Source organism: Microbacterium sp. BR1 (assembly GCF_002812725.1).
In the GTDB taxonomy this organism is placed as follows: Bacteria; Actinomycetota; Actinomycetes; order Actinomycetales; family Microbacteriaceae; genus Microbacterium.
This window is the reverse complement of record NZ_NMUN01000004.1, coordinates 969037-1084379: the sequence shown is the minus strand read 5'-3', so window position 1 is coordinate 1084379 and position 115343 is coordinate 969037. Positions and strand designations below refer to the sequence as shown.

Here is a 115343-nt window from a genome sequence, read left to right as displayed (position 1 = left end):
TGCGGCGATGAGTGGTGGAGAGACCGGGACGACGGATGCCTCGGCGGACGGTGTGCGGCTGCAGAAGGTGCTCGCCCAGGCCGGCGTCGCCTCGCGGCGCGTCAGCGAAGAGCTGATCGCCGACGGGCGCGTTCGGGTGAACGGTGTCGTGGTCACGGAGATGGGTGCGCGGATTCATCCGGAGTCCGACCTGGTCGACGTCGACGGTGTCGCCGTGCAGGTCGAGTCGGGCATGCGCTACGTCATGCTCAACAAGCCGACGGGCGTCGTCAGCACGATGCGCGACGAGCGCGGCCGCCCCGACCTGACCCGGTACACGGCCGAGTGGCCGGAGCGCCTCTACAACGTCGGTCGCCTCGACGCCGAGACGAGCGGCCTGCTCATCCTCACCAACGACGGTCAGCTCGCCCATGTGCTCGCGCATCCCTCGTACGGCGTGACGAAGGTCTACATCGCGAAGGTATCGGGCCGGGTCAGCGCCCAGACGATCGCGCAGCTGACGCGCGGCATCGAGCTCGAGGACGGACCGATCGCGGCCGACAAGGCGCGGCTCTTGGATGCCTCGGGCGGCACGAGCCTGGTGGAGCTGACCCTGCACTCGGGTCGCAACCGCATCGTGCGGCGCATGATGGCAGAGGTGGGGCATCCGGTCCGCGAGCTCGTCCGCAGGCAGTTCGGCCCGCTCCACCTGGGAACTCTCCCGGCGGGGCAGGCGCGGGAGTTGACTAAGGTGGAACGCGGCGCGCTGCTCACCCTTGCGCGCCGCGATGCCGCCCTTTCGAGCGACGACGAGCCGCAGGGCGACACACCGTAGGAGATTTCAGTGACCGACTCGACCACGCCCCGCGTTGCCGCGCGCACCAGCGGCACCGTCCGCGTGGTCGGTGCCGGGCTGCTCGGCGCGAGCGTCGGGCACGCCCTGATGGCGCTCGGGGTCGATGTCGCGCTCGATGACACCTCGCGCGCGCAGGTACGACTGGCCGTGGATTACGGCGCCGGGCGGCTGAGCCGCCCCGACGACGAGCCTCGGCTCGTGGTCGTCGCCGTGCCCCCGGACGTCGTCGCGGACGTCGTCGCGGCCGAGTTGGCGCGCTATCCCGACGCGGTCGTGACGGATGTCGCAAGCGTGAAGCTCGCGCCGCTGCACGAACTGCGCGAGCGCGGCGTCGACCTCACCCGTTACATCGGCTCGCACCCCCTCGCCGGTCGTGAACGCGGGGGAGCGATCTCGGCCCGTTCCGACCTGTTCATCGGCCGGCCCTGGGTGGTGTGCCGCGACGAAGAGACCCGGACCGCGGACCTCGCGGTCGTCGAAGGGCTGGCCCTCGATCTCGGCGCGATGCCGATCGAGATGACGCCCGAGGAGCACGACCGCTCGGTCGCGGTCGTCTCGCACGTGCCGCAGCTCGTCTCGAGTCTGCTCGCGGCCCGGCTGCGCGAAGCGCCGGAGCAGTCGCTCGGGCTCGCCGGCCAGGGCGTCCGCGACACGACGCGCATCGCGGCATCCGCTCCCGAACTGTGGGTGCAGATCCTGGGCGCGAACGCCGAGCCCGTCGTCGAGGTGCTCGACCAGCTCGCCGCCGACCTCGGCCGCGTTGCCGATGCGCTGCGCGACCCGGATGCCGCGGGCTCTCGCCGCACGATCGCCGACACGATTCAGCGTGGCAACGAGGGCGTCCAGCGCCTGCCCGGCAAGCACGGGCAGAAGCGGCGCTTCGAGCAGCTCGTCGTGATGGTGGATGACTCCCCGGGGCAGCTCGCTCGTCTGTTCAGCGACCTCGGCGCGCTCGGCGTCAACGTCGAAGACCTGAGGCTCGAACACTCGCCGGGAGCCGCCTTCGGCCTCGCCGAGATCAGCGTGGAACCCGCGACCGTCGCGAACGCGGCCGCGGGATTGGTGGAGCGGGGTTGGCGGATGGCGGGTACGGGCAATGAGTGAACCCACGACTGTGATGCCGCTGGCAACCGCCGACAACGTGATCGCGATCGACGGTCCCGCGGGCAGCGGCAAGTCGAGCGTCGCGAAGCTGGTGGCCTCGCGCCTCGGCTACGGCTACCTCGACACGGGCGCCGCGTATCGCGCGCTCGCCTGGCACGTGCTCGAGCGCGGTGCCGACACGAGCGATGCGAGCGCCGTGCTCGACGCGACCGGAGATTTCGACTTCGCCATCTCGACCAACCCCGAAGATCCCTGGGTACGCGTCGGATCGGTCGATGTGAGCGGTGCGATCCGCGAACCGCGGGTCTCGGACGCCGTCAGCGGCGTCGCCCGGGTGCCCGCCATCCGCCAGGCCGTCACGAACCTCTTCCGCTCGATCATCCACGACGCCCCCGACGGCATCGTCGTCGAGGGCCGGGACATCACGACCAACGTCGCGCCCGACGCGGCCGTGCGGCTGCTGCTCACAGCAGCCCCCGAGGTGCGCGCCGCCCGGCGCAGCGCCGAGCTGACCGGCGTAGAAGCAGCGGTCGTCGCCGACGCCCTGCACCGCCGTGACGCCTCCGACAGCGGGGTGGTCGACTTCCTGACCGCCGCCCCGGGGGTCAAGGTGGTCGATTCGACCGACCTCGATCTCGAACAGACCGTCGACGCGGTCCTCGACATCGTTTCGAGGTCACGCGTCGGCAGAACACGAGGACTGACGCCATGAGCGCTGACGACGAATACGAAGGTCGCCCCGACCAGATCGCCGAGAAGCTTGCCGAACTCGACCCCGAGCTCGTCGAGCAGAGGGCGGCGACGCTGCGCGCATCCCTCGCCGACTACGACCTGGACGAGGACGACGCGCACCTGCTCGCGGGTGTCGAGCGCGGCATCGACGGCATCGAGTACCTCCCGGCGCTGCCCGTCGTGGCGATCGTGGGCCGCCCGAACGTCGGCAAGTCCGCGCTCGTCAACCGCATCCTCGGCCGTCGCGAGGCCGTCGTTGAAGACACCCCGGGTGTGACGCGCGACCGCGTCACGTACAAGGCCGAATGGATGGACCGGCGCTTCTCGCTGGTCGACACGGGCGGCTGGGAACCGGATGCGCGGGGCATCGACGCATCCGTCGCCGCACAGGCCGAGATCGCCATCGACCTGTCGGACGTCGTCCTCTTCGTCGTGGACGCCATGGTCGGACCCACCGCGACGGACGAGCAGGTCGTGAAGCTGCTGCGCAAGAGCGGCAAGCCCGTCTTCCTCGTCGCGAACAAGATCGACGACGCACGCCACGAGCCCGAGGCCGCCGCGCTCTGGAGCCTGGGCCTCGGCGAGCCGCACCCCGTGTCGGCCATTCACGGTCGCGGCGTCGCCGACCTGCTCGACCAGTTGATGGAGAAGCTGCCCGAGGTCTCGGCCGTCGCCTCGCACGAGATCGGCGGCCCGCGCCGCGTTGCGATCCTCGGACGCCCCAACGTCGGCAAGTCCTCGCTGCTCAACAAGGCGGCGGGCGAGGAGCGCGTCGTCGTCAACGAACTCGCCGGCACGACCCGCGACCCGGTCGACGAGATCGTCGAGCTGGGCGGCAAGCTCTGGCGTCTGGTCGACACCGCCGGCATTCGTCGCCGCGTGCACCTGCAGCAGGGCGCCGATTTCTACGCATCGCTGCGTACGGCGACGGCGCTGGAAAAGGCGGAGGTCGCCGTCGTCGTGCTGGATGTGAGCGAGTCGCTCAGCGAGCAGGACGTCCGCATCATCGACATGGTGCTCGAGTCGGGACGCGCGCTCGTGCTCGCGTTCAACAAGTGGGACCTGCTCTCGAGCGACAAGCTCGTCGACGACGATCGTCGACGCTATCTCGAGCGTGAGATCGAACAGGACCTCGCTCACGTCGCATGGGCACCCCGCGTGAACATCTCGGCCAAGACCGGGCGTCACCTCGACAAGCTCGTGCCGGCGCTCGAGACGTCGCTGGAGTCGTGGGATCAGCGGATTCCGACCGGTAAGTTCAATGCCTTCCTCTCCGAACTCGTGGCCGAGCACCCGCACCCCTTGCGCGGTGGCAAGCAGCCGCGCATTCTGTTCGGCACGCAGGCAGCCTCCCGCCCGCCGACATTCGTGCTGTTCACGACTGGATTCCTCGACCCCGGCTACCGCCGCTTCATCGCCCGTCGCCTGCGCGAGATCTTCGGTTTCGAGGGCACGCCGATCCAGATCAACATGCGGGTGCGCGAGCGCCGCACGCGCTGAACCGGGCCGGTCGGGCGCTGCGCCCGCCCGGGTGTGACAATCTGGTGTGGTGAGCATCGAGCCCCCCGTCCCCGGTGAGCCGCGGCGGCCGTTCGGGCCCCGCGACTCGGGGGATGCGTGGGTTGTCGCGCCGAGTGGCGAACGTTACTGGGGCCGGTACGGCGCGGCAGGCCTGCTCGCGTACGACGCCGCGCGCAACAGCGTGCTGTTGCAGCATCGCGTGTCGTGGAGCCACTTCGGCGGCACCTGGGCGCTTCCGGGTGGCGCACGCCACGAGGGTGAGTCGGCGATGGACGCGGCCCTGCGCGAGGCGCTCGAAGAGGCCGGTGTGCCCGGGTCGGCGATCAGACCGCGCGCCACGAGCGTGCTCGACCTCGACATCTGGTCGTACACGACGGTGATCGGCGACGTCATCGTCCCCTTCGAGCCCGTCATCAGCGACCCCGAGAGCCACGCGCTGGAGTGGGTGCGCGTCGACGACGTCGTGGACCACCCGCTGCATCCGTCTTTCGAGGATGCCTGGAGTCACCTGCGGCCCACACTGCACCTGCGACCCGTGGTCGTCGTGGACGCGGCAAACGTCGTCGGTTCGGTGCCGGACGGGTGGTGGAAGGATCGCGCGGGTGCGACGGATCGTCTGCTCGATCGGCTGGAGGCACTCGCCGTCGCCGGGCTCGAGGCATCCGCGATCGCCCTGCCGGTCGACCGGTGGTTTCCGCGCTTCGTCGTCGTGCTCGAGGGAGCCGCGCGCGGCGTCGCCGATCGTTCCGGTCCGATCGAGATCGTGCGGGCAGATGCATCCGGCGACGACGCGATCGTGGCGACCGTGACTGACCTCGACGCGAATGGTGCCGCGTTGACCGTGGTCACGAGCGATGCCGGGCTGACGCGTCGGGCTGAGCGACTGGGTGCCACGGTGCGCGGGGCGCGTTGGGTGCTCGATCTTCTGCGGTAGGCGTTCTTCTGCGGTAGGCGTTCTTCTGCGCTCGGCGCTGTCTGTGCTCGGCGTTGTCTGTGCTAGGCGTTCTCGTCGCGGAGTGAGCGGATCATGCTGCGCAGGATCCGCAGGGCGGCCGCCTGCTCGTCTTCGGTCATTCCCGACAACATCCTGAGTTCGACGGATCGCACCGCGGCGGTCGCCTGCTTGAGGCTTTCGCGACCACGCTCCGTCAGCTCGGTGGGAAGAACCTTGCCGACGGGGGCCTCGGTGGGGCGAGTGACGAAGCCGTCGCGCTCAAGGTTCTGCAGCAGCACGTTCATGGACTGCCGAGTGACGAAGGCGCCGCGCGCGAGTTCGGAGTTGGACAGCCCCGGGCGCTGGGACAGCAGTTCCAGACACGAGTAGTGCGTGACGCTCATCCCGAGCGGCCGGAGGACGTCTTCCATGGCGGACCGCAGCGCGCTCGACGCCTCTTTCAGCAGGTAGCCCAGCGAGGTCTGCAGATCGATGCCGACGTGACTCATGTCAGTATTCTGACATAGATTGCTCTGTGTCAGAAAACTGACACGAAACGAGGAGCAAGATCATGCCCGCAACCGGCCCCGACTTCATTTCTCTCCAGGTACGCGATCTCGCTGCCTCGCGGGCGTTCTACGAGCGCTATCTCGGTCTGGTCCGGTCGCCCGCCGGGCCGCCGCATGCCGTGGTGTTCGAGACCACGCCGATCGCGTTCGCGCTCCGCGACGTGATCCCCGGCACCGACCTCGCATCGGTGCCGCAGCCCGGTATCGGTGCCGCGATCTGGCTCCATGCCACGGACGTGCAAGACATCCACGACGCGCTCGTCGCGGACGGGGAGACCATCGTCTCGGCGCCGATCGACGGTCCGTTCGGCCGCACCTTCACGTTCGCCGACCCCGACGGTTACCAGATCACGCTGCACGACCGAGCGTAGGGAGTTATGCCTCGGGCTCGCTGGTCGGGCGCCGCGCAGTGCGTCACTTCGACAAGCTCAGCGGGTCGCTTCGACAGGCGCAGTACTCGGGCGGGTGGGCGGGCGGGCGCAGCGACCCCATGCCTAGAAGGGTGGTGGGTCGGTGTTCGGAGTGAAGTGGACGGCGGGTGGGGGTTTGTCGATGTAGACATGCCCGCCGGGTGAGGTCCATTCGAGGATTCCGCCGCCGAGTTGCCTCACGGTCCAGCCTGTTTCGCCTTTCAAGGTGTGGTGTCTCTTGCAGAGGCAGGCGAGGTTGCAGGTGCTGGTCTCACCACCGAGGGCGTAATCGAGGGTGTGGTCGCGGTCGCACCGATGGGCGGGTTGCCGGCACCCGGGGAACCGGCAGTGCTGATCCCGTGCGCGCAGGAACCGTTTCATGTCCGCCGACGGTGTGTATCGGTCGACCGCGAGAACGCACCCGGTGATCGGGTCTGCGAGGACCCGATCCCATCCCGTGGCGTGGCCGGCGAGGGTGCGGGCTGTCGCCGGGTCGATCGGGCACCGCCCGGCCAGTTCCGCGGGCTCATCCGTCACCCCGGCCAACGCGAGAGCGGGAACGGTGACGTTCACGATCGCGCGGATCGCCCCCAGACCTCCAAATCCGTCCGACATCCCCGCACCCGTCTCAACAGTGGGTGAAGTCGTCAGCACCATGTCAGCCACCAGGTCCGCACGGATCTGGTCGAGGGTACGGGTGTCAAATGGGTCGGCCTTCTTGAGTGCCTGCGCCTGCTGCGTGATCCGGTCATGCATTGCGTGCGCCAACACCGCCGGTTGGATTGTGCTGAACTCAGCCATCCCATCCCCGATATCCCGCACGCACGCACCGCGGGTGGCTCGTGCTTCTTGGTGGCGCTCGGTCAACTTTCGGGGCTGCAGTGACTCCGCGAGCAGCGCCAACGACGATGCCAATCGTCCGGGTGTCGTTCCTTCCGCCCGAGCCAACGCCTCGCGCTCGAACACCGCCCGCGCTTTCGGATTGGTGAGGGGTGTGCCGTGTTCCATGATCACCGCAACATGCCCCGCACCGACGCGTCCCGCATCCCATGCGTCGAACGTCGCCGGGAACGACTCCGCCAGCACCGCGGCGTCGTTCATGCGGCGCTGCACGGTCCGGTCGGACATGTTCGCCGCGACACCCAACTCCGCCGCCAACGCCCGCACCGGCAACTCCGCCTCACGCGACGAGACCGACACCAGCTCGGCAACCCGGCGCATCCCGAGGCCCGCCGCATCCGCCAACACCCGCGCCTGCGCCGCCTGCGCCCGCGCCACCGTCCGCGACGCCTCCGCGAACCGCACCGCCAGGTCACGCGCGGCAACATCAACATCCTCATCGGATGCGACACGCATGTTCGAATGCATGTTCGAAACTCTACGGACGACCACCGACATCCGACGCCCGAAAAACACCGAAATCACGCCGAGATCGCGGCAAGAAGATGAGAGTTTTCACATCTAAGGCGTCCGAGAGTCGCGGATCTACTCGGGGGCGAATCCGCGCAGCTTGTCGATGTCGCGGCGCTCGCGCTTGGTCGGCCGACCCGCCCCGCGGTCGCGCACCGGCACGAAGGCGATCGATTCCCGGGGAGGCGGGGGAGGCGTCAGGTCTTCGTAGGCCAACGCAGCCGCCGGGGCGCCGACGCGCTTGACGATCGTCTGGCGGACGACGAGCGTGCGATCGAACCCGGCGATGCGGATGCGAACCTCGTCGCCGGGACCGATCGGTTGCGCGGCCTTGGCTCGATCGCCGTTCACACGCACGTGCCCCGCCCGGCAGGCGGTCGTCGCCGCCGAGCGGGTCTTGTAGACGCGGACGGCCCAGAGCCAGGCATCCGTTCGCACACGGGATGTCTCGCTGCTCACGTGCGCGCCGCCCGGGATCGTACGGCGAGGCGCGGCAGTCCGACGGCGACGCCCGCGACGATGAGCCCTTGGCCGAGCGTGTAGGTCGCCATGACGAGGGGGCTGGTCCAGTCGGGCATGGCCTCGGGGGTAAAGAGGCGGAACGCGAGGATCGTGTCGGAGGCGAGGAAGAACGCCGCACCGATGGCGACCATCGGGGCGCAGCGCGCGGCCGTCGCCGCGGTGCCGCCGAGAACGAGGCCGTAGATCGCGACGGCGAACGACAGGGCGCCGAGCCGGGGCCACAGGACGATCACGAGCAGGAGCCACCACGCGGCGTAGACGAGCGCCCAGGCGGGCCAGGGCTTCGTGCGGATGAACCGCCAGAACAGCACGATGTAGGCGACGTGCGCGAGGCCGAAGCAGAGCAGCATGACGGGCAGCTCGGGAGCGTACGGGAAGAACGTGCCGGCGCCGTCGCCGAGCCACGAGAACGCGAGGGCGACGAACAGGAGCGTCGCTGGCGCGCCCCAGGTGGAGCCGCGTCCGGCCCAGAGGGCGGCGATGACGAGCAGGGGCATGAGTGTGAGCTTGGTCGGCGCGGCGATCGCGTCCGCATCCAGGCCGAGCGCGATGACGTGCACGATCGAGACCACCGCGTAGGGAATGAAGCCGATCCACGCGGGCAGCCCGGCCAGGCCCGCGAGGGGCGACCGTGGGGACTCTGCGCTCATGTTGCTCCTCGTTGGGCCTGCCGCCGCACACGACAATCGTCGCACGAGCCACCGGTCCGGTGTTCGTGGCGTTCAGGTGCTCAGGTCGAGCTGAACGATCACCCGCTCAGGCTTGGGACGTGCGATCTCGCGGAATCCGGCGTTCTCGAACACGCTCAGGATGCCTCGGAAGAGCTCGTTCGACGAGCGTTTGGTGGCGCTCGTGTCGGTCGGATACGCCTCGAGCACGCGGGCTCCGTTCGTGCGGGCATGGTCGATCGCGGCGTCGAGCAGTTGCTGATTCAGGCCCTTGCCGCGGTGCTCTTTGCGCACGACGAAGCAGGTCACGGCCCAGACGGTCGAGTCATCCCACGGCTCGTTGGTCGCGGCGAAGTCGCGGGTGCGTGCGAGTCGTGGCTGCGCGGTGCGGGGTCCGACGCGGACCCACCCGGCGGCTTCGCCGTCGACGTAGGCGATGAGGGCGGGGGAGGGCTCTGCGGCGACCTGTGCCCGCAGCATCCGTTCGCGTTCATGGCGGTCGGATGCCTGAAACTGCGCGTTCGTGAGCGTCCACCACTGGCACTGGCAGCTGAGTCCGTCGCCGCCGCCCGAGAAGGTGTGCTCGACGTCGTCGAACCGGTCGGCCGTGGCGGGCGCGATGGTGATCATGGCGGTCACGCTAGCGCGAGGTGCCGACACGGGGCGAGAGCGTTCGCGGGGGCTCGGGCGCTCGGGTAAGATGGGGGAGTTGTCCGCGCTCAGGCGGGGGCTGAAAAGTGAACAACGGGATGTGGCGCAGCTTGGTAGCGCACCTGACTGGGGGTCAGGGGGTCGCAGGTTCAAATCCTGTCATCCCGACAGAAAAGCCCTGATGAGATGACTCTCGTCAGGGCTTCGCCGTGTCTGGGAGTGAGTTTTTTGCCAGCGAGTTCTGGCACGACCATCGTGTAGGTATCGCTGGCCTCCAGCGCCACTTGCGCATCCCCCGGTTGCTCGCACGACCAAGCCGGTCGAGGGGTCATCTGCGCCAGGGATGCTGCCGCCCGTCGTGCCTCGGAGCGTGACCGTGCTCCTCACCGGCCCGAGGGCGACGTCAGCGACTGATCGTGGGCACCCCGAACTCCAGCATGTTCTCCGGCGAGAGGCCGTCCCACTGGCTGAGCCAACCCGGATCCTCGAACGCCCACACGATGGCGTCCCGGCGCGGGTCGTAGATCATCTCCATATCGGTGTATAGCTCGACCAGGGCCGCACCCGGCTCGATGTAGTATGCCGCGATGTTGTGCCCGGCCCCATGACGGGTCGGACCCCAGAACAACCGAGATCCCGATTTCGCCAAACGGTCGGCGAGCTTGCCGAGATCGGTGATGCTCTGAGCCTGCCAGGCGTGGTGATGAAGTGAGGGCTGGTGACCGGCCGCTTTCACGACGGCGATGCCGTGGTGTTCCGGATTGCAGCGAAGGAAGAAGGCGAAGTCTTCCCCGATGCGGTCCGAGACCGTGAACCCGAAGACATCGACGAGGAACGAGACCATCGCGACCGAGTCGCGCACCTTGAGGTTGACATGTCCGTACCGATCCGGGCCGAAGCCTCCCGTGCGGTTGTCGAAGATCGACATGCCACGGTAGACGTGCCAGGTGAACCCCTCAGGCCCAATGAAGGCGAAGCCCTCCTCGATGTGCTCCTCGATGGGTTGCTCGGCGAGGACGCGCCAACCGCCGCGCCGGACCTTCTCCCGGATGGCCGCGAGGTTGTCACTGTCGGGCGCGACCAGGCCGATGTGGTCGACGCCCTCCACGTCCGATTTCACATAGACCAGCTCGTGGTGGGTGTCGGCTGCGGACAGGTAGGCGCGCGTGGCCGTGTTCTCCACCGATCTCAGGCCGAGCACGTCGGCGGCCATACGGGTCGAGGCGGGGAGATCCCTCGACCCCAGCGCGATATACCCCATCGCGCTGACGGATCCTGTGGTGGTCATCTTTGCTCCTTTCCTTTCGACTGCGGCCAAGGTGGCCTCAGTCGCGTTCCAAGACGGTCACGCTGCAGACCGCGGACGTGTACGGCGCGGTGGTGACGGCGCCGCCGGCGTTCTGCGCTACGGCAACACGCGCATCAGGCACCTGCCGACCTCCTGCGCGACCGAGCAGCTGATCGACGAGCTCGACGATCTGCGCGGCACCGGTCGCACCGACCGGGTGGCCCCTGCTCACCAGCCCGCCACCGGTGTTCACCGGGAGAGAACCGTCGAAACGGAGGTCGCCGTCGAGCGCGCGGCGCCAAGCGTGTCCGTGCTCGACGGCGCCGATCTCCTCGAGAGCGACCAAACCGGCCGAGCTTGCGGCGTCGTGCACCTCGAGCACGTCGACGTCGGTCGGGCGGCGTCCCGCTGTGGCGAATGCCTCCGCTGCGGTGCGTCGGATGAGTTCGCCGCCCTCCGCGCGTCGCCCGGACCGAAGCGCGATGCTGCGCACGGCGATCGCGGCATCGGTCCGCGGTCGCGACGAGACAAGGACCGCGGCCGCCCCATCACCTACCGGTGAGCACATGAGGAGTCGAAGCGGGTCGTCGATGACCCGCGACTCGAGGATCTCCTGCGGTGTCGCCGCCGAACGGTACTGGGCGCGGGGGTTCAGGCTGCCGTGCAGCCGTGCGGTTGAGGCGGCGTGGGCGAAGGCCTCGATGGTCGCGCCGGTGGCCGCCATGTAGTCGCGTGCCTCCTGGGCGTAGATGCTCATGAAGACGGATGCGCCAGGGCGCCCCACGCCGGCAGCCGTGATGTCGACCCCTGTCGCGAGCGCGTCGAACGCACGCGCCTTGTCGGGGGAGGTCATCTTCTCGACACCGATCGCGAGAGCTGTCTCGCAGGCTCCGGCGCGGACTGCGTTGACCGCGAGAAGAAGGGCGCTCGAACTCGACGCGCACGCGTTCTCGATGTTGACGATGGGGACTCCAGCCAGGCCGGTGTCGAGCAGGGCCAGCTGGCCCTGGATCATCGCCTGACCGGTCATCAGCGATCCGATCGCATTGCCGACCGCGACGAATCCCACCTCCTCCGGCGAGCTGCCGGCGTCAGCCAGCACCTCGTCCACCACGGCGGTGACCATTTCCTTGATCGAGCGCTCCGGATGCTTGCCGAAGGGAGTGCATGCGACTCCCGTGATGTAGACAGAGCCGCTCATCGCATCCGCTCCGTCCACCCCGGCCATGCCTGGCGGAGGGCGACTTTGTCGACCTTGCCCACCGCGGTGGTCGGGAGGACATCGACGCGCACCACGGCCTTCGGCTGCTTGTAGCGACCGAGGGCGTCGTCGCACGCGACTCGGACAGAATCGTCGTCGAAACCCTCCTCGGCGACCACGTAGGCGACGACGGCCTCGCCCCAATCGGGATGAGGGATGCCCACCACTGCCGTCTGCCGTACGCCGGCGACGCCAGCGATCACCTGCTCTACCTCTGTGGTGTAGACGTTGAACCCGCCGGTGATCACCATGTCGTTCTTGCGGTCGAGGAGATGCACGAAGCCGTCGGCATCGATCGTGCCGATGTCACCGGTGTGGAGCCACCCACCCCGAAGGGTCTCGGCCGTCTTCTCCGGCATTCCCCGGTACCCAGTCATGACGTACGGTGCCCGCGCGCAGATCTCGCCCACCTGGCCCGTCGGCACAGGGCGGTCGTCGTCATCGAGCACCGCCACCGATACCAAGGCCGCCGCTCGTCCGCAGCTGGAGAGCCGGTCGGGATGCGCCGGGTCATGGTCCTCCCGTGTCAGACGGGTGAGGAAGTTCGGCGCCTCGGACTGCCCGTACAGCTGCATGAAGACCGGCCCGAACCGTTCAATCCCCTGTTCTAGCCGCTCGAGCGTGATCGGCGCCGCTCCGTAGAGGATGGTGCGCAACGACACGATCTCGCCCTCGCGGTGGTCGGCGTCGAGGAGACGGTAGATCATCGTCGGCACGAGAAAGAGCACGGTGATCGCGTGCTCGATGACCGTGTCGATGACCGTGCTCGCGTCGAAGCGCGTCGCCAGTACGTGGAAGGCGCCCTTCAGCAGCCCGGCGTTCAGGAGGAAGCCCGCGGAATGGGCGAGCGGCGCGGTCAGGGGGATCCGCTCGTCATCGAGAATGCCGATCTCGATGTCGTGGGCGAGGAGGTTGACCGCGAGCGCTTCCTGGGTGTGCAGCACGCCCTTCTGCCGGCCGGTAGTGCCGCCCGTGTACAGGATGAGCGCGATGTCCGCGGGTGCGACCTTCACGTCCGGCGGTCCGTCCGTCTCGGTCGCGAGCGCCCGCTCCCACGCCTCGCCGAGCTCGATCACCTGGGCGACCCCGGCGTCGCGCGCCACCGCGGCGAGAGTGTCGTCGGCGAGCGCGACCGTCGCGCCGCTGTCGGCCAGGATGTAAGCCATCTCGGCGGCGGACAGCATCGGGTTGATCGGGACCTTCGCTCCACCCGCACGCAGGATCGCCTGGTCGGCGACGACCCATTCCACGCGGTTCCCCATCAGAAGCGCAACCGGATCACCGGGCGAGACCCCGGCGGCGACGAGCAGGTGGGCGAGCCGATCCGCGCTGCGCTCCAGTTGGCGGTAGTTGAGGGTGCGGCCGTCTGGGCCGAGCAGCGCCGCCCGGTCGCCGAAGCGGGCAATCCCGCCGACCAGCAGGGAACGGAGGGTGAGCTCCATCTCAGTACCCCGTGCTCAGACGTTCGGCCGTCGGCGCTGCGACGACTCGGTGGCGCAGCTCGCCCAGCTGCTCCACCGCGAGCCGGACATCGTCGCCTGGCTGCAGCCATCCACGGAAGTTCTGGCGATCGGTGACGTATTGCTCGAATAGGCATCCGCTCTCGACGGTGCCTGAACCGATCACGTCGCCCGGCCGCAGCCTCGTTCCGCGCGATGCGAACGCGATCATGTCGGCGAAGCCCCAGTCGATCGAACTCCAGCGCCCATGGCTGACGAGTTCGTCATCGACGCGCACGGTCATCTCCAGGTCGTAGCCTGCACCCGACCGGAACGGCTCGATCTCGTCGGGAGTCACGAGAGCGGGTCCCAGCGTGTTGGCGGTGTCCTTGCCCTTGCCCGGCCCGAGGCGCAACGGCATCTCCTTCATCTGCAGATCCCGCGAGCTCCAGTCGCAGTAGACCATGAAGCCCGCGATATGGGACTCCGCATCGGCGAGCGGGATGTCGCATCCGACCCGTCCGATGACCGCCGCAATCTCGAGCTCGAAGTCGAACATCTCGGTGTCGGGCGCCATCGGGACATCGTCGCGTGGGCCGAAGCGCACATCCGGGTTCGTGAAGTACGCGGGCGGGAAGGTCTCGAATCGCTCGTCCACGGGCATATCGATCGCCGAAGACACGTTTCGCAGGTGCTGGAGGAACCCCGCGCAGTCGCGGATCGACCGCGGTTGCAGCGGACTTCGGAGCAGCGCCTTGTCCAACTCGACGACCTCGGCGGGCCGTCTCAAAGCCCTCTCGCCCTGCGTCTGGAGCTCACCGGCGTCGAGCAAGTCGACCATGCTGGGCCCCGAATCCAGCCCATGCACTACCGCGTCGGCGATCACGCCCACGCGGTTGTCGCCGTCGGAGGACGCGTACGTGACGAATCTCATCTGATACTCACGAGCCCGAGGCGACCAGGGTGGTGCGCAGAGCACCGATCCCCTCGACCTCGCTGACGATCTCCTGACCCGGAGCCAGGAAACGCTTCGGGGTGCGGGCGAATCCGACGCCGGAAGAGGTACCGGTGAAGATCAGGTCGCCTGGGCGCAGGGTGACGACGCTCGAGAGGAGAGAGACGAGCCGGGGGATGCTGAAAATGAGGTTGGACGTACGGAAGTCCTGCACCACCTCCCCGTCCAGGATGCAGCGCAGGGCAATGTCATCGCGGTTGTCGAACTCGTCGGGGCTGACCAGCCACGGGCCGGTCGGTCCGTAGCCGGGGAACGACTTGCCGAGGCTGAACTGCGGATACGAAGGCCCCGCGAGCTGGAGCTCCCGGTCGGAGATGTCCTGACCGATGGTGAGGCCGGCGACGTGGTCCCACCCGTCAGCGTCGCTCACGAGGTGTCCCTCGCGACCGATCACCACGACGAGCTCGAGCTCCCAGTCGGTCATCGGACGTGCGATCTCGACCGGTGCGGCCGGAGCGCCGATACATGACGGGAATTTTGTGAAGACAGAAGGAAAGTCAGGGATCTGCAGCGAGGCCTCCTCCGCATGGTCGAGATAGTTGAGGGAGATGGCGAAGACCTGCGACGGTCGTGGTGACGGCGCGCCCAGCGTGGCGACGTCGATATCGCCCGGACGCCCGGCGTTCTGCTCCGACGCCCAGGCGCGGAACTCGTCCCACACCTCGTAGATGTCAGCGATCCCGGCGGGGAAGCGGCCGCCGGATGCGTCGTGGACGTCGACGGGGGCACCATCGACGAAGATCGTCGGTCGATTCACGATGGAGGCCAGGTACATGTCTCAACTCATTTCTGGTCGGGGTGAACTCGGGCGAGGAATCCCGAGATGGCGGCCGCGGTCGGCGCAGCCGCCTCGAGGGTTGCCAGGTGGCCTGCGCCGGGGAGGACGACGAGTTCCGCGTCAGGGATCGCGTCGACCATCTCCGGTCCTCTCGATGTGCCGGGGTCGCGCTCGCCCCACACCACGAGCGTGGGGCAGCGGATCTGGGATAGCTGGTCGCTGACCGGCCGATAAGTCGCGGGGACCCGCGCGGCCAGGGCGACACCCTCCCGGGGGTGCGCCAGCATCTGCTGGAGCTCGCGCTCGGCTGCGTCGGGGTGTGCATCGAGCCAACCGGGGGCGTGGAAGATGCGCTGGAGCCCTGCCGCCGCATCGCGTCTGACCGTCTCGTCGTCCCCTGCGAGCGCGTCGCCGACCGCTGCGACCGCGGCGACCGCATCGGGCCCAGGAGGCTGGGGAGACGCGTTGATGAGCACCATCGCGTCGACCAGCTCCGGGTAGCGGATCGCGGTGCGCGTGGCGATCGCGCCGCCTTGCGAGAGACCGACGAGGATCGCAGACTCCTCTCCCAGCGCCGAGACGAGCTCCGGCATCGCCGCCACCAGGTCGTCGGCTGTCCACCCTGCCGGGTCCCAGCCCGACTCGCCGTGGCCAGGCCAGTCGATCGCGACCAGACGGTACGGACCCGTGACTGCCGCCATCGTGTCGGCGAAGGTGACTCGCCCGCTGAGCGTGCCATGGAGAAAGAGCACGAGCGGCCCCGCGCCCATCTCGGTGCAGGCCCAGTCGATGCCGCCCACCCGGACGTGACGGTCAGACATGCCCACGCACCAGGTCGATCAGGGTCTCGACATCCGCTGGCGCCACGTCACCGCGCCATGCGACGTGCTGATCGGGGCGCACCAGCACGAGCTTCGCCTCGCACAACTCGGCGAGCTCCTGCGAGCCCGGGGTGAGGACGAGCAGCGGGACACCTCGGTCGTGGGCCGCAGCCTCGAACGGGGTGGTGTCCGGTCCCTCCTCCGTCACGACCAGCGTGAACCATGGCCCCAGCCGGTCGTACAGCGAGGTCGTGTCATCGAGCCAGACGTGCGGAAGGCGCGAGCCGGGTGACGCGGTGGGGATGTAGTCGCCGGCGGTCGACTCCGGCGGGTTCGGTTGATGCGCGATGATCGGGGACCCGTTGTATTGGTACCCGAGCTGCGCGCCCATGCTCTTCAGCTCCGACACCTTCTTCTCGAAGATCATCTCGGTGACTTCCGCTCGTGCCGCGTCGCCGCCCGGACCGTCCTGCTCCATGTGATCGCGTGCCATGTTCGGTCCGATGAGAGAGGTGTTCTTCGCGCACACGTCGAGGATCCACTCCTCGGCCTCTCGGCGCTCTTGGCTGTAGCTGGGGATGAGCGCGGAGCCACCCCATCCCTGCAGGGTTGCACCGATCTTCCAGCCCAGGTCGGCGGCGTCGCCGATGCCGATGTTCATGCCGAACCCGCCATACGGCGAGATCAGGTGGGCGGCGTCACCGGCGAGCAGAACGCGCCCGTGGTCGTAGCGCGGCGCCATCACGGAGTGGACCATCAGCTGACCGCCACCGAGCGATTCGAGCTCGGTGTCCGTTCCCAGCTGGCGCAAATAGTACGCGCTCACGGAGGACCAGTCGTCGGGGTCGACGCCGTCCGGTGCGGGGGCGTCGAAGAACAGATAGGTGTCGTCGGAGTCCTGGGCGAACACGATGAGACCCGTGCGGTCCTCGTTGATCAGCCAGTAGAAGGCCGATAGCCCCGTGGGACGGGCGAGTTCCTTCAGTTTGGGGGCGCGGACGTGCCAGGCCATCGCGGAGGTGAGGTTCGGCAGGCCTTCGAGCTTGACGCCCAGCTGCCTGCGGACGAAGCTGCGGCTGCCGTCGGCGCCGACCAGGTACGCCCCGCTCGCCGACCCTGCAATGCCGTCCCGATCGACGAACTCCACGGTGACTCCATCATCGGTCTGCGCGAAGCCTGTCACTTCGATGCCGAACCGCAGGTCGATCTCGTAGAGCTCCGCGGCCCGGTCGCGGAGGGTCTTCTCGATCGCGGGGTTCGGCGCCCATTCCGGGGTCTCGGCGGCGAAGGGGAACCGGGCCGCCCACTCGACGCCGCCCTCCAGGTTGGCCAGGGTGTGGCCGCCGACGACGCGAGTCATGAACCGTACGTCGCGCTTCATCTCGGGGTCGATCGGGTCATTGCGCCTCAGTGCGTCGGCGATGCCCCAGCGCCGGAAGTGTTCCATCGAGCGCGCGTTGGTCTGGTTGGTACGCGGTCCGAACGACTCGTCGGGAAGACGAGCCTCGAAGACGATCGTGCGCACGCCGCGCAAGGCGAGATCGATCGCGACTGCCAGTCCGATCGGGCCTCCGCCTGCAACGAGCACCGTCTGAGCGTTATCGGTGGGGGAAGGGGTCATGGGATCTCCTGACGTCGTTGTCGGGTCCGCCGGTGGAGTTCCCGGACGGCACGATTGACTCTTCCGGGTGGCGTGGAGCGACGATAGACACGTCGTGACAAAGTTCTCGGGCTGTCGGTTGTCAGCGCGTGACAGCCGAATACAATCGCTGCTACACCCGACTCGACGAAGAGGAGAGGGGCAGTGGTCCACCCGACCGACGACACACCGGAACCAGCCGGAGCGGACCCGCGCGCCCGTTTCCTGCGCCAACTGCTCGCCGCACGCTCGGTCCACGAGGCGATGAAAGCTGCGACCGAAGAGGTCGTCGCCTGGGTGGAATGCGACGTGTCCTGGGTGGCTCCGATCGTCGACGGGCACCTCCTGATGGGTGCCCACACGGGCCTTCGGACCGTCGAGATGGCGTCGTCGTGGACACTCGCGCTGGGTGAGGGCATCGGCGGACGGGTCGCCCTCGACGGGATCGCCGCGACGTGCCGAAACTACGCCGCAGACCCCCGCCGCGGACCGGTGATGGCGCGTGTCATCGATCAGGAGGGGATTCTGGCGACGCTGACGCTTCCCGTCTATGCCGGCGAGCACATCTTCGGCGTCATCTACGCCGCCGATCGGCACATGCATGACTGGACCGAAGTCCAGCTGGATCGCATGGGCCAAATCGCGCAGACCTTGTCAGCATGCGTGGCGTCGCTTCGCGAAGTCGATGCCGTGCGGGGCGCTCTCCTTACCGCCCAGGAGGAGCTCGCCGCAACGGACCGCGCGATGCGCACCACGGAACTCGTCGCCGACTCGCTCAGCCTTCGTGGTGGCGCCCACAGAGCGCTCGAGATACTCGCACAGGACCTGGGGATGACGGTTGAGCTGCGGCAGCGTGAAGGAGCGGCGATCGACGTGGTCGTGGCCGACCGAACCATGCGCGATCCGGAAGTGCGCTGGACGCACATCGCCGGACGCACCGGCGATTTCGCTTTCGTCGTCCGAGGGAATCGCGAGCTGACGCGGTCGGAGACGAGGCTGCTGCGCACCTCGACCTCGATGATCGGGGGCCTGCTAACCGATCTTGCGATCCGGGCCAGATCGATCCTGGATGATGGCAACGCGCAGCTCAACGAGCTTCTCGATCACGAATGGCACGGACCTTCGCGCGCCCCCGCCCTCTTCGCGCGCCGCCCGAACCACCGGGGTGCTGCGACCGACATCGACGCCGGACTACTGGGCGATGCCCTCGAGAGCGTTCTGCCCCACACCCCGCTCTGCCGTCGGGGCGATGAACTGGTCGCCTTACTCGACGCGACCGACGGGATCCCGCACATTCGCGACAAGATCGAGCACGGCATCCTCCCCAGGATCGGCTCCGAGCCGTGGGTCGTGGTGATCGGCGAAGCATGCGATGGAGCAAAAAAACCTGCGCGTCTGCCTCGACAACATCGCATCGATCGGGGAGTCCGCACGGTCCGACGAGCACGGCCCCCGCGTTCGCACGGTGAACACGATCGACGCGACGCTGGCCGGCGGAGTCTCGTCAGAGCGCCTCGGCCGACAGATTGAGCACCTGCTTGGCCCGCTGGCCGCAGCCGATGAGACATCGGGGACGGAGTACCTGCGCACGCTCACGGCCTACCTGAAATGCGATCGCCACCTCGGCCGGACGGCGGCACGGCTGCACGTCCACGCGAACACCGTGCGCTACCGGGTCATGCGGATCGAGGAGATCCTGTCGATGGATCTGAAGGACGTGGATCACCGCTTTCGGATCGATGCGGCTCTCAGGCTGATGACTACGGCGCACGGCTCGTGACGGAGAGCATGCACCTGCGCTGATGACGCAGGCGCGGATGGGCTGGGCCAGCGTGCTCATCGCCAAGATCCCCGCGAGCACCCCGCGGATGCAGTGCAGTGCGCCGTCAGAGCAGAACGGACAGGCGCTTCTTGTGCCGGTTCTGGTTCACGATCCACGCGATATCGGGATCGGCGGTGTCCAGATCGGCGAAAGAGGCAAGGCCAGGGATGGGATCGGCGGCGATCGCGACGCTCCAGCAATATCCGAGCGCCTGCCGGAGCTTCCGCGCATCGGGATGCGTGCGGCGCTCGGCGGGAAGCGTTGCGAGCTGACGCGTCACTCGTCTGCAGACCTCGATCGCGAGCGCCGCGGCGTCGGGAGTGCGCAGGAGACGCGGCTGGCAGATCGCGGCCGCGGCAGCGCGCTGAACCCACGGGTCCGGATCGTCGGCCCACCTCAGCACGACGGAGCTCAGCGCGGCCGGTGCGACATCGCCCAACAGCTGGAGGCCGATCGCGACGCCTTCTCTCACCCGCCAATGCTCGTCGGAGGCAAGGTCGTGTGCCCTCGACTCGGACTCGGGATCGTCTGCGCGGCGCCCGAGGGCCGCAGCCGCGCACATCAGCGGGTACTCGTCGCCGCTTCGCACCAGTTCGTCGATCGCGAGGGCATCAGCGAGTCCCGCGACCGTCTCGACCAACGGGAGATTGGCGCGCGGGCCGGGCAGGCCCGAGTGCTCGGCCAGGTACGCCGGCCACTCCGACCGATCCAGCCCCTGCAACTCCGCGATCGTGGCGTCAGCGCTGACCATGATCCGAGCGTACGCTCTCTCCCGCGCCCGGTCAGGGCCGGACGGAGACGGTGTCCATGACCGTCCCGGTGGCGTAGAAGCCGCCCAACATCAGCGCCCCGTCCACGGTCAGGCGCGCCTCGTCGCCGACGATCGTGGCGAACACGATGCGGGCCCCGTCGCGACCGCGGACCGTGAGCTCCGCCCGGTCCTTCTCGAAGCGCGGTTCGGCGACGGTCCAGTCGAGCATCCCCTCGTGCGCCCGGAATCGCACGAAGCCGCGGAAGCCGCCCGGGATGCGCGGATCCGCGGGAAAGAGCGCCTCGTCGTCGTCCCAGACGGCACCGTCTCCCGCCTCGATCGCGCCGCCGGCGGAGCGTACGTACTCCTGCAGGCTGCGCTTGACGCCCCAGCGCAGGACGACTCCCGTCACGCGCGCACCCTGCGGTGCACCGACTGGTAGGTGAGGTAGGCGTTGAGCCCCTCGACGCCGTACTCGACGCCCAAGCCCGAGTCGCGGCGACCGCCGAACGGCGCGGCGTGGTTCGAGCCGAAGAAATTGATGCCGATCGAGCCCGTGTCGACCCGGGTGGCGACCTCGAAGGCGCGGTCCTCGTTCTGCCCGAACACGATGCCGCCGAGACCGAACGGTGTGGCGTTCGCGAGGGCGACCGCCTCGTCGACGTCGCGCGCGGGCATGATCGACAGCACGGGGCCGAAGATCTCCTCGCGGGCGATCGCCATCTCGGCGGTGACGTCGGCGAAGACGGTGGGCGTCACGAAGAAGCCCTCCGCGATCGCGGGTTCGACGTCGCCGCCGGTGACGACCCGCGCGCCCTCCGCAATGCCGCTGCGGATGTAGTCGCGCACGATGCCCTGCTGCGCGCGCGTCGCCGAGGGGCCGAACACCGTCGCCGGGTCGAGCGGGTCGCCCTGGACGGCGGCCGAGACCGTGGCCGCGACGGCATCGACGACCTCTTCGTAGCGCTCGGGGGTGACGATGAGCCGCGTCGAGATGTAGCACGTCTGACCCGTGTTGCGCAGACAGGAGCGGATGAGCACGCGCTGCAGATGCGCGACGTCCGCGTCCGGGAGGACGATGGCCGCGGATTTCCCGCCGAGTTCGAGCGTCACCGGGCGCAGGAGCTCCCCGCACGCCGCCGCGATCCGGCGGCCCACGGGCGTCGACCCGGTGAAGGCGACCTTGTCGACGTCCGGATGACGCACGAGCCGATCGCCGACGCGGGCATCGCCGGTGATGAGATTCACGACGCCCGCCGGAATGCCCGCCTCGACGGCGGCATCGAGCAGAAAGCGGATCGACAGCGGCGTCGGAGACGCCGGCTTCACCACGACCGTGCAGCCGGCGATCAGCGCCGGCGCGAGCTTGATGACGACGAGATTGATGGGGAAGTTCCACGGAGCGATCAGCGCGCACACGCCGATCGGCTCGCGCCGCACGGTCGTCGCCTGCGTCGGGTCCAGCGGGGCGACGCGGACGTCCTCGCGCTCCAGGATGTCTGCGAGGCCCGCGAAGTAGCGGATGATCCCGGCGGCGTTCGCGGCCTGGCCGGAGGTCTCCGCGAGGGGCGAACCGTTCTCGAGAGAGTTCGTCACGGCGAGGGGATCGCTCCGCCGCTCGATCGCGTCCGCCCACGCGCGCATCCGCGCCGCGCGTTCCCCGGGGGCGAGCCCCGCCCAGCCGGGGAAGGCGGCGCGTGCGGCGCGCACCGCACGGTCGACGTCGCGGTCGGAGGCGACGGGGACCGATCCCCATGCCTCGGCGGTCGCGGGGTCGATGACGTCCTGCCTCTCGCCGGTCTCGGCCGCGACGTACTCGCCGCCGATGAACACGTCGTCGACGTGGCGGTAGGGCAGGCGTGCAGCCGCGTCCCGGTGTCGGGCGAGCGCGGTGCGCGGCGGGGCTTCGGGGATCGTCATGTCGGTCGTCCTCCTACAGCAGGTCGATCTTCAGCAGCTCGATCGTGCGCACGAGCTCGGCCTCGGCCATGCGGCGGCCGGAGGCCGTGATGAGCTCGTCGAGCACCCCGTCTTCCAGCTGCCGTACGATCTCGCGTGGCGTCCGGCCGAACCATTCCGCGGAGAAGGCCGTGCCGGTCGGGGTGAACCGCCAGAGGCGATCGGCGTCGCGGACGATGGCGTCCTCGAGGCTGCGGTGGTCCAAACGGGTGTCGTGACCATCGATGATGTCGGTCACCTTCGTCACGAACGCGTCATCGAAGCCCAGCGGAGGCAGGAGCTCGCGGGCGATCGCGCAGCCCTCCGCCTCGTGCAGGATGCGTGCGTCGGACTGGCGCCAGTTCTCGGAGCGGAAGCCGTCCGTGATCATGGCCTCCGCATCCACCCGCGCCCAGCCGACGTCGTGGAGGAGGATCGCGACGCGCGCGACCCGCTCGTCGGCATCCGGGTAGTCGTCCAGCAGCAGCTCGGCGAAGGAGAACGAAAGAGGGATGTGAATGTCGTTGCGGCGCGCGCGCATGTACGGCTCCGCCGCGCGCCACAGGTCGTCGAGGTCGGTGTAGGCGCGGCGCGGCGACTGGCCGTTGCCGAGCGTCTGGACGTTGTCGAACGTGTGGAGGAAGCGGGTCATGGATATCTCCGGGTCAGGCCGCGACCGGCTCGGTCACCGATAGCTTGAGGGGCGTGCTCATGTCGGCTGCGCGGTCGGGCGGGATCGTGTGCCCCTTGGCGAGCGCGCCGCGGACGGCGAGGAACTCGGCGGGCTGGTTGACGCAGTCGGCGGAGATGAGCCGGCCGCCGCGGTAGTAGAGCACGCAGAAGCGCTCGTCCTCCGGGCGGCCCCGCACGACCACGTGGTCGTATCCGGCGCTGAGGCCCGCGATCTGCAGCTTGAGGTCGGCCTGGTCGGACCAGAACCAGGGCACGGATGCGTACGTCGCGGGGCGGCCCAGGAGTGTCGACGCGGCGACCTTGCCCTGCTCGAGCGCGTTGTTGACGCTCTCGATCCGTGTGAGGCCCGGCACCCCCAGCGTGTACGGGTTCGGCATGACGGTGCAGTCGCCGGCGGCGACCGTGCGCCCGTCCGAGGCCCGCGCGTGCGCGTCCACGACGATCCCGCCCGCCACCTCCAGGCCGAGCTGGATGGCGAGTTCCGTGCGCGGCAGCACCCCGATGCCGATCACGACGAGGTCGGCGGGGATCAGCACGCCGTCGGCGAGCTCGACGCCGACCACCCGCGAGCGCCGGCCCGCGGCGTCCGCGGCTCCGCCGACGATCCGCTGCAGCCGCGCGTCCAGCACGACCCGCGTGCCGCGGCGACGGTGCGCGGCGAGGTAGAAGGCGCTCGTCTGCTCGGAGACGACCCGCCCGACGAGCCGCGGCGAGGCCTCCAGAACCGTCACCTCCTTGTCGACGCTGCGGGCGACGGACGCGATCTCCAGCCCGATGAACCCGCCGCCGATGACGACCACCCGCCGGTTCGCGGGGTCGTGGAGCGCCGCTTCGAGGGCATACGCATCGTCGGCGTCGCGCAGGTAGTGCACGCCGTGGAAGTCGGTGCCGGGGATCGTGAGGCGGCGCACGGAGGAGCCCGTGGCCAGGGCGAGGCGGTCGAACGCGAGCTGCCGCCCGCCCTGCGTCATGGCCAGTCCCGTGCCGTCCGCGTCGCGCCGGATCGTCACGACCCGGTCGCCGCTGACGAGGTCGATCCGCTGTCCGTCGTACCACTCGCGCGTGCGCAGGATGACGTCGCCCGGGACGAGCTCGCTCTTGAGCCACTTCTTCGACAGGGGAGGACGCTGGTAGGGGCGGTGCGGCTCCTCGCCGATGAGCGTGATCGGCTCCTCGTCTCCGAGCTCGCGCAGTGTCGCGGCGATCTGGACGCCCGCCTGCGAGGCGCCGATCACGAGTGTCCCGGGCATCAGATCTGAGCCTCCGGCGTGCGGACGTGGTACTCCACGCCCTCCTCCAGCCGGATCTGACACGACAGGCGCGATGTCTCCTGTCGCTCGACCGCCGTGCCGTCCAGCATGTCGTCCTCCAGCGGCCCGCTCGGGCCGCCGACCAGCGCGAACGTCTCCGGCTCGACGAAGACGTGGCACGTCGCGCAGGACAGGCTGCCCCCGCACTCGCCCACGATGCCCTTCACCCCGTTGCGGACGGCGGTCTCCATCACGGAATCGCCCGGCCGACCCTCGATCACCGTCCGGGTGCCGTCGGCCGCGGTGTAGACCACTGTGCTCACGTGCTGCTCCTTGTCAGATGAATTGCTTGCCGCCGTCGACGACGATCGTCTGGCCCGTGATGTAGGCGGCGTCGGGCGAGGTCAGGAACAGCGCCGTGCCGACGATGTCCTCGGGAATGCTCGCGCGACGGATGGCGCGCGCGGAGACGCCGTACGTCTCGGCGTCCTCCAGCTGCGCGCGGGACGCCTCGGTGAGGGTGAACCCCGGCGCGATCACGTTCGCGGTGATCCCGCGTCCGCCGACCTCGCGCGCGAGCGTGCGCGTCATCCCGATCACGGCGCCCTTGGAAGCGACGTAGTGCATCCACTGCGGCGAGCCGCTGAACACGGTGGCCGACGCGATGTTCACGATCGCGCCGCCCTCCGCCATCCGCGCGACCGCCGAAGCGGAGCACTGCCAGGTGCCCTTGACGTTCACGGCCATCACGCGATCCCACTCGTCGGGGTCGATGTCCGCGAACGGCGCCCGGTGGATCGTCGCGTAGATCGCGGCGTTGTTGACGAGGGCGTGCAGCGCGCCGAATTCCTCGGTCGCCGCGGCCATGAGGGCATCCGTCGACGCGCGGTCGGTCACGTCGGCGCGGACCGCCAGCGCGCGGCCGCCGGCATCCCGGATGCGGCGCACCGTCTCGGCCGAGCCCCGCTCGTCGATGTCGGCCACGACCACGTTCGCGCCGCGCTCGGCGAAGCCGACCGCGAAGGCGCGGCCGAGGCCCGCCGCGCCGCCGGTGATGACGACGGTGCGTCCGCTGTGCGTCCCGCTCATGCGCCCAGCTCCCGAGGGGTGGTCTGGAGCCATTGCGGGCTCTCGGTCATGCACTCCCACGCGAGGAACGCGCGAGACATCGCCTGCGCGGCGGGAGTGAACAGGTCGTCGACGGCGCGGGAGGCGTTGAGGATCGCCGATTCCTCCCGCGTGAGGCCGAATCGCGGCACCGCGACGTCGATGCCGTGGGGCGAGACCCGCCAGACCTTGTCCGCATCCTTCACGAGCGCGTCGTTCACGCTCAGCGCGGTCAGGCGGGTGTCATGGCCGTCGATGATCTCGGCGATCTCGTCGATCGCCGCCCGCGGATGGCCGAGGGCCCCCAGTACCTCGCGGGCGATGCGCGCGCCCTCCTTCTCGTGCTGGATCACGATGTGGTGCAGGCTCCCGTCACGGTCGGGGGCGATGGCGTCGAACGCAACCGTCTCGTCGACGGTGGACCAGCCGGTGTCGTGCAGGATGATCGCCGGAAGCACGACGTCCGGATCGCCCTCGGGCACCATCTCGAGCAGCGCCCGCGCGATGCCGTACGACACGAGCGTGTGCGCATCGTTGTCGCGGGTGCGGAGGAACGGCAGCGCGCCCTCCCACACCGCGGCGTCCCGCTCCTCCATCCGGATCATGCCCTTGGTGGCATCCCGCGAGGGGATGCGCGCCGAGACGTCTCGTCCGAGCAGGTTGACGGGTGAGCGGGATGCGCGTGTCATGGTGTCGTCCGGATCGTGGTCAGTCGAGGATGGTGACGGTGCCCTGCGTGCCGTCGACGCGCAACCGGGTTCCCGTGGTGATCAGGGTCGACGCCCGTCCGGTGCCGGTGACCGCGGGCACGCCGTACTCGCGGCAGACGATCGCCGCGTGGCTCATCATCCCGCCGATGTCGGTGACGGTCGCGGCGATCTTGCCGAAGACCGGCCCCCAGCTGGGCGCGGTCACGGGAGCGACGAGGATCTCCCCCTGCTGCAGCTCATCGAGCTGGGAGGGGCTCGTGATGACGCGCGCGACGCCCTCGACGACTCCGCCGGAGGCCGCCATGCCGGTGAGCACGCCCTCCTGGGCGTCGTCGGTGCCCAGCCACTGCTGCACCTGCTCGGTGGTGATGCCCCAGAGCATGATGGTGAAGGGCTCGCTGATCTGCTCCGGAGGCGTGTTGAACGCCGGCTGCGGGCGCTCCTGCTGGAGAGCGGCGATGATCGCGCGCCTGCGCTCGATCTCCTTCGGCCAGTACGTCGGGCCGATCGGCGCGGTGCCCACCGCCCATGCGCTCGCGTAGTCGAACAGGACGGGACGCACCTCGTCGCGGCTCAGGTACAGCATGTCGTTCGGCTGCGGCCAGAAGCCCTGCTCGTGCAGCATCGTCGACAGCTGACGCACCTTGCGCCAGAAGACGCCCATCGTCCAGTGCTCGATGTAGAAGTTGTGGTCCTCCACGTAGGGGTAGACGGTCCGGGCCAGGCCGAGCTTGCCGTGGAAGGTCGCGCGGGCCTCGTCGTCGAGCGCGGCCGCGTACTCGTCGACGATGCGGTCCCGTTCGATCAGCAGCTCGTCCTTCGGGCGTCCGAGGCTCTCGCCGGCCGCGACGCGGACGACGTAGTCGCGGACGTACCCCATCGGGATGTCGAGGTCGTCGCGCCAGTACCGGTCGTCGCCGTAGAAGCCGTTGCCGGAGGTGTAGTTGAACCACGGATCCTGTGCCGCCTCCCAGGCCTGGATCCACTCGGTTCCGCGCGGTGCCTCGCGCAGCGCCGCCAGCGTCGTCGCGGCGTTCCCCGCCCCGCGGGCGAAGACGTCCTGCAGGTCGAGCTCGACCGCGAGGGTGGACAGCTTCTTCAGCTCGTCGTCGGGGCGGAAGAGCACCGAGTCGACGCCCACGACCATCTTGGCGATCGCGAGATCCGGGATGCCGGGGAACGCCTCCTTGCAGAACTGGAACAGGTCGAGGTAGGCGACGTAGCCGAGGTTGAGGAACTCCATGTGGTGCTCCCAGTTGCGATACACCAGGGCGAGGAGCCGGTCGTAGCCCTCGAACAGGTCCACCGACGGGTCGTAGCCGACGCCCTCCGTGATCGTCTCCATCGGGACCATGTCGGGCAGCGGCGTGAACTCGATCGCCTCGAGAGCACGGATGTTGTCGGTGACCTTGGTGTGCCACTTCTCCAGCAGCGACTCCCAGTTCTGGAAGTAGTAGCCAGCGCGCTCGAGGAAGTGCGGGACGCGCGCGGCGATCTCGTCCGGCGGCACGGGCACCGGGCTGAAGTAGTTGTACCCGTTGTGGATGCGATAGTCGATGCCGTTGGCCGGCGGCACGAGGTAGTGCCGCGTGTTGTAGGCGCCGAGGTTGCGGCTGGCGAACTCGACCGCGGTCACCTCGAACGGCTTGAACACGTTGGGCCAGTGCTGGCTGTCGCAGAACCAGAAGCGGCCGTCCTCCTGTTCGCGCAACTCGTCGCGGAAGACGAGGTTGTACGGGTAGAGCGCCTCCCACCCCTCGGATCCGGGAGGGGCCTGGAGGTCATAGGGCGAGGGGAAGGACTTCCTCTGCGTCGTCGTGTCGGACATTGCATCTCCTTTGATACATCCGTGACGCGCTCGCGGGGGAGCGACGTCGTCTCGGGCTGTCGGGTTTCGTGCTGTCGGGTGGAGCGGTGGGGCGGGTTCAGCGGATGCCGAGGCTCGAGAGCATCGACTTGGCGATCGCAGCGATCCCGGAACCCTGGGACGTGACGGCGATCGTGTTGGTGGGGGACTTCGGCGACCACACGGTCTCCGGTCGCGCCTGCAGCAGCAGGACGTTCTCGCCGTCGGCCAGGTCGGCGTCGATCGCCCACTCGATGTCCTGCGGCTTGCCGTAATGGCGCTCGGCGGCCTTCGCGAGGCGCGCGACGGCGAGCAACTCCTCGTCGGAGAGGCTCGGCGCGCCGCGGCGGTCGTCGTCGACAGGGCGACGGACGATGCTGCCGCGGCCGCTGGGCACCAGCTCCTCCGCCTTCTCGCTGATCGCACGGGTGACCACGCTCAGCATCACCTTGTCGAGCAGGAAGTTGTCGGGCGTCACCTCACCCGACACGACCATCTCGCCGAGCCCCCAGCTCGACTCGATGACGATCTTCGTGCGGTCGCCCGTCTGCGGGTCGAGCGTCATCGCCACACCCGAGCTGCGGGAGTTCACCATCTTCTGCACCGCGACCGCCATCGAGAGTCCTTCATCCGGGATCGCGTTCGCCATGCGGTACGTGATCGCGCGAGCGGTGTAGAGGCTCGCCCAGCACTCCCGGACCTTGTGGAGCGCATTGACCTCGCCCACGATCCAGAGATAGGTGTCCTGCTGTCCGGCGAAGCTCGCGTCGGGCAGGTCCTCCGCCGTCGCGCTGGAGCGCACCGCCACGGCGACGTCGTCGCCGCATCGGTCCATCAGCCCGCGGTAGGCCAGAACCACCTCGTCGCGCACGTCGGTCGGGATCTCCTGGGTCAGGATCAGCTCCCGCACGTGCGCCGCCCGGCGATCCACCTCGGCGACGTCGTGCTCGTCGAGGCCGACGAGGATCTCGGCGATGCGTGCGCCCAGCCCGGTCTCGGTCATGACCTTGTCGAAGGCATCCGTCGTGATCGCGAATCCGGGGGGAACGGGCATCCCGGCCGAGGTCATGATCGCGAGGCTGTTGCACTTGCCGCCCAAGCGCTCGATGGTGGGCTCGTCGCCGGAGTCGAAGGCGAACGTGTAGGTCTGGTTCAGAGGGATGCTCATGGCGGTCACTTCCAGAGAACGGGGACGGAGTTCGGGACGCGGAACGACAGGTTGTCGCCGAACGTGATGTGGGTGTCCGGAACGAGTCGCAGCCGCGGCAGGCGCCGGGCGATCTCCTCGACCGCGATGCGGGTCTGCAGCTTGCCGAGCATGTTGCCGATGCAGTAGTGGATGCCGTAGCCGAACGAGAGATGGGCGCGGGCGTTGGCGCGGGTGATGTCGAAGGTGTCGGGATCCGGGAATACCTCGGGGTCGCGGTTGGCGGCGCCCATGAGCAGCAGCACCTTCGAGCCGGCCGGGATCGGCACGCCCGCGATCTCGCCGTCTTTCTCCGCATGGCGGCGCCAGGCGACGATGCTTCCGCTCACGCGCAGCACCTCGTCGATCGCGCCGGGGATCAGCGCGGGCTCGTCGCGGACGCGCGTGTACTGGTCGTTCGCGAGGAGCTCGCGCACGGTGTTGGAGATGAGGGTCGTCGTCGTCTCGTGACCCGCGAACAGCAGGCTGTAGAGGAACGACGCGATCTCGTGGTCGCTGATCTCGTCCCCATCGGCCTGGAAGCGCACCATGTCGGACACCAGGTTGTCGCCGGGCGACTCCTTCGCGTCGGCGACCAGCTTGCGGCAGTACCGCCAGTAGGCGACGAGGTTCTCGGCGTGCGGCACCTGCTCGTCGTCGGTGAGGTCGCCCCACGTGATGGCGGTGCGCGAACTCGCCCAGGCCTTGACGGTCTCGATCATGTCGACCGGGACTCCGATGAGCGTGAAGATCGTGATGGTCGGGAGATCCCACGCGATGTCGGTGAGGATGTCTCCGGGCTCGCCCTTCGCGACCATCCGGTCGATGAGGGTGTCGACGTTCTCGCGGATGAAGGGCTCCAGCACGCGATAGCGGCGAGGGGTGAACGCCTTGGTGGCGATCGCCCGGATGCGCGTGTGGTCGGGCGGGATCCGCGCGGACAGGCCCGAGTAGGCGGTGAAGTCGCCGTCTGCGAGAACGCGCTTGGCCGCGTCGCCCAGCGGACGGATCGGCTGCTGGGCGTTCGCGGACGAGAAGGTCTCCCAGTCGTCGAAGACGGCCTTGACGTCGTCGTACCGGGAGACGACCCAGTAGCCGATGCGGTCGTCGTAGAAGACGGGGGCCTCCTCGCGCAGGGCCTTCCAGGCCCCGAACGGATCGGTGAGCTTGAACGGCTCGAACCCGTGGTAGTCGGGTCCTGCGGTGGTCGGTGCGGCGATGCTCATCCTGCTCCTCCTTGAACGAGTGCCTTGACTCTTCAACCTGGACCGGCGCCGTGCAAGCCGGGTTTCTCATCGCTTGAGAAACGATCCGACGTCGGTGGCGATACGCGCCGCAGAACCGCCCCCGCGCTGCCCCCGCGCATCGCCCGGCCGATCTTGTCCGCGGTCCCTTTCACGGCGGGTCGCAGTCGCTCGACCTCGCCGGCCTGGCCGATGTCGAAGACGAGCGCTACGGATGCGACCGTCTCCTCCTGGTAGACGATGGGGGCCGCGAGGGAGATGGCGCCGAGGCGCATCTGCTCGTACGTGACGGAGAACCCCTCCCGACGCACGTCCGCGATCACCCGCGCCAGCACCGCCGGGTCGGTGACCGTGTTCGGGGTGGGACTCTCCAACTCACGTGCGAGGTAGGCGTCCACGAACCAGTCGGGCTGGGCGGCGAGCAGGACGCGACCCACGGCGGTCGCATGGAGGGGCAGGCGCCCCCCGATCCGGGAGACCACGGGGAGCTTGCGGGAGTTGTAGACCTTGTCGACGTACAGCGAGTGCAGCCCGTCGCGGATCGCGAGGTGCACGTTCTCCTGGGTGAGGTCGAAGAGATCCTGCAGGAACGGATGGGCGCGGTCGCGCAGGCGCCGTCCCGCCTGCTGCCCGAGCGACCAGAGCCGGAAGCCGATCTGGTACCTGCCGTCCGATCCCTTCCGCAGCGCGCCCCATTCCTCCAGGGAGGCCACGATCCGGTAGGTCGTGGACACCGGGAGGTCCGCGCGCTGCGCGATGCCGGCGACCGTGAGCGAACCGGGCGTGCCCTCGAAGGTGGCCAGTACCGCGAGGACGCGGTTGATGACGCTGTGCGGGCCGTGCCGGTCCCCAGCGTCGGTCATCTTCGCTCCCCTCGGGTCAGATCGTCGCCCGGTTCGCCTCGAGGAGGGCGGGCTCGGGTCGGCGGATCTCCGCGTCCGGATCGATCCCGAGGTCCTGCGCGATGCGATGCCAGCAGTTGAGCGAGCTCCCGCGGCCGATACCCGACCCCGAGTGCACGTTGGAGGAGCAGTTGTAGAGGTTCGGCAGCAGCGTCCGATAGTCGGCGAGCTCGGGGATCGGGCGGAACCGCCCCATCTGGCTGGCGAGATGCGCGCCCTCGACATATCCGCCCTCGATCATGTCGGGGTGCGTCGCTCGCACGCGCGGGGGCAGGAACCACTCGATAGCGGCGATGTTGTCGTCGGTCATGTTGCGCGCGTAGGTCGGCCACTGCGCGCGGATGCGACGCTCGAACTCGCGCTCGAGGTGCGCCCAGCCCGCCTCGTCGAAGAACCGCGCGGGCGCGGTGAACTCCTCGATGCCCGTGATGTGGAGCCCGTCCGGCGCGCGGGTGGTGTCCCACTGCGAGTCGGTGCTGGAGAGCATGAGCATCCGCGGGGAGATCCCCTCCGCGAAGATGTGCGCCTGATAGCGGGTCGCGAACCAGTCGGGGTCCTTCGGTCCCCAGTACAGCCGCGGTTGGGACCCGGCCTCGCCCACCCCGGTCGTTCCCGCGTAGTCCGGGGCCTCGTGGGTGACCACGTTCGCCCACACGAGCTGTCCGCGGTCGTACACGACGTTGCGCAGCCGGTGGCGGATGCGCTCGGCGACCTCGCCGTGGCGCAGCAGCTGCAGCACGGTCTGGGGGAGTCCGAGGTCGCTGACGACGATGTCCGCTCCGACGAAGGTGCCGTCCTCGAGCCGGATACCGGTGGCCCGGCCGCCGTCCTGCACGATCTCGTCGACGCGCGTGCCGGTGAAGTACCGGACTCCCCGCATCCGTCCCGCCTTCACGAGGGCGGAGGTGATGGCGCCCGTCCCGCCGATCGCGATCGCCGCCGGCTCGAGGGAGAGGACGAGAGCGAGGTTGTGCACGAAGCCCTGGAGGCCGGGGACATCGTCGGGGTAGCAGCCGGTGGACGTGACGCCGGCGCGCATGAACAGCGTACGCAGCTCGTCCGACTCGAACACGTCGTAGGCGAGCTGGCGCATCGTCATGAACTGGTGCACCGGCTCGATGAGCGAGCCGGGGACCTCGAGCAGAGCCTCGAGGGGGTCGGGCGTTCCCCACGGCGGCGGCGGGGTGAAGCGCTGGCGCCCGAAGGCGGACTTGATGTGCGCGGCGTAGGCGTCGTGGATGCGCAGGTACGCGTCGGCGTCGCGTCGGCTGAAGGCGCGGATGTTCGCTTCCGTCCGCGCCACCCCCTCCGCCCACGGCTCGGCGCGACCGCTGTCGTCCACCACGCGCGCGGCGGAGTACCCGATGAACACCGAGCCGTCGTCGAAGACCATCGCCTCGTTGCCCTCGGGGAACACGTAGCGCAGACCCAGTTCGCCCAGCCCGAAGTCTCGGTAAGCGGGGTGGCCGTAGAAGCGTGTCCAGTGCGCGCACGGGTTCTGCGTGACGCCGCCGACAGGCCCCGGCATGCTCTGGGCGCCGCCGCCGAGGTGGGTGCGGGCTTCGAACACCGCGACATTCAGGCCCGCGCGGGCCAGGTAGGGGGCGATGATCGTCGCATGGTGGCCGCCGCCGACGACGACGGCATCGAAATGATCGGTCACGGTTCGTCCTCGAATTCGCGATCGTGGTGGTCCCGGCTGGGGCGTTCACCGTATGCCCGACGCCCGGATCAAGACCACGACTCTTCTCATCTTATGAGAACGCGAATTGCCGCGGCCCCCTCCCGCCCGCACGATGGTGCCTCGACCGTAAGGAGGGCGACGTGGCCCCGGATTCCTCGCCGAGCTGGCAGCAACTACTCGATCTCATCGCCATCCTCGACGGTGGCGAGTACGACGACGTCGCCGTCGCATTCGGCGACGTCTCGGTCCAGCTCTCCCGCACCGGCACCATCGGCGGCCCAACGGAACATGTCGTCGCGGCCACGGACGCGGTCAGGGCGGATCGGCCCCCGCAGCCGGCGCCGCCCGCCCCCGTGTCCGCCCCGGGGCCCACGCCCGCCCACGAGTCCGTGGCGACAGGTGCGGCCATCACCGCGCCGATGCTCGGCGTCTTCTACCGCCGTCCCGCTCCCGGGGAGCCCCCGTTCGTCGAGCCGGGGGACGCGGTGCAGCCCGACACGACGATCGGGATCATCGAGATCATGAAGCTCATGAACCCGGTGTCCGCCGGTGTCGCCGGCATCATCGCGGGCTTCGAGGCGGATGACGGGGCGCACGTGCAGTTCGGCGAGGTCCTCGCCCGGCTCGAGGCCTGAGTCGTGTCCGCGGCCTCTCCCGTCGTGCTCGTCGCCAACCGCGGTGAGATCGCGGCGCGCGTCGTCGCCGCCGCGCGGCGTATCGGTGCCGAGTCGGTGCTCGCCGCGAGCGCCGCCGACACCGATTCGATCGCGGCCCGCGCCGCCGACCGCGTCCTCACGATCGGTCCGGCGCCCGCAGCGCAGAGCTACCTGCGGCCCGAGCTCATCGCGCAGGCCGCCGTCAACGCGGGCGCCGATGTCGTCCACCCCGGGTACGGGTTCCTCAGCGAGCAGCCGCGACTGTGCGAACTGCTCGAGGCGGAGGGGATCGCTTTCGCCGGACCACGGCCGGAGACGCTGCGCGCGGTGGGGGACAAGGGCAGCGCGCGCGCGGTGGCGGTCGCGGCGGGCGTCCCGGTCGCGCAGGGACGCCTGATCACCGACGTCCACGACGTCGCCGCCCTCGGCGCGGAGGTCGGCTACCCGCTGCTGGTGAAGGCCATCCACGGCGGTGGAGGCCGGGGCATCCGCCTGGCCTCCTCCGAGGCGGAGCTGGTCGCGCTCGCGCCTCAGGCCGCGCAGGAGGCCGCCGTCGCGTTCGGCAACGGCGACCTCTACATCGAGCGCTACTACGGCTCGGCGCGCCACGTCGAGGTGCAGGTCTTCGGCGACGGTGAGGGCGGCGTGCTGATCTTCGGCGACCGTGACTGCTCCGTGCAGAGGCGGCACCAGAAGCTCATCGAGGAATGCCCGGCGCCCGATCTCTCGCCCGAACGGCGCCGCACCCTGCACGACGCCTCACGGGCGCTCGTGCGCGCCCTGCGGTACCGCGGGGCCGGCACGGTCGAGTTCCTCGTGGACACGCTCAGCGACGACGTGGTCTTCCTGGAGGTCAACGCGCGCATCCAGGTCGAGCACCCGGTGACCGAGGAGGCGTTCGGGGTCGACCTGGTGGCGGCGCAGCTGCTGCTCGCACTCGGACGACCGACGGAGCTGCCCGATCCGCCGGCCGTGCCGCCCGCCGTCGCGATCGAGCTGCGCATTAACGCGGAGGATCCCGCCGCCGACTTCCGGCCGAACGCGGGGCGCATCGGTGAGGTGCGGTGGCCGCACGGACCCGGCATCCGCATCGAGACGCAGATCGCGTCGGGCTTCGACTTCCCGCCCTACTACGACAGTCTGGCCGCCAAGCTTATCGTGCGATCCCATGACCGCGCGGCCGCCATCGCCGCGGCGCTCGCGGCCGTCCGCGCCACCCGCATCGAGGGCATCGCCACGACCCTGCCGATGCTGGCGGCCGTGCTCGGCCACGAGCAGTTCCGGGCGGGACCGGTGCCGACCACGTGGTTCGGCCGTGAATGGGAGACGCTGAGAGAGGGCATCCGATGACCGAGACGACCTCCCGCGCGCCACATCTGACGGCACTGGGCACGACCCGGACCCGCGGACCGGTGCGCGTCGTCGACACGTCGTTGCGCGACGGCAATCAGAGCCTGTGGGGGGCGACTGGCATCACGACCGGCATGGCAGAGGCGGCCGCTGCGGGGCTCGCGGCGGTGGGGTTCGACGCGATCGACGTCACGAGTTCGACGCACCTCTCCGTCGGGGTGAAGTTCCACCGGGAGAACCCGTGGGAGCGGCTCGACCGGGTGAGCGCCGCGGCCCCCGGGGTCCTGCTGTCGGCGATCACGACGGGGATGCGTTTCATGTCGTGGGAGAGAGCGACCGAGCCGGTCATGCGCCTCGCACTCCGGATGCTCGCCACGCACGGCGTCCGCCGGCTCCAGATCGCCGAGCCGATGAACGACCGCGACGCCACCTGCCGGGTCGCGCGGTGGGCCAAGGACGAGGGGTTCACGCAGGTGGTGGCGGGCGTCGTGTTCACGGAGAGCCCCGTGCACACCGACGAGCGCTACCTCGCCAACGCGCTCGCCTACGAGGCCGAGCCCGCGATCGACCGCGTCTACCTCAAGGATCCGGGCGGTCTGCTCACCGTCGAGCGGGTGCGCGACCTCGTCCCGAGGCTGAGGGCCGCCGTCTCCAAGCCCCTGGAGCTGCACAGCCACACGACGACGGGCGCCGCGTCGCAGCTGTATGTCACCGCGGCCGCGCTCGACGTCGACGTCCTCCACACCGGGCTCGGGCCGCTCTCGAACGGTACGGCTCAGCCGAGCCTCGAGCACCTGCTCACGAATCTGGACGCCGTCGGCATCGAGATCGAGGCGGATCGGGACGCCGCGACCCGCGCGGCCGCGACGCTGTGGGACATCGCGGACACCCAGGGACTTCCCGCCGGCACCCCGTCGGAGTTCGATCTCGGTGCTCATGTGCACCAGGTGCCGGGCGGCATGCGCGGCACCCTCATCCGGCAGCTCGGCGAGATCGGGCTCGCCGACCGGTTGCCGAGGGTGCTGGAGGAGTGCGTGCGGGTGCGCGCCGAGCTCGGCTACCCGATCATGGTGACGCCGTTCAGCCAGTTCGTCGGCAGCCAGGCACTCATGAACGTGCTCGCTCAGGACAGCGGACAGGACCGCTACAGCCGCATCCCGGACGAGGTCGTGCGCTTCGTGCTCGGCCACTTCGGCACACCCGAGGGCGAGATCGATCCCGAGGTCGTCTCCCGCGTGCGCGACCTTCCGCGTGCGGCAGAGCTCGACCGGGAACAGGAGGAGCGGTCGCTGGCCGAGCTGCACGAGATCCACGCCGCCCGCCTCGGCCGGCGCCTCAGCGAGGAGGAGCTGCTGCTGGCGATCGTACTGCCCGAGGAGCAGCTCGCCCCGATGTACGCCGCGGGACCGGCTCCGCGCTGGTCCGGCGCCCCGCGGCGCCGCACGACCGCCGTCACGGACGTCGTCTCGTTCATCGACGCCGTGCACGAGCTGCCCCGCTGGCGCTCGCTGCGCGTCTGGTCGGGCGACGCGCGCATCGCACTGGACCGCCCCACGAAGGAGGACCGATGACGTCCGACATCATCCGTAGACTCGCCGCCGTCGACGGCATCATGTTCGACATCGACGGCTGTCTCGTGCTCTCGGACGGCCCGAGCGGACGCGGGGGCGTCGCCCTGCCGGGAGCGGCGGAGATGATCGCGCGGACCCGGGACTCCGGGCGCCGGCTGTGCGCCTTCACCAACGGCACGGCCCAGCGGCCCTCCGACATCGCCGCCCACTTGCGCGCACTCGGCATCGAGGTGGCGGACGACGAGGTGCTCACACCGGCGGTCGCTGCCGCTCGCGTCATCCGGGAGCGCTACGCGGACGCCCCGGTGCTCGCCTACGGCGGCGACGGGGTGGTCTCGGTCCTGCGGGACCACGGCATCACCCTCGTCGACCCCGACGACCACGCGTCCGGCGCACAGTGCGGTGCGGTCGCCGTGCTCGTCGGCTGGGACACCGATTTCGCCAAGCCCAAGCTGCAGTTCGCGGCCGAGGCCATCCTCGCCGGTGCGGCGCTCTACTGCACGTCCGACGCCCCCGCCTTCGCGAGCCAGGACCGCCTGAACGTCGGCGTCTCCGGGTTCATCACGGCGGGACTCTCGCATGTGACAGGTCGGCCGTGGACGGTGCTCGGCAAGCCCTCGGAGTACGCGATGGACACGGTGTGCTGGGCGCTCGGGACGACGCCCGCCCGCACGCTGGTCGTGGGCGACGACGTCTATCTGGAGAGCGGGATGGCCCGGCGCGCGGGCGCCGTCGCCGGCATCGTGCTGACCGGCATGGCGACCAGGGCGACGATCGCCGACGCGACGGCCGAGGACGTGCCCGACCTGGTCGTGGACTCGATGCCCGAGCTGGCGGCGCTCTTCGCGGAGGCGGACCTCCTGCGGCTGGCGTTGGCGACGGGCGTCGACCGATGAGCGCGGCGGATGCCGGTGCGCCCGCGCACCGCCTCCTCTACCGTCCGTCCCCGGCGCTGCGCGAGGCATCCGTGCTGGCGGACTTCATGCGGTGGCTGGGCGCCGAGCGCGGTCTGGACTTCGCCGACGTGACCGCGCTGCACGCCTGGTCCGTCGAGGACCTCGATGCATTCTGGACGGCGATCTGGGACTACTTCGGGGTCCGCGCCGCCGTGCCCGCCCGGGCCGTGCTCACGGGTGAGACGATGCCGGAGGTCCGGTGGTTCGACGGAGCGGAGCTGAACTACGCGGAGCACTGTCTGCGGCATGACCCTGACTCGCTCGCACTCATCGCGACCTCGCAGACGCGCGAGGATGCCGAACTCACCTTCGGCGCGCTCGGCGAGCAGGTGCGGCGGGTGCGCGCAGGCCTGCGCCGGCTCGGCGTGGGGCGGGGCGACCGGGTGGTGGCCTACCTGCCCAACATCCCCGAGACCGTCGTCGCCTTCCTCGCCGCCGCGAGTCTGGGCGCGGTGTGGGCCAGCTGCGCGCCGGAGTTCGGCAGCCGGGCGGTGATCGACCGGTTCGGACAGCTCGATCCCGTCGTGCTCCTGGTCGCCGACGGGTACCGCTACGGCGATAAGGCGATCGACAAGGCTCCCGATGTCGCCGCGCTCCGCGCGGGGCTGCCCACCGTGCGGCATGTGGTGGGCGTGCCGTACGGTGAGTTCCGGGCCGAGGGCGATGTGCTGTGGGACGAGCTCGCCGCGGAGACCGACGAGCCGCTCGTGTTCGACGCCGTGCCGTTCTCGCATCCGCTGTTCGTCCTGTTCTCCTCCGGCACCACGGGCAAGCCGAAGCCGATCGTGCACGGCCACGGCGGAATCCTGCTCGAGCACCTGAAGTCGCTGGGGCTGCACTGGGACCTGCGGGCGGGGGATCGGCTGCTGTGGTTCACGACGACCGCGTGGATGATGTGGAACACGCTGGTCTCCGCGCTGCTGCACGGGGCCGCGGCCGTGCTCATCGACGGCAATCCGCTCTACCCGGACCTCGACAGCCAGTGGCGGCTCGCCGCCGCCACGCGCGCGACGCTCATGGGGGCCAGCCCCGGTCTGATCATGGCGTCACGGGACGCGGGGCTGCGGCCCGCGCGCGACCACGACCTCTCGGCGGTGCGCCAGGTCGGCGTCGCGGGAAGCCCGCTCACGGCGGCCGGCTTCGCCTGGGTCCACGAGCAGTTCGGCGACGACGTCCTGCTGAACGTGGGCAGCGGTGGCACGGACGTCTGCTCGGCGATCGTGCAGGGCTCCCCTTTCCACGACGTGTGGGCGGGCGAGATCAGCGGCGCCTCGCTCGGTGTCGACGCCGTCGCGTTCGACCCGCAGGGACGCGTCGTCGTCGACGAACTCGGCGAGCTGGTCATCCGACGCCCGATGCCCTCGATGCCCATCGGCTTCTGGGCGGACGCGGACCGCACGCGCTTCCGCGAGGCGTACTTCGACGTCTATCCGGGGATCTGGCGGCACGGCGACTGGGTGCGGTTCGGCCCTGCCGGCAGTTGCATCGTCGCGGGCAGGTCGGATGCGACGCTCAACCGTGGCGGTGTGCGCCTCGGCACGGCGGAGTTCTACCGCGTCGTGGAGGAGCTGCCGACCGTCGCCGACAGCCTCGTGGTGCACCTGGAGGATCCAGAGGGCGGGCCAGGTCTGCTCGTGCTGTTCGTCGTGCCGGGCAGCGGGTGGGTGGAGGAGACGGCCCGCCGCGACATCCATCGCGCACTTCGGGAGGCGCTGACGCCGAGGCACGTCCCCGACCGGATCGTCACCGTTCCCGCCGTGCCCCGCACACGCACGGGCAAGAAGCTGGAGGTGCCCGTAAAACGCATCCTCCAGGGTCAGGACCCGGCCGAGCTCGCCGCCCTCTCCTCGCTGGATGACCCCCATGTCTTCGACGCGTACGCCGCGTTCGCCGCGGAGCTCGCCGCCGCACCGTCCCCGTCCCGGCAGACGGCGTGATGGTGGAGAACACGGGCTGCTGGGACTTAGGGCCCGGATGTTCGTGATTCCACGGCGCAGACTGAATCGATGGACCTCGGCTTTCTCGGAGCACGCCCTTCGCATGGGGGACGCCCCGGGGACGCCGGGCCCGTTGGGTCGCCCTCTGGTTCGAGACGGCACGCCGATTCGGGCACCGGCGCATCGTCTCCCGGAGGGCCGCGAGAGGGGCACCGTCCCGGGACGGCGCCCCTCGTCCCCTCGTCCGCGGTGTCGGCCACCGGTGTGCGGCGCGGGCACCCGGTCGGCACGGCGGGACGTGCAGGGATCGCCCGAGCACCGGGTATCTGATGCCGGGCGACCTACCTACGCGGAATTCGCTCGGGTTTCTGGTGTGGGCCGAGCTCGATGAGGCGGCACTGCTGGAGGCTCTGGGCACGGGGCCCGAGGGGCTGACGGAGCAGGACGCCGGGCATCGGCTTCACGTCCATGGCCCGAACGAGCTTCCCTCCGTGCACCCGGACCCGTGGTGGAAGGTGCTCGGCCGTCAGCTCGCCGGGCCGTTGATCTTCATCCTGCTCATCGCCGGTGCCGTCACGATCGTTCAGCGGGAGTGGGTGGATGCGACCGCGATCTTCGTCGTGATCGTCTTGAACGCCACGCTCGGATTCTGGCAGACGCGCAAGGCGGAACGAGACCTGCGCGGATTGCGATCGCTGTCCACGACCGTGGCGCAGGTGGTCCGTGGCGACACGACACGAACGGTGCCGTCGCGCGAGGTCGTGCCCGGGGACATCGTCCTGCTCGTGGCGGGGGAGCGTGTGCCGGCCGATCTGCGGCTGCTCCGCGCGAACGCGCTGCGCGTGGACGAGTCCCTGCTCACCGGAGAATCGTTCCCCGTAGACAAGCAGGCCGGCATCGTCGAGGCCGACGCCGTCCTCGGTGAGCGGACGAACATGGTGTATTCGGGGACGTTGGTCACTGCGGGGCGCGGGCGGGCCGTGGCGGTTGCGACGGGTGCGGACACCGAGCTGGGGGCCATCAGCGACCTGGTGCAGGCTCCGCCTGCTCTGACTCCTTTGCAGCAGAAGACGCGGAGACTGGAACGTCAGATCGTGGTCGCCCTGCTGGCCGCGATCTTCTTCGTGTTCGTGGCCGGTGTGGTCGGCGGGTATGCGCCGGGCGAGATGGTGCGCACCGCGGTGGCGCTGGCGGTCGCCTCGGTTCCCGAATCACTCCCCATCGTGCTCACCGTCGCGTTGAGTGTCGGTGTGTCGCAGATGGCGCGTCGGCGTGCGATCGTGCGGCATCTGCCGGCGGTGGAGACGCTGGGGTCCACGACCGTGATCCTCAGTGACAAGACCGGAACACTCACACAGAACCGGCTCACGGTCACCGAGATCTGGACCGTCGACGGAGCCTGGCGGCCTGGTGAGCACGTCACCCCGACGGTCAGGCGGACGTTGCGGGCCGGCGCGCTCACCAACGAGGCGGCCGTCCGGGAGGGCGTGCTGGTCGGGGACTCCGTCGACGTCGCCATGGCATCGGCAGCGCTGGACGCCGGCGCGGTGACCGCGGACGAACGAGCCGCTCGCGCCGAGGCATACACGCCCTATGAGCCCGAGCTGCGATTGTCGCAGTCGGTGCGCCACGATCCGGATGGCCGAAGGATGCTGTTCGTCAAGGGCGCGCCCGACGTCATCCTCACCCTCTGCACGACCGCGGCAACCCTGGACGGCGATGTCGTCGGGATCGAGATGGCGGAGCATGCGCACCGGGATCTCGCGGACCGTGGGCTGCGGGTCATCGCGACCGCGGAACGCGAGCTCGACGACGGCGAGCTCTCGTCGATGCCGCTGCCGTCCGCTGCCCGACTCACGTTCCTGGGTTTCGAGGCGATGATCGACCCACCGCGGCCGGGGGTGGAGGAGGCGATCGCCTCCTGTGCGCGCGCGGGAATGACGGTGAAGATGCTCACCGGCGACCACCCTGCCACCGCGCAGGCGATCGCCGGGCAGCTGGGTGTTCCCCACGCGGGTCACCCCCTGACCGGCGGGGAGATGGCGGCCCTGGACGAGGCGGCTCTCGTCGCCCGCCTCGCGCAGACCAACGTCGTCGCGCGTGCCACTCCCCAGGACAAGCTGCGGATCGTTCAGGCCTTGACCGCCTCCGGCGAGACGGTGGCGGTGACGGGTGACGGCGTGAACGACGCCCCGGCGTTGAAGGCCGCGGCGATCGGCGTGGCGATGGGCAGGTCGGGCACCGATGTCGCCCGGGACGCCGCCGACCTGATCCTCACCGACGACGACTTCGTGACGATCGTCCACGCCGTCGAGCAGGGCCGCGTGACGTTCGCCGCGATCCGCAACGCGACGTTCTTCCTCCTCTCGACCGGGATTGCAGCGGTGCTGGCGTTGACGGTGAACCTGCTTCTCGACCAGCCGCTGCTGTTCCTGCCGGTGCAGATCCTCTGGATCAACCTGGTCACCGACAGCATCCAGGACATCGCGTTGGCGTTCGAACCCGCCCACGGGGACGAGCTCGCGCATCCACCGCGACCACGTCGTGAGGGCGTGCTGTCGCGCGCGTTGTGGGTACGCACGTTCCTGACCGGGGTATGGATGGGGATGATCGTGCTGGTCGTGTTCGAGGGGGCGCTCCGATCCGGCGCCGACCTCGAGTACGCGCGTTCCCTGGCGTTGGTGACGTTCGTGTTCTTCAATGTCTTCCAGGTCGGCAACGCCCGCTCGGAGAAGATGTCGCTGTTCCGGCTGAACCCGCTGCGCAACCGGTTGCTGCTGGTCTCGGTCGTGGTCTCGGTCGCCCTGCTGTGGGCGGTGATGGCGTGGCCGGCGGCTGCCGGCGTCCTCGGTGTCGTGCCTCTGGCACCGACCGACTGGGCCGTCGCGGCACTGATCGCCTCATCGGTGCTCGTGGTCGTCGAGACCGGCAAGCTCGTCCACCGCCGTATCGAGAGGAGAGCCGCGCAACGGGCCCCTGGATCTTCGTCCCACCCGGCGGACACGGCTCGGACGCAGCGGGAATCTCACGGAGAGAGCGACCGAACCCGACCCGCCGGCCCTCGGTGACACGGGCGTGGGACCAAGGACCCTTCCCGGTTGCGCGAGCAGGAGCGACGCTAGCGGTGTGCAACTTCTGCATGCTCGCCGGAAGGAGATCTCATGACCGGTAGGCAGTACTCACCGCCAGCGTCCCACCCACACAGGTCGGGACTCCCCGGAGGATCGTCATCACCGGCGCGAACTGAGGTGCGCCGCATCGCCGATGCGCGCGCACCCTGGTGCGTCACGGTCTACGGCGACGCGGGCGCCTGGCTGCGCGGCAATCACCCGACCGAACAGGCTCGCACGCAGATACGCGATGTGTTGCGTGCCCTCGCCGACGCGGGCGCGCCCACATCGACCACCGACGCGATCCGCGGCCAGCTGGAGCGGCTCGCGAGTGATACCGCGGATCGCGTGCGGATGGATGAGCGGATCCGATCGGTGGGCATCTTCGCCACGCCCGAGGAGTGCGAGTCGATCCCGCTGATCACGTCACCCGCGCCATGGGTGGGAGTGGGCGACCGTTTTCTCATCGCCCCTCTCGTGGAGGGCATGCTCGCCGTGCAACCGCCGGTGTTCGCGCTCGCCGCGTCGGAGAACAGCATCCGCCTCGTCGACGTGACCGCGCATCCCCCTCGTGTCGTCGATGTGCCCGGTCTTCCCGAGAGCCTGCGCACCACAGTCCGGTTGGATCTCACGGGGGATCGGGACACCCTCGCGCATCTGCGCACCTCCGAGGATCCCAAAGAGCGCCTGCGGGAGTACGCCCGCGCCATCCACCGGGCCATCGGACCCGTCCTCCACGAGGCGGGGGCCCTGCTCCTGATCGCCGCGGCCGAGCCGCTGTCGAGCATTCTCCAGGACACCCTCCCCAACTCGGCATCCCTGGCCGGGACGCTCCCCGGCAATCACGACGACGACACCCCGGACAGGCTCGGCGACCTCGCCGATTCCCGAGTCGGGGAGGTGCGCGCACGCAGACGCGAGTCGCAGCTCGACCGGCTGACCGAGGCCTCCCCGAGTCTGGTGCTGTACGAGCTCGACGCCATCGAGAGGGCATCCCGGGCCGGCGCGATCGACACGCTGTTCATCGACACGGACTGGCGTGCGCCCGCAGCCGACGCGCCCCCAGCGGGCGGGCTCCCGGACCGTCATGACGAACTCGTCCGCCAGGCTCTCGCCGACGATGCGATCATCGTCCCCGTGCACCCGGGCCCACCGGACGGGACCGGCCCCGCCGCCGCGCTGCTGCGTTATGTGACGGACTTCTGATGCCCCGGGTCGGCACCCGATCATGATGTGACGCTACCCGGCTCGCTGAGACGGCCACCGTCCCGGTCCGGTCACCGGGTCTGGGCCGGCGAGGGGGCGGCGAATCGAGCGGAGCGGCGGTGCACGCGGCGCTGATAGCGGCGCATCCGTGCCACGATGGGCGGCTGCGGTGCGGGTTGCTGGGCGGGACGGGCGAAGAACCAGCCCTTGGCGGCCTCGACGCACACGAGGTACGCGACCATCATGCCGACGAGGGCCAGGAAGAACAGGGCCGGGAGCGGCTGGAAGCCGAGCAACCCCGACACCGGCGAATAGGGCAACCACACCCCGATCGCGACGACGGCGAGGGACGTGATGGTGAGGCCCGCCGATGGTCGGCTGCGCACGAACGGGATGCGGTGGGTTCGGATGGCGAAGATGATCAGGGTCTGGGTGGCGACGGACTCGATGAACCATCCGGCCTGGAACTCATCCTCGGCGGCGTGGAAGACGAACATCATCAGCGCGAAAGTGGCGAAGTCGAACAGGGAGCTGATGGGACCGAACAACAGCATGAACCGGCGGATGAAGCCGATGTCCCAGTGCGACGGCGCCCGCAGCTGCTCCGGGTCGACCCGGTCGCTGGGGATCGCGAGTTGCCCGCTGTCGTAGAGCAGGTTGTTCAGCAGGATCTGCCCGGGCAGCATCGGCAGAAACGGGAGCACGACGGAGGCGACTGAGGCGCTGAACATGTTCCCGAAGTTGCTGGACGTGCCCATCAGCACGTACTTGATCGTGTTGGCGAAGATCCGCCTGCCCTCGATGACGCCGTCGGCGAGAACCCCCAGGTCCTTGTCGAGCAGAAGCACGTCCGCGGCATCCTTCGCGACGTCCGTGGCGGTCTCCACGGAGATGCCGATATCGGCCTGGTGCAGGGCGAGGGCGTCGTTGACCCCGTCGCCGAGGAATCCGACGCCGCGCCCGGAGCGGCGCAGCAGGCGGATGATCCGCGCCTTCTGCTCCGGAGAGACCCGCGCGAAGATCGTCGCGGTGGACGCGGCCCGGCGCAGCGCGTCATCACCGAGAGCGTCGATCTCCGAGCCGGTCAAGGTGCCGCCGGAGACGAAACCAAGATCGGCCAGGACCTTCTGTGCGACGACGGCGTTGTCGCCGGTGGCGATCTTCACCGTGATGCCCAGTCGCGCGAGCTCGTCCAGTGAGGCGCGGGCGTCGGGTTTGGGCCGGTCGAGGAACACGAGGAAGCCCATCAGGGATAGGCCGTCCTCATCGCCGATGGTGAGGTTCTGCAGCTGCGGTGCGGATTTCGTCGCAACCGCAACCACCCGTGCGCCATCCGCATACTCGCCGTCCAGGATCGCCTGGGCGCCGGCAGGGATGTGGGAGCAGGCGCCCATCACCTCCTCGGGCGACCCTTTCGTCACGACGATGCGTTCGCCCGCGGGGGTGTCGGCCAGGACGGTCGTGCGCCGCCGCTCGTGGTCGAACGCGAGCAGATCGACGCGACGGTACGTCTCGGGCCGCGCGGACGCCGGTCGAGCCGCGTCCCACAGTGCCGCATCCAGGGGGTTCAGCCCGACGATGGTGTGCGGCGTCGTGGCGTAGTCGGCTTCGGTTGCGAGCAGGCCGAGAAGCTGAAGCTCATCGGGGTCGGTCGCGGGGTCGGCGGGCAGGGCGCGCGTGAAGCTGATCCGGCCTTCGGTGAGGGTGCCCGTCTTGTCGGTGACGAGGATGTCCATGTCGCCGAGGTCTTCTATGCACACGAGCCGCTTCACCAGGACGCGGCGCTTCGCGAGCGCGCGCGTGCCGGCGGCGAGGCTCGTGCTGACCACGGCGGGCAGAAGCTGCGGGGTGATGCCCACGGCGATCGCGAGGGAGAAGAGCAGCGCGTCCAGGATGGGGCGGTGCAGCAGCACGTTCGCGACGAAGATCACCGTCGTCAGGGTCAGGGCGACCTCGAGCAGGAGCATCGAGAATCGGCCGAGGCCGCGCTGGAAACCCGTCTGCGTCTGCGCGGTTGCGAGACCGGCGGCGATCCGCCCGAACTCGGTGCGGGCCCCGGTCGCCACGACGACAGCCGTACCGCTGCCGGACTGCACCACCGTGCCCATCAGCACGCAGGAGGTGAGGTCGGCGATCCCCGCATCGTGGTCCGCGGGTTGCGTGGCCTTGGTGGTGGGCACGGATTCGCCGGTCACGATGCTCTCGTCGCACGCGAGGTTGTGGGCCTCGAGGAGGCGCATGTCGGCGGGCACCACGGTGCCGGTGCTCAGCGCGACGACGTCCCCGGGGACGAGGTCGGTGACATCGATCTCGGTGGGGGCGCCGTCGCGGCGCGCGATGACCGTGTGCCGGATGCGATCGTGCAAGGCATCGGCCGTGCGCTCGGCCCGGTATTCGCTCACGAACCCCAGGCCGATGCTCGCGGCGAGGATGATCCCGATGATCACGGCGTTCGCGGCCTCGCCGAGGAACGTCGACACCACGGCGGTGACGAACAGCAGGATCAGGATGGGGCTCCGCACCTGGCGGCCCAGCACGCGCCACGGCCGTGCGCGTCGCTCGCGCAGCACGTTCGGACCCACACGGGCCCTTCGGGCGTCCGCCTCCGCCGTCGTCAGACCGTCCGGGGTCGAGGACAGCATCGTGAGCACGTCGGCGCTCCGGCGCACAGCTGTCTCGCGCACCGTCAGGGGAGGGGTCACGGATGCGGCGGTCTGCTCGGTCGTTCTCGTGTGGTGAGCTCCTGCCCGATGTGGAGTCCTTGTCGTCATCGGAGCGGGAGTCCCTTCCGCCGGTGCAGCGATCGGCTCCTCCAGTCCACCTCAACGTGCTCGCGTCACGATAGGACCTTCGACCCGCACCGTCGCTACCGGGTGAGGCCAGCATGGCGGTCATGACCACGGCCTGCACGACGCGACGGAGATCGAGCTTCTCCGAGCGCCCGAGGTATCACGGGTGATGAGCTCGACCGTGCACCTACCCAGATGCGGGGGCCGAAGACCGAATGCTCATGCCCATCGCCTACGGCCGTGAGTTCATCGCACCGCAGCCGCACCCTCGCCCCGATTCGTACCGCATCGGCCGAAACCACGGTGGAGTCCGGGCAGCGCGATCACTGACGACCGGACCGCCATGGCTCAGTCCGGCGGCGTTCCGGGCTGGTCCATCCTCCGCGCCGCCCACGCGGTGAAGCGCTCCAGCGGACCCCGCCCGAGTGTCAGCGCCCAGGCCGTGCAGCCGACCAGCAGTGTGCCCATGCAGGCGAGCCAGAAGAACGTGCTCGTGCCCGATCCGTCGAAGCTCATCAGGCCGGGGGCCAGTGCGATCGGCGAGATCAGCACCGCGAACGAGATCACGTGCGCCGAGTAGGCGGTCAGGGGCATCGATCCGACGGCGGCCACGGGAATCAGAAGCCAACGCAGGGGGCGAGCGAGGAGAAGACATGCGCCGACGATCATGAGCGCGAAGCCGCCCGATCCGATGATCTCGAACGTGCCGCCCGAGTGCGGGGAAACGCCCCACGCACCCGCCAGTGAGGTGCCGAGATCGGATGCGCCGAGTCGTTCGAGGTAGGTACCGCTCTGCTCGCCGACGCCTCCCTTTCCGCCGCTCCCATCGCCCGAGAAGCACGTGATCACGTTGTCGGACTTCGTGATGCACGTCTTGCCCTTGAGGTCGACCTGTGTCCCGGGTGTGCCGAAGGATCCCGACGAGCCGCTCGAGAAGGCGTTTCCGGCGATCCAGCTGTCGGCCGAGCCGCTGATCGCGCTTCCCACGCCGTAGCCGCCGACGGCGAGCAGAACACCGACGCCGGTCACGATCACCGCCGTCTTGGTCCGGCGGAGCGACGACCGACCGACCACCATCCCGGCGAGGATCAACGGCAGCCACACGGTGAGGGGATACGACCCGGTGATGAGGAAGTCGACGCCGGGGCCGCTCCGTCCGAGGGCCAGGGCGCGCACGAGCACCACGAGTGTCGGGCCCGCGAGCGCGAGCGCTATCGAGATGACGAGCAGTGTACGGCGCCGCAGCCCCAGGAACGGGATGATGATGAGGAAGAGCAACCCATAGATGGGCAGGATGACGGCGATGTCGCTGCCGAGGAGCTCCAGCGCCAAACCGATAGCGAGGACCGCGAGCGCACGGCCGGCCATCCTGAGGCGGGCGCTGCGGAGCGCCTGCCCGGTCGGTGTGATCCTCATGCCCGTGGCGAACGCCACCGAGATTCCGGCCACGACCGCGAAGAGGATGGACGACCGTCCCTCGATGAGAGCCGTCCAGGTGAGGGGCATGCCGGCGTCGAAGGTCGACGCCACACCCACGTGCACGCCGATCATGCCGAACACGGCGAGGCCGCGGGCGACGTCGATGCCCATGAGCCGCGGCGCGCGCCCGAAGTCCCGCAGGGAGTCGCGCAGCGACCATCGCCGTCGGGTCGCGTCGCCCGCGGACGGGACGGTCCGAGGCTCGAGATCGTGCATCCGCGTCAGACCGTCGCGATCAGCGAGGTCGCACCGGCCAGAGGCTGCGTGCCCGGGACGAACGGGTGGCGACGCCACCGGGCGACGCGCGTGAGCGCTTCGAGGATGATGCCCCCGGTCATCTTCGAGTGGCCGTACGCACGCTCTGCGAATGCGATCGGCACCTCGGTGACGGTCAGCCCGCAGCGGTGTGCGCGATGGAGCGTCTCGATCTGAAAGCTGTATCCGTCCGACGTCGTGGAGGATGCCTCGATCGTCCGCAGGGTTTCGATGCGGAATGCGCGGAAGCCGCTGGTGGCATCGCGGACGGACGTGCCGAGCATCACCCGCACGTATACGCTCGCCATCCGCGAGAGCACACGTCGGTGCAGCGCCCAGCCGACGACGCTTCCCCCGCGCATCCATCGGCTGCCGATCACGAGGTCGGCGGTCGAGAGCGTCTCGACCAGCGCCGGGAGGCGCTGAGCGGGGTGCGATCCGTCGGCGTCCATCTCGATGACGACGGCGTACCCGTGTGCCCGTGCGTAGTCGAAGCCCGCCCGGTAGGCGCCTCCGAGTCCGCCCTTCTCACCGCGGGACAGCAGGGCGATTCGCGGATCGTCGAGCGCGCGGGCGGCAACCAGCTTGCTCGTGCCATCGGGGGAGGAGTCGTCGACGACGAGCACATCGGTCGACGGCAGGTAGAGGGTGATCTCGTCGAGGGTGTGGAGGATGTTCGCCGCCTCGTTGAACGTGGGGACGATGACGAGCGTTCTCATGGTGTGCCTTTCGTGTAGAGGAGGATGACGTCGCGTGCCAGCCACCGGGTGTCGGTGAGTCGGTAGCCCGCCTGCTGAAGTGTGCGTTCGTCGTCGCTCGTGCCGTCCTGGGATCGGGCGACGACCCATACGCGCTGGTGGTCGTCCAGGACGCCCGGGAGCTCTGCGAGCGGCTTCACCGTGTCCCACAGGCCGTCCGTCGTGTCGTAGGAGCGCACCAGCCCGAGGTCGGCCGTATCGCGGAAGCCCTCGGGGTACAGGTGCAGGGCGAGGCGGGGTTTGCGCGAGGGGCGCACGCCGTCGTCGAAGACCACCCCGTCGCCCGGCCGGCTGTGCGCCCCCACGTACTCCGACACCTGCGCCCAGTCGCTGCCGAACTTGGCGTTCTCGGTGCGCTGTGAGATCGCGAACGGTACCGCCAGGACGAGCGCCAGGGCACCGGCGACGATCGCCGCCCGGCGGGGCCACAGCTGCGCGAGGGCGAGGGCGATCAGGATGCCCGCGGCCGGAGCGCTGAACGACAGATATCGTCCCGTGTACAGCGGCCCGGTCACGATGTTCGCGAGCAGCAACGCCGCCATCGGCACGAGCAGCCACAGCACCGAGATCCAGACCAGCAGACGGGTTCCGGCCTCATCCTCACGCTGCGGGCGACGTCGCCACGAACGCACCGCCCACGCGATCGCGAACACGATGGCGGCCCAGCAGAAGAGGGCGATCGGCAGTGAACCGAACCACTGCTTCACGAAGAGCATGTCCGGGTCCATGACGTCCCGGCGCGCGAGGAATGCGATCTGACCGTGCTGGCTCGTCGCCAGCATCGCGAACGGCAGACAGGCGATTCCCGCCGCGACCGAGGCCACCGCCCAGCGCCACCAGATCTCGCGGGGCGCGCGCATCACGACGAGGGTCAGCAGATGCGCGGCCGCGATCAGCGCGGTGTACAAGAACACGTGCACGCTGATGGCGAGCAGCCCGGCGTACAGCACCCACCAGCCCGCGCGAGTCCCTCGGGTGCGCACGAGGTGCACCAGCAGCACCGTGAGCCACGTCACGAGAGCAGCGGACAGCGCGGCGGAGCGCGCCTCTCCGGACATGAAGACGATGCGCGGCACGAGAAGGGGCACGATGCTCGCCAGCAGCGCGATCCGCCCGCCGACGAAGAAACGGCACAGCGTGAAGACCCCCGCGGCGGTCGCACCGATGGCGAGCGCGCTCGGCAGGCGGACGGAGAAGGAGGATGCGCCGAACACGTCGACCCACACGTGCAGCATCGCGTAGTACACGACGTGGACCGCGTCGACGTTCGCGCTCATCGCCCACAGCGAATCCCACGGTCGTCGCGCCGACATCACGCTGGCTGCCTCATCGCCCCACATCGAGGGCACCCCGATGGCGACCGCCGATACCAGGGCTGCACCGAGCCCCACCATGACGGGGGCGAGGGCGGCGTGTCGCGTGGGCGCGGGAAGACCTGGCGCCGCGGCGCGGGGCGGGTCGATTGTCGTCGTCACGGGAGCGACGCTAGGAACCGAACGTAAGCGCAACGTAAGCACCTCGCTTAGGTGCGTCTTACGGTTGCTCCCTACCGTGTGCGCATGCGTGCGGACCGGCGAGAAACAGCGATGCGGGTGTTGCTCGTCATCGCGGCAGTCACCTATTCGGGCTTGCCGTGGGAGGCGGTCGCGGGCTTCCCGCTCGACGCGTCGCGCTCCTACCTCTCGGAACTCGCCGCGGCCGACAGGCCGAGCGGGTGGTTGTTCCGTTCGCTCGACATCACGACGGGCCTGCTGATCCTCGCCGCCCTCGCCGGGGTGGCCCGACGCCCGCGCCCCGTCGGTCTCGCGCGGGGCGCGGAGTTCGCGCTCGCCGCGTTCGCGTTCCTGACGATCGTGGATGCGTCATCGCCCATGGCCTGCGCGAGCTCGGCCAGTCTCGAGTGCGCCCGGGCGGACGCGGCGAACGCCCTCGGTCTCGGGCATCAGATCCACACGGTGAGCAGCGCGGGCGCACTCGCGGCGGTCCTCGTCTCTGCCGTTCTTCTGTCGGTTTCGGCGCTGCGGGGCGAACCGCGAACCCGTCCCCTCGAGCGTCGTCTGCTCGTCGGCGTCGTCGGGCTGCTGGCCGCCGTGACGCTGATCGTCTCGGTCCTCGCACTGGTGAGCACGGGGGACGGCCGACTCGTCGACGGGGGCGGCCTGGTGCAGCGGGCGCAGGTGCTGCTCGTGAGCACGTATCTGTGCGCGTACGCCGTCATCGCCGGGCGGCGTCGCTCCGAATCCGCCCCCGCGGTGCGCACGAACGCCACGAGCACCCGATGAGCGCGCCGATGACAGCGCCCGACCCGCGGCCGCGGGCACGTCTGCTCGGGCTGGACCTGTTCCGCGCCGTCGCCGTGTTCGGCATGCTCGTCGCCCACGTCGGTCCCGCCGCCTGGACCGCGGGCGATGGTTTCGGCATCGTCCACCCGGAGTGGGAGCTCTTCCACTCCCGGATGCCGGCGATGTTCGCCTTCGCCGCCGGTCTGTCCCTGAACCTCGGCAGGAGCCGTGGGGCCGACGACGTGCAGCCCGCGGTCGTCCCGACCATCATCCGTGCGGCGCTGCTCGCGCTCTGCGGCCTCGCCCTCACGCTCCTGGGCACCCCCGTCGTGGTGATCCTCGTCTCGTTCTCGGTGTGGTTCCTCCTGACGCTTCCGTTCCGACAACTCGGGGTCCGCACACTCCTCGTCGTCGCGGCGGTGTGGGCGGTGGCCGGGCCGCTCGTGTCGTTCCTCGCGCGGCGGGCCATCGACCTTCCCGGCAACCCGCTCTGGAACGCTCTCGTCGCCGGTGACTACCCGGCCCTGACCTGGATGCCTTTCGTTCTGGCCGGGCTCGCCGTCGGGCGGATGGATCTCGCTTCGGCGCGCGTCCGGCTGCGGCTCGCGATCGCGGGAGCCGCGCTGATCGCTGTCGGATACATCCTGTCGTCGATCCTTCTCGCGAACGGTGTCACCGCGCGCATCATGGACGGCCTCACGCTCACGGACGGAAGGGATGCGCGGCAGCAGTTCGCTCGCATCTTCTTCGACGAAAGCGGCGTCACCGACACGGGCACCTGGCTGTGGCTGGTGGTTCCGGCTCCCCATTCGGGCAGTTGGGCGGACGTGATCGGATGCCTCGGCGTGTGCGCCCTCCTTCTGTCCCTGCTGCTCTGGCTCGGCAACGCGGCGCGCTGGGCGGACGGCGCATCGGGCCGGGCGCGGCGGGCGGTCGGTGTTGCGATCACGGTGATCGCCCCTCTCGGCGCCATGGTGCTGTCGGTGTACGCGGCTCACATCGTGGCCATGGCCCTCATCACCGCCGCCACCGGGCACTCGTTCCGCGGGGCACAGAGCGTCTTCACGCTCGCGGCGTTCAGCGCCGGGCTCCTGCTGCTGTCGTGGCTGTGGTCGCGGCGATTCACCCGTGGCCCCCTCGAATGGGTCCTCGGCTGGGCGAGTGCCTTCATCGAACGAACGGGAAGGCGAGTGTCTGCCGGATCGTCGCGCCGGTGACGGCCATCACGATCCGGTCGACGCCGAGGCCGAGACCGCCCGTCGGAGGCATGCCGAACTCGAGAGCCGCGAGGAAGTCCTCGTCGAGCTGCATGGCTTCGGCGTCACCGCGTGCTGCCTTCAGCGACTGAGCGGTCAAGCCGCGACGCTGCTCGAGCGGGTCGGTCAGCTCCGAGTAGGCGGTGCCGAGTTCCATCCCGAACACGACGAGGTCCCAGCGCTCGGACAGCCCGTCGATCCGGCGGTGGGGACGCGCCAGCGGTGAGGTGTCGGAGGGAAAGTCGGTGTAGAAGGTCGGGAGCGTCGTTTCGGCTTCGATCAGTTCTTCGTACAGACGCTCGATCAGCATGCCCGCGGTGTCGTCGCGGCCGACGCCGATGCCGTAGGCGCCGCAGAGGTCCTGCAGCGTCGCAACGCCCAGACCGATCGAGATCGGCAGCCCGATCCGCTCCGTCAGCGCCTCGCACACCGAGACGACACGCCAGGGCGCCGAGACGTCGATGCGGTCGCCGTCGGCGTTCACGAAGGTCGGGGTCCCCGACACGGCGCTCGCCATGTCTTTGATGACGCCTTCGGCGAGCACCCGCATGTCGGTGTAGTCGGCGAAGGCGCGATATGCCTCCATCGCGGTGAACTCGGGATTGTGCGTGCTGTCGACTCCCTCGTTTCGGAAGTTGCGGCCGATCTCGAAGACCCGGGGCAGTCCGGCCACGATCAGCTTCTTCAGTGCCAGCTCGGGCGCGATCCGCAGCGACAGATCGCGGTGGTAGGCATTGATGTGGGTGCGGAAGGGGCGCGCATTGGCTCCACCGTGCGTGCGCTGCAGGATCGGGGTCTCGACCTCGAGGTATCCCTCGGCGAGCAGACGGTCTCGGAGCGCCCGAACGGCCCGTGAGCGCGCGCGCAGAAGTGCCGTCGCCGCGCCGGAGGTCGCGAGGTGGACGTGCCGCTGGCGAACCTGGGCCTCGGGGTCTTTCAGCCCACGGCGACGGTTCGGCGGCTGCCGCAGGGATTTCGCGGCGATGCACCAGGATTCGGCGAGCAGGCTGGGCTCGCCCGACGTGCTGCGCGCGACCTCACCGGTCACCGAGATGATGTCGCCCAGCGAGACGCGCACGAGAGCGCGGTAGTCGGCGGTTCCGTCGGCGGTCGCGATGATCTGAAAGGGTGTGTGGTCCTCGACGAGGTCGAGGAACGTGATCCCCCCGTGCCTACGCCGCGCGACGAGGCGTCCGGCTATCGAGGCTCGCCCCGACGTCAGGGCGCGCACGTCGGCGATCGCGTGCGTGCGCGGCACCGAGGCCGGATACGGGTCTTCGCCGTTCGCCCGGATCGCGAGGACGGAGGCCGCCCGCGGACTCACCGGGGGAGCCGAGGCATCCGTGCCGTCCGGTTGGGACAGCTCCGTCTCGAGCGCGTCCAGGAAGGCGGCGCTCCGGGGCTGCCCGGATCCGCTCGCGTCACGCCGGGGAGATCCGGCGAAACCCTCGGCGCGGGCCACGGCGAACATCACCGTGCTGAAGGGTGCGAGTCGAGACCACATCAGGAAGCGCGGTCGCCATTCCGGCACGTACTTCTCGTTGGCCTTGCGGAGCGACTCGAGCTGCCAGTGCTTCGACAGGATCAGCAGCACCCTCCGCTTCGCCCGCAGGAGGGGCCCGGCGCCGACCCGCGCCCCCCGCACGAGAACGTCACGGAAGACGGCGAAGTTCAGCGAGATCCGGCGCACGCCGAGGCGCTCGGCCTCGGTGACCAGCGAAGCCACGAGGAGTTCCGTGACCCCGTTGATGGCATCCGGGCTGCGACGCATCACGTCGAGGGAGAGTCCGTCGCGATTCCACGGCACGAACACCAGCAATCCGGTGATCTCGCCCAGCCTGTCGTGCGCGGTGACGATGACGCTGTCGTGGTCGGCGGGGTCGCCGATGCGCGAGAGCGCCATCGAGAAGCCGCGTTCGCTCTCGGCGCCGCGCCACTGCTGGGCGAGAGCGGAGATCCGCGCGAGCGCACCGGGGTGGATGTCGCGCTGGTACCGGATCTTCACCGTGTACCCCGCGCGCCGGGCCCGCCGCCGGGTCGCCTCGATCTGCGGGGACGTGAGTATCGCATCCCGCTGCGCGCTGTCCACGCGGAGCAGGGCCTCGTCTCCGAGCACGACCCCGCGCATGCCGTGCCGGGCGTAGTGATCGGCGCCTCGCTCGGTGGCAGCGAGCACCGCGGGTCGCCAGCCATACCGCTGGACGACCCGGAGCCACTCGGCGGTCACCTCGTCCCACTGTCGTTCCGGGCCGAGGGGGTCGCCGCTGGCGAGAGCGATACCGTTCACGACCCGGTACGACACGGCGGCGGTGCGGTCGGCCGAGAACACGACCGACTTGTCGCGCCTGGTCGCGAAGTACGCCAGCGAGTCCTCTCCGCGGCTCCCGCGCAGGATGCGGCGGAGCCCCAGTTCTTCTGCCTCGGTGAGGAGCCGCAGTCGGCGCGCACTGCGCAGGAGCACCGCGAGCGCGACCACGAGCGCGCTCGCCGAGATCGAGGTGACGATCAGTTCGACGCCCGTGCTGAGCCCGTCCGACGACCCGTCGAGGAGCCAATCGCTGGGATAGATGCCGGTGGCGGCGTGCAGCGACCACCACCAGGCATCCGAAGCCGTTATCGGCCGATCGGAGGAGAACTGCGAGATGACCCCGCCGACCACGACAGCGAGCGCGACGCCGGCGGCGAAGACGCCCAGGGCGAGCAGATAGGACGCGGGCTCGCGCTGCGCCGAATACTCCCTGCGCGCCGCGATGAGGAGGGTGATGAAACCGGCGGCGACGGCGGCCGCGAGAAGGTCGATGGCGCCGCCGTCGGCCCAGAATGTCTGACTGTTCCCACCCGTGCTGATCAGATTCACGACCGGCAGCAGCACGGTGGGGAGCTCGAACACCACCAGGAAGAGCATCGCTCCGCGCAGCCGTCGCTTCGAGGCGCTTCCGACGATGAAGAGCAGCACGGCGTTGAAGACGAAGGGCTCGGGGCTCAGGCCGAATACGGCCAGATACGACGCGGCGAAGTACACGCCGTCCGGAAGGACGACGTTGGAGAAGGCGATGATGAGCATCGTCACGGAGATGACCTGCAACACTCGCCCCGTCCACACCGGAACGCCGGACAGCGGGTTGGCTGCACCTCGGTGTCGGGCGGGCGCCGTGTCGCGTTCGTCGGTGACCTCACCCTTCAGTGCACTCATCGATCATTCCTCTCTTGCCGGCGGACACCGCTCAGGCGTGCGCCGGGGACTCATGATGTGTCCGCTGCATAAGAGCCGGATATGACTTCTCGCCGTTCACCCGTTCGCCCTCGGGCGATCTCGTACGCTCAGATCGCCGGCCGACAGGACGGATCTCGTTCACGAGAATGCCCACGCGGAAGGAGCGGACACCATGGATCCGGACGCCCCGATCGATGTTCCCCCCACGCTGTTGCAGGATCCCGGCGCCGACCTGCTTTCGTCCCCGTGGCCCGCAGCGATCGCCCTCGCCCTCGCCGCGGGCGTCGTCGTGCTCGCCGTGCGGTCGGCCCGCCGTAAGGGGGGACGCAGCCGACGGCGCCGCGTCCTCGTGGCCAGCGGATGGGGAACGGTGAGTGCCGTCGTGCTCGTGTTCGCTCTCGCGTTCGGCGTGAACGCCTGGGTGGGGTACTTCCCCTCCGTGGCGACCTTGACCCGCTGGGTGGATGACAAAGTGCGCGCTCCCGCCACGGATTTTCCGAAGACCGCGGTGCTCGCGCCGTCGGGCGAGCCCGCGGTGGCGGCGGTCAAACGGGTCACGACCGAGGACAGGGGATATCCGTTCCTCGCCGCGGTGCCCTCATCGACGCCGAAGGTCCCCGACACGGGCGCCTGGGTCTACCTCCCACCGGGATACGACAAGCCGGGAAACACGGCACGCTACCCGGTGTTGTACGTGCTGCACGGGGCACCGGGCAGCGCGGCCGACTGGTTCGCCGGCGGACGGATCGACTACCTGCTCGACACCCTGATCGCCGCCGGGAGCATCCCGCCGGTCATCGTGGTCTCACCGGATCTGAACGCGGGAGCCGAGCGTCTGGATGACGAGCCACTCGACGTGCCCGGCGGTCCGCAGCTCGAGACGTTCGTCACCCACGATGTGGTCACGTGGGCGGATACGAACTTCCGCACGGTCGCGGATGCGGACCACCGCGTGGTGGCGGGGATGTCGTCGGGAGGGCTCGCCTCGCTGCTGTACGGCCTGCACCACCCCGACCTGTTCGGTGCGGTCGTGTCGATCATGCCGTACACGACGCCGTACACGGCCGGCGTGGTTGCAGATCCGGCGGCCCGCGCACGCAACACGCCGCTCGACGTCATCGCCTCGCGGGGCGGTGCCACCGCGCAGAAGATCTTCCTCGGGCAGGGCGATGGCGAGCCCACCGCGGAGGCGACGCAGATTCGCGACGCGCTTCGGGCGCAGGGTCAGACGACGACGCTCCGGGTGTATCCGGGCCTCGCGCACAACTGGACGACGGCGCGGACGATCATGCCCTACGGTCTCGTCTGGGCGGCGAGGCAGTTGGAATGGACGACGCCGTGAGACTATCGCGGGATGCCGACCATGAACCGCGTGCCCCGCTCGTCCGAGCGCACGCTGACGTCGTAGCCCGAGGCCGTCGCGAGCGCCTTCACGATCGCGAGACCGAGGCCCACCGTCGAGTTCCGGGTCACTGACGTCTCGTCACCGGCCTGCGTGAATCGGTCGAAGAGTGTGGGGATCGCAGCGGCGGGTATGCCGGGGCCGTTGTCGTCGACGGCGAGCAGGAATTCTCCGTCGTGCCGCTCGATGGAGATGCGCACGCGAGTGCCGGTGGGGGTGTGATGCCCGGCGTTGGCGACGAGGTTCAACAGCATCTGACGGATCGCGTCTTCGTCTCCGATGACATTCACCGCGTCGTCGGGGAGAGCGATCTGCCAGACGTGCTCGGGGAATGCGAAACGGACGTCCGAGACGGTTTCGAGAACGACCTGCGACAGGTCGACCTCCTCCTTCCTCACGCGGGGATCCGCGTCGAGTCGCGCGAGCAGCAGGAGGTCGTCGACCAGCGTGCTCATCCGCTTCGCCTCGGACCCCACCCTCCCGAGGACGTTCGCCAGCTCCTCGGGGTCGGCGGGGGACTGCGAGTAGAAGTCGGCGTAGCCGCGGATCGATGCGAGCGGGTTGCGAAGCTCGTGGCTCGCCTCGGCGATGAAGCGCCGCATCGACTCTTCCGCACGATGACGCGCGTTGAGTGAGGACTCCACATGCTCCAGCAGTCCGTTGAGCGCGATCGCGACGCGATCGGCCTCCGATCCCCGCAGACGCGGATCGCGCGGGACGCGTCCCTGCTGCTCCACCTCGCCGGAGGACAGCGGCGTGGCCGCCACCTGCTGCGCGACCTGCGTGACGTGTTCCAGCGGGTCCAGCTCACGCGTGATGAGGCGGTAACCGAACGTCGCCGCCAGCGCCGCAACGCCGAGCCCGACGGCCGTGATCCAGATGATGTACGACATGATGACGGCATCCGTATCCGTCAGGCCGATCCCGGTGACGACGGTGTACGACCCGCTCTGGGGGCTGTCGACCAGACTGGCGGTCACGAGGTAGTTCCCGTAGTCCTGCAGCGTCATCGTGCGGGTGTCGCCGGGCGCGAACGGCTGTGCGCGGAGCTCTTCGATCTCGGTCGAGGAGAGGGGACGGTATGAGTAGTCACGGGTGAAGAACGCCGAGAGCCGCGGGTCGCGGCCCTCGAGCACGAGGAAGAACCCGTCCGGCGGTATGACGATCGAGAAGTCGTCGAATCGCGGCAGCGCGTCGTTCTGCTCGAGCGAGCTGCTGACCTGGTTCTGGGCGCTCTCGTTGGAGAGGTACAGCGTCGACTCCACCTGATTGACCAGATTCTGCCGCAGGATCACGATGGAGGTAGCTCCGAGGATCACGAGAGCCGCGAGCAGGAGGCTCGAGACCGCGACGACGAGTCGTCCGCGGGTGCTGCGCACTCTGCGCTCTGTGCGCATCACTGCTCCGTGGGTTGGGGGGAGGGCTCCCGCAAGATATACCCCACCCGGCGAAGGGTGTGGATCATCGGGGGCCTTCCCTGATCGATCTTCTTGCGCAGGTACGAGATGTAGATCTCGACGATGTTCGATTCTCGCCCGAAGTCGTACTCCCAGACCCGATCCAGGATCTGCTCCTTGCTGAGCACCCTGTCGGCGTTCAGCATCATGAAGCGCAGCAGCGCGAACTCCGTCGCCGTCAGGCGTATGTCGACCCCTGCCCGGGACACCTCGTGACTGTCTTCGTTGAGCCTGAGGTCGCCGATCTCGAGGATGGGCGTCGGCGCGCTGGCGGCGAGCATCGGGCTGCGGCGGAGCAGCCCGCGCAGGCGGACCACCACCTCTTCCACGCTGAACGGCTTGGTGACGTAGTCATCTCCTCCCGCCGCGATACCGCCGATGCGATTGGCGACGGTGCCGTTCGCCGTGAGGAACAGCACCATGGTGTCGGGCAGCTCGCCGCGGATCGTCCGCAGCACTTGCATGCCGTCGATATCGGGCAGCACCACGTCCAACACGATCAGGTGCGGCCGGACTCGGAGAGCCGTCTCGATGGCCGCGCGGCCGGTGCCGGCGACGTCGACCTGCCATCTCTGGCGGCCGAGGACGGCAGAGAGCAGATGGCGCAGGTTGGGTTCGTCGTCGACGATCAGCACCCGGACGGTTGGCTTGGCGTTGACAGAAGGATGCTCCACATCTTCACTCTTTAGCACTGACCTGTGCGTCGGATAAGTGACGCATGAGGCGTGTCGTTCTTCGTGCATTCTTATGTGGGGTTTAGGGGCGGTGGTTACGGTGCCGAGGCCATGATCACCGCACAGAATCCCTCGGCACCCGCCGCTACGCCCGGCCCTTCCGCCGCTGACCCGCTTTCGACTCCGATGCCCCGATGGGCGAACATCCGGACCCTGTGGTTCTTCGTCAGGCCGTTTCGCGCGCGATTGGCGCTCGGGTTCTTGCTCGGCCTCGGCACCACGGCCGCAGCCCTCGCCGCGCCGTTGGTCACGAAACAGATTCTCGACTCGGTGGGCGTGCCCGGCGATGCGGTGCGACCGGTCGTGCTGCTGCTCGGTCTCGTCCTGCTCGGCGCCGGCTTCGGTTTCACCCAGGCGGTCCTCCTCGGGAACGTGGCCGAGGACGTCGTCTTCTCGGTGCGCTCCGTGCTCGTGGGCAGGTTCTTCCGGGGGCGGGTGGCGGATCTTCAGTTCCGCCCTACGGGTGAGGTGGTCACCCGCGTGACGTCGGACACGGTGCTCCTCCGGGAGGCGACCTCCTCCGCTCTCGTGAACCTCGTCAACGAGGTCATAGCGCTCATCGGGGCGCTCGCCCTGATGGCGATCCTCGACCTGACGCTTTTCCTGGTCACCCTCGCCTGCATCGCCGTCGTCGGGGTTCTCGCCGGGCGGTTGATGCCGCGGATCGGCACGGCCCAGCGCCTCGCACAGGAGGCGGTCGGTCGGCTCGGCGGCATCCTGGAGGGCGGTGCGCGTGCCGTGCGCACCATGAAGGCGGCCCGAGCGGAAGCGACGGAAGAGCGGAGGGTGCTGGATGAGGCTCGCGAGTCCATGCGGTACGGCAAGCGGGCGAATCGAACCGAGGCGCTGGCGTGGACGATCGCATCGACCGGGATCCAGTTCGGCATCCTCGTCATCCTGTCGGTCGGTGCCTGGAGGATCGGTGCCGGGTGGCTCGAGGTGTCGACCCTCGTCGCCTTCCTCTTGTACGCGTTCCAGCTCGTCGAGCCGGTCAGCTCGATCACGATGTACGTCGCGGAACTGCAGGCCGGCTCGGCCGCCGCGGCACGAATCCGAGAGACGGAGGACATCACGGCGGAGGACACGATCACGGGGAGCGACGTGCCCCGCGGGCGGACGGGGGCCGCGGCCCTGTCGTTCGAGGGGGTCACCTTCACCTACCCCGGCGCGCGCCATCCGGCCATCGACGACCTGACGCTGTCGCTGCCGTGGCGCGGGCGGCTTGCCGTGGTCGGACCGTCCGGTGCGGGCAAGACCAGCCTGTTCTCGCTCATCCTCGGTTTCTATCGTCCGGAGTCGGGCACCATCCGCATGAACGACACCGACTACGCGTCTCTCTCGCTCGGTTCCATCCGGCAACGGATCGCCTATGTCGAGCAGGACACTCCGCTGCTCGCGGGGAGCATCCGCTACAACCTCGCGTACCGCTTTCCGGACGCGAGCGAGGACGAATTGTGGGATGCGCTCGACGCGGTGCGGCTGCGTGAACTCGTCGAGTCCTTCCCGGCGGGGCTGGATGAGCCGGTCAGCCCGACCAGCCTGTCCGGGGGACAACGTCAGCGCATCGGTGTCGCGAGAGCCATCGTGCGGCGCCCGGAGGTGCTGCTGCTGGACGAGGCGACGGCCCAGCTCGATGGGCTCACCGAGGCCGCGATCAACGGTGTCGTCGATCGGATCTCGGCAGACACGCTCGTCGTCACGATCGCCCACCGTTTGTCCACCGTCGTGGATGCGGACCGCATCGTCGTCGTCGACCGCGGAAGGGTCGTCGGCACGGGGACGCACCGCGAGCTGCTCGTCACCAGCCCGCTCTATGCGCAGCTGGTCCGAGCGCTACGAATCGAGCCGGCATCCGGCGCGGACCGGGCGGTCATGCCGAGGCTGGCGGAATGACCACGACCTTCCCGTGCACCTCTCCCGCGTCGGCCCGGCGGTGAAGCTCGGGCAGTTCGCGAAGCGCCACGCGTTCGCTGATGTCGACCCGTAGGTCGCCGTCGTCGATCAGCCGGACGAGTTCCGCGAGCACTTCGGCATCGGGATGAACGAAGACGGTCACGGCACGCACGCCGCGGCGTTCGTCGCTCGGGGTCGGAACCTGCGGCGTCGTGGAGACGACGACCCCGCCGTCCCGCACTCGCGCCGCCAGAGCCGTGAATCCCTCCTGTGTGATCGGGGCGAGGTTCAGGAGGACATCGACGGGCTCGGTGACCGCGTCGAGCACGGAGGTCGTGGTGTGGTCGATGATCTCGTCGGCGCCGTTGGCGCTCACGATCTCGGCGCTGCGCGGACTCGCGGTGGCGATCACGTGGGCACCGGCCCGCTTGGCGAGCTGCACGGCGTAGCCGCCGACCGGGCCGCCCGCACCGTTGATCAGCACACGCTGGCCCGCCTTCAGGTCGCCGGCATCGAACAGCGCCTGCCAGGCGGTGAGTCCGACCGAGGGCAGACCCGCGGCGTCCGCGAGGGCGATGCGGGTCGGTGCCGCCACGAACGAGTCCGCCGGGGCGACGACGTACTCCGCGGCGCCCCCGTCGCCGGCCATCGGAATGAATCCAACGACCGTGTCGCCGACGGCCAGGGCGCTGACCCTGTCGCCCACGGCGTCCACCGTGCCGGACACGTCGTACCCGGGTGTGTGGGGGAGTGTGATCGGGATCGGGAGGAAGCCGCCGCGCAGGCCGCCGTCGGCTGGGTTGTACGCCGACGCCGCGACCCGGATGAGCACCTCGCCCGCGGCCGCGGTGGGCCGATCGGCGTCCTCGTACCGCAGGACCCGTGCGTCGCCCGTCTTGTGGAACCGTACTGCCTTCATGATGTTTCCCTTCGTGTTGTGTTGCGAATTCGAAGCAACTGCCAAGAAGAAACACTGCTTCGAACTAGGAGCAAGTGCTTTGAATTGGAACTTTCGATACGATGGCCCGCATGACCTCACCCTCGCCGTCTTTGGACGCCACGCAGCTCGGCGCATACTTCGCGCTGATAGAGACCAGCAGCCTGTTGCGTCACGCGGTCGAGCAGCAGTTGCGGGAGGCTGGCGGTCTCAGTTACGTCCAGTTCCAGCTCCTGGCGACGCTCGGCGACACGGCGGGAGGCCGTGCGCGCATGACGGACCTCGCCGACGGTGTCGTCTACAGTCGCAGCGGTCTGACCTATCAGGCGCAGACGCTGGAGAAGCGGGGGCTCGTCACGCGTACGCCCTCCACGGATGACGAGCGCAGCATCGACGTGACCATCACCGACGACGGGCGTGCCGTGCTCGCGAAGGTGTTCCCGGGGCACATCGAGACCCTCGGCGACCTGTTGTTCGCGCCGCTGTCGCGCTCGGACATCGAGACCCTCGCCGAGATCTTGACACGCACGCGCGATCACATGCGTCAGACCCCACCCCGGTCAGCGGCTCCGCGCGCGCGGAAGTCCCGCTGACCGATCAGCGCTACGGCGCCGGGTCGTCGCTGCGCTGCCAGGCGATGGCGATCAGCCGCCGCAGGACGTTCAGGTCGATGTCGTCGAGCTTCTTCACGTAGACGCATCCGGCGCCCTCCGTGTAGGTGCCGAGCCGTGGCAGGAGCTCGGCGCCCTGAGGCAGGTCTTTCAGGCCGTAGATCGAGAGCTGTGCCTTGCGGGGGGAGAAGCCCGTCTTCGGCCATTCGCCCTGTGTGCGCGGATTGGCGGGGGACACGTAGTGGTAGCTGCCGTATCCGACGATCGACGGTCCCCACAGGACGGGCTCGGCACCGGTCACCTCACGGAAGATCTGGGCGAGGGCCATCCCGTCGTCTCGACGGCGCTGTGGCGTCGCGGATTCGAGGAACGCCATGACATCCTCGTCGGTCGGCCGGGTCTTGATCTCGCTCACGTCGCCATTATCGCGCTCATCGTGCTTCCGCCGCATCGCCCGCGGGGGCAACAGCTCGAACGCGACGGGCGAGGTCGCGACACCGTTCACCAGCAGGGCGATGGCGTGTGCGCCCGGGTAGTAGCGGCGCGTGGTGATCGCGCGGAAGGAATGCCGCCGGTCGATCGCCAGCTCTTCGCCGGGCGCCAGGTCGGCCGTCGCGAGTTTGAAGACCTTTCCGCTGAGCGTGCCGTTCGCGCGGTGGTGGTGCACGACGTAGTCGACCGACAGGCGTGCGCTCTCCACGCCCGTGTTCCGGATGACGGCGGTGAACCGGACTTCTTCGCCCCAGGCCACGCGGGTCTCGGCGAGCAGTGGTCCGTCGATCTGCACGGTCGCGGGACCGAATCCGAGCAGGGCGAGGGCGCGTGGATCACCGCGCTTCACGAGCGTGCGGAGCGCACGGCGGACGAGCGCCGGCGTCGTGGCAGCGGGCGTCTCGAGCCAGCGTCGGGCCGTCTCGACGACCAGCTCGGGGGAGTCGCGGCTGAGATCGTTGAGGTGATTCGCGACCGACCGGCGCACGTATTCGCTGTCGTCGCGGTACAGCGCATCCAGGATGCGGACGGTCGCCGCGGGGTGGCTCAGCAGCCCCGGCACGCGAACCGCCCACGGCAGATACGCGCGAGTGCCCTCGCTCGCGAGTCGCCGCACGTGCTCGTCGGATGCGACCGTCCATCCGGCGATGATGTCGAGCGCCCGCTCGAGGTCGTGGCGCAGCAGCGTGCGGATCGCGAACTCGGCCGTCAGCCGGCCCGTCAGCTCGGAGAGGAGAGCCATGGCGTCGTCGAACGAGGCATCCGTCCCCTCGGCGACGGCGCGCGCGGCGACCGCGCTGGTGACGGGCCAGATCAGCCATCCGGTGAACGCCGGATCGTGCTCAGCAGCAGACCGGATGGTGCGGGCAAGAGTTGCATAGTTGCCCGGGACGTCGGCCAGAAGCGCGTCTCGCAGCAGATCCGCCCGTTCGCGCAGCGACAGTCCGTCGAAAGCGTCTGCGGCGCGCGGCAGTTCGCGAAGGACGCGGTCGGGCACGGCGCCCTGGATGGAACGGGCCAGCGTGGCCGCGACATCGACGCCGAGGAGCTCGTCTGCGAAGGGCATGCCCCCATCATCCCGCGGCCCGCGGCATCGCTAGGCTGACGACCGTGACGGATGACGGTGAGCTGCTGTCTGCCGACGATGCACGCATCCTGGCCCTGGAATCATCCGTGCTGACCGGGCACACGCTCAAGCTGATGATCCTCGCGCCGGGCGAGCCGCTCGATCTGTCGGCGCTGCGCGCAACCGTGTTGAGCCGACTCGTCGACCAGCCGCGCGCTCTCCAGCGCGTGCAGGGTGGGGGAGCGGGCCAGCCGCCTCGCTGGGTCACGGCCGAGGACTTCGACATCGCCGAGCACGTGCGCCGCCGCGCCGGGGCCGAGTGCGCGACCACGGAGGATCTGCGGCGCGTGGTGAGCGCGCTCATGTCGGAACACCTCGACCGCGGCCGGCCGCTGTGGACGCTCGACCTGATCGGTCCGCTCGCGGATGGCAGCGAGGCCATCGCGGCTCGGATGCACCACGCGATGGTCGACGGCATCGCCGGGATGCGATTCCTCGAGACGATCCTGCTGGACCCGCATGAAGGAGTCGAGCCCGGGCTCGCCGCGCCCGCGTCGCCAGCGCCCGCGTCGCCAGCGCATGAGCCGCCTGTGCCCGGGGCATCCGTCCCCGACCCGGTGCCGAGCGCACACATCAGCCTTCCCGCGGTCCTGGCGCGCGAGTTCGGCCAGCCGGGCTCGAGATCGCCGTTCGACCGGCGCATCAGCGGCGCGCGCGACCTGGCGTTCACGGTCGCGCCTCTCGCCGGGTTGAAGGCCATCGGCGCTTCCCGGCCCCACCACGCGACGGTCAACGATGTGCTGCTCGCCGCCGTGGCGGGCGGTCTGCGGACCTGGCTCGGCCGTCACGGTGCTCACCTCGATCTGCGGGCGCAGGTGCCCGTGAGCCTGCACCACAGGGACGAGGATGCGGCGGCGCCCGGCAATCACGACTCGTTCATCAACGTCGATCTCGAGATCGCCGCACCCGACCCGCTGGACCGGCTCGACCGCATCAGCGCACGGACGCGCACCGAGAAGCAGTCGGGTGATGCCGCGATGCTCTACGAGCTCTTCCATGCTCTGGGTACGATCCCGACGGTGGACGCGATCGTGCACCGCGTCGCCGACAGCTCACGCGAGTTCAGCCTGGCCATATCGAACGTCCCGGGCCCGCGCGTTCCGGTCGCCGTCGCGGGGCGCCGCGTCGAGCGGTTGTTCTCGTCATCCGAGCCCGGTGCGCACCATGCCCTGCGCGTCGCGGCGATCTCGCATGCCGACGAGATCGGCATCGGATTCTGCACGGACCCCGCGGCGGTTCCGCGCGTCGACGCGCTCGCCGAGGCTGTGGGCGAAGCGTACGGCGAGCTTCACCGCGCCGCGCTGGGCTGAGACATCCGTACGTTCATAACTCCGTCAATACGAGCCGGTCAGCCCTGCATCCGCGGGTCGTAGGTCGGGTCCCAGTACACGTCCGGGCAGCCCTGCTGGGGTGCCTCGGGGCGCAGCTCGAAGTGCCACGGCTCGTTGTCGTAGATCTGGCAGAGCCCGTAGGCGGGGCCGTGCTCCTTCATCCAGAGGGTCGCCTCGAAACCGCCGACATCGACGGCGTCGCCCGAGACGTGGGCCGACGTCTTCGACGACGCGACCCATCGCGCGGCCTCCTCCCGCGAGCCGTACTGGGCCACAGCCTCTTGCAGGAGCCGGTCCTGGTACTCGGGCGAGCGCCACCCGCTCGTGACCTCGACCGAGACGTCTTCGCGAGCGGCATCCTTCGTCGCCTGCTTCAGGGCTCGCAGCAGGTCGGGGTTCATCCGCGTCACGGCCGGAATGTCGTCGAAGGCGGTCACGCCCTCGAGCGCGGCCTCCATGCCCGCACCGGCTCCGTTTCCCCCGCTGTCCGGGGCTCCATCGGGAGTGCCGTCCGGGACTTCATCGGGCCCCGCTGCGGGGGAGGCGTCCGTGTCCGTTGCGGGAGACAGCGCACCCGCGACGGGGATCGCGATAAGAGTGGTAATTGCCAGCGCCGCGACGACGATCGTCATGGCGAGGATGCGCCGGGCCCGGATTCTGGACTTCGAGGCGGGTGGAGAAGAGGTCATGGGGCCCAGTCAACGAGCCGCCGTGTTGCGAGCGCGTATGGGCTTTTTCATACGCGGACGATACGACCCGGCTCGTAGCATCGGGGGATGCGTGTGCTGATCGTCGAGGACGAGCCCTATCTGGCGGAGGCCATCCGCGACGGGCTGCGACTCGAAGCGATCGCTGCCGATATCGCGGGTGACGGCGACGCGGCGTGGGAGTTGTTGTCGGTCAATTCATACGAGCTCGCGGTGCTCGACCGCGATATCCCGGGGCCGTCGGGGGACGAGATCGCACAGCGCATCGTCGCCTCGGGGAGCGGGATTCCCATCCTGATGCTCACCGCCGCCGACCGAATCGACGACAAGGCCTCGGGTTTCGAGCTGGGCGCCGACGACTATCTGACCAAGCCTTTCGAGCTGCGCGAACTCGTGCTGAGGCTGCGCGCGCTCGAGCGCAGGCGCGGGACCAGCAGGCCCCCGATCCGCGCGTTCGCGGGCCTGCGCCTCGACCCGTTCCGTCGCGAGGTGTATCGCGAGGGGCGGTACGTCGCGCTCACGCGCAAGCAGTTCGCGGTGCTTGACGTTCTGCTCGCGGCCGAGGGTGGGGTGGTGAGCGCCGAAGAGCTCCTCGAGAGCGCCTGGGACGAGAACGCCGACCCGTTCACCAACGCGGTGCGCATCACGGTGTCGTCTCTGCGCAAGCGCCTGGGTGAGCCGTGGCTGATCGCCACGGTGCCCGGGGTCGGGTACCGGATCGAGGCTGCGGGATGAGTGCCCGGCTGAAGCTGACCCTGAGCTACGCGGGGTTCCTCATGATCGCGGGCGCTCTGTTGCTCGCCGCGGTCTGGGTCTTCCTGCTGCGTTACGTGCCGGATGGCAGCATCACGGGCCCGGGGCCGTTCATGCCGAACCGTTCGGACCTGCTGCGCGCCTTCGCTCCGGCCGCAGCCGCGGTCATGGGGTTCCTGCTCGTCTTCGGGCTCGTTGGCGGCTGGTTGCTGGCCGGACGGATGCTCGCGCCGCTGCGGCGGATCACACTGGTCGCCCGGCAGACCACCGAGGGTGCCCTGTCGCACCGCATCCGGCTCGCCGGACCGGACGACGAGTTCCGCGAGCTCGCCGACGCCTTCGATGCGATGCTCGACCGCGTCGAGAGTCATGTCGCCGAGCAGCGGCGGTTCGCGGCGAACGCGTCGCACGAACTGCGGACCCCGCTCGCGACGACGCAGGCGCTGCTCGAGGTCGCACGGAGCGACCCCGCGAGCAACACCCCGCGGCTGCTCGAGCGGCTGCGCTCGGTCAATGCCCGAGCGATCGACATCACCGAGGCGTTGCTGCTGCTGAGCCGCGCCGATCAGCGGTCGTTCGCGCGCGAGGTCGTCGACCTGTCGCTCATCGTCGAAGAGGCCACCGAGACCCTGCAGGCGCTCGCGGACAGGCGCGGTGTGATCGTCGAGGTGTCGGGAGATGTCGCCCTCGTGCGCGGCTCGCCGACGCTGCTGCTGCCGATGGTGTCGAACCTGGTGCAGAACGCGATCGTGCACAACCGCGCCGAAGGGGGAACCGTCGAGGTCGTCACGTCGGCGCATGCCGGGTCCGTCCGACTCGTCGTCGGCAATACGGGTGAGGTCGTGCCGCCCGCGAGCGTGTCCACCCTCACGGAGCCCTTTCAGCGGGGGGCCGGACGCATCCGTTCGCACCACCCCTCGCACGACTCGGGCGTCGGTCTGGGGCTCGCGATCGTGAAGAGCATCGTGCAGGCGCAGGATGGCTCGCTGGAGATCGTCGCGCGTCCGTCGGGCGGGCTCGACGTCACGGTGGATCTGCCCCGGGCCTGAGGGCGTGCCAGTTCGCGGCACATGGAGTGTTTCGGTCGGGAAGGGTGGGATGGGGCACCCGAGCTAGAGCGTGAGCTCGACGCGGACCTGGACCTGGTCGCCCTCGGCGAGACCCTGGCGGTCGCGCACCGACTTCTTCAGCGGAACGGTGTACGTCCCGGCGGACGAGGGGAACATCGACGTCATCCACACCGAGTCCCCGATCGTGACGCGGATGCGGACGGCGCCGAACCCGCGGCGGAGCGCGGGGTCCTGCATCTCGCGGATCGCCTCGCTGTCGTCGGGCGGCAGATCGGTGAAGAACCAGGATGCATCCGTCCGCGCATCCCATCGATAGACGGTGCCCTCGAAGTCGACGATCATCCACCCACCGTATTGCGCATGGAGTCCCGGTTTCGGGATGCTGACCGACCGCTTCGGTGTCACCTGGGTGATCGACGTCCAGACCGCGAGTTAGCCTGGACGCCGATCGGAAGGACGGCTATGCAGAAGCGCATCTTGGGACGTACGGGGCGCGAGGTCTCGCTCGTCGGGCTCGGCACCTGGCAACTCGGATCGGACTGGGGTGATGTCAGCGAGGATGACGCGCTCGCCGTCCTGCGGGCCGCCGACGACGAGGGCGTGACGTTGTTCGACACGGCCGACGTCTACGGCGACGGGCGATCCGAGACGGTGATCGGGCGCTTCCTGCGGGGGCGGAGCGACGTCTTCGTCGCCACGAAGATGGGCCGCCGTCTGCCGCAGGAGCCCGAGAACTACTCGCCCGAGAACTTCCGCGCGTGGATCGATCGGTCGCGCCGCAACCTCGGGGTCGAGACCCTCGACCTGGTCCAGCTGCACTGTCCGCCGAGCGCGGTGATCGACGCGGATGCGACCTACGACGCACTCGATGAGCTGGTCTCGGATGGCTCGATCGCGGCATACGGCGTCTCGGTCGAGACGTGCGACCAGGCACTTTCGGCCATCGGTCGTCCGGGCGTCGCGAGCGTGCAGATCATCTTCAACCCGCTGCGCCTCAAGCCGCTCGACGAGGTGCTGCCCGCCGCCGAGGCTGCGGGGGTGGGCATCCTCGCTCGCGTGCCGCTCGCATCCGGGCTGCTCTCGGGCAAGTACACGGCCGACACGATCTTCGCCGAGTCGGATCACCGCTCCTACAACCGCAACGGCGAGGCGTTCGACCGCGGCGAGACTTTTTCGGGAGTGGACTTCGAGGTCGGGATCCGGGCGGCGAACGAGCTCGCCGCCGCGCTGCCGGACGGGGTGAGTCTGCCCCAGGCATCCCTCGCCTGGATCATGTCGCGCCCCGGCGTGACGACCGTGATCCCGGGTGCGCGCAACCCGCGTCAGGCCGTCTCGAATGCCGAGGCGGCGGCACTGCTGCAGCAGGGCTTCGACGTCGAGGCGTTCGATGCCGCGGTGCGGGACGTCTACGACCGGCTGCTGCGAGCGGACATCCATCCGCTCTGGTGACAGCGCCGGAGGGATGCCCGCCCGCGCCCCGGACGGTGCCGATATCCTGTGGCGGTGACCGGCACCGACGCGACGCTCGTCCTGCATGTCCTGCCGCTCGCCGCCGGTGCCGCGGTCAGCCCGGCGCTGCTGGGCGCGAGTGTGGAGATCCTCGCCGGGTTCGCGGGCCGGGGCATCCGTACCCTCGCGTCGTACCTCGTGGGCGCTGCGGCGGTCGTCTGCGCGGCGCTCCTGCTCGCCACGGCCCTGCCGCAGCGCGGGCCGTCGACCGGCGCGAGCGCCGTCAGCGACGCGGTCGATCTCGCCCTGGCGGCTCTGCTCGTGATCGTCGCGGCCGTGCTGGTGTTCCGGCGCTCAGGATCCGGCAGTGGTGCGACCCTGACGCGGCTGCGCGCCTCGCGCTGGCTCGCGCTCGGCGCCGCGGCGCTCGGCGTCCTCATGATGGCCACCAACATCAGCACCCTCGTGCTCGTGCTGGCGGGTGCGCACGAGACGGCTTCGGCCGATGCCGGGGCCCTCGCATCCGGCGTCGCCTACGGTGTCTTGGCATTCGGGGCACTTCTTCCCGTTCTTCTGCCGCTCGGATGGGCGGTCCTCAGCCCGAAGACGGCCACCCGGCAACTCGGACGCCTGCAGGCCGTGCTCTCGCGCCACGGTCGCGTGATCGGCATCGTGGTGTGCCTCCTCACGGCCGTCTACCTGGTCGTCCGCGGGTTGGGCCTGATCTAGCGGCGGCGCTCAGCCGACTGCCTGCTGCGGGCGGACATCCATCCGCTCTGGTGAGAGCTTCGGAGAGATGCCGCCCGCAGCGGTGACTACTTGGCGAGGAAGGCCAGCAGCGCCTCGTTGACCTCGGCCGTGTGCGTGGTCAGAAGGCCGTGCGGGGCGCCCTCGATCTCGACGTAGTCGGCGCTCGGCAGGGCCTTCGCGAAGCGGCGCCCGGTCGCGTCGATCCCGAGGATGCGGTCGGCGGTGCCGTGCAGGATCAGCGTCGGCACGTCGACCTTCGGGATGTCGGCCCGGAAGTCCGTGGCCCAGGTGAGGGGAGCTGCGGCCGAGGCGACCGATCCGGAGCCCGCGGCGATGTTCCACGCGTTCCGCACGGCCTCTTCGCTGATGCGCGAACCGAGGTTCTCGTCCAGGTTGAAGAAGTCGTTGTAGAACGCCGTGAAGTAGGCGTAGCGGTCGTTCCTCACCGCGTCGACCACGCCCTGGAAGAACTCGAGCGGCGCGGCGCCCTCGGGGTTGTCGTCGGTGATGAGCAGGCCCGGCTCGAGCGAGGCGAGAAAAGCCGCCTTCGCGACGCGCGCCGAACCGTAGGTCGCGATGTAGCGCGCGACCTCGCCGGTTCCCATCGAGAAGCCGACGAGCACGGCGTCCCGCAGGTCGAGAGTCTCCATGACGACGTTGAGGTCGGCGGCGAAGGTGTCGTAGTCGTAGCCGACCGAGGGCTGCGAGGACTGGCCGAATCCCCGGCGGTCGTATGTGATGACGCGGTATCCGGCGTCGAGCAGGGCTGCGGTCTGACCCTCCCACGAGTTGCCGTCGAGCGGGTATCCGTGAATCAAGACCACCGGCTGACCCGTGCCCTTGTCTTCGTAGTGCAGTTCGATGTCGACGCTGTTCTCGCGGCCAACGGTGATCTTCGCCATGAGTGTCTCCTTTATGGGTGTTCGGATTGATGGGTGTTCGATGTCCTCGTGGAGAGGGCCGCTGAGAACCATCGTTCTCTGCATGTCCCCAACCATAGAGAACGTGCGTTCTCCGCGCAACCCCTGTGAGATGAACGTCCCCCCACGTCTTCTCGAACGAGCGAGTAGTGTTGAGAACAATCGTTCTCTCGTCCCGATCCGGAAGGAGTCCCCATGAGCATCACGCTCGATGTATCGCGTGACGCCATCGTCGAGGCGGCCGATGCCCTGTTCTACGGCCGGGGGATCCAGTCCGTCGGCATGGACGACATCCGCACAGCCGCGGGGGTGTCGCTGAAGAAGCTCTACTCGGTGTTCCCGAGCAAGGAGAGCCTCGTCATAGCCGTTCTCGCCGCCCGACACGAGGTCTGGGAATCCGGGGTCGCACATGCCGTGAGCCTGTCGACCACGCCGCGCGAAAAACTTCTCGCGATGTACGACTTCCTCGAGCAGTGGTTCGGTGAGGCATCCTTCCGCGGCTGCGGATTCATCAACGCCTTCGGCGAGCTCGGGGCGACGTCGCCGGCCATTGTCACGATCGCCCGCGAGCACAAGGAGTCGTTCCAGCGCTACGTCGAAGAGCTCGTACGGGCGACGGGGCTGAGTGCCCCGGACTCCGAAGAGCTCGCGGCAGAGCTCGCCCTGCTGGCCGAGGGGGCGCAGACGACCGCGGCGATCGCCGGCACCGTGGCCCCCGCCGCGGTCGCCCGGCGTGCGGCGACGACACTCATCGACGCGGCGCTCGACGGGCGCTGAGGGAAGGTACCGATCGTGCAGAGCTCGAATTCCGCGGGGGATCGCCCCTGGGTCGCCTCCTATGCGGAGGGCGTACCGGCCGAGATCCCCGCCGTCACGGAGACCCTTCTCGACATGCTCGACGCATCCGTCGCGAAGTATGGCAAGCACACGGCGCTCGAGTTCTTCGGTGCGACGACGACCTATGCCGAGCTCGGTGAGCTCGTCGCACGCGCGGCCGGTGGGCTGCGCAAGCTCGGCGTCCAGGCGGGGGATCGGGTGGCGCTGGCGCTGCCCAACTGCCCCCAGCACGTCGTTGCGTTCTACGCGGTCATGCGTCTCGGAGCGATCGCCGTCGAGCACAATCCGCTCTACACCCCGCGCGAGATCCGGCACCAGTTCGAGGTGACCTCCCCGGTCGTCGCCATCGTGTGGGACAAGATCGCGGATGTCGTCTCTGCGCTTCCCGAGGACGCCCGACCCGCGCACGTGGTGTCGGTGAGCCTGCCCGAGGCCATGCCGTTCGGCAAGCGGTTCGCCCTGCGCCTTCCGATCGCGAAGGCGCGGAAGGCCCGTGAGGCGATCACGGCCAAGCCCACGGCGAAGGGCATCATCCCCTGGTCGCGCATCGTCGAAGCGCGCCGGATCTCGGAGCGGGTCCCGCATCCGACGCTCGATGACACGGCGCTGCTGCTGCTCACGAGCGGCACGACGGGCGCCCCCAAGGCGGCCATCCTGTCGCACCGCAACCTGCGCTCCAACGCGGCTCAGGGGCGAGCGTGGCTGCCGGGACTCCACGACGGCGAAGAGGTCGTCTACGCGGTCCTGCCGCTGTTCCACGCCTACGGACTCACCCTGTGCCTGACATTCGCGATCTCGATCGGCGCGAAGCTCGTGCTCTTCCCGAAGTACGACCTCGACCTGGTCATCGCGGCGACCCGAACCTCCCCGCCGACCTTCCTGCCTGCCGTGCCGCCGATCTACGACGCTCTGGCCCGCGCCAGCAACCACAAGCGCATCGACCTGACCGGTGTCCGCTTCGCGATCTCGGGGGCGATGAGCCTTCCGGTCGCTACGGTGACGCGCTGGGAGGAGGCGACGGGTGGGCTCCTGGTCGAGGGGTACGGCATGACGGAGACGTCCCCGGTCGCGCTCGGGAACCCCGCGGGTCCGAGCCGTCGCCCCGGCACGGTCGGCGTGCCGTTCCCCAGCACAGAGATCCGGGTGGTCGACCCGGACGACCCGACGCAGGACCGTGCACCCGGCGAGGAGGGCGAGCTGCTGATCCGCGGCCCGCAGGTCTTCGGCGGCTATTGGAATGCTCCCGATGAGACGGTGGCCGCTCTGCTGCCGGGTGGTTGGCTGCGGACCGGTGACATCGTGACGATGTCGGAGGACGGGTTCGTGACGATCATCGACCGTCTGAAGGAGCTCATCATCACGGGCGGGTTCAACGTGAGCCCGACCGAGGTCGAGCAGGCGCTCATGCTGCACCCGGACGTCGACAGTGCGGCGGTCGTGGGTCTGCGGCGCCCCTCCGGGGGAGAGGATGTCGCCGCGGCCGTCGTGATGAAGCCCGGCGCCGTGTTCGATGCGTCCGCGCTCCGCGACTTCTGCCGCCAGCACCTGACCGCGTACAAGATCCCCAAGAAGATCGTCCAGGTCGACGAACTGCCGCGATCCCAGGTCGGCAAAGTGCTGCGCCGGACCGTCCGCGATCAGCTCTTGCAGCTCGGCGCGGGGTAGCTGCCTCCGGCTCCGCGCTCGTTCGCATCATCCCCGGAGCCGGTAGGACCTTCGGCCCCTGGCAGCCGCTCGTTCCCGACGTAACGTCGGGAACGTAGCAGGAGAAACGCAGGGCACCCCTACTGGGGCCAGGCGGGAAGGGATGACCATGGACAACATCGTGGTGGGCTATGACGGATCGGAGCCGTCGCTGGTCGCTTTGGAATGGGCCGCTGCCCGTGCGGCCGAGCGTTCGACCAGTGTCGAGATCGTATCGGTGAACGCATCCGACCTGTTCGATGAGACGGTCATCCCCGATGTGCTGCACGATGCCGAGCGTCGCTTCCGTGATATCGCGAAGGGTGCGCTCGTGCGGTCGCGTCGGGTGACCGGTCACCTGCCCGGTGCGCTGCTGGAGGCGGCCGAGAAGGCCGACCTGCTCGTGATCGGTGCACACCGGCGTCGTCCCGTGCGCGCGGCGCTGACGGGGTGGCGTCCGCTCCGTACGGTTGCACGGTCGAGCGTCCCGGTCGTGGTGGTGCCGGATGACTGGACCCCGAAAGAGGGCCGGGTGCTCGTCGGGCTCGATGACGACGACAGCTCGTCGGCTGCCATCCACTTCGCCGCCCGCGAAGCGCAGGCCGCCGGCGTGGGGCTGATGCTCGTGCATGCCTGGCAGATGCCGGTGCCGACGATGGATGGTGCGGTCGCGGTGCTCGCATCCCCGATAGAACAGAAGGCGGGACATCGCCGCATCCTGGACACCGTCGGTGATGATCTGCAGGCCGCCTATCCGGGGCTGGCGATCGAACGGGTGCTGGTGAACGACAACCCGCCTGCCGCACTGCTGGCCGAGGCGCGGCTCGCGTCGCTGCTCGTCATCGGCACCCACCACCGTGGACCCGTCACCGGCGCGATTCTCGGTTCGGTCGGACAGGACACCGTCGCGCAGTCCCGCATCCCGGTGTGTGTCGTTCCCGTGGCGGTGAGTCCCGCGCAGACGTGAGGTGCGACCGCGTCGTCGGTAGGGTTGCGAACAGCGTCCAACGCCGGGAGGCGCGTATGACTGACGACACGGTTCCCTCGAACGACACGGATTCACCGACCGAGGATTCTTTGGCGAGCCCATTCGAGGCGCTGTCGGATCAGCGGCTGTCGGATCTGCTGATCGCCAGCACATCCCTCGTCGAGCGGCTCGACCTCGAGGTCGTTCTGCGTCGGATCGTCGAGGCTGGAATGACCCTCGTCGGCGCTCGGTACGGTGCCCTGGGCGTCATCGGTCAGGACGGGGGGCTCGAACGGTTCATCCATGTCGGAATCGATGCGCCCTCCGTCGAACGCATCGGCCATCTGCCGGTCGGTCGCGGCGTTCTGGGGGCGGTGATCACCGACCGGGAACCGATCCGTGTTCCGCACCTCGGCGCCGAACCTCGATCGGTCGGATTCCCCGCGAACCACCCTGTGATGGATTCGTTCCTCGGCGTGCCGGTGCGCGTCGGCGAGCAGGTCTACGGAAACCTGTACCTGACCGAGGCCGTCCGTGGCGCGTTCAGCGCCGCAGACGAAGAGCTCGTCGTCGCCCTGGCAGCGACGGCCGGGATCGCGATCGAGAACGCCCGCATGTACGACGCCGCGCGCACGCGAGAGCTGTGGAACGCGACGATCGCGGATGTGATGTCGGCGATGCTCGACGTCGACGGGGCGAACGTGCTCGACGTGATCGCGGCACGCGTGGCCGCGCTCATAGATGCCGACCTGGTGGCGGTTGCCATTCCGGACGGCACCGACCGACTCGTCCTCTCCACCGTGTACGGACTGTCGGCGGCGGAGCTGCAGGCTCACACGTACGAGGCCGATGGCACCCTGACGGGACGCGCCCTGCGCACGCGGCAGGCCCTCAGCATCGACCGTGAGCCCGCGGGGACGATGTTCGAGGGGCAACCGGTGCTCGGTCCGACGGTCGCGATCCCGCTGTTCGCGGGGGACGAGGCGCTGGGCGTGCTGATGGTTTCGCGCGCGCCCGACGGGCGCTCGTTCACCGAGGCCGACCTCGAGATGGCGTTCGCGTTCGCGGCCCAGGCGAGCATCGCGCTCGAGATCGTGCGCGCTCGCGAGGATCGCAAGCGCGCCGAGACGACGCGCGATCGGGCGCGGATCGCCCGCGACCTGCACGATCACGTGATCCAGCGGCTGTTCGGTGCGGGTCTTTCGCTCCAAGCGGTCTCGGCGACCGTGGACCCCGCGGCATCCGAAGCCATCGAAACCCAGATCGACGTGATCGACGCCGCGATCAAGGACATCCGCTCCGCGATCTTCGCACTCGGGAGCGGCGACCGACGCGGCAAGAAATCGTTCCGCGATCGCATCCTGGACGTCGTTGCCGAGGTGAGCGACTCGTGGCCCATGCCCGTGCGAGTCGCCTTCATGGGTGCCCTGGACAACGTCATCGCGGGCCGTCTCGACGATGACCTCGTCGCGGTGGTACGAGAACTGTTGACCAATATCGCGAAACACGCGGATGCCGAGACCGTGAGCGTGGTGGTCCAGATCGTCGACGATCAGGTGGAGCTGACCGTTTCGGATGACGGCGTCGGCATCGCCGAGGGTGTCGTACGGAGCGGCCTGGCCAATATCACCGAGCGCGCGCGGCTGCGCTCGGGTTCGTGCGACATCGTCTCGTCGCGACAGCCCGGACAATCGGGTACGGTCGTGCACTGGCGCGTTCCCCTCGAACCGTCGAATCCGGTCGAATCATCGGAAGAAGTCTCGCAATGACCCGAGTTTTCGTCGTGGACGACCACGAGATCGTGCGACGTGGCGTGGCCCAGCTGATCGACGCCGAGCACGACCTCGAGGTCGTCGGCGAGGCGGGCAGTGTCGACGAAGCGATGCGCCGCATCGAAGCCACGCGTCCCGACGTCGCTGTACTGGATGTTCGTCTGCCCGATGGAAGCGGTATCGACCTGTGTCGCGACATCCGCTCCGCGCACCCCAGCGTGAAGTGCCTGATCCTGACCGCCTATGACGACGACGAGGCGTTGCGGTCCGCGGTCCTGGCCGGCGCGAGCGGGTATGTCATCAAGAACGTGCGGGGCGGCTCGATCGTCGACGCGGTCCGGCAGGCTGCGTCGGGGGGCACGATCCAGGCTGCCGATGTCATGCTGCGCGCGGCGCGGACGCTGCACCCCGACAAGGAGCCGCGTCAGGGGTCGATCGACCCGGGTCTGTCGTTGCGGGAGAGTCAGATCCTCGGCCTGATCGCCGAGGGGATGACCAACCGCGAGATCGGCGAGCGCCTCGGGATCGCCGAGAAGACCGTCAAGAACTACGTCAGCGGGTTGCTCGCGAAGCTCGGCATGGAGCGACGTACCCAGGTCGCGGTCTATGGGGCCGAACGCAAAGGCTGGGGGAACGTCGGTCCGTGAGGACCGCACGCCCAGCCGTCGCGTACCCGTCTCGGCTCACGCGGCGGCCTTCTTGGGCTCGTGCATGATCAGCACCGGACACCGCGCGTGCTGAGCGCATGTCGCGCTGACCGATCCGAGGAGGAGCCCCACGAACCCGCCCCGACCGCGGCTGCCCAGGACGAGCATCGACGCATGATCGCTCATGTCGATGAGGGATGCGGCCACCGGGCCGGGACGGATCGACGTTCGCAGCCCCTCCGGCCGACCCTCCGGAAACGCCTGTTCGATGGCCTCGGTCAGGATGTCCTCCGCGTCGCCCTCGGGCGACCAGTCTCCGGTCGCGAAGGAGGCGTCGTACGTGACGGGAAACTGCCACGCCGTCACCGCTTCGAGGGGAACATCCATCATCCGAGCGAGCTCCGCCGCCTTCCGCAGCGCCTCGATCGAACTGGCCGATCCGTCGACGCCGACGACGATCGGCTTCGGCTCTGTGCTGGTGACCATGGTCTCTTCCTTTCGGGATGATGCCTACAGTGCGGGGCCGGCCCGTCAGCGGGCCGCGGAGTGCGCGAACAGGTGCGTCAGGTCCAGCGGTTGCGTCGGCGGCAGGAACAGGCTCGCCGGGTCGATCTGCGAGGGCGCTGCGTTGGTGTGTGCGGTCGATTCCATGACATGGTCCTTTCGTCTGCTCGCGGGAGGCGGATTCTCCACGGTCGCTCGTTTCATGCTCTCGCCGCCCCCATCTGCGGAGCAGGGCCAAAGGTCCCGCGCGTGGCCGGGACGACGCACGTCCCCGCGTGCAGAATGGTGCGGGCAGCGCTAGAGTTCCCCGGGTTGCGACGTGTCTCCGGGGACGTACCCGAAACCGCCCGCAGGAAGGTCTGACAGTGCTCTGGTCCCTCTTGGTCCGCCACCTGCGGCCCGCGTGGCCCCTCCTGGTCGCCGTGATCCTGTTCCAGCTGGGACAGTCGATCGCGTCGCTGCTGCTGCCGACGCTCAACGCGGACATCATCGACAACGGCGTGGTCACGGGTGACATCCCCTACATCTGGTCGATCGGCGCACTCATGCTCGGCATCACGCTGGCGCAGGTCGCGTGTGCGATCGCCGCGGTCTATTTCGGGTCGAAGCTCGCGATGGGCATGGGACGCGACCTGCGCGCCGCGCTGTTCCACCGCGTGGTCGGCTTCTCGCAGCGCGAGGTCGGCCAGTTCGGCACCCCGTCGCTGATCACCCGCAACACGAACGACGTGCAGCAGGTGCAGATGCTCGTGCAGGTCACGGCCACGCTGATGGTCTCGGCCCCGATCCTCGCGATCGGCGGCGTCGTGCTCGCCATCCGGCAGGACGTCGGGTTGTCGTGGCTGATGGCGGTGAGCATCCCGGTGCTGTTGATCGCGGTCAGCCTCATCATCGTGCGCATGGTGCCGTACTTCCAGGCCATGCAGAAGCGCATCGATCGCGTCAACCAGATCATGCGGGAGCAGCTGACCGGCATCCGCGTCATCCGCGCCTTCGTCCGTGAGGACGAGGAGCGCGCACGTTTCCGCGGGGCGAGCGCGGGCGTCGCCGAATCGGGTCTGCGAGCCGGCAACCTGATGGCGCTGATGTTCCCCGTCGTCATGCTCGTCCTGAATGTTTCCAGCGTCGCCGTCATCTGGTTCGGCGCGTTCCAGGTGCAGGCGGGCGAGGCGCAGATCGGCACGCTGTTCGCGTTCCTGCAGTACCTCATGCAGATCCTCATGGGCGTCATGATGGCGACGTTCATGTTCGTGATGATCCCGCGCGCCGCGGTCAGCGCCAATCGCATCGGCGAGGTGCTCGCGACGGACTCGTCCGTGGTGACGGCGGCGTCGCCCGTCCACCCCGGGTCCGTCTCGGCCGACATCGTGTTCGACGACGTCGAATTCTCGTACCCCGGTGCGGCGGAACCGGTGCTGAAGGGCATCCGATTCCGTGTCGCACCCGGAACCACCACGGCGATCATCGGATCGACCGGCGCGGGCAAGTCCACGCTGGTCGGACTCGTCCCCCGGCTCTTCGACGCGACCGCGGGGGCCGTGCGCGTCGGGGGGATCGATGTACGCGAGTGGGACCCCGACGCGCTCTGGAAGATGATCGGTCTGATGCCGCAGCGCGCGTTCCTGTTCTCGGGAACCGTGGCCTCGAACCTGCGTTACGGCAATGCCGAAGCGAGCGACGAGGACCTGTGGTGGGCTCTGGAGATCGCCCAGGCACGCGACTTCGTGGAGGCGATGCCGCTCGGCCTGGATGAGCCGATCGCGCAGGGCGGTGTCAACGTGTCCGGCGGTCAGCGCCAGCGTCTGGCGATCGCGCGGGCGCTGGTGAAACGCCCCGACATCTATGTGTTCGATGACTCGTTCTCGGCGCTCGACGTGGCTACCGATGCGACGCTCCGGCGCGAGTTGACGGCTCGCGTCCCGAACGCGACGCGCCTGGTCGTCGCCCAGCGCGTCAGCACCATCCGCGACGCCGACCAGATCGTCGTCCTCGATCACGGCGAGGTCGTGGGAATCGGGAGACACGCCGAGCTGCTGGAGACGAACGAGACGTATCGCGAGATCGTCGAGTCGCAGGAGAGCGTGGAGGCTTCGGCATGAGCGATCGCGCCGCCACGTCGACCACCACGGCACCCCCGCCGCGCGGACCCATGGGCGGACGTGGGCCGATGGGCGGCATGGCCGGGCCCGTCGCGAAGCCCCTGAACTTCGGGGCGTCCGCCAAACGCCTGCTCGGCACCCTCCGGCAGGACAGGGCACGCCTCGTGCTCGTGATCGTGCTGGGGGTGCTCAGCGTCGGTCTCATGGTCACGGGGCCGAAGCTGCTCGGTGAGGGCACGAACATCGTGTTCTCGGGATTCACGTCGCTGCAGTTCACCTCCGGTACGACCAAGCAGCAGGTTATCGACCAGCTCGTGGCGGCCGGTCAGACCCAGCAGGCCGACATGCTGCGGACGATGGACTTCGTCCCCGGTGCCGGGGTCGACTTCGTCCAGCTGAGTCAGATCCTGCTGCTCGTGCTCGCCGTGTACGTCTTCGGGAGCGTCTTCGCGCTCTTCCAGGCGCGCATCCTCAACGGGGTCGTGCAGCGCGCGATGCATCGTCTGCGCCTGCAGGTCGAGGACAAGATCCACCGTCTGCCGCTCAGCTACTTCGACCGCGTGCAGCGAGGTGATCTGCTGAGCCGCGTGACCAATGACGTCGACAACATCGGGCAGTCGCTGCAGCAGACGCTCTCGCAGGTGATCACGTCGCTCCTGACCGTGGTCGGCGTGCTGCTGATGATGTTCCTGATCTCACCGGTGCTCGCCCTGATCGCGCTCGTGACGATCCCGCTGACGATCGTGATCACCGTGCTGGTGGCGCGACGGTCGCAGAAGCTGTTCGTCGAGCAGTGGAAGCAGACCGGCGTCCTCAATGCGCGCGTGGAGGAGACCTACTCCGGGCACGCCCTCGTGAAGGTCTTCGGACACCGGGGCGAGGTCGAGGCGGCGTTCGGCGATGAGAACGCCCGCGTGTACCGGGCGAGCTTCGGGGCCCAGTTCGTCTCGGGCATCATCATGCCCAGCATGATGTTCGTCGGCAACCTCGTGTACGTCGCGATCGCGGTCGTCGGCGGGCTGCAGGTCGCGGCCGGGATGATCTCGATCGGAGACGTCCAGGCGTTCATCCAGTACTCGCGTCAGTTCAGTCAGCCGCTCAGCCAGCTCGGCTCGATGGCGAACCTGCTGCAGTCCGGGGTCGCGAGCGCGGAGCGCGTGTTCGAGCTGCTCGACGAGGACGAGCAGAGCGCCGACCCCGACGATGCCGAGACGGTTCCCGAATCGGCCAGCGAGCTGGAGTTCCGGGATGTGTCGTTCCGGTACACGCCCGACAAGCCCCTCATCGAGGGGCTGAACCTGACGGCCCAACCGGGCAGCACGGTGGCGATCGTCGGGCCGACCGGGGCCGGCAAGACGACGCTGGTCAACCTGATCATGCGCTTCTACGACGTGGATGAGGGGTCGATCGCTCTCGGCACGGCGGAGGGCGACGCGGTCGACACGCGCCGGATGACGCGCGACGACCTGCGTTCCCGCACCGGCATGGTGCTTCAGGACACGTGGCTCTTCGCCGGAACGATCCGCGAGAACATCCTCTACGGTCGCCCCGAGGCGAGCGAGGAAGACCTGGTGGCCGCCGCATCCGCCGCCTATGTCGACAGGTTCGTGCACATGCTGCCGGACGGCTACGACACCCAGCTGGACGACGAGGCGACGAACCTGAGCATGGGGGAGCGGCAGCTGATCACGATCGCTCGCGCGTTCCTGGCCGACCCCCGGCTGCTGATCCTCGACGAGGCGACGTCCTCTGTCGACACGCGCACCGAGCTGCTCATCCAGCGGGCGATGTCACGACTGCGCGAGAATCGCACGGCGTTCGTGATCGCCCACCGCCTCTCGACGATCCGCGACGCCGACATGATCCTGGTGATGGAGAGCGGGTCGATCGTCGAGCAGGGCAACCACGCCGAGCTCCTCGCCGCGCGGGGCGCATACTGGCGTCTCTACAACGCCCAGTTCGACGCACCCATGAGCGAAGAGGTGGAGCAGGATCCGTTGACGGGAGCCGTGCAGGTCCTCGGCGAGGACGTCGTGCCGGAGCCGGAGCCGGAGCGCTGACTCGACGTCCGTTCAGCCGCGCGCACGCGCAATGACCAGCGGGGTATGCGTCTCGGGGTCTTCGATCACGCGGCACGGCAGGTCGAAGACCCGCTCGACGGCGTCCGCCGTCAGGACCTCCGTGGGCGGTCCGTCGATCACCACGTGACCGTCGCGCAGCGCGATGAGCCGGTCGGCATACCGCGCCGCGTGGTTCAGGTCGTGCAACACGGCGATGATCGTGCGGCCCTGCTCGCGATTCACGCGACGGAAGAGCTCCATCGCGTCCATCTGGTGCGCGATGTCGAGGTAGGTCGTCGGCTCGTCGAGCAGCAGCACGCCCGTGTCCTGCGCGAGCGCCATCGCGAGCCAGACCCGCTGACGCTGCCCGCCCGACAGTGTGTCGATGTCGCGCGCGGCGAGGTCGACGACACCCGTCGACTCCATCGCGCGCCGCACCGCCGTCTCGTCGTCCGGCGTCCACGCTGCGAAGGCACCGCGGTGCGGGTATCGTCCCCGCGCGATCAGGTCCACGACGCGCACCCCCTCGGGGGCGACGTTGCTCTGCGGGAGCATCCCGAGCTCCCGCGCGAGTTCTCGAGGAGTCCGGTCGCGCAGATCGCGACCGTCGAGCATGATCGTGCCGGATGCCGGACGCATCAGACGGGCGATCGCGCGCAGGAGCGTGGACTTGCCGCAGCCGTTCGGGCCGACGATGGCGACGAACTCTCCGGCGCGGATGTCGAGGTTGAGCGCGTCGACCACGGTCCGGTGACGGTCGTACGCGATGCTCACCGAACGCAGGCCGAGCGCGTCCGTCGGCTGAGATCCGGCGCTCACAGCAGCCCCTTCTCGGCGAGCAGCTCTTCCGCGCGGTCGGCTTGCGTATCGTCGTCGTCCGTCGACGCGTAGACCTCTTCGAGCCGCCGGTGGAACGCCTCGCCCGCGGCCTCGTACCGCGCGAGCCAGCGATCACGATCGCGGCGCCAGTAGCCCATCGTCGTCCAACGGTCGGTGGGGCGGCGCAGTTCGCGGCGCAGGCGATGGCGCACGGCGCGCATGTCGCTGGCCTCGCCCGCGAACCAGAGATATCCCGGAGTGTCGGGATCGGCCTCGGCGCGGACGAGGGTCTCGGGCACGAGAGCGTCGGCCTCGACCCAGCGCACCGTGTCGCCGTCGCGGAGGGGGAAGTCCTGCCGGTCGGCGGGGTCGTCGACGCTCAGCACGACGTGGACGCGAGCGGATGCCGAGGCATCCGTCGCCTCGTACCGTTCCTGCATGATGCGCCCGATCGCGGGAAGAGCCGTCGCGCCGCCGCACAGTCCGATCCACTCCGAATCCGCCGGAGGCCGGTAGTGCCCGCGCGGCTCGTCGAACGCGACCTCGTCGCCGATCTCTGCGCGCCCGGCCCATTCGGTCGCGGGGCCCTCGCCGTGCAGCAGCAGATCGATGTCGAGCTCGCCGACCTCCGGTCGCCACGCCCGCGCCGTGTAGTACCGGGGCACGGGTTCGCCATCGCGAGAGGGCACCACGAGTGCGAAGAACTCGTCCGCGTGCACGCCGAACCTCGGCGGTACCCCGTCGGCGGGGATGATGTCGGAGACCGTCACCCGCACCATGTGCGGGGTCACGATCTGGCGCCGGATGACCCGGCCCCGGTGCAGGGCTGCAGTCTCAGTCATCGAGTCGTCCTTTCGCGCGTGGTCAACAGCCACGCCAGGTAGATGCCGCCGATGCTCACCGTGACGAGACCGGTCGGAATGATCGTGGGTGCGAACAGCCGCGCCGAGATGAGGTCGCTCAGACACAGGAGCAGGGCCCCCGTCAGGGCCGACGCGCCGAGCGGGATCGTCCCGGATCGCCACAGCCGCCGCGCGATCTGCGGGGCGGCGAGGGCGACGAACCCGATGGGCCCCGTGATCGCGGTCGCCACCGCGATCAGGGCGACCCCGAGGATCATCGCGCCCCAGCGGGTGGCCGCGGGACGCGCACCGAGGGCGGCGGCGCGCTCGTCGCCGAGCTCGTACGCGACGAGCGCCCGGGCCATCCCCGCCGCGATGGCGCCCGTGACGGCGAGCGTCAGGATCGCCGGAACCAGCCACTGCGCGTCCACGCCGTTGAGTGAGCCCGTCGCCCAGATCGCGGCCGACAGAGCGACGAGGTCGTCCGAGCGCAGGACGAGCACGGTGTTCACGGCCGACAGCATGGCCGTGACCGCGATGCCCGTCACGACGAGTGCGAACCCGTGTACACCGGCCCTGCTGCTGAGAGCGAAGGCGAGGACGGCCGCGGCGAGTCCCCCGGCGAATGCGCTGGTGGTCAGGGTCAGCACGCTCACCGCGCCGGCGTTCATCACGAGCAGCACCCCGGTGAACGCCCCGGTCGAGAAGCCGAGGATGTCGGGGCTGCCCAACGGGTTGCGGGTCACGATCTGGAACAGGGCACCCGAGAGAGCGAGCATGGCACCGACCGCGATGCCGAGCAGCGCCCGGGGGAGTCGCCACTCCTGCACGACCAGGACGATGCCGGGTTCACCCCGTCCGAACAGGGCACGCAGCGCGTCACCGATCGGGATCCCGAGCTCGCCGAGGGTGAGTGTGCCCGCGGTCACCGCCGCCAGCAGCAGCGAGACGACGGACCACGCGAGGATGCGTCGGCGCCCGAGCGCCGGATCCGCCCGGGTCAGGGATCGCACGTTCACCGGCCCCTCCGTCGTCTCTGCACGAGGACGATCAGCATGGGCGCACCGAGAAACGCCGTGACGACCCCGAGCGGCAGCTCGCGCGGCGCGATGACCAGCCGGGCGATCAGGTCCGAGGCGAGGATCAGCACCGGGCCCCCGAGGGAGCTGTAGAGCAGGGCGCGGGGCTGGTCGGCGCCCGTGAACCGCCGCAGGGCATGCGGCACGAGCAGCCCCACGAACGCCACGGGCCCGACCGCCGCGGTCGCCGCGCCACACAGCAGGACGATGCACACGAACGCGAGGCCGCGCACGCGCGAAACCCGAGCGCCGAGGGTATGCGCGGCGTCTTCGCCCAGCACGAGGAGATTGAGGCCGCGGCCGCTGCCGAAGGCGATGATCAGGCCCACGGCGATCGCCGCGAGGGCGATGAGCGAGCTCGAGAGATCCCGTGCCGCCAGTGAGCCGGCCTCCCACACGCGGATACGGGAGTAGTCGCCGGGATCGACGAGGCTGAGCGCCTGCGTGAACCCCGACAGCACGGCGCCGACGGCGACACCGGCGAGGGCGAGTCGCGCGATCGAGGTGCTCGTGCCGACCGCGCCGAGCAGGGCGACCACGACGCTCGCCGCGGCTGCCCCCGCGAAGGCGAACCAGAGCGTCTGGTCGAAGGCCTCCACGCCGAGCACCACGAAGGCGAAGACGACCGCGAAGGACGCGCCCGCGTTGACGCCGAGGATTCCCGGATCGGCGAGGGGGTTGCGGGTCAGGGCCTGCATCACGACCCCGGCGACCGCGAGTGCGGCTCCCACCCCGATCGCCAGGACCGCGCGGGGGAGCCGGAGGGTCTGCACGACGATCGCCGTCTGCGACCCGTCGGGCGAGATGAGCAGCGACAGCGCCTCGACCGGCGAGAGCATCGGGGTTCCGACGCAGAGGGTGGCGAGCGAGAGTGCCAGGATCAGGGCCACCCCGATCGGGAGGATGACGAGCGGGGAGGGCCGCCGCGCGGTGCGACGACCCTCCTCTGCGCTCCGCAGGGTGGACGTGGTCACTCGCTGAGGGGCTCCAGCACCTTCTCGGTCAGCTCGTCGATCCAATCCTGCGCGGTCTCGTAGTCGGTGACCGACGACGTCAGGGCGTAGATGTTGCCCGACTTCGCGACGTCCAGAGTCTGGAAGATGTTCGAGTCGATGATCTCTTGGATGCCCGTGGGTATCACCCCGTCGGTCGCGGCGAACGTGAGCGCCTGCGTCACACCATCGAACACGGTCGGCAGTTGCTCGAGCGGGAGCGCGACGTAGCCGCGTCGCTCGGCGTCTTCGATCTGAGCGCCCGGGCCATAGGCCAGACCCATCTCATTGACGACCAGGTTGCCGGTCGAGCCGGTGGGGAGCTGCACCGAGAACTGACCGGCCTCGTCGCCGAACGAGAAGTTGATCCACACGTTCTTCTCGATCACGTCGGCGTACTTCTCCCTGGTGCTGTCGCGCAGTTCTTCATAGGCCGTCTTGCTCGCCTCCCAGACCGCGGTGGTGCCCGTGGCCTCGGCAGCCTGCTTTGTCAGCGACTGCCAGTCGCCGCGTGCGCCGCCGCCCAGGATGACGGTGGGTGCGATGTCGCTCAGGCGTTCGAACGTCGCCTCGTCGACCTCGTACGCATCGCCGATGATCAGGTCGGGCGTGGCGGAGGCCAGCGCCTCGAAGTTGACTTCGCCGAAGGTACCGATGTTGGCGGCATCCGCGATGAACGCCTGCTGCTCGGGCGTGTAGCTGTCGAGCCACCTCGAGTAGTCGATCGTCGCGATCGGCTGGACGTCGAGCGACATCAGTTGCCACGGGGTGTCGTACGAGACGGCGGCGATCCGGTCGGCGGAAGCGGGGACCTCGACGTCACCGTAGACGGTCGTCATGGTGAACGTCTCGCTGGAGTCGGTGTTCGAGTCGGTGTTCGCGGCGGGGGAGCCGGCGTCGGATGCGCAGCCGGTGACGAGCGCGAGGGTCGCGGCCAGGGCGACGAACGCCCCGATTCGACGGGAGATGGGCACGGGTACTCCTCGATTAGGTAAGGGTTACCTAATTATCGAAGATGGTGACGACCGAGTCAGGCCGAAATCCTGCGCCAACGGGTCGAGTAGTCTCGCGATTCGGTCAGGATGCCCGACTGCCTCGGACGAAAGCAAGGGGGGTGACGCCGGTCTCCCGTCGGAACGCCGTCGTGAAGGCGGACGGTGACTCGAAGCCCACACTCCGCGCCACGGACGCGACCGCGCTTCCGGCCGCGAGGTCGGCCATCGCCGCCTGCACGCGCAGGCGGGTGCGCCACTCCGAGAAGGCCATGCCCGTCTCGGCCTGGAAGCGCCGGGTGAAGGTCCGCACGCTGACGGCACACGACGCCGCCCATTGCTCGACCGTGCGATTGTCGCGCGGCGACGCGGCCAGAGTCGTCGTGACATCCCGCAGCCAATGGGTGCTCGGCTGCGGCAGTCCGGTATCGGCCTGCGCATCCACGCTGAGCAGGTCGAGCGCGAATGCCTCCGCGCGCTCGCGTCGGTCAGGCCTGCGCTCTGCGTCGAGGTGACGGAGCACGCCATCGAGCAGGGCCGAGGTCGTCAGAACCGTCGGCTGCGTGAGGGCGTCGGGCAGGGCGGATGTCTCGAACCACGTGCACCGCATCGTGTTGCCCGCCCCCGCACGAACAGCGTGGGGGCATCCCGCGGGGAGCCAGATCGCCGAACCGCGGGGCAGTACGTGGATGGCGTGCTCGGTTGCCACCGTGATGCCCTGTGTGATGGCCGACAGCAGTTCATGCGCGTCGTGGGTGTGCTCGGGCCAGAACTGCCCCTCCGAGGGAAGCCGCGGGGTGACGATCTCGACCGACAGCAGCGACGGTTCGGGGGTGGGCGTCACGAGAGGGTGCCGCCGATCCACACGCCGAGTGCCGCTGCGAGCGTCGTGGCTGCCAGCACGCCGAGGCCGTTGACGGCGCCCGCCAGCCACTTGCGTTCCTGGAGCAGGCGCACGGTCTCGAAGCTCGCCGTCGAGAACGTCGTGTATCCGCCGAGGAACCCCGCGCCGACGATCGCGTACGAGGCATCCGAGACCAGGTGACCCGCCGCGAGTCCCGCGAGGACTCCGAGCAGCAGTGACCCAGTGACGTTGATGATGATCGTCGCCCAGGGGAAAGCGCTCGAAACGCGGGTGCGGATGATGCCGTCGAGCGCGAGTCGCGCTGCCGCACCCAGGCCGCCCGCGAGGGCGACGAGCGCGAAGATCAGGGGGGTCACCGGTCGTCCTCGGTCGCGACGCCGAGCGTGCGTCGGTGGAACGCGGCCGCGATGGCGATCCCCGCCCAGGTCGCGACCGCACCGATCAGCACGGTTCCGACGCCGTACGCCAGACCGGGTGCGGGCGAGCCCGAGCCGATCAGACGCGCCGTGTCGGCGGCGAGGGCGCTGTACGTCGTGAAGCCGCCCATCACGCCCGTGCCGACCAACAGGCGCACGCGTCGACGGCCGCCGTGATCGGGGCCGCGGCGCACGAGGGACTCGAGCAACAGGCCCAGCAGAAGGGCGCCGGTGATATTGACCGCGAGAATGGCGTACGGGATGCCGTCGATGGGCGGGAACGTCAGGCTCAGGGCCTCGCGAGCCGCGGTGCCGAGCGTGCCGCCCGCGAACACCAGCAGAAGGGCGCTCGGACGAAGGTGGATGGGTCGCGGTGCACCGCTCGCCGACTCCGCTGCATCGAGGTCGGGATCGAGGGGCAGATCCTCGTCGTTTCCGTTCATGTGTCGGGCTCATCCTGCCAGATGCACGACGGGGTCGCGAACGGTCGGACGCATCCATCCGGTGGGAGTCGGAGCACCGCGGCGATCCGGTCCCGGGCTATCGTCGCAGGAGGCGCGACCACCGGAAGCCATGCCGGGACGCGGCGCCGCGGAGCAAGGGAGCACCATGACATTCGAGTTCGGCATCTTCGACTCGTTCGACCTGGGGCGGGGCACGCCCGGAGAAGTGATCGATGCTCGCCTGCGGCTCGCCGTCGAGGCCGAACGCCTGGGCTTCGGGCACTACCACGCGACCGAGCACCACGGCACCGACCTGTCGGTCATCCCCTCACCGAACCTCTTCCTCGCGGCACTCAGCCAACGCACCGAGCGGATGCGGATCGGGGCGATGGTCTACGTCCTCCCGGCGTACGAACCCCTGCGCCTGGCCGAGGAGATCGCAACGCTCGACCACCTCTCGGGCGGGCGCGTCGACCTCGGGGTCGGCAGCGGGATCAGTCCGATCGAGCTGGGGTACTTCGGCGTCACGGATGACGCGGCGCGCGGCCTCTACGACCGGGCCCTGGTCGCGCTGCTCGATGCCTGGACGACCGGTGTGCTGAAGCATCCGGAGCATCCCGATCGCGAACACGCGTCGCTGTCGGTCCTGCCCGTGCAGCAGCCGTACCCGCCGCTCTGGTACGCCTCGAGCAACCCGCGCACGGCGGAGTGGGCAGGCCGCAACGCCGTCAATTTCCTCGGTCGTTGGAACGCGGGGGAGTTCGTGCAGACGGTCGACGCCTACTGGAGCGCCTGGCGAGATGCGGCGGGCGACGAGGGGCGACTGAACGCCCATGTCGACGGCACGCCACGGGTGGGACAGACGACGTCGGTGCTGATCGGCGAGAGCGATGCGGCGGCACGCGACCGGTTCCTCGCGGTGCAGGAGTTCTACGCCACGCGCGTTCTGCGCCTCTGGCACGACCACGGCATCTCGACCTTCGACGCCGGGTTCGAAGGCGCCGTCATGCTCGAGCGCGGCACCGCGATCGTCGGCACGGCCGCAAGCGTCCGGGATCAGATCGTCGCGCAGCTCGAGCTCGTGGACGCCAACATGCTCGAGGTGCAGCTCTACCAGGGCGACATGGACGTGGACGAGAGCCTGTCGAACCTGCGCGCCTTCGCGGGCATCATGCCGGACATCCGTTCCGCGGCCGATGCCCTCGCTCGTGGGACGGACCGCGTGGCCCTCGCGGGCGCCGCCGATGCCCGTGTGACGACGCCGTGATGGGAAGCGATGCCGTGTTGGGAAGCGATGCCGTGTTGGGAAGGGACGCCGTGACGGGGAACGATACCGAGACGGGGACGGATGCCGTGACCGGGAAGGGACGCCGCCGATGAACCCCGTGCACACAGAGACGGACGTCATCTACGCGTCGATCGCGGGTCGCGAGTTGCGATGCGACCTGCACTGGCCGGTCGTCACCCCCGGTCCTCTCACCGTCGCCATCTACCTGCACGGCGGAGGATGGGCGCGAGGTTCGCGCGCCGATCGTGCGGAGGAGAGGCTGGCGCCGGTCGCGGGGGCGGGAATCGCGGTGGCGTCGATCGAGTACCGCCTGTCGCGCGAGGCGCGGTGGCCGGCACAGCTCGACGACGTGCGCGCGGCCATCGACGCCGTCCCGCGCCTGTTCGCCGACCGCGGGGTCGCGGTCTCGGGACGCATCGCGCTCTGGGGCTGCTCGGCGGGCGGACACGTGGCGCTGATGGCGGCCCTGACAGCGGCAGAGACCGGTGAAGCCGGAGCAGGGGCGGTCGTCGATGCGGTCGTCGCGTGGTTCCCGCCGACCGACCTGACGCTGATGACGGATGCCCCGGCCTCGCCGGGCGCCCGGATGCCCGCGTTTCTGCCGCCCGGCGCGGCGATCCCGCCCTTCGAGCGCATGCTGCTCGGGCTGGGCGAGGAAGAGGACGACGAGTCGGTCGCGCGCCTGCGGGATGCCAGCCCGGTCTCCCACGCGGCGCCCGACGTGTGTCCCGTGCTGTTGATCCATGGTGACGAGGACGCCCTGATTCCCGCATCTCACTCCGACGCCCTGCGCGACGTCCTGCTGACTGCGGGCTCGCCCGTGTCGATGCTGCTCGTGCGCGGAGCGACCCACGAGGATCCGCTGTTCGACGCTCCCGCCGTCCTCGGTGCGACGGCGGCGCACCTGAAGGGCTCGGCGTAGCGGCAGCCTAGGTCGTGGGTCCGGCTTCCGGGGCTTGCGCGGACTGCGGACTGGTCGGTTGCCCGTCCAGCCCGCGCCGCAGCGCGTCCACGGCGGTAGCCTCGCGACCCTTGCCGGAGGCGGCCGCTGCCGCGTCGAGGCGGACGAGGAGCTCGGCCGGGACGTCGAGGATCAGTCGCGCGCCGTCGTCCGGCCGTCCCCGCACGACGAGTCCGATGATCGGTACCGCGATCGTTCCGATCACGTCGACGATCGCGATCACGCCGAAGAACCGCCAATACCCCGTGTCCGCGCCCGGGATGTCGCCGTCGGTCAGGATCGGCAGCCACAGCATGATCGCGACGATCACCGCAGCGACCAGCGTGATCGCGAGACCTATGCGTACGATCGCGCGGGTTGATGACGCGTAGCGGAGAAGCAGGTTGGCCTGCGCGAGTGTGACCGCGAGGATCGTCAAGAAACCGAGGGCGCGGAACCACTCGCTCGTCGTTTCGCTGACGTTGAACCACGACCAGATCAGCACGAGCGCGGGCACGAGCGCGGCGACGCTGGCGGCGATGCCGATGTAGCCGACGACCCGGAACCGGTGCGAGGCGATGGCGAGGTGGCACAGCGCGGTGAGTCCGAAAGCGGCGACGGCCAGCGTCGTGAGCAGGATGCGGCTCTGCGTCTCGCCGAACTCGCCCGAGAGCAGGGCGACGATCCCGAGCACCCCGGCCAGCAGCAGCGACACGATCACGACGACGATCGCCGCGCGTCGCAGGCCCCGAACGGCGGGCGGGGTGTGTGTCGTGCTCTCGGTGCGAGGAGTCATGCTCCCAGGCTACGGGGCAGGCCCCGACCCGTCATCACGTCTCTGATACGCCACCAGGTCCGGACTCGTGATCAAGCCCCGTCGTCACGAGGTGCGTTGTACGAGCACCACGCTGTCGAGCAGAACGGCCTGCGAGCCGTCCGGGGCCGTGGCGGCGCGCTCCCGTACCTCGCAGACGAGCGTCTGCCACCGTGTCGGGTCGAGGTGGAGTGCCGCGAGGTCGCCCTCGGGGGTCGGGAAGACGACGGCTCGCATGTGTTCGGGCGGCGCCCAGGCCGGCGGCGCGGCATGCCCGACGATCAGCAGCCGTCCGTGCAGTGCGACGAGCTCCGTCGCTGCGCGCAGGATCTGCTCGCGCGGCAGGTGGACGGGGGACTGCAGGAAGGATGCGGTGACCAGATCGTAATCGTCAGTTTTCGCATCCGGATCCGTGCCGGTGTCCGTGTCGGTGTACGTCGACAGGTCGGACACCACGAACGTCGTACGCGCGGTCAGCCCACGTGCGGTGGCAGCCGTCCGGGCCCGGTCGATCGCGGTCGGCGAGAGGTCGACGCCCGTAGCGTGCCATCCGTTCTCGGCGAGCCAGATGGCGTCGCCCCCTTCGCCGCATCCGAGGTCCAGGGCGCGGCCCGGTTCGAGGTCGCGCGCGATGGCTTCGAGCGTCGCGTTGACGCGCCCCGACCAGGCCTCGAGCATCCGATCGTGCGGTTCGGGCGCGCCGCCCGTGAAGATCGCGTCGATCTCGACGACGGTCCCGTCCTCGAGCCGGACCCCGGTGAGGGTGTTGCCGCTGCCGAGAACCTCGACGACGGCCTGGTCGACGATCCGGATTCCCCGAGCACCGAGCCGAGTCCGTGTCGGTGCGTCGAGGGTCGGGACGAGTCCCGCGAAGAGCACCACGTCGTTGCTCCACTGGCGAAGCAGTTGCACCTGGTGGAGTGCCATGGGCGAGGTTGCGAGCACGCCCAGGCGCCGGTCGCGCACTTCCCAACCGTGGCAGTAGGGGCAGTGCAACACGCTCGTGCCCCAGCGTTCGGCCAGCCCGGGGATGTCGGGGAGGCGATCGGTGATTCCCGTCGCAACGATGAGCGTGCGAGCGGCGTACGACGTCCCGTCGTCGGTCGTCACGGTCAGGTCACCCGGGTCCGGTTCGCCCGAGTCGTCGACGCGTGTCACCGAGGCATCCATGAACTCGACACCGATGGCGGATGCGTCGGCGCGGCCGATACGGAGCAGCTCGGCGGGGTCGATCCCCTCGTGTCCGAGCACGGCGTGCATGTGCGAGGCGAAGCGGTTGCGCGGTTGACCCGCGTCGATGACGAGGACGCGGCGGCGTGCGCGCCCGAGCATGAGTGCGGCGCTGAGGCCGGCGACGCCCCCGCCGATGATGATCGTGTCCCAGGGCTCGCTCGCGGAAGCGGTGACGTGATTGTGCATGACCCCAGCGTGGCGCTGCGCGTGTCAGAATAGCAAACGGGTTTGCGGTATTGGCAAGTACGGCGAGTGAGGGATGGACATGGCGGACGGTCTCGATCAGGTCGGAGCACGGCTACGGGCCGCCCGCCATGCGCGCGGTTGGACCCTCGAGGAATTGGCCACGCGTTCGCAGATGTCGGTCAGTACGCTGTCGCGACTCGAGTCCGGCAAGCGTCAAGCCAGTCTCGAGTTGCTCGTGCCGCTGACCCGGGAACTCGGAGTACGGATCGACGATCTCGTCGCTCCGCCGACCGTTGACCCTCGCGTGCGGCGCTCGGTGATCCATCGGGATGGCATGGTGATCGCACCGCTCGCGCCCGAGGGTTCGTCAGTGAATACGTACAAGATCACGTATTCGCCAGATCCGGACCGATGCGCCGAATTGCGTGTTCATGACGGCTACGAGTGGCTGTATGTCCTCGCGGGAAGATTGAGGTTGCGGCTCGGGGAGCAGGATCTCGTGCTTTCGCGGGGTGAGGCGGCGGAGTTCGACACCCGCATCCCGCACGCGATCGGTGCCGCGGGCAATCGGCCCGCACAGATCATCAGTATCTTCAACGAGTCGGGCGCGCGCATGCACACGCATGGCGCCGTTGCGGTTGCAAAGGATGCAGAGGTTCACGCTCCCTGAGCCTGTGCGCGCCGGAGCCTCGCGCGGCGGGGCCGGACAGGGCACGTCGCTCACTTCGACACACACAGTGACGGGGCACAACCGCTCACTTCGACACACGCAGTGACCGGGCACGGTACAACCGTCACGGCGACATACTCTGTGGCCGGACACGCACAACGGGTCACTTCGGCGGGCTCCGTGGCTGGGCGTGCGGGCGCAGCGACCCCATGCCTAGAAGGGTGGTGGGTCGGTGTTGGGGGTGAAGTGGACTGCCGGGGGTGGTTTGTCGATGTAGACGTGCCCACCCGGTGAGGTCCATTCGAGGATTCCGCGGCCGAGTTGTCGGACGGTCCAGCCTGTTTCGCCTTTCAGGGTGTGGTGTCTCTTGCAGAGGCACGCGAGGTTGCAGGCATCCGTGGGCCCACCCAATGCGTAGTCGTGGGTGTGGTCGCGGTCGCATCGGTGTGCGGGTTGCCGGCAGCCGGGGAACCGGCAGTGCTGATCCCTAGCGCGCAGGAACCGTTTCATATCCACCGAGGGTGTGTATCGGTCGACGGCGAGAACGCACCCGGTGATCGGGTCGGCCAGGACCCGTTCCCACCCCGTCGCGTGTCCGGCGAGAGCGCGGGCGGTGGCGGGGTCGATCGGGCACCGCCCGGCCAGTTCCGCGGGTTCATCGGTCACCCCGGCCAACGCGAGAGCGGGAACGGTGACGTTCACGATCGCCCGGATCGCACCCAGCCCGCCGAAGCCGTCTGAGAGTCCCACCCCGGTTTCGGCGTCCGGAGCACACGTCAAGACCATCTCCGCGACCAGATCCGCACGGATCTGATCCAGGGTCCGGGTGTCCGTGGGGTCGGCGTTCTTGATCGCCTTTGCTTGTTGTGTGATCCGGTCGTGCATCGCGTGCGCCAACACCGCGGGCTGCACAGAGGTGAACTCCGCCATCCCGTCCCCGATGTCCCGCACACACGCACCCCGCGAAGCACGCGCCTCCCGGTGCCGCTCCGCCAACGTCCGCGGCTGCAACGCCTCCGCGAGCCGCGCCAACGCAGACCCCAAACGGCCGGGCGTGGTTCCCTCTGCCCGGGCCAACGCTGCAGCTTCGAACTTCGACCGCGCCTCCGCATCCACAAGCGGGAGTCCGTGTTCCATGATCACCGCAACATGCCCCGCACCGATACGCCCCGCATCCCACGCGTCGAACGTCACCGGGAACGCCTCGGCCAACACCGCGGCGTCGTTCATGCGGCGTTGCACCGTCCGGTCGGACATGTTCGCCGCGACACCCAGCTCCGCCGCCAACGCCCGCACCGGCAACTCCGCCTCACGCGACGAGGTCGACACCAGCTCGGCAACGCGCCGCATTCCGAGGTCGGCTGCATCCGCCAGTACTCGCGCCTGCGCCGCTTGCGCCCGCGCCACCGCCCGCGACGCCTCCGCAAACCGCACCGCGAGATCACGCGCGGCAACATCGACGTCGGCCATGTCGACGTCGGCCATGTCGACGCCCACGGTGTCGGTGGGAGCGAAGCTGTTCGAATGCATGTTCGAAACTCTACGGACGACCACCGACATCCGACGCCCGAAAAGCACCGAAATCACGCCAAAACCGAGCGCGAAAGATGAGAGTTCTCACATACTCACAGAGACGCGCGAATCAGCGACCGAGCGCGCTCACGAGATAGCTGCGGCGCGCACTGCGCCCAGATGCCGCTCTCGTTCTGCGCCATCGATGAACGCCGCCTCGAAGGAGTTCTCGATGCATCCGAGCAGGATGTCTCGCGGCGTGCCGATCTCCTCGAGGGCGGCGAAGTTCGCCCCGATCTGGCCTCCGAAGTACGCGGGGTCATCGCTGGAGATCGTCGCGACGACGCCCGTCTCGAGCATCGCAAAAAGCGGGTGCTGCTCCATCCGATCGACGGCGCGCAACGCGACGTTCGACAGCGGGCACACGTTGACGGGAATCCGCTCGGCCGCGATGCGCTTCAGTAGCTCCGGGTCTTCGACCGCGCGCAGGCCGTGGTCGATCCGCTCGACGCGGAGGTCGTCCAGAGCCTGGCGAACGTACTCGGGGTCGCCTTCCTCGCCGGCGTGACACGTGCGGTGCAGGCCATCCGCCGCGGCGCGGGCGAAGACATCGCGAAACAGCACGGGCGGGTAGCCGACCTCGGTCGAATCGAGCCCCACGCCGATGATCATGTCGCGGAACGGGGCGAAGTCGGTCAGCATCTGGTCGGCGGCCTCGGCCCCGAGATCGCGCGTGAAGTCGAGGATCATGTCGCACGAGAGACCCTCGCGACGCGCCTCGGCGAACGCGGCGCCGTAGCCCTCCATAACGGCGGCGAGTGGTACGCCCGCGCCGACGTGCGTCATCGGGTTGAAGAACGACTCGGCACGGGTGACGCCGTTCTCGCGCGCGCGACGTAGGTAAAGTGCCGCGAGGTCGTAGAAGTCCTCGGCCGTTCGCATGACCGCGAGGTTGTCGAAATAGACGTCGAGGAAGTCCTGCAGCTCGCCGAATCGGTAGCGGGCGTCGAGCACGGCGGGATCGTACGTCGGCAGCGCAACGCCGTTCCGGCGCGCGAGCGTCACGAGAAGCTCGGATTCCAGTGCCCCCTCGAGGTGCATGTGCACCTCGGCCTTGGGGATCAGAGGCGAGGAGGCGGGATGCGTCACAGCGCGGCCTCGACGCGCGCCTGCTCGCGCGCGGCCGCGGTGTTCTTGACACCCGCGCGCGACCCGCGCAGCTTCGCCTGCACGTGCTCGGCGACGGTCACGGGTTCATAGATGGGCTCGGAGTGCTCGAGGATCGACGGGAGGGTGCGGATCGTCGCATCCGCGTTCCAGTCATGGAAGAACGCGGCCGAGCGGCGGCGCTTGATCGTGCCGTTCACGATCGGCGGCTTGACGCGGTGCAGCGTCGACATCCATTCGTCGTTCGTGACGCGGGCCGCGATGTCGCCGAGGTTGATCAGCAGGGCGCCCTCGGCGGGCATGACATCGTGCCAGTGCCCGTCGCGTCCCAGCACCTGCAGGCCCTCGACGCGATCCGCCCAGAGCACCGTGACCATGCCGTAGTCCGTGTGCTCGCCCATTCCCGTGAGGTCGGCGCCGAGCTCGATGCTGCCCGGGGGCAGCGCGTAGTTGTTCATGCGCAGGACGTTGATCGGATGATCCGATACGGCGCCGAACACGGACCGGTCGACGCCGAGCGCGTCGGCGAAGGCGTCCTGCAGCGTGTATGCCACACGACGAGCCTCGGCGAAGTAGGTCGTGACGCGCTCTTCGAATCCGGGGGTGTCGGGCCACGTGTTGGCGGCGTAGTCGCCGGTCGTGTCGACGAAGCCCGGAAAGTCGGCCTCGGAGCTGCCGATGTTGAACGCCTCGAAGAAGTCGTTCATGCGCGTGACGGGATCGACGCCCAGGGAGTAGCTGAGCGACTCGCTCTTGGGCGGGCTGTACCCGCGGTTCTCCTTCGCGGGTCGCTTCCACGCCTTCTTGGCCTCGAGCTCCTGGCCGAAGAAGTCGTCCATCGCCTGGGCCAGGCCGTCCGTCACCGCGGTCGGCACGCCGTGCCCCACGATCTGGATGAAGCCGACGGTGCGGCAGGCGTCATCGAGTGCGCGCGCGACGGCGGCCTTGTTCTCGGCGCTGGAATCGGTCACGTAGGCAGAGATGTCGACGGTCGGGACGACGAAGGTTTCGCTCATATGTTTGATTGTACAGAGCAATCAATGATTGCTTGTGTAAATAACTTGTTACGAAGAATCCGGCACCACGCCGGACGGAGCGTCACGCATCGGGGGAGTGGACGAGCAGGATCGTTGCGCTATCCGGTCCGATCACGCGCCACACGTTCCGCAGCTCCCCGGGGTACGTCATGGCGTCGCCCGTGCCGAGCTCCCACTCGCCCTGGCCCTCGATCGTCACGATGATCCGGCCATCCGCGACGTACACGAGCAGCTCGCCATCCGACTGGAACCAATCGCCCATGTCGTCGTCCGCGCCCACGATGTACTCGGTCGCGACGACGCGACGGCCCGAGGCTGTGAGGATGCGTCCGATCCCCGCGGTCGCGGACTCGGTGACCGGCACCCGGCGTGCGTCCTTGCGCCGCTGGACGTGGATCGACGCGGGCCCGACCTCGGCCGGCATGAGTTCGGCCGCAGACAGGCCGAGTGCCCCCGCGAGCCGGTAGAGGGTCAGCATCGAGGGGAGCGTGTGGCCGTTCTCGATCTGACTGAGGAACGGCTGGCTGATCCCGGCCTCGGCGGCGAGCGCACGCATCGACAGCTTCCGATCGGCGCGAGCGGATGCCACGGCCCGGCCGATCGCTGCGGCGATGCTCGTCTCGGCACGATCATCGTCGGTCGCGTCTGGGTCCGCAGCGGGGCGGGGGATGTCTTCGCTCACCGTCTCAGGCTAGGGGCAGGGCGCCGCCGAGGCATCCGGCGCCCCGGGTTCGTCCTACGCCTGTCGTGAGCCGCACACACCAGAACAGGAGGTTCGGTTGCCGCGGCGACCTCGGTCACCATCCGCTCGCGTCCCTCCGCCGTCGTCGAATTGACTTTGACGTCGGCATTGCGGATCTCGACGCCGCTGACGCGATGGGCCGCGCTCGCAGAGCAGCGGGGCGTTCGTCGCGCCGTCACTATGCGGGTGGGCGCCTACGGTGGAGGGATGACGGATGACTCGGCAACCATGGTCGCGGCGGGGCCCCTCCGCCGTCGCCTCATCGCGGTGGGGCTGCTCCTGCTGACGGTCGGCGCCGGTCTGGCGGTGCATCTGCTGGCGGCCGACGGCGCCGCATCCGACATCGCGGGTGACGCGCTCTACGCGGTCGCGGTCTACCTCGCGGTCACGATCCTCCTGCCCCGCGTGCGGGCCGTCGTCGTCGGGCTGATCGCGGCGGCCTGGTGCGTGGCGGTCGAGGTGTTCCAACTGACCGGAGTACCCCTGGACCTCGGGGCGGAGTTCCCGCCCGCGATGCTCGTGCTCGGCACGGTCTTCGACGCGCGCGACCTCGTCGTCTACCTCGTCACGATCGCCGTCGTCGCCGTGGCCGACGGCGTGCTCCGGGGCGGGCGACGCGCTCGCGCCTAGGACTCACCCGAAGATGCGCCGCCACACGTTGGTGTCGGCGAGGTCGAGAAGCTCGTCGCCCCGGCCCGACATGACCGTCCGCAGGGCGTAGAGCGCGAACCCCTTCGCCTGCGCCGCCGTGATCGACGGCGGGATCGAGAGCTCGTCGCGCGCCACCACCACGTCGAGCAGGACGGGGCCGGGATCTGCGAGAGCGCGCGTGAGGGCGTCCTCGAGCTCGGCCGCCTTCTCGACGCGGATCCCCGTGATGCCCATCGACCGCGCGACCTCGGCGAAGTCCGGATTGTGCAGCTCGGTCCCGAATGGAACGATCCCCGCCGCCTTCATCTCGAGCTCGATGAAGCTGAGCGAGGAGTTGTTGAACACGACGATCTTGATCGGCAGGTCGTTCTGGCGGATCGAGAGCAGGTCGCCCATCAGCATCGCCAGGCCCCCGTCACCCGCGAGGGCGATGACCTGGCGATCGGGATCGGTCGCCTGGGCGCCGAGGGCGTGCGGCATGGCGTTCGCCATCGAGCCGTGCGTGAACGATCCGATCAGGCGCCGTTGCTCGGTCATCCGCAGGTAGCGGGCGGCCCAGATGACCGGGGTCCCGACATCCGCCGTGAAGACGGCGTCCTTCGCCGCGAGCTCGTCGATCAGACGTGCCACGTACTGCGGATGGATCGGCTCCTTGCCGTCGTCGTTCGCGAACCCGTCGAGCTCGCGGCGGGTCTTCGCGTAGTGCGCCACGGAGTCCGTGAGGTGCGCGTCGCTGCGTCCGTCGCTCAGCAAGGGCAGGAGGGCCGCCGCCGTCTCGCGCACCCCGCCCACCAGGCCGAGATCGATCGGGGTGCGGCGTCCCAGCTGTTCGCCGCGGATGTCGATCTGGATGATCTTCGCCTTGCTGGGATAGAACTGGCGGTACGGGAAGTCCGTGCCGAGCATGAGCAGCGTGTCGCAGTGCTCCATCGCGCGGTACCCCGAGGCGAAGCCGAGAAGCCCGGTCATCCCCACGTCGTACGGGTTGTCGTACTCGATGTGCTGTTTGCCGCGGAACGCATGCACGATGGGGGCACGCAGCCGGTCGGCCAGCGCCATCACCTCGGCATGGGCGCCCGCGACGCCCGCGCCCGCGAGGATCGTGACCTTGCCGGCTGCGTCGAGCAGGTCGGCGGCGGCCCGCAGCTCGGACTCGGACGGCACGACGCGCGGTTCCGCCGCCCGGATCGGCGCGGACGGGCGACGGTTCGGGGCATCCGCGAAGAACACGTCTGCGGGCACGACGACGACAGCGACACCGCGCTTCTCGATCGCGGTGCGCATGGCGATCTCGAGCACCCAGGGCAGCTGGCTCGGGTCGGCGACCAGCTCGCTGTAGACGCTGCACTCGCGGAACAGCTCCTGCGGGTGCGTCTCCTGGAAGTAGTTGCTGCCGATCTCGGCGGACGGCAGGTGCGACGCGATCGCGAGCACGGGCACGCGGCTGCGCTGGGCATCGAACAGGCCATTGATGAAGTGCAGGTTGCCGGGGCCGCCGCTGCCCGCGACGACCGCGAGCTCGCCGGTCATCTCGGCCTCGGCGGCGGCCGCGAAGGCCGCGGACTCCTCGTGCCGCACGTGCATCCAGCGGATGTCCTTGTCGCGGCGCAGAACGTCGGTGAATCCGTTCAGCGAGTCGCCCGGCAACCCCCAGATCCGCGTGACTCCCGCGCTCTTCAACGTTTCGACGAACAGTTCTGCGACGCTGTGCGACATGCGAGGTCCTTTCCGGGACGATGATCGGCCACGATACGCGTGGCGAGCCTCACGCGAGAGGGGTTGCGCTTGCCGTCCGTGTCATCCCCCGAGAGGGGACGAGGGTGCGTGGATCGCTCGTTCCGTGGCGACGGCGATCGGGATGTGGCCCGCAGCCAGGATCGTCGCCGCGAGCGCGATCCACCACGATCCGAGCCAGCCGGCGGCCGACAGGAACGCCGCGATCGGGAACAGCGCCATCGGCACCGGAACGGGCCCGAGGGGCGCGTAGAGCGATGCGACGTGCCGCCCGGTCGCGAGGTAGCGCACCCGGAGTCCGAGGTACACGGCGATGCAGGCTGCCACCGCGGCGAACCACCACGGATCACCGGGTTCCTGCCCGGTCAGGGCGGGAGTGACGAGGCAGAGGGCCTGGCCGGCCCGCTCCAGCCAGGTGAGCGGGCGCGGAGTGCGGGTCGGCGGCGCGGCATCGACGGGTCGGAAGAAGATCAGAAGCGCATTGGGTGCCAGGACGGCGAGCGACACGGCCAGCCCGGCAAGCGAGAACCCCACGATTCCTCCTCGCGGCCATCGTAGGAGCACCGCGCGACGGGATGTCCGGTCACGGGCCGTGCATATCTGGATCGGTCCAATCCCGACGCTCTGGCCTGTGTCGATCGACCGAGCCCCCGGCAATCCGGGCCTTCACCGGGCCGAATGGCCAGTCCACTTCGATTGGCCTGTTGTCGGCGGGGCGTCACTGCGATCGGATCGAACCATCCACCCGATCCCGGAGGTCCTCATGCTCATCGTCGTCCTGCTCGTGGCGCTCGCCCTGGTCGCTCTCGTCGTCGCGGCGACGATGGCCGTCGTGCTGCGCGACGACCGGGGCGCGATCGCGGACGATTGGGCGTACGACACCCGGCGGCCCCAGCCCTGAGCGTCGCGCTCAGTGAGCGGATCGGATCGCTGCCGCCGCGATCCCGCTCGCCCAGCCCGGTGCGCGTCCGTCGTCCGGTGGACGGAGCGCGGATGCCTCGACCCCGCTCCGGGTGAGCACCCACGACGCGAGCGAGTTCGAGTTCCACATGTCGCCGACCCGCAGGGGATCCCGGCCCCACACGAAGCCGGGCACGGAGGCGACGACGTCGGACATATGGCGGGCGCGTTCGAGACCCACGTCCAGGCGCACGGGCGCACCCACCGCCCAGGCGCGGTCGGGGAGGACCCCGTCGCGCCAGCATCGCACCTCGTAGCGGAAGAATCGCGAGCGTCCGAGCGCGCGCATGCCCACCGGCCCCGTCGCCACGACTCCGCGATCGACCGCGGGTGCGCCCCACGCGGGAGCCATCTCGATGATGTCCCGCCGTCCGTCGACGACGAGTTCGAGCGCGGCGTGGAACAGGGGTCGCGGTCGACGTCGGTGCACGGATGCATCGATCACCTCCCACCAGCGGCTGGTGTGGATCACGACGTGACCGCCCGCGCCCACGGGGAGCCACCACAGCAGCAGGTGCGGGCCGGGATCGCTCGGGGGTCGGGGTGTGTCCGCGTGCGGCGACATGCGGCCTCGCGATCAGGCGTCGACGTGCAGCCGTTCGCCGACGAAGGTCGTGGCTCGCCGCCACGCGTCTGCGGCCGCATCCGGATCGTAGGTGTGGGGGTTCGTCTCGTTGAAGAACGCGTGCCGCGCCCCCGGGTACACGTGGTCGGAGAAGGCGATGTCGTTGGCCCGCATGTCCTTGCGCACCTCGGGAAGCCGATCGACGATGGCCGGATCGAGCTCGCCGTAGAGCGCGAGGACGGGGCACGCGATCCGCGCGATTGCCTCGGGTTCGGGCGCCGTCCCGTAGAAGGGCACGGCGGCGCGGACCCGGTCGTCGTCCGCGGCGAGGGCGAAGCTGTAGGTTCCCCCGAAACAGAACCCCGTCACGGCGATGCGTCCGCCGATCTCGGGCAGGCCGGCGAGGTGGTCGACGACGGCACGCAGGCGCGCCACGGCCTCCGACGCGTACTCGGGGGAGCGGATGGGGGCGAGCGCTTCCCTCAGACGCGGCTGCAGCGACGCGCGCTTCTCTTCGTCGGGGTCCGCGTTGAGGGCCGCGAGCTCCTCGCCGACCTCGGGGGTGACCCCGATGCCGCTCAGCAGATCGGGAGCGAGCGCGAGGTATCCCTCGTCGGCCCAGCGATCGGCGATCCGCGTGATCTGATCCACGAGGCCCCAGATCTCGTGGATCACGATGATCGCCCCGCGCGGCGGTCCCGCCGGCTCGGCTCGGTAGACGTCGACTCCGTTGATCTCGATGCGCTCACCCACGGCGGCAGTCTAGGGGGATCGGACATGTGCGCGAGTGGCCGCACGCGGTCAGCGGAAATCGCGTGAGTTGTGACGCACCCCGACGCGCAGGTCTTCGAAGGCATCGGCCACGAGGTTGGTGACGCCCTCGGGGGATCGCTCCAGCATGCCCCGCGCGATGAGGGCGGGGCTGTCGCGCACGACACGGCGATAGCGGTTCCAGACGCCGACCGTGCAGATCACGTTGACGAGCCCGTGCTCGTCCTCGAGATTGAGGAACGTCACCCCGGATGCCGTCGCCGGGCGCTGCCGGTGCGTCACGAGTCCCGCGACCTCGACGCGCCGGCCCTCCTCGTGCGTGCGCATGGCCTCGGACGACAGCACGCCGCGCTCGTCGAGGGCGGGACGGTAGTGCGCGAGGGGATGGTCTCCCGTCGAGATGCCCGTGGCCCACAGGTCCGCGGCCAGGGTGTCGTAGCCGGTCAGATCGGGGAACAGCGGGGGCTGGACGGCGATCATCGTGCCCGGCAGGAACTCCGAGCGATCCTGCGCGGCCGACCCCGCCAGCCAGATCGCCTCGCGGCGCGTCAGGCCCAGGCATTCGAAGGCACCGGCGGTCGCGAGGGCCTCGAGCTGCGCGGCCGTCGCGTCCGTGCGCCGTACCAGGTCGTGCAGGTCGCGATAGGGACCCCGGGCATCCCGCTCCGTCACGATCTTCTGCGCGGTCGCCTCGCCGATGCCGGTGACACCCTTCAGTCCCAGGCGCACGGCGAAGGCGCCGTCGCGACGATATGCGGCCGAGACGTCCGGTGCTTTCGCATCGAACAGGCCCGGCGCGGGTTGCTCGGGGGCGAGGCAGGAGTCCAGGCCCGTGGGACGGCGCACTCTTCGGGGCGCGCTCTCGGAACCGCGCGCGGACGACGATGCGCCCGCGTCCGCCCCGGGCGCATCGTCGGTCACGGGCTCGAGCAGCTCGGTCACCCCCGAGCGCTGCAGGTCGGGCCGCAGCACCTCCACCCCGTGGCGCCGGGCGTCGGCGACCAGGGTCGCGGGGGAGTAGAACCCCATCGGCTGCGACCGGAGCAGACCCGCGAGGAACGCCGCCGGGTAGTGCAGCTTGATCCACGAGCTGGCGTATACCAGCAGCCCGAACGACAGGGAGTGCGATTCCGCGAAGCCGAAGTTCGCGAACGCCTGGATCTTGGCGTAGATGTCGTCGGCCACGTCGCCCGTGAGGCCGTTCGAAGCCATCCCCTCGTACAGGCGATCCCGCAGCGAATCGATCTTCTCGAGCCCGCGCTTCGAGCCCATCGCGCGGCGCAGCAGGTCGGCCTCCTCGCCCGTGCATCCGCCGACCGCCATCGCGATCTGCATGAGCTGCTCTTGGAACACCGGTACGCCGAGCGTCCGCTCGAGCACGGGCTCGAGTTTCGGATGCGGGTACGTGATGGGTTCGCGGCCGAGTTTGCGCCGGACGAACGGATGCACCGCACCGCCCTGGATCGGACCCGGACGGATGAGGGCGATCTCGACGACGAGGTCGTAGAAGGCGCGGGGTTGGAGACGCGGGAGCAGGCCCATCTGCGCGCGTGACTCGACCTGGAACACCCCGATCGAGTCGGCGCGGCACAGCATGTCGAAGACGGCCGGCTCCTCCTTCGGCAGCGTCGCGAGCTCCCACCGCTCGCCCGTCGCGTCGCGGATCAGGTCGAAGCAGTGCTGCAGGGCCGCGAGCATGCCGAGGCCCAGCAGGTCGAACTTGACCAGGCCCATCCAGGCCGCGTCGTCCTTGTCCCACTGGATGACGGTGCGGCCGGGCATCCGCGCGTGCTCGATCGGCACGACCTCGCCGACGGGTCGGTCCGTCAGCACCATTCCACCCGAGTGGATGCCGAGGTGCCGCGGCGCCTTGAGCAGCTCGGTCGCGTATTCGATCACCTGATCGGGGATGTCGTGGTCTGACGAGGTCAGCTCGGCGCCCCAACGCTCGACCTGGGCCGACCAGGCATCCTGCTGCCCGGGCGAATGTCCGAGAGCCTTGGCCATGTCGCGCACGGCGTTCTTCGGCCGGTACTGGATGACGTTCGCGACCTGGGCGGCACGCTCGCGGCCGTAGCGGCCGTAGACCCACTGGATGATCTCTTCCCGGCGATCCGAATCGAAGTCGACGTCGATGTCGGGCTCTTCGTCGCGCAGGGACGACAGGAACCGCTCGAACGGCAGGCGGTAGTAGATCGGATCGACCGCCGTGATGTTCAGCAGGAAGCAGACGGCGCTGTTCGCGGCGGACCCGCGCCCCTGGCACAGGATGCCCCGGCGCCGGGCCTCGGCGACGATGTCGTGCACGATCAGGAAGTAGCCGGGGAAGTCCTTGCGCTCGATGACGTCGAGCTCGCCCTCGATCCGTTCCCGCTCGGCCGCGCTCAGGCGCGGATAGGTCCGCGGCACGGCCTGCCAGACGAGGTGGCGCAGCCACGACATCGGCGTGTGGCCCTCGGGCACCTCCTGGCGCGGCAGCGCGGGCTTGGCGCGGCGCAGGGGAAACGCGAGCTCGTCGGCGAGGGGAACGGTGCCGGCCACGGCCCCGGGATATCGGGCGAAGCGGGCGTGCATCTCGGCCCCCGAGCGCAGGTGTGCTGCGTGATGCGCGGGCAGCCATCCGTCCAGCTCGTCCAGGCTGCGGTTCGCCCGCACGGCCGCGACCGCCGCCGCGAGCCGGGCGCGTTCGGGGGCGGCGTAGTGGACGTTGTTCGTGGCGATCATGCTCAGGCGCCGCTCGGCCGCGAGAGCCGCGAGGGTGTCGTTGCGGCGTGAGTCGAGCGGATCGCCGTGGTCGGTCAGTTCGACGTGCACGCTGTCGCGGCCGAACAACGCGACCAGGCGATCGAGTTCGCGTGCGGCACCGTCGATCCCCTCGGCGTCGAGCGCCCGTCGCACGGCACCCTTGCGGCATCCGGTCAGCACGGCCCAGTGGCCGTCCGCGCTGCCACCTCGCCCGGCCCCGCCCGCGCCGGACTGCTCGGCGAGTTCTTCGAGGTCGTAGACGGGTCGGCCCTTCTCGGCGCCTCGCAGCTGTGCGGCCGTGATCGCGCCGGCCAGGCGGTGGTATCCCTCTTCGCCGCGGGCGAGGACGACCAGGTGCGCACCCTCGGGCTCGGGCTCGCCCTTCTGCGGGCGGGTGAGCTCGAGCGAGAGCTCGGCACCGAAAACGGTGCGGAGGGCGAAGGCCTCGGCGGCCTCGGCGAAGCGCACGATGCCGTAGAAACCGTCGTGATCGGTCAGCGCGAGGGCGTGCAGGCCCAGTCGTTCGGCCTCTTCGACGAGGTCCTCGGGTGAGGACGCCCCGTCGAGGAATGAGTACGACGAGTGTGCGTGCAGTTCGGCGTAGGGGACGCTGACGTCGGGGCGCAGCACGGGCGGTTTGACGTAGGCCGAGCGCTTGCGCGACCACGCCGGGCTGTCGCCGCCGTCCGCGTTGGGCGGGGTCGGGTCGGGTCGGCGGCCGCTGAGTATGCGTTCGAGCTCGGACCACGGCACGGGCGGGTTGTCGAAACCCATCAGTCGTACCTGCCCTCGGCCCACCAGCGCTCGCCCTCGTTCACGAGCATCCAGGCCGTCTGATCGGCGTCGACGATCTGCAGCCGGTACGCCGTGCGGCCGCGTTCGGCATCCCAGGTGCGCTCGCGTATGGGCCAGGGGCCCGCCCATTCGGCGACCGGACGTTGCCGGCCCTCGAGCCCCAGGCGCACAGGTGGTGCGCTCAGTCGACCGCGCTCGTCGACGCTCACCGAGCGTCCCTCGTGGTCGGTCACCGCGGCGCCCTGTCCCGCGGGAAAAACGGTCGCGGGCAGGGGAGCCGGTAGGTGGCCCGGCCAGGGCTGTGCGCGGGAGCGGGGGACGGATATCCGGTCACCCCACGGCACGAGCGTCTGCCGCTCGGACAACCATCGGCCTCCGCTCAGCGTCGGGGTCGACACCCCGCGATGTCCGAGCATCGCCTGCACGCGCGACAGCGCATGGTGCACGCGCTCTTCGGCACCCTGTCCGAAAAGTCCCGGCTCGTGGTGGGATGCGGCATCCACCGCTTGCGGAATCAACCGCACCAGCGCGACCCCGCTCTTCAGATCGTTGCCAATCGCGGACTCGAGCTGCCAGCGCACCCGGTCGACGACGTCGGGGGCGTCGAAGCACGTCGGATGCAGCCACACCCGCTCCGAGAACCCGCCGCCCTCGTCGGTCAGCTCGACCCGCAGTTCGGTGCAGACGAGGGATGTTCGCGTCAGGCCGTGGATGAATTCGTCGGCGGTGGTTCGTACCCCGAAGCCGATCTGGTCGACGAGCTCGAGGGGCGGCTCGAACGCGATCTGCCGCTCGAGGTCCGGCGGAGGGATGCGCGCGACCATCGCGCGGGGGTCGCGCCCCCCGGCGAGGGCATGCAGACGGATGCCTCGTTCCCCGAACCTCCCGCGCACCTTCTCGACGTCCAGCGCGGCGAAGTCGCCGAGCGTCCGCACGCCCAGTCGGGCAAGCAGACCGATCAGCTCATCATCCTCGAGCGTGACGACCGATAGGCCGGACAAGAACGCCGCCGCATCGCCCGGCGGGATCACCAGGATGCCGCCCGTGCCCGTGCCCGTGCCCGTGCCCGTGCCCGTGCCCGTGCCCGTGCTCGTGGCCGGTCCCGCGCGCCGAGCTGCCTGCTCGGCGGTGAAGGGACCGTCGGCGACGCCCGCGCGTGTATCGGGGATTCCCAGAACATCGAGTGAATCGCGCAGCACCCGGGCGGCCGCCTCTTCGCCGCCGTAGTAGCGGGCCGGCCCGCGCGCACGCAACGCGCAGAGTCCCGGTCGGATGATCTGGACGCCCGGCGCGCGGGCCTCGATCGCCTCGACGACGGGCAGGAAGGCGCGATGATCGCGTGCGGTGTCGTCGGCGACCACCCGCAGGGCAGGACAGCGCGCCTGGGCGTCGCGTCTGCGCTGCCCCCGCCGCACTCCCTCGGCCCGCGCGGCGGCGGAGCACGCGACCACCCGATTCGCGCGCATGATCGCGACGGGGGGAGGTGGTGCGAGCGCGTCCATGCCCTCGGCGAGTCCACGCGCGAGGTCGCCTGTCTCCCTCGCCAGGGCGACGATCGGCCAATCGGGGATCCACAGCACCAGGCTGCGCACGACGTCCACGATCAGCCCGCCGCTCGAATGCGGATGGGCGGAGCAAGGTTTGTGTCGCGGGCCGGGGTGCGAACGTCCAGGCCTCCATCGGGGCCGGGTAGCAGCATCCGGGCGCTCCGTGGCACGGGGGAGCGGCGGCTGCTCGCGGTGACGGTGACCTCGCGGCCCTCGAGATATCCGTGCCCGGCTTCCACACCGCTCCAGTACGGTTCGCTCACGCTCAGCAGGGCATCTGCTCCGGGCCAATCGCCCAGCACGAGCAGAACGGTGCCGCGGTCGCGCAGGCGGGCGCTCAACCGCGCGACATCGCCGTCGCGGGCGCGACCTTGCGGGCGTACCGCCACGATCGGCAGGACCTCGGCTACCGCCGCGGCTACCGCCAGCCACCGCTGGCCCGGTTCGGGGATGAGCACGAGACGTTCGAGGTCCACACCGAACGATGCGGCGGCCTCGGCACCCAGGGTCGGCATCCCGATCGCCGCGCACCACGATCCCGCCTGCGACGCGGTGGAGATGAGCGCCAGCAGCAGACTCGGGGATGCCGAGATCGCATACGAGGAGCCGGGACGCAGCCCGCCCTCGGGGAGGAGCTCTGCCAGCAACGGATGCACCGGCAACGGCGGAGCATCGACCCGCGGTGCCTGTGCGCGCTCGAGTTGCGTCCGCAGGCGCCTCAGCTCGTCCGCGGGCGAAGCTCGATCATGCCCAGCCGCTGCGTGGGGGAGGAGCGTTGCCATCCCGTCATGCTAGAACAAAGCTTCGACACTGGACAGGGGGTTGACGGGACAGGTGTACGAATCAGAAAACGAGCCCCACGGTCACCAGGACGACGGCGATCAGCGGCGGAACGCCCTGAACGGCGGCGGCGCGCGCCTTCGCGGGCGACGACAGCACCAGCACCAGGCTCGCGGCGAGCATCGAACCCGTGCCGACGAGCACGAGGGTGGCGCCGACGGGCAGGTATCCCACCGCGACCAGGATGATCCCGAGTCCCGTCGCAACGGCGAGAAACAGGTTGTAGAAGCCCTGGTTGAATGCCATTTCGCGCGTCTGTTGCGCTTGTTCGCGGGTCGTGCCGAACGTCCTTCGCGCCCGCGGGGTCGTCCAGACGACCGACTCGAGCACGAAGATGTAGACGTGGATCAGGGCCGCGAGGCCCGCGAAGATCAGACCGGCGATGACCATGGGTGCGCTCCTTCGGTGCCGACGTCCTCGCGCCAACACCCCATCATCCCGCGCCGACGTTGCCGTGTCTTCTCGCGAACGGACGCGACTCGCCGTATCCGCAGGGGATCACGCGGCGAGTCGCGTCCGTTCGCGGACGGAAAGCCTCAGCCCCGGAAAGGGTCAGTGCCCGTGGTGGCCCGTCATCTCGCCGTGCGGCACGGCGTAGTCGCCGGCGTTGGTCTGCGCGAGCGCCGGGGTCGTCAGCGCCGATACCAGCAGGGCTCCCGCGACGACCCCGATCAGCGTGCGCCCGGCGGGTGCCGACGAGCGAGCGGATGACTCGGCATCCGCGCCCCTTCCGGCTGCGCCCCTTCCGGCTGCGCCCCGTCCGTCCCCTGTCCGAGCGGCCCCGCGCATCGTCGCGGCCGCCGCGCCCGCGACCGCCACGAGCATGATGCTCGAGCTCACGAGCGGGATCCACGCCATCAGGTCGAACAGGGCGAGAACGAGTCCGCCGAGGGTCGCGGCGACACCCACCCCGAGGGTCGTGCGGACCAGCGGCATCCGCCCGAGGCGCAGCGCGACGATTCCCCACGCCAGCTCGGCGGCACCCAGCGCCGTGAGCGGCAGGAGTACGCCGATCGGTGAGCCCGCCGCGACGGCGATATGGATGAGGCCCGCCCCCCAGGCGAAGAGGGCGGGCCACATGCGAGTCGACATGGTCAGGCGAGAGCCGAACGGGTCGACGTGCCGCGCTCTGCGCCGAGTCCGACACCGAGCAGCACGATCGCGCTCGCGAGGTGGAGGAAGTGGTCGGCGGTGTTCAGCGCGAGGATGTTGGCGGCCGTGTTCACGAGGAAGAAGCCGACGATTCCGAGCAGCAGGTAGACCGCGCCCACCGTGATGTTGACGCCCTTGGCGGCGCGGACGGACGAGAGTCCGGCGATCAGCAGGGCGGCACCGATGAGGAGGTGCGCGATGTTGTGCAGCGGGTTGACCTCGAAGATTCCGAGGAGCAGCCCGCCGTCCGTTGCGATGAATCCGACGCCGCCGGTCACGGCGAAGCCGAGCAGGCCGACCAGGATGTAGACGGCGCCGAAGATGATGGCGACCAGGCGGTTGGGTGATGTGCGCATGAGCGCCTCCGTTCTGCACGGTGATTCCGTGTCGTTGGGTGTTTCGGAGGCTAACGATCATTGGATTGAAAGCTGAGGGGATTGCGTTCCGTCCGCAAACACGACAACATGTCGCCCTTGCGACCGAGTTCCGAACCCGCGGAGTAGGTTGGAAAACGTGCCGCTCACTCCCCGTGTCGCCGTCGTGATTCCGTGTCGTGACGACGCCGAATTCCTGGAGGCGTGCCTGGCGGCTCTCGATGCGCAGGATCGCCCGGCCGATCGGGTGATCGTCGTCGACAACGGAAGCACGGATGCTTCGGTAGCCGTCGCCCGCGCGCACGACGCCGAGGTCTTCGTGGAGGATGTCGTGGGCATCTGGCCTGCGGCCGCGCACGGTTACGACGAGGCCGCCCTCGACTGCGACATCATCGCGCGGGTGGACGCCGATTCGCGCCCGCACCCCGACTGGATCTCGCGCATCGTGCGGGCTTTCGTCGCCGACCCCGCACTCGGTGCCCTCACCGGTTCGGCCGAGTTCTACGGTGCCGGTCCGATCGTGCGGTATCTGGGTGCGAAGTGGTACATCGGCGGCATGTACTTCTGGGTCACGCCGTGGCTGGGACATCCGCCGGTCTTCGGCTCGAACTTCGCGATGCGCTCGACGCTCTGGGTGCGGGTGCGCGACGACGTCGACCGCTCGAACGCCGGTATTCACGATGATCTGGACCTGTCGATCCACCTGCGTCGGACGGACGGGGTCAGGTATGACCCGACACTGCGGATGCCTGTCTCCGCACGTCCGTTCGCGTCCCACGGAGCACTCTGGCGACGTGTCGGGCGGGTGATCCCGACCTTCGCCGCGAGTTGGCCCGTCGGTGCGGCCTGGCGACGTGAACGGGTGGCCCTCGAGCACCCCGATACCCGTCACGAGGTTCTCGACGAAGGCGACGAGTGGGCACCGGGCTTCGGTCGGTGAAGGTCGACGAACCTCAGGTTCGGCTCAGGATCGGGTAAATCTCGGAGGCCGCTCTCGCGCTGACGAAAACGACTTTATTCGCGTCGATCAGGCAATTCTTGGCGTGTAACAGTGAGTTCCGGAAGCGGGCTCGCCGATTCCGGCTTGACTTCATCATGAGAACTGTCTCATGATGCTGAACGGGAAGGGATCGCTTGACGGTCCCGCATACCTGGCTTTGGGGGCCGGGGGTCATCTGGGGAATTTTCTGGAGCTCCTTCCGTCGTCGAAGTCGAGTCATAGGGGAATTCCACTGGGGGATACGAGCATGCGTGCATCCACGGATCACGTCGTCGGCTGGGGCCGACGCGCGGCGATCTTCGTCCCGGTTCTGAGCGTGGCCGCTCCGAGTCGTGGCGTCTTGCGCGACAGCTCGCACATCGCAGTCGGTTGACAACGTCCCGCGCGTTGCGCGGGTCGAAAAGAACGTCCGGCGAGAGCCGGGCGGCTGGGGAATGCAAGCTCGCACTGGGGAGGGTGGGCGCACATGGGGATGGTGCGAGGTGGTTGGTGGGGACCGACCAGGACTGACGCGGGACTGGGTCTCGTCGAGGTCGTCATCTCGATGTTGCTGCTGACGGCGATTACCGGAGCGGCACGTCCGCTCGTGATCGCTGCTATGCAGTCGAGCGTGGGGAATCGGGAGACGGCGAGGGCGGATGCCTTCACCGACTCCATCGTCGCGGCGCTGCGGGCGCAGCTCGTCGGCTCGGCAATGGCGACATTGCTCGAGTCGCGGGGGGCTGTCACCGGGGAAGCTGTCGCCGAGACCGGCTCCGCACCGACGCACATCACTCCGGGCACGTGCCCGGCGAGGCACTCGGAGGGGTCGGCCGTTTCGGTCGCCGCTCTCGAGGTCGCGGCGCCGGGCACGTTGCTCCAGCCAGCCGTCTGATCCGAAGGCGGACGGACGCACGATATGTGGGAAAGGGGGTGACGGCAGATGGCCAAGACCGTTGTCGGTTTGGAGATCACCGAAGAGAGCGTTCGCGCGGTCGAGGTGACCGCTGGTGATCGACCCGTTCTTGTCGCGAGCGGAGAGATCGCGCTGCCCTGGGGAGCGGCGCGCGACTCGGAAGTTCTCGATCAGGATGCCGTCGCCCGTGCGTTGCGCCAGCTGTGGAGCCGTGGGGGGTTCCGCAGCAGGCGCGTCGTACTCGGGATCGGTAGCCGCAGGGTTCTCGTGCGCGAGTTCGCCACGCAGACGGTTCGCCCGGATCTGCTCGCGCATTCGCTGCCGTCCGAGGTGCAACATCTGCTTCCCGTGCCGGCCAGCCAGGCCGTTCTGGACTTCTTGCCGATCGCCGAGGCGGACGGGAAGACGAGCGGTCTGCTCGTCGCGGCCGTCTCGCAGACCGTCTCCACTCTTCTCGCGACGCTCCGCAAGGCGCGGCTCCGTGCCGATGCGGTCGACTTCGCGCCCTTCGGTCTGGCCCGCGCCGCGGGCACGCTCGCGATCCACGGCGAGACGCTCGCCATGGTCCACGTCGGAGACCACACCAGCTACGTGGTGATCGTGCGGGAGGGAGTGCCCCTCTTTGTGCGGATCCTGCCGATCGACATTCCGACGGCGGCCTCGATTGCCCGGGTGGACAACCGAGCGGTGGCAGATGACAACGCGGGGACCGGCACCCTGCCTCACTCGTCCGCGCACGCCGATTCCGACGCAGATCCGGCGTTCTCCGGCATCGATACGACGGTCGTCGATGTGTATTCGGCTCTCGCCGCGCGCGTCGACGCCGACACACCTCTCGGTCGGGTGCGTCTCGGCGCTGGCGCCGAAGGACCGGGTTCACCCTTCGCCGCTCCCGTGCCGGTGGCGGCCGCGGACCTCGCTTCGCGCGTTCGCAGCACTCTTGCCTTTCACGAGGGTCGCTCGGATGACGCACCAGAGATCGATCGCGTGCTGCTCAGCGGTGCCGGCGCTGCGTCGCCCGGCGTGTTCGATGCGATCGACGACGCTGTGGACATGCAGGTCGTCCTCGTCGAGGCCGGCGACCTGGTTCCGGTCGGTACCTCCGTCGTCCCCGGCGGTGACGTCGCTCGGGATCTGGTGAGCACCATCGGTCTCGTGCTCTCGCAGGAGGCAGCATGAGCCTCATTCCCGAGGCACTCGTGATTCGAGCGGGGGGCATCCTTGTCATCTCCGTTGTTCTGGCGTCGGTGTTGACGCTCGCCACCTCGTGGGTGGTGCAGTCGCCGGGCTAGGCGACGCTTGGATTCGGTCGCACGGGCATCCCCCCACCCCCCTTGTTCTTGTGACCGAATGGGCGCCCCCGACATCGTTGATCGATGTCGGGGGCGTGTCCCTTTTTCGGGAAGGGAGCACGCGCCGCGCCGACCCGTGGAGATGAGTGTCCTCTCATCCCTGCCCGGATGTCCTCTCATGTTTCGTGGATGTTTCCTGAAGATGAGAATTTTGTGGCCCGCCGAGGAAAGTCCGTTCATCCCTGGCTCTACGCGCTATATCCGCTTTCCGAGACATCCATAAACCGATGATAACCTGGGATTTATAGAATTCTCTGCTTTCGGCCGAATGCCGAACATTCGGCGAATAGGAGCAAAGAGGCATGCAAAAGCGTCCGTGTTTGCGCATATTGAAAAGTCGGGCACCTTGACACAAAGATGAGAGAGCCCTCATGATTCTCCGTGGGGGATGGATGCATGCAAGTGCATTCGCCAAAAAGCAGTCGGGACGGGCCCAGGCCCTGACGGAGGGAAGCTCCCGTCCCGACTGACCCCCTGTGTCGGCCCCCAGGGGAGAGAGAACGCATGGCCCCCCACGCTTCGTCGCCCCGCTGTGGTCCATCATGACCGCGCGCGCACCCGCGATCATCCCGGCCGTCGTCGTCACCGCAGCGGTAGTGGCGGCCGTGGCGTGGTTCTTCGCCGCGGCGGTCTTCGCGGGCACTGTGGTCAGCCCCGTCGCGAACGTCTTCGTCGCCATCGCCATTCTCTATTTCGCCGCCATCAGTGTGGTGTTGTCGCTGATCGACCTCAAGACGCACCGTCTGCCGAACGCGATCGTTCTGCCGAGCTATCTCGTGTCGTTCTTCCTGCTCACACTCGCCTGTGTTCTCGGTGGTGATTGGGCGGCGCTTCTGCGTGCCGCGATCGCCATGGTGGTTCTCTTCGGCTTCTACGCGCTCCTGCGCGCGGTCCGTCCGGACGGCATGGGCGGCGGGGACGTCAAGCTCGCGGGACTCGTCGGGATCCAGCTCGGCTGGTTCGGCGCGGGCAGCGTCATCGTCGGTACGCTCGCCGCCTTCATCCTGGGCGGGCTGTTCGGAGCCATCCTCCTGCTGACACGACGTGCCGGGCGTCGCACGGCGATCCCGTTCGGGCCGTGGATGCTGGCGGGTGCGTGGGTCGGGATCGCCGCCGGTGAGCCCGTTTCGTCCTGGTACACGGGGCTGCTCGTCGGCGCCTAGGCGTCGATCGAGGGTGAGAGGGAAGCGGAGGCTGCAGTGGCTCGAACGATCGTGAGTCTGGAGATCACCGAAGAGAGCGTGCGCGCCGTCGAGGTGACGACGGGCCGGGCGCCCGCGCTCGTCGCCGCGGGCGAGATGCCGTTGCCTTCGGGCGCTGCACGCGACTCGCTCGTGCTCGACCCGCGGGCCGTCGCGGGCGTTCTCGCCGAGCTCTGGAGCCGCGCCGGTATCCGCCGCAGACGTGTCGTTCTGGGCATGGGCGGTCCGGGGGTCGTGGTGCGCGAGTTCTCGACGCCGACGCAGCGGCCCGCCACCCTTCGGCAGATGCTCCCCGTGCTGGCGGGGGACGTGCTCCCGATGCCCGTCTCCGATGCCGTCCTGGACTACTTCCCGTTCGCCGAGGCGGATGGTCAGCTGCGCGGCCTGCTCGTGGCCGCGCAGCTGCAAACGATCGACGGGCTGGTGTCGACGCTGGCGATGGCCCGGCTCTCCGTCGACACGATCGATGTCGTCCCGTTCGGGCTCGCACGCCTGTCGAGCCGCCTCGGACGCCTCGGCGACGCGACGGCCATGGTTCACGTCGGCGACCACACGAGCTACGTCGTCGTGGCGGTCGACGGTGTCCCGCAGTTCGTGAGCATCGTCCCGGTCGACATTCCGACCTCGGCGGCCCGGGTGCGCGCCCACGCCGCCGCCGTTCGTCCCACCCGCGACCGCGAGTTCGTCCTCGCGGGGTCCGCGGCGACAGCGGCTGCGCCGCGCACGGCATCGGGTGGCTCCGCTGCTGTTCCTGCAGTCGTGGCTCTCGCCGACCGGGTGCGGAGCGCGTTGTCGTTCTATCGCAACCGCCCCGGGGCGGCACGTATCTCCACGGTGTGCGTCAGCGGTGCCGGAATGGCAGCGGAAGGAGTGCGGGGTGAACTGGCCCGGGTACTGGATGTGTCGCCCCAGACCGTCACCGCTCACGCCATCGTCTCGCTCCGGGGCGCGGTGGGCCCGTCGATGGATCTCG

Annotated in this window: 105 protein-coding genes and 1 tRNA gene (1 of these 106 running past the window's edge); 44 read left to right on the top strand and 62 right to left on the bottom strand. The window is 69.4% G+C overall.

The annotated features are described in order from the left end of the window. The first annotated feature begins 7 nt into the window (after positions 1-7). The 5 genes from CGU35_RS09325 to CGU35_RS09305 are packed head-to-tail and all read left to right on the top strand — an operon-like array spanning position 8 to position 5126. The gene (locus CGU35_RS09325; RefSeq protein ID WP_100811202.1) at positions 8-814 is read left to right on the top strand and encodes a pseudouridine synthase; all 807 of its coding nucleotides are present in this window, start codon (positions 8-10) and stop codon (positions 812-814) included. A 9-nt stretch (positions 815-823) separates the two neighbouring features. Next, on the top strand, positions 824-1939 hold the full coding sequence (locus tag CGU35_RS09320) for a prephenate dehydrogenase (RefSeq protein WP_100811201.1): 1116 nt from the start codon (positions 824-826) through the stop codon (positions 1937-1939). Continuing rightward, positions 1932-2651 (top strand): (d)CMP kinase, encoded by a 720-nt coding sequence (cmk, locus tag CGU35_RS09315; RefSeq protein WP_100811200.1) that lies wholly within the window; start codon positions 1932-1934, stop codon positions 2649-2651. Before CGU35_RS09320 ends, cmk begins: the two co-directional genes overlap by 8 nt. Continuing rightward, positions 2648-4171, top strand: coding sequence for a ribosome biogenesis GTPase Der (gene der / locus CGU35_RS09310; RefSeq protein ID WP_100811199.1), 1524 nt, complete (start codon positions 2648-2650; stop codon positions 4169-4171). The genes cmk and der overlap by 4 nt, the downstream gene beginning before the upstream one ends. Before the next feature lie 49 nt (positions 4172-4220). Then, positions 4221-5126 (top strand): NUDIX hydrolase, encoded by a 906-nt coding sequence (locus tag CGU35_RS09305; protein ID WP_100811392.1) that lies wholly within the window; start codon positions 4221-4223, stop codon positions 5124-5126. Between the two features lie 62 nt (positions 5127-5188). Here the strand turns inward: CGU35_RS09305 and CGU35_RS09300 are convergent, their stop codons facing one another. Beyond that, positions 5189-5635 carry a MarR family winged helix-turn-helix transcriptional regulator gene (locus CGU35_RS09300; protein ID WP_100811198.1) on the bottom strand — a complete coding sequence of 149 codons (447 nt, stop codon included), beginning with the start codon at positions 5633-5635 and terminating at the stop codon, positions 5189-5191. Positions 5636-5697: 62 nt separating this feature from the next. On the opposite strand from CGU35_RS09300, the gene CGU35_RS09295 reads away from it, so the two are divergent. After that, positions 5698-6066: a VOC family protein gene (locus CGU35_RS09295; protein ID WP_100811197.1), complete on the top strand. Its 369-nt coding sequence runs from the start codon at positions 5698-5700 to the stop codon at positions 6064-6066. 123 nt (positions 6067-6189) lie between these two features. On the opposite strand, the gene CGU35_RS09290 is transcribed toward CGU35_RS09295, so the two are convergent. The 4 genes from CGU35_RS09290 to CGU35_RS09275 all read right to left on the bottom strand — a co-directional run bounded on the left by CGU35_RS09290 (position 6190) and on the right by CGU35_RS09275 (position 9335). Then, the gene (locus CGU35_RS09290; RefSeq protein ID WP_157813928.1) at positions 6190-7473 is read right to left on the bottom strand and encodes an HNH endonuclease signature motif containing protein; all 1284 of its coding nucleotides are present in this window, start codon (positions 7471-7473) and stop codon (positions 6190-6192) included. A 117-nt stretch (positions 7474-7590) separates the two neighbouring features. Next, on the bottom strand, positions 7591-7974 hold the full coding sequence (locus tag CGU35_RS09285; protein ID WP_100811195.1) for an RNA-binding S4 domain-containing protein: 384 nt from the start codon (positions 7972-7974) through the stop codon (positions 7591-7593). After that, positions 7971-8687: a lysoplasmalogenase gene (locus CGU35_RS09280; protein ID WP_100811194.1), complete on the bottom strand. Its 717-nt coding sequence runs from the start codon at positions 8685-8687 to the stop codon at positions 7971-7973. The genes CGU35_RS09285 and CGU35_RS09280 overlap by 4 nt, the downstream gene beginning before the upstream one ends. Before the next feature lie 72 nt (positions 8688-8759). Further along, positions 8760-9335, bottom strand: a complete 576-nt coding sequence (locus CGU35_RS09275) for a GNAT family N-acetyltransferase (protein WP_146048001.1) — start codon at positions 9333-9335, stop codon at positions 8760-8762. Positions 9336-9450: 115 nt separating this feature from the next. On the opposite strand from CGU35_RS09275, the gene CGU35_RS09270 reads away from it, so the two are divergent. Continuing rightward, positions 9451-9524, top strand: a tRNA-Pro gene (locus tag CGU35_RS09270). 235 nt (positions 9525-9759) lie between these two features. On the opposite strand, the gene CGU35_RS09265 is transcribed toward CGU35_RS09270, so the two are convergent. From CGU35_RS09265 to CGU35_RS09235, 7 genes are read right to left on the bottom strand one after another with little or no spacing between them, the layout of a single operon-like run. Then, positions 9760-10644 carry a VOC family protein gene (locus tag CGU35_RS09265; RefSeq protein WP_100811192.1) on the bottom strand — a complete coding sequence of 295 codons (885 nt, stop codon included), beginning with the start codon at positions 10642-10644 and terminating at the stop codon, positions 9760-9762. Positions 10645-10681: 37 nt separating this feature from the next. After that, on the bottom strand, positions 10682-11845 hold the full coding sequence (locus tag CGU35_RS09260) for a thiolase family protein (RefSeq protein WP_100811391.1): 1164 nt from the start codon (positions 11843-11845) through the stop codon (positions 10682-10684). Further along, complete coding sequence (locus CGU35_RS09255) at positions 11842-13347, bottom strand: AMP-binding protein (RefSeq protein WP_100811191.1); 1506 nt, start codon at positions 13345-13347, stop codon at positions 11842-11844. The genes CGU35_RS09260 and CGU35_RS09255 overlap by 4 nt, the downstream gene beginning before the upstream one ends. Before the next feature lies 1 nt (position 13348). Continuing rightward, positions 13349-14278, bottom strand: a complete 930-nt coding sequence (locus tag CGU35_RS09250; protein ID WP_100811390.1) for a fumarylacetoacetate hydrolase family protein — start codon at positions 14276-14278, stop codon at positions 13349-13351. Positions 14279-14285: 7 nt separating this feature from the next. Beyond that, positions 14286-15134: a fumarylacetoacetate hydrolase family protein gene (locus CGU35_RS09245; RefSeq protein ID WP_100811190.1), complete on the bottom strand. Its 849-nt coding sequence runs from the start codon at positions 15132-15134 to the stop codon at positions 14286-14288. A gap of 8 nt (positions 15135-15142) precedes the next feature. Further along, positions 15143-15958 carry an alpha/beta fold hydrolase gene (locus tag CGU35_RS09240; protein WP_157813927.1) on the bottom strand — a complete coding sequence of 272 codons (816 nt, stop codon included), beginning with the start codon at positions 15956-15958 and terminating at the stop codon, positions 15143-15145. Further along, positions 15951-17579 carry an FAD-dependent monooxygenase gene (locus CGU35_RS09235; RefSeq protein WP_100811188.1) on the bottom strand — a complete coding sequence of 543 codons (1629 nt, stop codon included), beginning with the start codon at positions 17577-17579 and terminating at the stop codon, positions 15951-15953. The genes CGU35_RS09240 and CGU35_RS09235 overlap by 8 nt, the downstream gene beginning before the upstream one ends. Before the next feature lie 183 nt (positions 17580-17762). Between CGU35_RS09235 and CGU35_RS09230 the strand changes: the two genes are divergently transcribed. After that, positions 17763-19127, top strand: a complete 1365-nt coding sequence (locus CGU35_RS09230; protein ID WP_100811187.1) for a GAF domain-containing protein — start codon at positions 17763-17765, stop codon at positions 19125-19127. Beyond that, the gene (locus tag CGU35_RS09225) at positions 19063-19377 is read left to right on the top strand and encodes a PucR family transcriptional regulator (protein ID WP_198519545.1); all 315 of its coding nucleotides are present in this window, start codon (positions 19063-19065) and stop codon (positions 19375-19377) included. Before CGU35_RS09230 ends, CGU35_RS09225 begins: the two co-directional genes overlap by 65 nt. 106 nt (positions 19378-19483) lie before the next feature. On the opposite strand, the gene CGU35_RS09220 is transcribed toward CGU35_RS09225, so the two are convergent. The 13 genes from CGU35_RS09220 to CGU35_RS09160 form a co-directional block, all read right to left on the bottom strand. Next, the gene (locus CGU35_RS09220; RefSeq protein WP_100811185.1) at positions 19484-20170 is read right to left on the bottom strand and encodes a HEAT repeat domain-containing protein; all 687 of its coding nucleotides are present in this window, start codon (positions 20168-20170) and stop codon (positions 19484-19486) included. Between the two features lie 31 nt (positions 20171-20201). Beyond that, a complete protein-coding gene (locus CGU35_RS09215) occupies positions 20202-20582 on the bottom strand; it encodes an HtaA domain-containing protein (protein WP_100811184.1) in 381 nt (126 codons plus the stop codon). Further along, entirely contained in the window at positions 20579-22090 is a 1512-nt protein-coding gene (locus tag CGU35_RS09210) for an aldehyde dehydrogenase family protein (protein WP_100811183.1), read from the bottom strand. The genes CGU35_RS09215 and CGU35_RS09210 overlap by 4 nt, the downstream gene beginning before the upstream one ends. Positions 22091-22103: 13 nt before the next feature. Continuing rightward, on the bottom strand, positions 22104-22760 hold the full coding sequence (locus CGU35_RS09205; RefSeq protein WP_100811182.1) for an HD domain-containing protein: 657 nt from the start codon (positions 22758-22760) through the stop codon (positions 22104-22106). Positions 22761-22773: 13 nt separating this feature from the next. After that, the gene (locus CGU35_RS09200) at positions 22774-24051 is read right to left on the bottom strand and encodes an NAD(P)/FAD-dependent oxidoreductase (protein WP_100811181.1); all 1278 of its coding nucleotides are present in this window, start codon (positions 24049-24051) and stop codon (positions 22774-22776) included. Continuing rightward, positions 24051-24374 (bottom strand): 2Fe-2S iron-sulfur cluster-binding protein, encoded by a 324-nt coding sequence (locus tag CGU35_RS09195; RefSeq protein WP_100811180.1) that lies wholly within the window; start codon positions 24372-24374, stop codon positions 24051-24053. The genes CGU35_RS09200 and CGU35_RS09195 overlap by 1 nt, the downstream gene beginning before the upstream one ends. 13 nt (positions 24375-24387) lie before the next feature. Further along, entirely contained in the window at positions 24388-25140 is a 753-nt protein-coding gene (locus CGU35_RS09190; RefSeq protein ID WP_100811179.1) for an SDR family NAD(P)-dependent oxidoreductase, read from the bottom strand. Beyond that, positions 25137-25847: an HD domain-containing protein gene (locus CGU35_RS09185; protein ID WP_100811178.1), complete on the bottom strand. Its 711-nt coding sequence runs from the start codon at positions 25845-25847 to the stop codon at positions 25137-25139. Before CGU35_RS09185 ends, CGU35_RS09190 begins: the two co-directional genes overlap by 4 nt. A gap of 19 nt (positions 25848-25866) precedes the next feature. After that, entirely contained in the window at positions 25867-27696 is a 1830-nt protein-coding gene (locus CGU35_RS09180; protein ID WP_100811177.1) for a PEP-utilizing enzyme, read from the bottom strand. Positions 27697-27793: 97 nt separating this feature from the next. After that, on the bottom strand, positions 27794-28882 hold the full coding sequence (locus tag CGU35_RS09175; protein WP_100811176.1) for a PEP/pyruvate-binding domain-containing protein: 1089 nt from the start codon (positions 28880-28882) through the stop codon (positions 27794-27796). 5 nt (positions 28883-28887) lie between these two features. After that, a complete protein-coding gene (locus CGU35_RS09170; protein ID WP_100811175.1) occupies positions 28888-30126 on the bottom strand; it encodes a cytochrome P450 in 1239 nt (412 codons plus the stop codon). Between the two features lie 32 nt (positions 30127-30158). After that, the gene (locus CGU35_RS09165) at positions 30159-31007 is read right to left on the bottom strand and encodes an IclR family transcriptional regulator (protein ID WP_198519543.1); all 849 of its coding nucleotides are present in this window, start codon (positions 31005-31007) and stop codon (positions 30159-30161) included. Positions 31008-31023: 16 nt separating this feature from the next. Next, a complete protein-coding gene (locus CGU35_RS09160; protein WP_100811173.1) occupies positions 31024-32709 on the bottom strand; it encodes a phytoene desaturase family protein in 1686 nt (561 codons plus the stop codon). Between the two features lie 161 nt (positions 32710-32870). Between CGU35_RS09160 and CGU35_RS09155 the strand changes: the two genes are divergently transcribed. From CGU35_RS09155 to CGU35_RS09125, 7 genes are all read left to right on the top strand, one after another. Then, entirely contained in the window at positions 32871-33365 is a 495-nt protein-coding gene (locus CGU35_RS09155; protein ID WP_100811172.1) for an acetyl-CoA carboxylase biotin carboxyl carrier protein, read from the top strand. Between the two features lie 3 nt (positions 33366-33368). Then, complete coding sequence (locus CGU35_RS18725) at positions 33369-34736, top strand: ATP-binding protein (protein ID WP_100811171.1); 1368 nt, start codon at positions 33369-33371, stop codon at positions 34734-34736. Further along, on the top strand, positions 34733-36307 hold the full coding sequence (locus CGU35_RS09145; protein ID WP_198519542.1) for a hypothetical protein: 1575 nt from the start codon (positions 34733-34735) through the stop codon (positions 36305-36307). Before CGU35_RS18725 ends, CGU35_RS09145 begins: the two co-directional genes overlap by 4 nt. Beyond that, entirely contained in the window at positions 36304-37203 is a 900-nt protein-coding gene (locus CGU35_RS09140; RefSeq protein ID WP_100811169.1) for an HAD-IIA family hydrolase, read from the top strand. Before CGU35_RS09145 ends, CGU35_RS09140 begins: the two co-directional genes overlap by 4 nt. Next, positions 37200-39200: an acetoacetate--CoA ligase gene (locus CGU35_RS09135; RefSeq protein ID WP_100811168.1), complete on the top strand. Its 2001-nt coding sequence runs from the start codon at positions 37200-37202 to the stop codon at positions 39198-39200. The genes CGU35_RS09140 and CGU35_RS09135 overlap by 4 nt, the downstream gene beginning before the upstream one ends. A gap of 371 nt (positions 39201-39571) precedes the next feature. Further along, entirely contained in the window at positions 39572-42268 is a 2697-nt protein-coding gene (locus tag CGU35_RS09130; RefSeq protein ID WP_198519541.1) for a cation-translocating P-type ATPase, read from the top strand. Positions 42269-42361: 93 nt separating this feature from the next. After that, positions 42362-43516, top strand: coding sequence for a baeRF11 domain-containing protein (locus tag CGU35_RS09125; protein WP_198519540.1), 1155 nt, complete (start codon positions 42362-42364; stop codon positions 43514-43516). Between the two features lie 71 nt (positions 43517-43587). Here the strand turns inward: CGU35_RS09125 and mgtA are convergent, their stop codons facing one another. The 4 genes from mgtA to CGU35_RS09105 form a co-directional block, all read right to left on the bottom strand. After that, on the bottom strand, positions 43588-46218 hold the full coding sequence (gene mgtA, locus CGU35_RS09120; protein ID WP_232711207.1) for a magnesium-translocating P-type ATPase: 2631 nt from the start codon (positions 46216-46218) through the stop codon (positions 43588-43590). A 435-nt stretch (positions 46219-46653) separates the two neighbouring features. Beyond that, positions 46654-48000: a heparan-alpha-glucosaminide N-acetyltransferase domain-containing protein gene (locus CGU35_RS09115; protein WP_100811164.1), complete on the bottom strand. Its 1347-nt coding sequence runs from the start codon at positions 47998-48000 to the stop codon at positions 46654-46656. A gap of 5 nt (positions 48001-48005) precedes the next feature. Next, positions 48006-48758: a polyprenol monophosphomannose synthase gene (locus CGU35_RS09110; RefSeq protein ID WP_100811163.1), complete on the bottom strand. Its 753-nt coding sequence runs from the start codon at positions 48756-48758 to the stop codon at positions 48006-48008. After that, complete coding sequence (locus CGU35_RS09105; protein ID WP_157813926.1) at positions 48755-50272, bottom strand: glycosyltransferase family 39 protein; 1518 nt, start codon at positions 50270-50272, stop codon at positions 48755-48757. Before CGU35_RS09105 ends, CGU35_RS09110 begins: the two co-directional genes overlap by 4 nt. Before the next feature lie 84 nt (positions 50273-50356). Here CGU35_RS09105 and CGU35_RS09100 point away from each other — a divergent pair, with 84 nt between their 5' ends. Both CGU35_RS09100 and CGU35_RS09095 read left to right on the top strand, forming a co-directional pair. Beyond that, positions 50357-51079: a DUF998 domain-containing protein gene (locus tag CGU35_RS09100; protein ID WP_146048004.1), complete on the top strand. Its 723-nt coding sequence runs from the start codon at positions 50357-50359 to the stop codon at positions 51077-51079. Between the two features lie 8 nt (positions 51080-51087). Then, entirely contained in the window at positions 51088-52296 is a 1209-nt protein-coding gene (locus tag CGU35_RS09095) for a heparan-alpha-glucosaminide N-acetyltransferase domain-containing protein (RefSeq protein WP_198519539.1), read from the top strand. Here the strand turns inward: CGU35_RS09095 and lysX are convergent. Then, positions 52247-55528 carry a bifunctional lysylphosphatidylglycerol synthetase/lysine--tRNA ligase LysX gene (lysX, locus tag CGU35_RS09090; RefSeq protein ID WP_100811159.1) on the bottom strand — a complete coding sequence of 1094 codons (3282 nt, stop codon included), beginning with the start codon at positions 55526-55528 and terminating at the stop codon, positions 52247-52249. The two genes, CGU35_RS09095 and lysX, sit on opposite strands and share 50 nt — an antisense overlap. Before the next feature lie 193 nt (positions 55529-55721). Here lysX and CGU35_RS09085 point away from each other — a divergent pair, with 193 nt between their 5' ends. Further along, positions 55722-56891: an alpha/beta hydrolase gene (locus tag CGU35_RS09085; RefSeq protein WP_100811158.1), complete on the top strand. Its 1170-nt coding sequence runs from the start codon at positions 55722-55724 to the stop codon at positions 56889-56891. 2 nt (positions 56892-56893) lie between these two features. On the opposite strand, the gene CGU35_RS09080 is transcribed toward CGU35_RS09085, so the two are convergent. Further along, positions 56894-58330 (bottom strand): sensor histidine kinase, encoded by a 1437-nt coding sequence (locus tag CGU35_RS09080; RefSeq protein WP_198519538.1) that lies wholly within the window; start codon positions 58328-58330, stop codon positions 56894-56896. A gap of 17 nt (positions 58331-58347) precedes the next feature. Further along, positions 58348-59082, bottom strand: coding sequence for a response regulator transcription factor (locus CGU35_RS09075; protein ID WP_232711206.1), 735 nt, complete (start codon positions 59080-59082; stop codon positions 58348-58350). A 111-nt stretch (positions 59083-59193) separates the two neighbouring features. Here CGU35_RS09075 and CGU35_RS09070 point away from each other — a divergent pair, with 111 nt between their 5' ends. Then, on the top strand, positions 59194-61035 hold the full coding sequence (locus CGU35_RS09070; protein ID WP_198519537.1) for an ABC transporter ATP-binding protein: 1842 nt from the start codon (positions 59194-59196) through the stop codon (positions 61033-61035). Here CGU35_RS09070 and CGU35_RS09065 read toward each other — a convergent pair. Next, entirely contained in the window at positions 61013-61954 is a 942-nt protein-coding gene (locus CGU35_RS09065) for an NADP-dependent oxidoreductase (protein ID WP_100811154.1), read from the bottom strand. The two genes, CGU35_RS09070 and CGU35_RS09065, sit on opposite strands and share 23 nt — an antisense overlap. A 110-nt stretch (positions 61955-62064) precedes the next feature. Here CGU35_RS09065 and CGU35_RS09060 point away from each other — a divergent pair, with 110 nt between their 5' ends. Beyond that, entirely contained in the window at positions 62065-62565 is a 501-nt protein-coding gene (locus CGU35_RS09060; RefSeq protein WP_100811153.1) for a MarR family winged helix-turn-helix transcriptional regulator, read from the top strand. Between the two features lie 10 nt (positions 62566-62575). Here CGU35_RS09060 and CGU35_RS18555 read toward each other — a convergent pair whose 3' ends face one another. Then, on the bottom strand, positions 62576-64141 hold the full coding sequence (locus CGU35_RS18555) for a DUF1801 domain-containing protein (protein ID WP_232711205.1): 1566 nt from the start codon (positions 64139-64141) through the stop codon (positions 62576-62578). Between the two features lie 44 nt (positions 64142-64185). Here CGU35_RS18555 and CGU35_RS09045 point away from each other — a divergent pair, with 44 nt between their 5' ends. Next, on the top strand, positions 64186-65511 hold the full coding sequence (locus tag CGU35_RS09045) for a wax ester/triacylglycerol synthase domain-containing protein (protein WP_198519536.1): 1326 nt from the start codon (positions 64186-64188) through the stop codon (positions 65509-65511). A gap of 38 nt (positions 65512-65549) precedes the next feature. On the opposite strand, the gene CGU35_RS09040 is transcribed toward CGU35_RS09045, so the two are convergent. Next, positions 65550-66221 carry a M15 family metallopeptidase gene (locus CGU35_RS09040; RefSeq protein WP_100811152.1) on the bottom strand — a complete coding sequence of 224 codons (672 nt, stop codon included), beginning with the start codon at positions 66219-66221 and terminating at the stop codon, positions 65550-65552. An 87-nt stretch (positions 66222-66308) separates the two neighbouring features. Between CGU35_RS09040 and CGU35_RS09035 the strand changes: the two genes are divergently transcribed. Further along, a complete protein-coding gene (locus CGU35_RS09035; protein ID WP_100811151.1) occupies positions 66309-66974 on the top strand; it encodes a response regulator transcription factor in 666 nt (221 codons plus the stop codon). Beyond that, positions 66971-68041, top strand: a complete 1071-nt coding sequence (locus tag CGU35_RS09030) for a sensor histidine kinase (protein WP_100811150.1) — start codon at positions 66971-66973, stop codon at positions 68039-68041. The genes CGU35_RS09035 and CGU35_RS09030 overlap by 4 nt, the downstream gene beginning before the upstream one ends. Before the next feature lie 63 nt (positions 68042-68104). On the opposite strand, the gene CGU35_RS09025 is transcribed toward CGU35_RS09030, so the two are convergent. Next, entirely contained in the window at positions 68105-68404 is a 300-nt protein-coding gene (locus tag CGU35_RS09025; RefSeq protein ID WP_100811149.1) for a DUF1905 domain-containing protein, read from the bottom strand. A 120-nt stretch (positions 68405-68524) separates the two neighbouring features. Between CGU35_RS09025 and CGU35_RS09015 the strand changes: the two genes are divergently transcribed. Next, complete coding sequence (locus tag CGU35_RS09015; protein WP_100811148.1) at positions 68525-69511, top strand: aldo/keto reductase; 987 nt, start codon at positions 68525-68527, stop codon at positions 69509-69511. A gap of 54 nt (positions 69512-69565) precedes the next feature. Then, positions 69566-70240: a GAP family protein gene (locus CGU35_RS09010; RefSeq protein ID WP_157813925.1), complete on the top strand. Its 675-nt coding sequence runs from the start codon at positions 69566-69568 to the stop codon at positions 70238-70240. A gap of 86 nt (positions 70241-70326) precedes the next feature. Here the strand turns inward: CGU35_RS09010 and CGU35_RS09005 are convergent, their stop codons facing one another. Continuing rightward, entirely contained in the window at positions 70327-71163 is an 837-nt protein-coding gene (locus tag CGU35_RS09005) for an alpha/beta fold hydrolase (protein WP_100811146.1), read from the bottom strand. 213 nt (positions 71164-71376) lie between these two features. On the opposite strand from CGU35_RS09005, the gene CGU35_RS09000 reads away from it, so the two are divergent. The 5 genes from CGU35_RS09000 (at position 71377) to CGU35_RS08980 (ending at position 77087) form a co-directional block, all read left to right on the top strand. Next, positions 71377-71958: a TetR/AcrR family transcriptional regulator gene (locus CGU35_RS09000; protein ID WP_100811145.1), complete on the top strand. Its 582-nt coding sequence runs from the start codon at positions 71377-71379 to the stop codon at positions 71956-71958. 15 nt (positions 71959-71973) lie between these two features. After that, complete coding sequence (locus tag CGU35_RS08995) at positions 71974-73683, top strand: long-chain-fatty-acid--CoA ligase (RefSeq protein ID WP_181003343.1); 1710 nt, start codon at positions 71974-71976, stop codon at positions 73681-73683. 142 nt (positions 73684-73825) lie between these two features. Then, positions 73826-74668, top strand: a complete 843-nt coding sequence (locus tag CGU35_RS08990) for a universal stress protein (RefSeq protein WP_100811143.1) — start codon at positions 73826-73828, stop codon at positions 74666-74668. A 56-nt stretch (positions 74669-74724) separates the two neighbouring features. Then, positions 74725-76437 carry a GAF domain-containing sensor histidine kinase gene (locus CGU35_RS08985; RefSeq protein ID WP_100811142.1) on the top strand — a complete coding sequence of 571 codons (1713 nt, stop codon included), beginning with the start codon at positions 74725-74727 and terminating at the stop codon, positions 76435-76437. Continuing rightward, the gene (locus CGU35_RS08980) at positions 76434-77087 is read left to right on the top strand and encodes a response regulator (protein WP_100811141.1); all 654 of its coding nucleotides are present in this window, start codon (positions 76434-76436) and stop codon (positions 77085-77087) included. The genes CGU35_RS08985 and CGU35_RS08980 overlap by 4 nt, the downstream gene beginning before the upstream one ends. A gap of 36 nt (positions 77088-77123) precedes the next feature. Here the strand turns inward: CGU35_RS08980 and CGU35_RS08975 are convergent, their stop codons facing one another. Further along, positions 77124-77573, bottom strand: a complete 450-nt coding sequence (locus CGU35_RS08975; protein ID WP_100811140.1) for a universal stress protein — start codon at positions 77571-77573, stop codon at positions 77124-77126. 383 nt (positions 77574-77956) lie between these two features. On the opposite strand from CGU35_RS08975, the gene CGU35_RS08970 reads away from it, so the two are divergent. Next, entirely contained in the window at positions 77957-79690 is a 1734-nt protein-coding gene (locus CGU35_RS08970; RefSeq protein ID WP_100811139.1) for an ABC transporter ATP-binding protein, read from the top strand. Then, positions 79687-81750 (top strand): ABC transporter ATP-binding protein, encoded by a 2064-nt coding sequence (locus CGU35_RS08965; RefSeq protein ID WP_100811138.1) that lies wholly within the window; start codon positions 79687-79689, stop codon positions 81748-81750. The genes CGU35_RS08970 and CGU35_RS08965 overlap by 4 nt, the downstream gene beginning before the upstream one ends. Positions 81751-81762: 12 nt before the next feature. On the opposite strand, the gene CGU35_RS08960 is transcribed toward CGU35_RS08965, so the two are convergent. From CGU35_RS08960 to CGU35_RS08925, 8 genes are all read right to left on the bottom strand, one after another. After that, the gene (locus CGU35_RS08960; RefSeq protein WP_100811137.1) at positions 81763-82569 is read right to left on the bottom strand and encodes an ABC transporter ATP-binding protein; all 807 of its coding nucleotides are present in this window, start codon (positions 82567-82569) and stop codon (positions 81763-81765) included. Further along, a complete protein-coding gene (locus CGU35_RS08955) occupies positions 82566-83411 on the bottom strand; it encodes a siderophore-interacting protein (RefSeq protein ID WP_100811136.1) in 846 nt (281 codons plus the stop codon). Before CGU35_RS08955 ends, CGU35_RS08960 begins: the two co-directional genes overlap by 4 nt. Then, positions 83408-84430, bottom strand: coding sequence for a FecCD family ABC transporter permease (locus CGU35_RS08950; RefSeq protein WP_100811135.1), 1023 nt, complete (start codon positions 84428-84430; stop codon positions 83408-83410). Before CGU35_RS08950 ends, CGU35_RS08955 begins: the two co-directional genes overlap by 4 nt. Beyond that, a complete protein-coding gene (locus CGU35_RS08945; protein ID WP_198519535.1) occupies positions 84427-85464 on the bottom strand; it encodes a FecCD family ABC transporter permease in 1038 nt (345 codons plus the stop codon). The genes CGU35_RS08950 and CGU35_RS08945 overlap by 4 nt, the downstream gene beginning before the upstream one ends. Next, positions 85461-86456 (bottom strand): ABC transporter substrate-binding protein, encoded by a 996-nt coding sequence (locus CGU35_RS08940; protein ID WP_100811134.1) that lies wholly within the window; start codon positions 86454-86456, stop codon positions 85461-85463. Before CGU35_RS08940 ends, CGU35_RS08945 begins: the two co-directional genes overlap by 4 nt. Positions 86457-86559: 103 nt before the next feature. Then, entirely contained in the window at positions 86560-87318 is a 759-nt protein-coding gene (locus tag CGU35_RS08935) for a helix-turn-helix domain-containing protein (RefSeq protein WP_181003344.1), read from the bottom strand. Beyond that, positions 87315-87695, bottom strand: a complete 381-nt coding sequence (locus CGU35_RS08930; RefSeq protein ID WP_100811132.1) for a fluoride efflux transporter FluC — start codon at positions 87693-87695, stop codon at positions 87315-87317. Before CGU35_RS08930 ends, CGU35_RS08935 begins: the two co-directional genes overlap by 4 nt. Beyond that, a complete protein-coding gene (locus CGU35_RS08925) occupies positions 87692-88198 on the bottom strand; it encodes a fluoride efflux transporter FluC (RefSeq protein WP_181003345.1) in 507 nt (168 codons plus the stop codon). The genes CGU35_RS08930 and CGU35_RS08925 overlap by 4 nt, the downstream gene beginning before the upstream one ends. Positions 88199-88364: 166 nt before the next feature. Between CGU35_RS08925 and CGU35_RS08920 the strand changes: the two genes are divergently transcribed. Continuing rightward, the gene (locus tag CGU35_RS08920; protein WP_157813924.1) at positions 88365-89465 is read left to right on the top strand and encodes an LLM class flavin-dependent oxidoreductase; all 1101 of its coding nucleotides are present in this window, start codon (positions 88365-88367) and stop codon (positions 89463-89465) included. Positions 89466-89574: 109 nt separating this feature from the next. Beyond that, the gene (locus CGU35_RS08915; RefSeq protein ID WP_100811130.1) at positions 89575-90408 is read left to right on the top strand and encodes an alpha/beta hydrolase; all 834 of its coding nucleotides are present in this window, start codon (positions 89575-89577) and stop codon (positions 90406-90408) included. A 7-nt stretch (positions 90409-90415) separates the two neighbouring features. On the opposite strand, the gene CGU35_RS08910 is transcribed toward CGU35_RS08915, so the two are convergent. Both CGU35_RS08910 and CGU35_RS08905 read right to left on the bottom strand, forming a co-directional pair. Next, entirely contained in the window at positions 90416-91222 is an 807-nt protein-coding gene (locus CGU35_RS08910; protein ID WP_100811129.1) for a hypothetical protein, read from the bottom strand. Positions 91223-91306: 84 nt separating this feature from the next. Further along, the gene (locus tag CGU35_RS08905) at positions 91307-92659 is read right to left on the bottom strand and encodes a bifunctional NAD(P)/FAD-dependent oxidoreductase/class I SAM-dependent methyltransferase (RefSeq protein ID WP_100811128.1); all 1353 of its coding nucleotides are present in this window, start codon (positions 92657-92659) and stop codon (positions 91307-91309) included. Between the two features lie 79 nt (positions 92660-92738). On the opposite strand from CGU35_RS08905, the gene CGU35_RS08900 reads away from it, so the two are divergent. Beyond that, positions 92739-93329: a helix-turn-helix domain-containing protein gene (locus CGU35_RS08900; RefSeq protein ID WP_100811385.1), complete on the top strand. Its 591-nt coding sequence runs from the start codon at positions 92739-92741 to the stop codon at positions 93327-93329. Between the two features lie 213 nt (positions 93330-93542). Here CGU35_RS08900 and CGU35_RS08895 read toward each other — a convergent pair whose 3' ends face one another. The 4 genes from CGU35_RS08895 to CGU35_RS08880 form a co-directional block, all read right to left on the bottom strand. After that, positions 93543-94859, bottom strand: coding sequence for an HNH endonuclease signature motif containing protein (locus CGU35_RS08895; protein ID WP_157813923.1), 1317 nt, complete (start codon positions 94857-94859; stop codon positions 93543-93545). Positions 94860-94988: 129 nt separating this feature from the next. Further along, the gene (gene add / locus CGU35_RS08890; protein WP_219811456.1) at positions 94989-95990 is read right to left on the bottom strand and encodes an adenosine deaminase; all 1002 of its coding nucleotides are present in this window, start codon (positions 95988-95990) and stop codon (positions 94989-94991) included. After that, entirely contained in the window at positions 95987-97024 is a 1038-nt protein-coding gene (locus CGU35_RS08885) for an isopenicillin N synthase family dioxygenase (RefSeq protein ID WP_100811126.1), read from the bottom strand. The genes add and CGU35_RS08885 overlap by 4 nt, the downstream gene beginning before the upstream one ends. An 82-nt stretch (positions 97025-97106) precedes the next feature. Next, positions 97107-97727 carry a helix-turn-helix domain-containing protein gene (locus tag CGU35_RS08880; RefSeq protein WP_100811125.1) on the bottom strand — a complete coding sequence of 207 codons (621 nt, stop codon included), beginning with the start codon at positions 97725-97727 and terminating at the stop codon, positions 97107-97109. 267 nt (positions 97728-97994) lie between these two features. On the opposite strand from CGU35_RS08880, the gene CGU35_RS08875 reads away from it, so the two are divergent. Then, positions 97995-98417, top strand: coding sequence for a ribosomal maturation YjgA family protein (locus CGU35_RS08875; protein ID WP_232711204.1), 423 nt, complete (start codon positions 97995-97997; stop codon positions 98415-98417). A gap of 3 nt (positions 98418-98420) precedes the next feature. On the opposite strand, the gene poxB is transcribed toward CGU35_RS08875, so the two are convergent. Both poxB and CGU35_RS08865 read right to left on the bottom strand, forming a co-directional pair. After that, complete coding sequence (gene poxB, locus CGU35_RS08870) at positions 98421-100154, bottom strand: ubiquinone-dependent pyruvate dehydrogenase (RefSeq protein ID WP_100811124.1); 1734 nt, start codon at positions 100152-100154, stop codon at positions 98421-98423. Positions 100155-100235: 81 nt separating this feature from the next. After that, on the bottom strand, positions 100236-100706 hold the full coding sequence (locus tag CGU35_RS08865; RefSeq protein WP_100811123.1) for a hypothetical protein: 471 nt from the start codon (positions 100704-100706) through the stop codon (positions 100236-100238). 229 nt (positions 100707-100935) lie between these two features. On the opposite strand from CGU35_RS08865, the gene CGU35_RS18130 reads away from it, so the two are divergent. Beyond that, entirely contained in the window at positions 100936-101073 is a 138-nt protein-coding gene (locus CGU35_RS18130; protein ID WP_157813922.1) for a hypothetical protein, read from the top strand. A gap of 9 nt (positions 101074-101082) precedes the next feature. Here CGU35_RS18130 and CGU35_RS08855 read toward each other — a convergent pair whose 3' ends face one another. From CGU35_RS08855 to CGU35_RS08820, 8 genes are all read right to left on the bottom strand, one after another. Further along, a complete protein-coding gene (locus tag CGU35_RS08855) occupies positions 101083-101697 on the bottom strand; it encodes a hypothetical protein (protein ID WP_100811121.1) in 615 nt (204 codons plus the stop codon). A gap of 12 nt (positions 101698-101709) precedes the next feature. Next, entirely contained in the window at positions 101710-102450 is a 741-nt protein-coding gene (locus tag CGU35_RS08850) for a dienelactone hydrolase family protein (protein ID WP_100811120.1), read from the bottom strand. A gap of 48 nt (positions 102451-102498) precedes the next feature. Then, a complete protein-coding gene (locus CGU35_RS08845; protein WP_100811119.1) occupies positions 102499-105987 on the bottom strand; it encodes an error-prone DNA polymerase in 3489 nt (1162 codons plus the stop codon). Next, a complete protein-coding gene (locus CGU35_RS08840) occupies positions 105987-107600 on the bottom strand; it encodes a DNA polymerase Y family protein (protein ID WP_232711203.1) in 1614 nt (537 codons plus the stop codon). The genes CGU35_RS08845 and CGU35_RS08840 overlap by 1 nt, the downstream gene beginning before the upstream one ends. 11 nt (positions 107601-107611) lie before the next feature. Then, positions 107612-108337 (bottom strand): hypothetical protein, encoded by a 726-nt coding sequence (locus tag CGU35_RS08835; protein ID WP_100811118.1) that lies wholly within the window; start codon positions 108335-108337, stop codon positions 107612-107614. Between the two features lie 61 nt (positions 108338-108398). Beyond that, positions 108399-108785, bottom strand: a complete 387-nt coding sequence (locus CGU35_RS08830) for a DUF1304 domain-containing protein (RefSeq protein WP_100811117.1) — start codon at positions 108783-108785, stop codon at positions 108399-108401. A 162-nt stretch (positions 108786-108947) separates the two neighbouring features. After that, positions 108948-109487 (bottom strand): hypothetical protein, encoded by a 540-nt coding sequence (locus CGU35_RS08825; protein ID WP_100811116.1) that lies wholly within the window; start codon positions 109485-109487, stop codon positions 108948-108950. A gap of 2 nt (positions 109488-109489) precedes the next feature. Next, positions 109490-109903, bottom strand: a complete 414-nt coding sequence (locus tag CGU35_RS08820; RefSeq protein ID WP_100811115.1) for a DUF4383 domain-containing protein — start codon at positions 109901-109903, stop codon at positions 109490-109492. Positions 109904-110060: 157 nt separating this feature from the next. On the opposite strand from CGU35_RS08820, the gene CGU35_RS08815 reads away from it, so the two are divergent. From CGU35_RS08815 to pilM (CGU35_RS08795), 6 genes are all read left to right on the top strand, one after another. Then, on the top strand, positions 110061-110861 hold the full coding sequence (locus CGU35_RS08815) for a glycosyltransferase (protein ID WP_100811114.1): 801 nt from the start codon (positions 110061-110063) through the stop codon (positions 110859-110861). A 307-nt stretch (positions 110862-111168) separates the two neighbouring features. After that, the gene (locus CGU35_RS18720) at positions 111169-111294 is read left to right on the top strand and encodes a hypothetical protein (protein ID WP_258034400.1); all 126 of its coding nucleotides are present in this window, start codon (positions 111169-111171) and stop codon (positions 111292-111294) included. 93 nt (positions 111295-111387) lie between these two features. Beyond that, positions 111388-111795, top strand: coding sequence for a type IV pilus modification PilV family protein (locus CGU35_RS08810; RefSeq protein ID WP_100811113.1), 408 nt, complete (start codon positions 111388-111390; stop codon positions 111793-111795). 48 nt (positions 111796-111843) lie between these two features. Further along, on the top strand, positions 111844-112995 hold the full coding sequence (pilM, locus tag CGU35_RS08805; RefSeq protein ID WP_100811112.1) for a pilus assembly protein PilM: 1152 nt from the start codon (positions 111844-111846) through the stop codon (positions 112993-112995). A 715-nt stretch (positions 112996-113710) separates the two neighbouring features. Then, positions 113711-114331, top strand: coding sequence for a prepilin peptidase (locus tag CGU35_RS08800; RefSeq protein WP_100811111.1), 621 nt, complete (start codon positions 113711-113713; stop codon positions 114329-114331). Between the two features lie 36 nt (positions 114332-114367). Next, a protein-coding gene (gene pilM, locus CGU35_RS08795; protein WP_157813921.1) for a type IV pilus biogenesis protein PilM crosses the window boundary here: on the top strand, positions 114368-115343 show its 5' portion. It continues 53 nt past the right edge of the window; only the first 976 of its 1029 coding nucleotides appear in the window; it begins with the start codon at positions 114368-114370; its stop codon lies off the right edge, out of view.

Bases quoted from the DNA above. Each gene is read 5' to 3' on its own strand.
- CGU35_RS09235 (WP_100811188.1), bottom strand. From the start codon at position 17,579: ATGACCCCTTCCCCCACCGATAACGCTCAGACGGTGCTCGTTGCAGGC.
- CGU35_RS09125 (WP_198519540.1), top strand. From the start codon at position 42,362: ATGACCGGTAGGCAGTACTCACCGCCAGCGTCCCACCCACACAGGTCG.
- CGU35_RS08965 (WP_100811138.1), top strand. From the start codon at position 79,687: ATGAGCGATCGCGCCGCCACGTCGACCACCACGGCACCCCCGCCGCGC.
- CGU35_RS09085 (WP_100811158.1), top strand. From the start codon at position 55,722: ATGGATCCGGACGCCCCGATCGATGTTCCCCCCACGCTGTTGCAGGAT.
- CGU35_RS09000 (WP_100811145.1), top strand. From the start codon at position 71,377: ATGAGCATCACGCTCGATGTATCGCGTGACGCCATCGTCGAGGCGGCC.
- CGU35_RS08980 (WP_100811141.1), top strand. From the start codon at position 76,434: ATGACCCGAGTTTTCGTCGTGGACGACCACGAGATCGTGCGACGTGGC.
- CGU35_RS08820 (WP_100811115.1), bottom strand. From the start codon at position 109,903: ATGCGCACATCACCCAACCGCCTGGTCGCCATCATCTTCGGCGCCGTC.
- CGU35_RS08810 (WP_100811113.1), top strand. From the start codon at position 111,388: ATGGGGATGGTGCGAGGTGGTTGGTGGGGACCGACCAGGACTGACGCG.
- CGU35_RS09205 (WP_100811182.1), bottom strand. From the start codon at position 22,760: ATGACCCGCTTCCTCCACACGTTCGACAACGTCCAGACGCTCGGCAAC.
- lysX (WP_100811159.1), bottom strand. From the start codon at position 55,528: ATGAGTGCACTGAAGGGTGAGGTCACCGACGAACGCGACACGGCGCCC.
- CGU35_RS08825 (WP_100811116.1), bottom strand. From the start codon at position 109,487: ATGTCGACTCGCATGTGGCCCGCCCTCTTCGCCTGGGGGGCGGGCCTC.
- CGU35_RS09210 (WP_100811183.1), bottom strand. From the start codon at position 22,090: ATGACGATCCCCGAAGCCCCGCCGCGCACCGCGCTCGCCCGACACCGG.
- poxB (WP_100811124.1), bottom strand. From the start codon at position 100,154: ATGTCGCACAGCGTCGCAGAACTGTTCGTCGAAACGTTGAAGAGCGCG.
- CGU35_RS09275 (WP_146048001.1), bottom strand. From the start codon at position 9,335: ATGATCACCATCGCGCCCGCCACGGCCGACCGGTTCGACGACGTCGAG.
- CGU35_RS09295 (WP_100811197.1), top strand. From the start codon at position 5,698: ATGCCCGCAACCGGCCCCGACTTCATTTCTCTCCAGGTACGCGATCTC.
- CGU35_RS09265 (WP_100811192.1), bottom strand. From the start codon at position 10,644: ATGACCACCACAGGATCCGTCAGCGCGATGGGGTATATCGCGCTGGGG.
- CGU35_RS09030 (WP_100811150.1), top strand. From the start codon at position 66,971: ATGAGTGCCCGGCTGAAGCTGACCCTGAGCTACGCGGGGTTCCTCATG.
- CGU35_RS09100 (WP_146048004.1), top strand. From the start codon at position 50,357: ATGCGTGCGGACCGGCGAGAAACAGCGATGCGGGTGTTGCTCGTCATC.
- CGU35_RS09165 (WP_198519543.1), bottom strand. From the start codon at position 31,007: ATGACCGACGCTGGGGACCGGCACGGCCCGCACAGCGTCATCAACCGC.
- CGU35_RS09245 (WP_100811190.1), bottom strand. From the start codon at position 15,134: ATGTACCTGGCCTCCATCGTGAATCGACCGACGATCTTCGTCGATGGT.
- CGU35_RS09025 (WP_100811149.1), bottom strand. From the start codon at position 68,404: ATGATCGTCGACTTCGAGGGCACCGTCTATCGATGGGATGCGCGGACG.
- CGU35_RS09180 (WP_100811177.1), bottom strand. From the start codon at position 27,696: ATGTCCGACACGACGACGCAGAGGAAGTCCTTCCCCTCGCCCTATGAC.
- CGU35_RS09260 (WP_100811391.1), bottom strand. From the start codon at position 11,845: ATGAGCGGCTCTGTCTACATCACGGGAGTCGCATGCACTCCCTTCGGC.
- CGU35_RS09005 (WP_100811146.1), bottom strand. From the start codon at position 71,163: ATGGCGAAGATCACCGTTGGCCGCGAGAACAGCGTCGACATCGAACTG.
- CGU35_RS08875 (WP_232711204.1), top strand. From the start codon at position 97,995: ATGACGGATGACTCGGCAACCATGGTCGCGGCGGGGCCCCTCCGCCGT.
- CGU35_RS08900 (WP_100811385.1), top strand. From the start codon at position 92,739: ATGGCGGACGGTCTCGATCAGGTCGGAGCACGGCTACGGGCCGCCCGC.
- CGU35_RS09070 (WP_198519537.1), top strand. From the start codon at position 59,194: ATGATCACCGCACAGAATCCCTCGGCACCCGCCGCTACGCCCGGCCCT.
- CGU35_RS08835 (WP_100811118.1), bottom strand. From the start codon at position 108,337: ATGGCAACGCTCCTCCCCCACGCAGCGGCTGGGCATGATCGAGCTTCG.
- CGU35_RS09190 (WP_100811179.1), bottom strand. From the start codon at position 25,140: ATGAGCGGGACGCACAGCGGACGCACCGTCGTCATCACCGGCGGCGCG.
- CGU35_RS08990 (WP_100811143.1), top strand. From the start codon at position 73,826: ATGACCATGGACAACATCGTGGTGGGCTATGACGGATCGGAGCCGTCG.
- CGU35_RS08800 (WP_100811111.1), top strand. From the start codon at position 113,711: ATGACCGCGCGCGCACCCGCGATCATCCCGGCCGTCGTCGTCACCGCA.
- CGU35_RS09035 (WP_100811151.1), top strand. From the start codon at position 66,309: ATGCGTGTGCTGATCGTCGAGGACGAGCCCTATCTGGCGGAGGCCATC.
- CGU35_RS09325 (WP_100811202.1), top strand. From the start codon at position 8: ATGAGTGGTGGAGAGACCGGGACGACGGATGCCTCGGCGGACGGTGTG.
- cmk (WP_100811200.1), top strand. From the start codon at position 1,932: ATGAGTGAACCCACGACTGTGATGCCGCTGGCAACCGCCGACAACGTG.
- CGU35_RS09290 (WP_157813928.1), bottom strand. From the start codon at position 7,473: ATGCATTCGAACATGCGTGTCGCATCCGATGAGGATGTTGATGTTGCC.
- CGU35_RS09115 (WP_100811164.1), bottom strand. From the start codon at position 48,000: ATGCACGATCTCGAGCCTCGGACCGTCCCGTCCGCGGGCGACGCGACC.
- CGU35_RS08915 (WP_100811130.1), top strand. From the start codon at position 89,575: ATGAACCCCGTGCACACAGAGACGGACGTCATCTACGCGTCGATCGCG.
- pilM (WP_100811112.1), top strand. From the start codon at position 111,844: ATGGCCAAGACCGTTGTCGGTTTGGAGATCACCGAAGAGAGCGTTCGC.
- CGU35_RS08910 (WP_100811129.1), bottom strand. From the start codon at position 91,222: ATGACTCCTCGCACCGAGAGCACGACACACACCCCGCCCGCCGTTCGG.
- CGU35_RS08975 (WP_100811140.1), bottom strand. From the start codon at position 77,573: ATGGTCACCAGCACAGAGCCGAAGCCGATCGTCGTCGGCGTCGACGGA.
- CGU35_RS09170 (WP_100811175.1), bottom strand. From the start codon at position 30,126: ATGAGCATCGCCGCACCGACCACCGCAGGACCCGACTACCACGGGTTC.
- CGU35_RS08925 (WP_181003345.1), bottom strand. From the start codon at position 88,198: ATGAACGGAAACGACGAGGATCTGCCCCTCGATCCCGACCTCGATGCA.
- CGU35_RS18555 (WP_232711205.1), bottom strand. From the start codon at position 64,141: ATGCCCTTCGCAGACGAGCTCCTCGGCGTCGATGTCGCGGCCACGCTG.
- CGU35_RS08985 (WP_100811142.1), top strand. From the start codon at position 74,725: ATGACTGACGACACGGTTCCCTCGAACGACACGGATTCACCGACCGAG.
- CGU35_RS09280 (WP_100811194.1), bottom strand. From the start codon at position 8,687: ATGAGCGCAGAGTCCCCACGGTCGCCCCTCGCGGGCCTGGCCGGGCTG.
- CGU35_RS09145 (WP_198519542.1), top strand. From the start codon at position 34,733: ATGACCGAGACGACCTCCCGCGCGCCACATCTGACGGCACTGGGCACG.
- CGU35_RS08830 (WP_100811117.1), bottom strand. From the start codon at position 108,785: ATGGTCATCGCCGGTCTGATCTTCGCGGGCCTCGCGGCCCTGATCCAC.
- CGU35_RS08955 (WP_100811136.1), bottom strand. From the start codon at position 83,411: ATGACTGAGACTGCAGCCCTGCACCGGGGCCGGGTCATCCGGCGCCAG.
- CGU35_RS08920 (WP_157813924.1), top strand. From the start codon at position 88,365: ATGACATTCGAGTTCGGCATCTTCGACTCGTTCGACCTGGGGCGGGGC.
- CGU35_RS09200 (WP_100811181.1), bottom strand. From the start codon at position 24,051: ATGCCCGGGACACTCGTGATCGGCGCCTCGCAGGCGGGCGTCCAGATC.
- CGU35_RS09140 (WP_100811169.1), top strand. From the start codon at position 36,304: ATGACGTCCGACATCATCCGTAGACTCGCCGCCGTCGACGGCATCATG.
- CGU35_RS09095 (WP_198519539.1), top strand. From the start codon at position 51,088: ATGACAGCGCCCGACCCGCGGCCGCGGGCACGTCTGCTCGGGCTGGAC.
- CGU35_RS09300 (WP_100811198.1), bottom strand. From the start codon at position 5,635: ATGAGTCACGTCGGCATCGATCTGCAGACCTCGCTGGGCTACCTGCTG.
- CGU35_RS08845 (WP_100811119.1), bottom strand. From the start codon at position 105,987: ATGGGTTTCGACAACCCGCCCGTGCCGTGGTCCGAGCTCGAACGCATA.
- CGU35_RS09135 (WP_100811168.1), top strand. From the start codon at position 37,200: ATGAGCGCGGCGGATGCCGGTGCGCCCGCGCACCGCCTCCTCTACCGT.
- CGU35_RS09175 (WP_100811176.1), bottom strand. From the start codon at position 28,882: ATGAGCATCCCTCTGAACCAGACCTACACGTTCGCCTTCGACTCCGGC.
- CGU35_RS09250 (WP_100811390.1), bottom strand. From the start codon at position 14,278: ATGAGATTCGTCACGTACGCGTCCTCCGACGGCGACAACCGCGTGGGC.
- CGU35_RS09065 (WP_100811154.1), bottom strand. From the start codon at position 61,954: ATGAAGGCAGTACGGTTCCACAAGACGGGCGACGCACGGGTCCTGCGG.
- der (WP_100811199.1), top strand. From the start codon at position 2,648: ATGAGCGCTGACGACGAATACGAAGGTCGCCCCGACCAGATCGCCGAG.
- CGU35_RS09185 (WP_100811178.1), bottom strand. From the start codon at position 25,847: ATGACACGCGCATCCCGCTCACCCGTCAACCTGCTCGGACGAGACGTC.
- CGU35_RS08855 (WP_100811121.1), bottom strand. From the start codon at position 101,697: ATGTCGCCGCACGCGGACACACCCCGACCCCCGAGCGATCCCGGCCCG.
- CGU35_RS08905 (WP_100811128.1), bottom strand. From the start codon at position 92,659: ATGCACAATCACGTCACCGCTTCCGCGAGCGAGCCCTGGGACACGATC.
- CGU35_RS09255 (WP_100811191.1), bottom strand. From the start codon at position 13,347: ATGGAGCTCACCCTCCGTTCCCTGCTGGTCGGCGGGATTGCCCGCTTC.
- CGU35_RS18130 (WP_157813922.1), top strand. From the start codon at position 100,936: ATGCTCATCGTCGTCCTGCTCGTGGCGCTCGCCCTGGTCGCTCTCGTC.
- CGU35_RS09060 (WP_100811153.1), top strand. From the start codon at position 62,065: ATGACCTCACCCTCGCCGTCTTTGGACGCCACGCAGCTCGGCGCATAC.
- CGU35_RS09240 (WP_157813927.1), bottom strand. From the start codon at position 15,958: ATGTCTGACCGTCACGTCCGGGTGGGCGGCATCGACTGGGCCTGCACC.
- CGU35_RS09220 (WP_100811185.1), bottom strand. From the start codon at position 20,170: ATGGTCAGCGCTGACGCCACGATCGCGGAGTTGCAGGGGCTGGATCGG.
- CGU35_RS09040 (WP_100811152.1), bottom strand. From the start codon at position 66,221: ATGACCTCTTCTCCACCCGCCTCGAAGTCCAGAATCCGGGCCCGGCGC.
- CGU35_RS08885 (WP_100811126.1), bottom strand. From the start codon at position 97,024: ATGAGCGAAACCTTCGTCGTCCCGACCGTCGACATCTCTGCCTACGTG.
- CGU35_RS18720 (WP_258034400.1), top strand. From the start codon at position 111,169: ATGCGTGCATCCACGGATCACGTCGTCGGCTGGGGCCGACGCGCGGCG.
- CGU35_RS08895 (WP_157813923.1), bottom strand. From the start codon at position 94,859: ATGCATTCGAACAGCTTCGCTCCCACCGACACCGTGGGCGTCGACATG.
- CGU35_RS09110 (WP_100811163.1), bottom strand. From the start codon at position 48,758: ATGAGAACGCTCGTCATCGTCCCCACGTTCAACGAGGCGGCGAACATC.
- CGU35_RS09015 (WP_100811148.1), top strand. From the start codon at position 68,525: ATGCAGAAGCGCATCTTGGGACGTACGGGGCGCGAGGTCTCGCTCGTC.